This window comes from Leptospira ilyithenensis, assembly GCF_004771005.1.
GTDB classification, from domain to species: Bacteria; Spirochaetota; Leptospiria; order Leptospirales; family Leptospiraceae; genus Leptospira_A; species Leptospira_A ilyithenensis.
Genome location: NZ_RQHV01000066.1, coordinates 57,377 through 147,006, shown reverse-complemented (window position 1 = coordinate 147,006; position 89,630 = coordinate 57,377). Strand labels below are relative to the sequence as shown.

General features: G+C 40.8%; 78 protein-coding genes and 3 pseudogenes (1 of these 81 cut by a window edge). 36 read left to right on the top strand and 45 right to left on the bottom strand.

Annotated elements, in window-relative coordinates; translation table 11 throughout:
- Positions 1 to 286 precede the first annotated feature (286 nt).
- From EHS11_RS19660 to EHS11_RS19630, 7 genes are read right to left on the bottom strand one after another with little or no spacing between them, the layout of a single operon-like run.
- A complete protein-coding gene (locus tag EHS11_RS19660) occupies positions 287 to 2,350 on the bottom strand; it encodes an AsmA family protein (RefSeq protein ID WP_135766092.1) in 2,064 nt (687 codons plus the stop codon).
- A 12-nt stretch (positions 2,351 to 2,362) separates the two neighbouring features.
- Positions 2,363 to 3,319, bottom strand: coding sequence for an ABC transporter ATP-binding protein (locus EHS11_RS19655; RefSeq protein ID WP_135766091.1), 957 nt, complete (start codon positions 3,317 to 3,319; stop codon positions 2,363 to 2,365).
- Positions 3,306 to 4,295, bottom strand: coding sequence for an ABC transporter ATP-binding protein (locus EHS11_RS19650; protein WP_135766090.1), 990 nt, complete (start codon positions 4,293 to 4,295; stop codon positions 3,306 to 3,308). The genes EHS11_RS19655 and EHS11_RS19650 overlap by 14 nt, the downstream gene beginning before the upstream one ends.
- Entirely contained in the window at positions 4,292 to 5,335 is a 1,044-nt protein-coding gene (locus EHS11_RS19645; RefSeq protein WP_167884510.1) for an ABC transporter permease subunit, read from the bottom strand. The genes EHS11_RS19650 and EHS11_RS19645 overlap by 4 nt, the downstream gene beginning before the upstream one ends.
- 2 nt (positions 5,336 to 5,337) lie before the next feature.
- The gene (locus EHS11_RS19640) at positions 5,338 to 6,348 is read right to left on the bottom strand and encodes an ABC transporter permease subunit (RefSeq protein ID WP_135766089.1); all 1,011 of its coding nucleotides are present in this window, start codon (positions 6,346 to 6,348) and stop codon (positions 5,338 to 5,340) included.
- 4 nt (positions 6,349 to 6,352) lie between these two features.
- Positions 6,353 to 7,438 (bottom strand): lipocalin-like domain-containing protein, encoded by a 1,086-nt coding sequence (locus EHS11_RS19635; protein ID WP_135766088.1) that lies wholly within the window; start codon positions 7,436 to 7,438, stop codon positions 6,353 to 6,355.
- On the bottom strand, positions 7,428 to 9,485 hold the full coding sequence (locus EHS11_RS19630) for a SpoIIE family protein phosphatase (RefSeq protein WP_135766087.1): 2,058 nt from the start codon (positions 9,483 to 9,485) through the stop codon (positions 7,428 to 7,430). The genes EHS11_RS19635 and EHS11_RS19630 overlap by 11 nt, the downstream gene beginning before the upstream one ends.
- 66 nt (positions 9,486 to 9,551) lie before the next feature.
- Here EHS11_RS19630 and EHS11_RS19625 point away from each other — a divergent pair, with 66 nt between their 5' ends.
- Complete coding sequence (locus tag EHS11_RS19625; RefSeq protein WP_135766086.1) at positions 9,552 to 10,010, top strand: hypothetical protein; 459 nt, start codon at positions 9,552 to 9,554, stop codon at positions 10,008 to 10,010.
- Between the two features lie 8 nt (positions 10,011 to 10,018).
- Here the strand turns inward: EHS11_RS19625 and ispF are convergent, their stop codons facing one another.
- The 3 genes from ispF to EHS11_RS19610 are packed head-to-tail and all read right to left on the bottom strand — an operon-like array spanning position 10,019 to position 12,063.
- Positions 10,019 to 10,510, bottom strand: coding sequence for a 2-C-methyl-D-erythritol 2,4-cyclodiphosphate synthase (gene ispF, locus EHS11_RS19620; RefSeq protein WP_135766085.1), 492 nt, complete (start codon positions 10,508 to 10,510; stop codon positions 10,019 to 10,021).
- A gap of 6 nt (positions 10,511 to 10,516) precedes the next feature.
- Positions 10,517 to 11,503: a quinolinate synthase NadA gene (gene nadA / locus EHS11_RS19615; RefSeq protein WP_135766084.1), complete on the bottom strand. Its 987-nt coding sequence runs from the start codon at positions 11,501 to 11,503 to the stop codon at positions 10,517 to 10,519.
- 32 nt (positions 11,504 to 11,535) lie between these two features.
- On the bottom strand, positions 11,536 to 12,063 hold the full coding sequence (locus EHS11_RS19610; RefSeq protein WP_135766083.1) for a hypothetical protein: 528 nt from the start codon (positions 12,061 to 12,063) through the stop codon (positions 11,536 to 11,538).
- On the opposite strand from EHS11_RS19610, the gene EHS11_RS19605 reads away from it, so the two are divergent.
- Genes EHS11_RS19605 through EHS11_RS19595 form a run of 3 tightly spaced genes read left to right on the top strand, consistent with a single transcriptional unit; the run spans position 12,035 to position 14,868 of the window.
- On the top strand, positions 12,035 to 12,784 hold the full coding sequence (locus EHS11_RS19605) for a hypothetical protein (protein ID WP_167884509.1): 750 nt from the start codon (positions 12,035 to 12,037) through the stop codon (positions 12,782 to 12,784). The two genes, EHS11_RS19610 and EHS11_RS19605, sit on opposite strands and share 29 nt — an antisense overlap.
- A 57-nt stretch (positions 12,785 to 12,841) precedes the next feature.
- Complete coding sequence (locus EHS11_RS19600) at positions 12,842 to 13,420, top strand: penicillin-binding protein activator LpoB (protein WP_135766081.1); 579 nt, start codon at positions 12,842 to 12,844, stop codon at positions 13,418 to 13,420.
- A 17-nt stretch (positions 13,421 to 13,437) separates the two neighbouring features.
- Positions 13,438 to 14,868, top strand: a complete 1,431-nt coding sequence (locus EHS11_RS19595; RefSeq protein ID WP_246048089.1) for a COG3014 family protein — start codon at positions 13,438 to 13,440, stop codon at positions 14,866 to 14,868.
- A 277-nt stretch (positions 14,869 to 15,145) separates the two neighbouring features.
- Here the strand turns inward: EHS11_RS19595 and ftsZ are convergent.
- From ftsZ to EHS11_RS19560, 7 genes and pseudogenes are all read right to left on the bottom strand, one after another.
- Positions 15,146 to 16,100: pseudogene (gene ftsZ / locus EHS11_RS19590) on the bottom strand (cell division protein FtsZ); the annotation flags it as partial.
- A gap of 9 nt (positions 16,101 to 16,109) precedes the next feature.
- Positions 16,110 to 17,342: a cell division protein FtsA gene (gene ftsA, locus EHS11_RS19585; protein WP_135766079.1), complete on the bottom strand. Its 1,233-nt coding sequence runs from the start codon at positions 17,340 to 17,342 to the stop codon at positions 16,110 to 16,112.
- A gap of 1 nt (position 17,343) precedes the next feature.
- Positions 17,344 to 18,036 carry a cell division protein FtsQ/DivIB gene (locus EHS11_RS19580; RefSeq protein WP_246048088.1) on the bottom strand — a complete coding sequence of 231 codons (693 nt, stop codon included), beginning with the start codon at positions 18,034 to 18,036 and terminating at the stop codon, positions 17,344 to 17,346.
- Positions 18,037 to 18,216: 180 nt separating this feature from the next.
- Entirely contained in the window at positions 18,217 to 18,582 is a 366-nt protein-coding gene (locus EHS11_RS19575; protein WP_135766077.1) for an LIC_10421 family protein, read from the bottom strand.
- A gap of 384 nt (positions 18,583 to 18,966) precedes the next feature.
- A complete protein-coding gene (locus tag EHS11_RS19570; protein WP_135766076.1) occupies positions 18,967 to 20,694 on the bottom strand; it encodes a caspase family protein in 1,728 nt (575 codons plus the stop codon).
- Between the two features lie 60 nt (positions 20,695 to 20,754).
- The gene (locus EHS11_RS19565; protein ID WP_135766075.1) at positions 20,755 to 22,032 is read right to left on the bottom strand and encodes a DUF1574 family protein; all 1,278 of its coding nucleotides are present in this window, start codon (positions 22,030 to 22,032) and stop codon (positions 20,755 to 20,757) included.
- Positions 22,022 to 23,557 (bottom strand): MBOAT family O-acyltransferase, encoded by a 1,536-nt coding sequence (locus EHS11_RS19560; RefSeq protein WP_135766074.1) that lies wholly within the window; start codon positions 23,555 to 23,557, stop codon positions 22,022 to 22,024. The genes EHS11_RS19565 and EHS11_RS19560 overlap by 11 nt, the downstream gene beginning before the upstream one ends.
- A 182-nt stretch (positions 23,558 to 23,739) precedes the next feature.
- Here EHS11_RS19560 and EHS11_RS19555 point away from each other — a divergent pair, with 182 nt between their 5' ends.
- The 7 genes from EHS11_RS19555 to EHS11_RS19525 all read left to right on the top strand — a co-directional run bounded on the left by EHS11_RS19555 (position 23,740) and on the right by EHS11_RS19525 (position 34,084).
- Positions 23,740 to 25,584: a RecQ family ATP-dependent DNA helicase gene (locus EHS11_RS19555; RefSeq protein WP_135766073.1), complete on the top strand. Its 1,845-nt coding sequence runs from the start codon at positions 23,740 to 23,742 to the stop codon at positions 25,582 to 25,584.
- A gap of 131 nt (positions 25,585 to 25,715) precedes the next feature.
- Positions 25,716 to 25,907: a hypothetical protein gene (locus EHS11_RS19550; RefSeq protein WP_135766072.1), complete on the top strand. Its 192-nt coding sequence runs from the start codon at positions 25,716 to 25,718 to the stop codon at positions 25,905 to 25,907.
- Positions 25,891 to 26,193 (top strand): hypothetical protein, encoded by a 303-nt coding sequence (locus EHS11_RS19545; protein WP_135766071.1) that lies wholly within the window; start codon positions 25,891 to 25,893, stop codon positions 26,191 to 26,193. The genes EHS11_RS19550 and EHS11_RS19545 overlap by 17 nt, the downstream gene beginning before the upstream one ends.
- Before the next feature lie 98 nt (positions 26,194 to 26,291).
- On the top strand, positions 26,292 to 27,536 hold the full coding sequence (locus tag EHS11_RS19540; RefSeq protein ID WP_135766070.1) for an amidohydrolase family protein: 1,245 nt from the start codon (positions 26,292 to 26,294) through the stop codon (positions 27,534 to 27,536).
- The gene (locus EHS11_RS19535; RefSeq protein WP_135766069.1) at positions 27,526 to 29,610 is read left to right on the top strand and encodes a putative bifunctional diguanylate cyclase/phosphodiesterase; all 2,085 of its coding nucleotides are present in this window, start codon (positions 27,526 to 27,528) and stop codon (positions 29,608 to 29,610) included. Before EHS11_RS19540 ends, EHS11_RS19535 begins: the two co-directional genes overlap by 11 nt.
- A 42-nt stretch (positions 29,611 to 29,652) precedes the next feature.
- Positions 29,653 to 32,049 (top strand): phenylalanine--tRNA ligase subunit beta, encoded by a 2,397-nt coding sequence (pheT, locus tag EHS11_RS19530; RefSeq protein ID WP_135766068.1) that lies wholly within the window; start codon positions 29,653 to 29,655, stop codon positions 32,047 to 32,049.
- A 46-nt stretch (positions 32,050 to 32,095) separates the two neighbouring features.
- Positions 32,096 to 34,084, top strand: coding sequence for a SpoIIE family protein phosphatase (locus EHS11_RS19525; protein WP_135766067.1), 1,989 nt, complete (start codon positions 32,096 to 32,098; stop codon positions 34,082 to 34,084).
- A gap of 7 nt (positions 34,085 to 34,091) precedes the next feature.
- Here the strand turns inward: EHS11_RS19525 and EHS11_RS19520 are convergent, their stop codons facing one another.
- Genes EHS11_RS19520 through EHS11_RS19510 form a run of 3 tightly spaced genes read right to left on the bottom strand, consistent with a single transcriptional unit; the run spans position 34,092 to position 35,490 of the window.
- A complete protein-coding gene (locus tag EHS11_RS19520) occupies positions 34,092 to 34,427 on the bottom strand; it encodes a hypothetical protein (RefSeq protein ID WP_135766066.1) in 336 nt (111 codons plus the stop codon).
- Complete coding sequence (locus EHS11_RS19515) at positions 34,424 to 34,963, bottom strand: RNA polymerase sigma factor (RefSeq protein ID WP_135766065.1); 540 nt, start codon at positions 34,961 to 34,963, stop codon at positions 34,424 to 34,426. The genes EHS11_RS19520 and EHS11_RS19515 overlap by 4 nt, the downstream gene beginning before the upstream one ends.
- Positions 34,960 to 35,490 carry a hypothetical protein gene (locus EHS11_RS19510; protein WP_135766064.1) on the bottom strand — a complete coding sequence of 177 codons (531 nt, stop codon included), beginning with the start codon at positions 35,488 to 35,490 and terminating at the stop codon, positions 34,960 to 34,962. Before EHS11_RS19510 ends, EHS11_RS19515 begins: the two co-directional genes overlap by 4 nt.
- A 104-nt stretch (positions 35,491 to 35,594) precedes the next feature.
- Here EHS11_RS19510 and EHS11_RS19505 point away from each other — a divergent pair, with 104 nt between their 5' ends.
- Positions 35,595 to 36,167 (top strand): gamma carbonic anhydrase family protein, encoded by a 573-nt coding sequence (locus EHS11_RS19505; protein WP_135766063.1) that lies wholly within the window; start codon positions 35,595 to 35,597, stop codon positions 36,165 to 36,167.
- A gap of 36 nt (positions 36,168 to 36,203) precedes the next feature.
- Positions 36,204 to 36,416 (top strand): annotated as a pseudogene (locus tag EHS11_RS19500) (YnfA family protein).
- Positions 36,417 to 36,453: 37 nt separating this feature from the next.
- Here the strand turns inward: EHS11_RS19500 and EHS11_RS19495 are convergent.
- Positions 36,454 to 36,951: an acyl-CoA thioesterase gene (locus EHS11_RS19495; RefSeq protein WP_135766062.1), complete on the bottom strand. Its 498-nt coding sequence runs from the start codon at positions 36,949 to 36,951 to the stop codon at positions 36,454 to 36,456.
- A 140-nt stretch (positions 36,952 to 37,091) separates the two neighbouring features.
- On the opposite strand from EHS11_RS19495, the gene EHS11_RS19490 reads away from it, so the two are divergent.
- The 9 genes and pseudogenes from EHS11_RS19490 to EHS11_RS19450 all read left to right on the top strand — a co-directional run bounded on the left by EHS11_RS19490 (position 37,092) and on the right by EHS11_RS19450 (position 45,054).
- Positions 37,092 to 37,688, top strand: coding sequence for a class I SAM-dependent DNA methyltransferase (locus EHS11_RS19490; RefSeq protein WP_135766061.1), 597 nt, complete (start codon positions 37,092 to 37,094; stop codon positions 37,686 to 37,688).
- Between the two features lie 551 nt (positions 37,689 to 38,239).
- Entirely contained in the window at positions 38,240 to 38,401 is a 162-nt protein-coding gene (rpmH, locus tag EHS11_RS19485; protein ID WP_109021925.1) for a 50S ribosomal protein L34, read from the top strand.
- A 29-nt stretch (positions 38,402 to 38,430) separates the two neighbouring features.
- Positions 38,431 to 38,733, top strand: a pseudogene (locus tag EHS11_RS19480) (ribonuclease P protein component); the annotation flags it as partial.
- Positions 38,730 to 38,957, top strand: a complete 228-nt coding sequence (yidD, locus tag EHS11_RS19475; protein WP_135766060.1) for a membrane protein insertion efficiency factor YidD — start codon at positions 38,730 to 38,732, stop codon at positions 38,955 to 38,957. The pseudogene EHS11_RS19480 and the gene yidD, both read left to right, overlap by 4 nt.
- A gap of 3 nt (positions 38,958 to 38,960) precedes the next feature.
- Positions 38,961 to 40,916 (top strand): membrane protein insertase YidC, encoded by a 1,956-nt coding sequence (gene yidC, locus EHS11_RS19470; RefSeq protein WP_210413727.1) that lies wholly within the window; start codon positions 38,961 to 38,963, stop codon positions 40,914 to 40,916.
- Between the two features lie 24 nt (positions 40,917 to 40,940).
- On the top strand, positions 40,941 to 41,663 hold the full coding sequence (gene jag / locus EHS11_RS19465) for an RNA-binding cell elongation regulator Jag/EloR (RefSeq protein WP_135766059.1): 723 nt from the start codon (positions 40,941 to 40,943) through the stop codon (positions 41,661 to 41,663).
- Positions 41,656 to 43,041 (top strand): tRNA uridine-5-carboxymethylaminomethyl(34) synthesis GTPase MnmE, encoded by a 1,386-nt coding sequence (gene mnmE, locus EHS11_RS19460; protein WP_135766058.1) that lies wholly within the window; start codon positions 41,656 to 41,658, stop codon positions 43,039 to 43,041. Before jag ends, mnmE begins: the two co-directional genes overlap by 8 nt.
- 81 nt (positions 43,042 to 43,122) lie before the next feature.
- Positions 43,123 to 43,353, top strand: a complete 231-nt coding sequence (locus EHS11_RS19455; RefSeq protein WP_135766057.1) for a hypothetical protein — start codon at positions 43,123 to 43,125, stop codon at positions 43,351 to 43,353.
- 87 nt (positions 43,354 to 43,440) lie between these two features.
- Positions 43,441 to 45,054 carry a hypothetical protein gene (locus EHS11_RS19450; protein ID WP_167884508.1) on the top strand — a complete coding sequence of 538 codons (1,614 nt, stop codon included), beginning with the start codon at positions 43,441 to 43,443 and terminating at the stop codon, positions 45,052 to 45,054.
- A gap of 3 nt (positions 45,055 to 45,057) precedes the next feature.
- Here EHS11_RS19450 and EHS11_RS19445 read toward each other — a convergent pair whose 3' ends face one another.
- Together EHS11_RS19445 and EHS11_RS19440 are read right to left on the bottom strand one after the other, a co-directional pair.
- Positions 45,058 to 45,981: an ankyrin repeat domain-containing protein gene (locus EHS11_RS19445; RefSeq protein ID WP_135766055.1), complete on the bottom strand. Its 924-nt coding sequence runs from the start codon at positions 45,979 to 45,981 to the stop codon at positions 45,058 to 45,060.
- Complete coding sequence (locus tag EHS11_RS19440) at positions 45,978 to 47,717, bottom strand: GMC family oxidoreductase (RefSeq protein ID WP_135766054.1); 1,740 nt, start codon at positions 47,715 to 47,717, stop codon at positions 45,978 to 45,980. Before EHS11_RS19440 ends, EHS11_RS19445 begins: the two co-directional genes overlap by 4 nt.
- A 134-nt stretch (positions 47,718 to 47,851) precedes the next feature.
- On the opposite strand from EHS11_RS19440, the gene EHS11_RS19435 reads away from it, so the two are divergent.
- Together EHS11_RS19435 and EHS11_RS19430 are read left to right on the top strand one after the other, a co-directional pair.
- Positions 47,852 to 48,886 carry a DUF2804 domain-containing protein gene (locus EHS11_RS19435; protein ID WP_135766053.1) on the top strand — a complete coding sequence of 345 codons (1,035 nt, stop codon included), beginning with the start codon at positions 47,852 to 47,854 and terminating at the stop codon, positions 48,884 to 48,886.
- Between the two features lie 55 nt (positions 48,887 to 48,941).
- A complete protein-coding gene (locus tag EHS11_RS19430; protein WP_135766052.1) occupies positions 48,942 to 50,075 on the top strand; it encodes a catalase family protein in 1,134 nt (377 codons plus the stop codon).
- Here EHS11_RS19430 and EHS11_RS19425 read toward each other — a convergent pair.
- The 4 genes from EHS11_RS19425 to EHS11_RS19410 form a co-directional block, all read right to left on the bottom strand.
- Positions 50,058 to 53,147, bottom strand: coding sequence for an efflux RND transporter permease subunit (locus EHS11_RS19425; protein ID WP_135766051.1), 3,090 nt, complete (start codon positions 53,145 to 53,147; stop codon positions 50,058 to 50,060). The genes EHS11_RS19430 and EHS11_RS19425 overlap by 18 nt on opposite strands.
- An 83-nt stretch (positions 53,148 to 53,230) precedes the next feature.
- Positions 53,231 to 54,010 (bottom strand): hypothetical protein, encoded by a 780-nt coding sequence (locus tag EHS11_RS19420; RefSeq protein WP_210413726.1) that lies wholly within the window; start codon positions 54,008 to 54,010, stop codon positions 53,231 to 53,233.
- A 121-nt stretch (positions 54,011 to 54,131) separates the two neighbouring features.
- Positions 54,132 to 54,659 (bottom strand): helix-turn-helix transcriptional regulator, encoded by a 528-nt coding sequence (locus EHS11_RS19415; RefSeq protein WP_135766049.1) that lies wholly within the window; start codon positions 54,657 to 54,659, stop codon positions 54,132 to 54,134.
- Between the two features lie 231 nt (positions 54,660 to 54,890).
- Positions 54,891 to 55,544 (bottom strand): DsbA family oxidoreductase, encoded by a 654-nt coding sequence (locus EHS11_RS19410; protein ID WP_135766048.1) that lies wholly within the window; start codon positions 55,542 to 55,544, stop codon positions 54,891 to 54,893.
- A 45-nt stretch (positions 55,545 to 55,589) separates the two neighbouring features.
- On the opposite strand from EHS11_RS19410, the gene EHS11_RS19405 reads away from it, so the two are divergent.
- A complete protein-coding gene (locus tag EHS11_RS19405) occupies positions 55,590 to 56,783 on the top strand; it encodes an Acg family FMN-binding oxidoreductase (protein WP_135766047.1) in 1,194 nt (397 codons plus the stop codon).
- A 10-nt stretch (positions 56,784 to 56,793) separates the two neighbouring features.
- Here EHS11_RS19405 and EHS11_RS19400 read toward each other — a convergent pair whose 3' ends face one another.
- From EHS11_RS19400 to EHS11_RS19390, 3 genes are read right to left on the bottom strand one after another with little or no spacing between them, the layout of a single operon-like run.
- On the bottom strand, positions 56,794 to 57,696 hold the full coding sequence (locus EHS11_RS19400; protein ID WP_135766046.1) for a sulfite exporter TauE/SafE family protein: 903 nt from the start codon (positions 57,694 to 57,696) through the stop codon (positions 56,794 to 56,796).
- 10 nt (positions 57,697 to 57,706) lie between these two features.
- A complete protein-coding gene (locus EHS11_RS19395) occupies positions 57,707 to 58,261 on the bottom strand; it encodes an LIC12231 family lipoprotein (protein ID WP_135766045.1) in 555 nt (184 codons plus the stop codon).
- 10 nt (positions 58,262 to 58,271) lie between these two features.
- Complete coding sequence (locus EHS11_RS19390) at positions 58,272 to 58,712, bottom strand: hypothetical protein (RefSeq protein WP_135766044.1); 441 nt, start codon at positions 58,710 to 58,712, stop codon at positions 58,272 to 58,274.
- Positions 58,713 to 59,002: 290 nt separating this feature from the next.
- On the opposite strand from EHS11_RS19390, the gene EHS11_RS19385 reads away from it, so the two are divergent.
- Positions 59,003 to 59,419, top strand: a complete 417-nt coding sequence (locus EHS11_RS19385; protein ID WP_135766043.1) for a hypothetical protein — start codon at positions 59,003 to 59,005, stop codon at positions 59,417 to 59,419.
- A gap of 28 nt (positions 59,420 to 59,447) precedes the next feature.
- Here the strand turns inward: EHS11_RS19385 and EHS11_RS19380 are convergent, their stop codons facing one another.
- Positions 59,448 to 60,299 carry a YihY/virulence factor BrkB family protein gene (locus EHS11_RS19380; RefSeq protein ID WP_135766042.1) on the bottom strand — a complete coding sequence of 284 codons (852 nt, stop codon included), beginning with the start codon at positions 60,297 to 60,299 and terminating at the stop codon, positions 59,448 to 59,450.
- A 204-nt stretch (positions 60,300 to 60,503) separates the two neighbouring features.
- On the opposite strand from EHS11_RS19380, the gene EHS11_RS19915 reads away from it, so the two are divergent.
- The 4 genes from EHS11_RS19915 to EHS11_RS19365 are packed head-to-tail and all read left to right on the top strand — an operon-like array spanning position 60,504 to position 64,073.
- Entirely contained in the window at positions 60,504 to 60,665 is a 162-nt protein-coding gene (locus EHS11_RS19915; protein ID WP_167837214.1) for a hypothetical protein, read from the top strand.
- A gap of 54 nt (positions 60,666 to 60,719) precedes the next feature.
- Positions 60,720 to 62,654: an ABC-F family ATP-binding cassette domain-containing protein gene (locus EHS11_RS19375; RefSeq protein ID WP_135766041.1), complete on the top strand. Its 1,935-nt coding sequence runs from the start codon at positions 60,720 to 60,722 to the stop codon at positions 62,652 to 62,654.
- Positions 62,651 to 63,001 carry a rhodanese-like domain-containing protein gene (locus tag EHS11_RS19370; RefSeq protein ID WP_135766040.1) on the top strand — a complete coding sequence of 117 codons (351 nt, stop codon included), beginning with the start codon at positions 62,651 to 62,653 and terminating at the stop codon, positions 62,999 to 63,001. The genes EHS11_RS19375 and EHS11_RS19370 overlap by 4 nt, the downstream gene beginning before the upstream one ends.
- A 19-nt stretch (positions 63,002 to 63,020) precedes the next feature.
- Positions 63,021 to 64,073, top strand: coding sequence for a 3-deoxy-7-phosphoheptulonate synthase (locus EHS11_RS19365; protein ID WP_135766039.1), 1,053 nt, complete (start codon positions 63,021 to 63,023; stop codon positions 64,071 to 64,073).
- Between the two features lie 56 nt (positions 64,074 to 64,129).
- On the opposite strand, the gene panB is transcribed toward EHS11_RS19365, so the two are convergent.
- From panB to EHS11_RS19350, 3 genes are read right to left on the bottom strand one after another with little or no spacing between them, the layout of a single operon-like run.
- Positions 64,130 to 64,933 (bottom strand): 3-methyl-2-oxobutanoate hydroxymethyltransferase, encoded by an 804-nt coding sequence (gene panB, locus EHS11_RS19360; RefSeq protein ID WP_135766038.1) that lies wholly within the window; start codon positions 64,931 to 64,933, stop codon positions 64,130 to 64,132.
- Complete coding sequence (folK, locus tag EHS11_RS19355) at positions 64,908 to 65,381, bottom strand: 2-amino-4-hydroxy-6-hydroxymethyldihydropteridine diphosphokinase (protein WP_135766037.1); 474 nt, start codon at positions 65,379 to 65,381, stop codon at positions 64,908 to 64,910. The genes panB and folK overlap by 26 nt, the downstream gene beginning before the upstream one ends.
- Position 65,382: 1 nt before the next feature.
- Entirely contained in the window at positions 65,383 to 66,252 is an 870-nt protein-coding gene (locus EHS11_RS19350) for an ATP-binding protein (protein WP_167884507.1), read from the bottom strand.
- 233 nt (positions 66,253 to 66,485) lie between these two features.
- Between EHS11_RS19350 and fcpA the strand changes: the two genes are divergently transcribed.
- Positions 66,486 to 67,382, top strand: coding sequence for a flagellar coiling protein FcpA (gene fcpA, locus EHS11_RS19345; protein WP_135766035.1), 897 nt, complete (start codon positions 66,486 to 66,488; stop codon positions 67,380 to 67,382).
- 59 nt (positions 67,383 to 67,441) lie between these two features.
- Here fcpA and EHS11_RS19340 read toward each other — a convergent pair whose 3' ends face one another.
- Both EHS11_RS19340 and EHS11_RS19335 read right to left on the bottom strand, forming a co-directional pair.
- Entirely contained in the window at positions 67,442 to 69,979 is a 2,538-nt protein-coding gene (locus EHS11_RS19340; protein WP_135766034.1) for an ABC transporter permease, read from the bottom strand.
- The gene (locus tag EHS11_RS19335) at positions 69,976 to 70,698 is read right to left on the bottom strand and encodes an ABC transporter ATP-binding protein (protein WP_135766033.1); all 723 of its coding nucleotides are present in this window, start codon (positions 70,696 to 70,698) and stop codon (positions 69,976 to 69,978) included. The genes EHS11_RS19340 and EHS11_RS19335 overlap by 4 nt, the downstream gene beginning before the upstream one ends.
- Before the next feature lie 346 nt (positions 70,699 to 71,044).
- Between EHS11_RS19335 and EHS11_RS20520 the strand changes: the two genes are divergently transcribed.
- Together EHS11_RS20520 and leuS are read left to right on the top strand one after the other, a co-directional pair.
- Positions 71,045 to 71,224, top strand: coding sequence for a hypothetical protein (locus EHS11_RS20520; RefSeq protein ID WP_135766032.1), 180 nt, complete (start codon positions 71,045 to 71,047; stop codon positions 71,222 to 71,224).
- 27 nt (positions 71,225 to 71,251) lie between these two features.
- On the top strand, positions 71,252 to 73,855 hold the full coding sequence (leuS, locus tag EHS11_RS19325) for a leucine--tRNA ligase (protein ID WP_135766031.1): 2,604 nt from the start codon (positions 71,252 to 71,254) through the stop codon (positions 73,853 to 73,855).
- On the opposite strand, the gene EHS11_RS19320 is transcribed toward leuS, so the two are convergent.
- From EHS11_RS19320 to thrC, 3 genes are read right to left on the bottom strand one after another with little or no spacing between them, the layout of a single operon-like run.
- On the bottom strand, positions 73,845 to 74,987 hold the full coding sequence (locus EHS11_RS19320; protein WP_135766030.1) for an LIC10486 family protein: 1,143 nt from the start codon (positions 74,985 to 74,987) through the stop codon (positions 73,845 to 73,847). The genes leuS and EHS11_RS19320 overlap by 11 nt on opposite strands.
- Complete coding sequence (locus EHS11_RS19315; protein ID WP_135766029.1) at positions 74,987 to 75,697, bottom strand: hypothetical protein; 711 nt, start codon at positions 75,695 to 75,697, stop codon at positions 74,987 to 74,989. The genes EHS11_RS19320 and EHS11_RS19315 overlap by 1 nt, the downstream gene beginning before the upstream one ends.
- 50 nt (positions 75,698 to 75,747) lie before the next feature.
- Positions 75,748 to 77,100, bottom strand: a complete 1,353-nt coding sequence (gene thrC, locus EHS11_RS19310) for a threonine synthase (protein WP_135766028.1) — start codon at positions 77,098 to 77,100, stop codon at positions 75,748 to 75,750.
- 95 nt (positions 77,101 to 77,195) lie between these two features.
- Here thrC and lepB point away from each other — a divergent pair, with 95 nt between their 5' ends.
- Genes lepB through EHS11_RS19295 form a run of 3 tightly spaced genes read left to right on the top strand, consistent with a single transcriptional unit; the run spans position 77,196 to position 81,480 of the window.
- Positions 77,196 to 77,795 (top strand): signal peptidase I, encoded by a 600-nt coding sequence (gene lepB, locus EHS11_RS19305; RefSeq protein ID WP_135766027.1) that lies wholly within the window; start codon positions 77,196 to 77,198, stop codon positions 77,793 to 77,795.
- Between the two features lie 2 nt (positions 77,796 to 77,797).
- The gene (locus tag EHS11_RS19300; RefSeq protein ID WP_135766026.1) at positions 77,798 to 79,609 is read left to right on the top strand and encodes a penicillin-binding protein; all 1,812 of its coding nucleotides are present in this window, start codon (positions 77,798 to 77,800) and stop codon (positions 79,607 to 79,609) included.
- 11 nt (positions 79,610 to 79,620) lie between these two features.
- The gene (locus EHS11_RS19295) at positions 79,621 to 81,480 is read left to right on the top strand and encodes a motility associated factor glycosyltransferase family protein (RefSeq protein ID WP_135766025.1); all 1,860 of its coding nucleotides are present in this window, start codon (positions 79,621 to 79,623) and stop codon (positions 81,478 to 81,480) included.
- Here EHS11_RS19295 and EHS11_RS19290 read toward each other — a convergent pair.
- The 6 genes from EHS11_RS19290 to EHS11_RS19265 all read right to left on the bottom strand — a co-directional run.
- Positions 81,477 to 82,535, bottom strand: coding sequence for an OmpA family protein (locus tag EHS11_RS19290; protein ID WP_135766024.1), 1,059 nt, complete (start codon positions 82,533 to 82,535; stop codon positions 81,477 to 81,479). The two genes, EHS11_RS19295 and EHS11_RS19290, sit on opposite strands and share 4 nt — an antisense overlap.
- 71 nt (positions 82,536 to 82,606) lie before the next feature.
- A complete protein-coding gene (locus EHS11_RS19285; protein WP_135766023.1) occupies positions 82,607 to 84,115 on the bottom strand; it encodes a sigma 54-interacting transcriptional regulator in 1,509 nt (502 codons plus the stop codon).
- Positions 84,116 to 85,243: a peptide chain release factor 2 gene (prfB, locus tag EHS11_RS19280; protein WP_135766022.1), complete on the bottom strand. Its 1,128-nt coding sequence runs from the start codon at positions 85,241 to 85,243 to the stop codon at positions 84,116 to 84,118.
- 55 nt (positions 85,244 to 85,298) lie between these two features.
- Positions 85,299 to 86,138: a hypothetical protein gene (locus EHS11_RS19275; protein WP_135766021.1), complete on the bottom strand. Its 840-nt coding sequence runs from the start codon at positions 86,136 to 86,138 to the stop codon at positions 85,299 to 85,301.
- Positions 86,138 to 87,418, bottom strand: coding sequence for a phosphoribosylamine--glycine ligase (gene purD, locus EHS11_RS19270; protein WP_135766020.1), 1,281 nt, complete (start codon positions 87,416 to 87,418; stop codon positions 86,138 to 86,140). Before purD ends, EHS11_RS19275 begins: the two co-directional genes overlap by 1 nt.
- On the bottom strand, positions 87,408 to 89,630 hold the 3' portion of the coding sequence (locus tag EHS11_RS19265) for a valine--tRNA ligase (RefSeq protein ID WP_135766019.1). 468 nt of this gene lie beyond the right edge of the window; the window shows 2,223 of its 2,691 coding nt (coding positions 469-2,691); the start codon falls outside the window, past its right edge — the gene reads right to left on this strand; it ends in the stop codon at positions 87,408 to 87,410. The genes purD and EHS11_RS19265 overlap by 11 nt, the downstream gene beginning before the upstream one ends.

Below are 89,630 nucleotides of genomic sequence, written 5' to 3'. Positions count from 1 at the left end.
TGGCTAGGGGACTTTACAAATTACAATCTGCGGCAATCATGTGGAAGTTACTTACTTATGGGTAACGGGATGGGTCTAGTTCCCCACCCAAATCGGGCGGGGAATATTATATATACAAATACCCTAACCACCCTATTCTTTCTAAAATTTTTCCGAGCTGGAACAATCCCAGCGCTAGCGATCGAAGCGGAAATCCTTCGCGGACGCGAAGATTGGAGCGGAGAGCGCGGTCGTCTATACGAACACATCACCAAATTAGATCAATGCGAAGCGCCCCGGATAAGCTTCACTTGCCGGTTTTATTTTTTGTATCGTCTTCATTGGAAAAAAGATTTCGAAAGGACTTGATCCCGGAGCCGATCGTATCCGTGACATTGTCCACGGCCCGGTTCACATAATCCGACATAGCCGAACCGGCGATCCCGCCTACGGTGGCACCTGCAGGTCCTGCAAGTAAAATAGTACCAGCGTAAACGGAACCAAGCCATACCGGATCAATATAAGGGGTGCTAGTTCCGTAAGTGCCTTTGTAGATAATGGGAAGTTTCAATACTTTACCAGCTAATCCAGGTAATGCGACAGTGAAACCCATATCGATTTTTTTATCAATCGTAATGCTTCCGCTCCCGGAACCTGCGATTCCATCCGCCTTTAATACAAAATTGCTAAACTGAAATTTTCCGGAACCATAATTCATATCCACTTCGATTTCCTTATAAGGAGTCGCTCTTGTAAAATCTAATTTTTTCAAACTGATTAGGTTCCCAATGGAACTAATCGGCTTTAGAATGTTAGTATAACTGAGCAGCTCGCCTTCTTTTGATTTGAAGGCCGCATTAATATTCAAATTATCGGTTAATTCATATTCGGTGAATCCTTCTGTATTCAATTCGAAGTTTGTTTCCAGAGTTCCTGTGATAGGAGAATTGCCGAATTGATGAAATAAAATTTCTCCCAAAGCGATATTTTCCGCCTTTCCCATAATTGTAAGTTTTCGTTCCGTACCAAAAATCACATTACCCGTTGATGATAATTTACCTTTATAAAGTGCAAGATTCAATCTTTTAATCTTCATCAAACTTTTATGATACCCGAGTGCGAGACTCATTTCATCTGCAAAGATTCCCCTAATGTCGACTCTTCTCAAATTAAAGTCCAAATTCACATGCATTCGATCCACGTACCCTGTATCCGGCATATCTCTCGTAAGGATCGATTTTTCCAAATCAGCATCTAACCAAAGCTTAATGATATCCAAAGTAGCATTGACTTCCAGATAATCCGACCTTCCTTCAAAATAAATTTGAGGAATCTCTCCGAAAGTGATATAGCCCGATCCGAAAATTTTAATCTTCCCTTTCCATTCGGCGGATATATCTGAGAAAGATATTTTCTTTTCCTTAAAATTATACTCGATAAGAACACTGATATAAGCATCACCAAATGTATGCTTGCCTTTCATGGCAAGGTCTTTGATATTTACATTATCTGCTCTGGATGCGATCACTTCATTGGTTCTTTTGTAGAAGGGCATAACTCCCGTAAGCTTTCCATTTTTACAATCCGCATTGGGGAAAATCACAAGTATGTCTTGCAAATTGCTGCCTCTGAACTCATCAAAATGCGCCGAACCTTCCACGCGAAGATTCGCAAAATTCATTTCATCATATAAAAATGAAGCGTTTGTATATATTTGAAAGGTATCTTCATTGACTTTGCCGTACAGAGAAAAATCCAGACTTCTTAAATCCTTATCAATTTCAACACTGCTTTCCCAAATATAAAATTTGATTTTTCTACTATAGAGCTCATCGTCAAACTCTATCATTATATTTTTGAGTTCGAGCCCTTTAGGAAGACCTCCGAATATATCCGAAAACAAAAGTTTTTCTTCTACCGGAGTTTCTGAAACATTTGATACTGAGTTTTCCTTTTTTTTCTCTGTAAGCTTTGCAAACAAAGGAAAAGATTCGTTCTTTTCTCTTTTTAATTCGATCTTTCCCGTGTTCAAATAAATCCGTCTGATCTGAAGAGCTTTGCCGATGAAAACTCCGTGATAAATTTCTATTTTAACTTTCTGAACCCGTATCAATTGATCCTGGTTTTTAGAAACAGTAACTTGGCTCAGTTCGATTCCAGGGAATGGAAAAAATGTAGGGGTTGATTCTTTGTAATCGAAAGAAAGCCCGGATTTAGAATTAACTTCTGTTAGTATTATATTTTTATAATAGTCTGGATCAGCCATCAAAGGATAGAGAATCATAAACAGACTGATGGAAAAGATAACGATGGATGCTAAAAAAATAGTTCCAACGTATCCTTTGATTCTTTCCCTGAAAGAAATATACATGCAAATTAGAAATTAATTTTGCAATGGAAAATGGCAAGCTACCTTTTGATCTGTTGAAATTGTTTTTTCCAAAGGCCGTTCTTTTTTACAAATATCCTGTACATTCGGACAACGGGTATGAAAATAACAACCTGACGGTTTGTTAATAATACTGGGTATTTCACCAACTAAAGGTCGTTCAGGGGAATTTCTTTTTTTTATATCAAAACTTGCAGAAAACAATGCTTTTGTATAAGGATGAAGGGGATGATTGATGATTTTTTCCTTTTTGCCTATTTCCACGATCTTTCCCAAGTACATAACCGCAATCTCATCCGAGATATGATTCACTATATTCAAATCATGGGAAATAAAAAGATAAGAAAGATGAAATCTGTCTCTCAATTCCAATAAATTATTGACCACTTGTGCTTGTGTGGAAATATCCAAGGCCGACACCGCTTCGTCACAAATCACCAGTTCGGGCCTTAAAATCAAAGCACGTGCGATCGCAATCCTTTGTCTTTGTCCGCCCGAAAACTCATGCGGATATCTGGTTAAAATCGACTCGGGCAAATTAACTTGAGCCAAACTTTCTTTTGCTTTATCATCACGCTCTTTTTTTGACAAACCTTTGTGATGAACTAGCAAACCTTCTGTAATGATTTCTCCTACGGTAAGTCTCGGATTTAAAGAAGAATAAGGGTCTTGGAATATGACCTGAATTTGTTTTCGAACGGAAAGCAATTCGTCCTTTTTCAATTTATGAATCGACTTTCCATTATAGTCGATATCACCCGACTGAATACCAACTAACTTTAAAATAGCGCGACCCAATGTGGATTTGCCGCAACCGGATTCGCCTACCAATCCCAGTATTTTTCCAGGTGCGATTTGGAATGATACATCTTCCACTGCTTTCGTATAAGTAGGCTTTGAGAGAAATTTTTTATTTGTATAGGAGACTGTTAAATTTTTAACTTCTAACATTTTCTTCTCCTAAGGCAAAACAAAACGCGGACTGTGTCTCACTTAACTTCCGTAATATCGGTTGTGTTGTTGTGCAAATTTCCTTCTTAACAGAACATCTGTCTTGAAAATGACAGCCGACAGGATAATCTTTCGGACTGGGGACCATTCCTTCTATGATTTGTAATTTTTTTCCCAGTTTGTCGTGAGAAGGATATGCTTCTATCAATGCTTTCGAATAAGGGTGTTTCGGCGAATCAATGACTTCGTCTACGGTTCCGATCTCAACAATTCTGCCCGCATACATAACTGCAATTCTTTGTGCCAAGTGAGACACCAAACCTATGTCATGAGAAATAAACAATATGGACATCTTGATTTCTTTTTTGAGACGCAAAAGAAGTTGAATGAGCTGAAGTTGGATTGTTACGTCGATTGCGCTGGTCGGTTCGTCCGCGATGAGTAATTTCGGATCGCACATCAATGCCATCGCGATACAGACTCTTTGCAGCATTCCTCCGGAAAATTGATTCGGATATTGGCCTAATCTTTGTTTTGCGTCAGTGATTCCGACGGTTTGGAAAAGATACTCTGCTTTTGCCAATGCTTCTTTTTCCGTGCCTAGACCGTGATGAAGAAAACCTTCGATCATCTGCTCGCCGATTTTTTGGAGAGGATTCAAAGAAGAAAACGGTTCTTGAAAGATATATGCGATTTCCCTGCCGCGGATTTTCCTCATTTCGTCGGAACTCAAATGAAGCAGATCCTTGCCTAAAAAATCAATAGAACCGGTCGGATAGATTGCTTGATTTGTAGGAAGGAGCCGCGTCATCGCAAGAGAGGAAATCGATTTCCCGCAACCGGATTCACCTACCAAAGCGAAAATTTCACTTTCAGCAATGGAGAAGGAAATATCTTTGATGATACTGAGCTTGCCTTCTTCCGTATTCAATTGAACGCTTAGATTATTAACGGATAACAAAGTAGATGTGCTCATTCGTAGACAACCTTTTCCTTCGGATCAAACGCATCTCTCAGACCTTCACCAACAAACGCAGATAAGTTGATCGTGATAAACAAAGCAAGAGAAGGATAAGTAATCAACCACCAGGAACTCAATCTTTCCCTGCCTTGCCCGATGAGCTCGCCCCAAGAGGGATTGGGAGCGGGAATCCCATAACCCAAGAAGTCAAGAGCGGATAGTACTGAGATCGCCGAAATCAGAATAAAAGGTAAAAACGTAACCAAAGGTGTCAATGAATTTGGCAAAAGATGTTTCAAGATGATGGAACGGGAAGAGACACCCAAGGTTCTCGCAGCATCCACAAATTGTTGGCTTCTGAGTTTTAAAAATTCTCCCCGCATATAATAACTGAGTCCTATCCAACTTAACGAAGCATAGGTGACGAGTAGAATCAAAAATCCTCTTCCGAAAAAAGAGCCCATAATCAATATCAAATATAAAAAAGGAATGGCGGCTAAAATCTCAATGATCCTTTGCCAGATCAAGTCGATGTTTCCGGCATAATATCCTTGGATTCCACCGATGATGGAAGCTAAAATCAATTCGATCAATACGAGAATCAGACTGAAAGTCATAGCCAAGCGATAACCGTAGATAATGCGGGTGAATACGTCTCTTCCCCGATCATCCGTTCCGAACCAATGAACGAGAGAAGGTTTGGAAGGAGGATTGGAACCTTCCTCCAAACTTTCCAGATTGTCTTCATTGACACCGAAGGGAATCAAGGGAAACACCATGTAGTTTCCTGGTTTTTGAAAGGCTTCCGTTTTGTTTAATTTTTTATAATTCGGCTCGGTTTGGTTCGGCCCGCCGAATTTCGAATCGGGATAAAAGAAAAAAATAGGAAATGAAATTTCGCCTTCATGTGATACGAACAAAGGTTTGTTGTTTATCAAAACCGGTGAAAATAGAGATAACATATAACTGTAAAACAAAATAAGTAAGGAATAATAAGCTCTTTTATTGGACTTAAATTTTTTCCATTTGCGGATATTTGCAGGATTATTGAACATATTTATTCGAAATTGATGCGCGGGTCTATCGCCACATAACAAAAATCAGATATAATTTTTCCAACCAGACCCAAAAAGCTCTGAACCAAAAGCAATCCCATCATAAGATCCGTATCTCTTTCCTTGACCGCTTCAAAGCTGAGAAGTCCCATACCGTCTATATTGAAAACCAATTCTATGAACAAAGATCCTGAAAAGATCAAAGTCAGATTGCTTCCGAACCCTGTGGCAATGGGGATCAAAGAATTTCGAAATGCATGTTTGAAAACCGAATCTTTAAAGCTAAGTCCTTTTGATACAGCCGTTCTTACATATTCTTTTGCTATTTGATCGAGGAGGCTGTTTTTCATAAGTAAAGTCAAAACGGCAAACGACCCGATCACATAACAAAGCACAGGCAAAAACATATGACTCAACCGGTCGTTTATTTTTCCCAAAGTATCCATATCTTCGTAATAATCCGATACCTCATGACCCAAAGGAAAAAAGGAAAAAACCTCTCCCGATGCAAAAAGAAATAACAATAACATGGCGAAGGCGAATACTGGAATCGAGTAAGTGAAAAATATAATCAAACTCGTATACAAATCGTAAAGAGTCCCTTCTTTCAACGCCTTCTTGATTCCCAGAGGGATGCAAATCAAGTACGTGAGAAAAAATCCCGACAATCCGAATGTCAAAGACACCGGCAGTTTCTCCACGATCAAATCGGTGACTTTGCGGGAATGAAGTCTGGACTCTCCCAAATCAAATGTAACGATCTGACCCAGCCAATATAAATACGCAATGGGAATCGGTTTATCCAGATGAAGTCGCTTTTTTATGAGCTCGACTTCCTCTGCTGAAATCTGTTTGGCAGATGCGCCTGCGAGATTTGCCGCACCTTTGATTTTTGCAATCTCACTATCCAGCGGGCCGCCAGGTGCCAAATGGGAAATTAAAAATACCAAAAATGTGATTCCTATCAGAGTGGGAAAAATCAAAAGAAATCTCTTTAAAAAATATCTCCACATAAGTTTAAGGCTCCCACCATTTCTTCTTATAGGAATATCCCTTCAATTCTAAATAACCATTAGCTTTTATTTTTTTTTCATCCGAAGAAGTTCCCTCGGCCGATACCATTCCTTCCCAATAGATAGTTCCGGTACTTTTTCTTGCATCAAACTCCTGTTTGCTGAAAATCGGAGTGACTTCCCATTTCGCATTGGGAGTTCGAATGTTCCAACGAAGCGGATATTCGATCTTTGTGTCAGGGCTTTTCCACTTCTCATCTGAGACTGGATTCATACTGACTTCACCTTCTTTGGAATAGGAAAAAATTTTCCCATCCGGATCCCGATAAGTTCCGAATGTTTCCGGTTTTGCAGTCGAATTTTCTTTGAATCGAAAAACAACCAAATCGCTGCCATCCTCCGCAGATAAACAAATCCAATCCCAACCTGTTGTTTGTGCCCCAAGCGAATAAGACATACTCGGATCTTTTTTAATATCTTCCAAAGCCCCGCTCCATTCGTGATCCATCCAGGTTACTCCGGACAATACATTATATTTTTTTCCCTCTATGGAAAACCCACCCTTTGTTTTAAGTCTCGGATAACTGTAGTAATACGAAAATATCTCCAACCTCTTTCTTGACTTAACGGAATATCCGTCTTTACCATGCGATAAAATTCGGCCCGATCCTTCCAAATCAAAATCCAGGCTTATCTTTTTATCTTTGGGATTTGCAGTGATATGAAAACGATCCTTCCCCAAAATTTGCAGATGGTATTCACCACTCCAAATCAGGTCTTTATCAAAGCCCGCAAGCCCGCCCAAGCCTCTGTGCAATACATCGTTACTGTAATGGATTTGTTTGTTCGGATCGGAGATTGCAAAATGAACGGGGAAAATTTCTATTTTAGAAACGGAATCTTTGTCTTTTAAAGTCACTTTGAAAAAAGAAAGTTCATATCCGAATTTCAGATTTTCCGTCGTAACCAAATGACCCACGAAATAACACCATTCGATTCCATAGTCTCCGTGAAAGTTATGATCTTCGGGAAATTTGAATGCAGCAAGGTTGAAAAATAAATAGGTTAAAATTAAAAATCTATTCTTCATCTAACATTGATTCCCATTTCTTTTCTAAAGGGATAATGTTTTGATTTTGTTCATCAATTCGTTTCATTCGATCCAGCATATCTTTCATCTTCGCTTTTGCGCCCAGCTTCAAATATACCATTGCCAAATTATAAAGAACGGATAAATTATCATCTTTCAGAGAATGTGCTTTCTTCCATTCCAATTCCGCTTTTTCGAAAGATTCCAATTTATAATAACAAAAACCGAGCACCGCATGAGAAATATAATTATTGGTTTTAAAGCGATTGTAAGATTCAAGTAAAGAGGATGCTTCTTCGAACTTTCCCGAATGAGCAAGTGCTCTTCCGTAAATCAGCTGAGTATTCAATTCTCTCGGCAAAATCTCATAAGCTTGCTGAAAATATCCGCATGCTTTTTCAAAATTTTTCACCTTGTAGCACTCGTCACCTAACTTTCTATATTCGTCAAATTCGGGAAGTTTTGTGGAAAGCTGCCATCCCAATAAAGTAATATCATCCATAGGATCGGTCCCCATAGTGAATTCCTTATGAAGCTGCATGATATGTTCGATGGTTTCCTGGATCGTCATATCTGCACAAGATACAATTGCCTTTAACAATCGTTCTTCGCCATACGGAACACCTTTGTCACTCTCCGCTTCAGTGATTCCATCCGTATAAAGGAATAATTTATCGCCCGGTTCCAATTGAACGGAGTGATCTCTATAGGTATCTCCCCCTTCCGGAAACATTCCGATGAAAGTTCCTTCTCCTTCCAGAATTTCTGCCTTGTTGGTTCGTGCACGATGTAGGATCGGTCTGGGATGCCCGGCAGTCGAATAGACAACTTTATAATCGTCTTGTATCAAAGCATACACGCAAGTCGTATAACCTTGTTGCTTTACCAAATCCAACAAGTCCCGATTGATAAATTTAAAAGTCTCTGACGGCTTTCCCATTTTATAATTGGTAAATAACATCTTTGACAAAGCGGTGATAAAGGCCGCCGGCACCCCGTGACCGGATACGTCGCACACAACAACACCTAATCGATCAGATGCGAACGGAAAATAATCGTAATAATCTCCACTGACTTCCTGCATTGGATAATATGCGGTCCAAAATTGAATCCCTTTCCAATCGGGAATGATTTGAGGAATAAGACCTTTTTGAATGTTCTTTGCAAGACGAAGGTCTTTGGCAATTGACAATTGCTTTTTTTCCAATTCGAACTTAAAAGATTTTAAAACTTCGACCGCAGCTTCCAAATCCCTGTTTTCAATCGCAAGTTCTCTGGATTTATCCACAACATCATTGATATCGATGATGGAGATTTTTTCATTCAAAGTATCCCCTCTGGATACGATCATGACCTTGTGCCGATTGCTGCTGCTTTGGTCTTCGTTTGCAATTGCACGGGAAAGACTCAATGGCTCGTCTGTCCATATTAAGCGGTATTCGTTTACGTCCGCCCCGAAAATAATATCATCTCCCAGATCCTTATGGGATACATGGATACCGAATAACCTCGTTTTGGTCATATTGATTTTATAATCTTTCAACTCATATAGAACTGCGAGTCCGTTCAACATGCCTTGAAAAAAAATAGCATCGTACCATTTTTCCTTATAACGGGAAAGGTATTCAAATTGAAATAATGCGGTTTTTGGACCTGTAAAAAAAACATGTAAAAATACTGTTCTTGTTAGACGGTTGATTAAAATAGGAATCCGGTGAATCAATTCGTCTATGAAAATTTTCGTATCATCCAAAGGAAGCAGATCGAAGGCGTTTGTAATCAGGGTTTCCGTGCCCAAATGGTACAAAAGCCCTGAAATATCTACGGATTTGGCAATGGTTGAAATCAGTCGGTCTTCCAAATCTTGGGAAATCCAAAAATTGGAATCTTTTAGAATTTTTCGGTACGTTGTTTCTTCCACAATTTCAGGAAACGGATTCGCTCCGGAATAACTTTGGTGCTCCTGAAGGTAGGCTTTGATCAGCCCCGAAACCCTTCTGGAAGAAATTTCCCTAGCGGATAATAATTTTGATCCTTCCTCTGGCATAGACATTGTATCGGTAAAAACTAAATTTCAATCGCTCCTTATGCAATAGATTTTTATATGGAAGAAATGATTTGGTTTCTTCGGATACTTTTTATTTTTCTGACTGTTCTTGGTATCTCCGCCATTACAAAATCCAATTCAGAAATTGTACGGAGCACAACGACTTCGGCGAAATACGAGCCTGCCACAAAACTATTGTTACAGAATTATATCCCTCGTTTGATCCGCCTCCCTCTACCCAGGGAAGACATAGCTGTCAAATATCTGGGCGAAGATCTGCATTTGATTGTGGAAGAAGTGATTCCTAATGAAAAAATTTCCTGGAGACTGGAAGGATTTCAGAATTATCTCCATTTGCGGGAAGAATACAAATTCCAAACAGTTGAGAACAATGTTCAAGTAGAAGCAAGGGCGGAATTAATTCCAAAGCCGGGATTCGTTTCCCGTTTTATATTGTTATTCTTTGGAGATTCCACTCTCTCCGGCCTCTTGGACAAAAGCCTGAATTCTTTGCCCAAACCTTAATTCACAGACTACTTTTTAGAGCTTTTTTCCAATAAGACGGTGGCCATCACCATCACGCCTTCCGATCTGCCGAGTGCGCCCATTCCTTCGGATGTGGTTGCCTTAATGGAAACACAATCCAAAGGCAAAGACAGAATATTTGCCAAAGATTGAATCAGCTCGGATCGAATGGGATTAATTTTGGGAAGATCTCCCACATAAGTGCAATCCACATTTACCAATTTCCAACCGCGTTCCGTAATGAGAGAGATGCATTTTTTAGTGATGACCGATGAGTCCATGTTTTTGATCGAAGGGTCGGTGTCGGGAAAATGTTGACCGATATCTCCCAAAGACAATGCACCCAGGATCGCATCTGACACCGCATGCAAAATCACGTCAGCATCGCTATGCCCTAGAAACGCATACTCGGATTTGACTTCCACACCAGCTAACATAAGCGGGCGAAAAGGTTCGTGTATCAATTTATGGAAATCAATTCCGTTGCCGATTCTAAACATCAGATCCTACTTTTTATAACTCAACTCTAACATACGGTTGACGGACTTTTGAGCCAAACGAATCACTTCCTCGTCTAAGAAGATTTCAAACTGTTCGTAAAGCAAAGCATCTCTTACTTTTTCCAAAGTGATTTTTTTCATATGTGGGCAGGTTTGGCAAGTTGATACGAATTCTTTTTCGGGAAACTCGGATTTTATATTGTCCCCCATGGAACATTCGGTAACAAGCATGATCTTGTTTGTTTTCGAATTTTTTACAAAATCGATCATTTGAGATGTGGAACCGGAAAAATCGGAAACTTTTACCACATCTTCATGGCATTCCGGATGAGAAATGACAGTCAGCTCTCCACCAAATAATCGTTTTGCGGATTGAATGTCTTCCGGAGTGTATATTTCATGTACCATACATCTTCCCGGATGGGAAATGATTTTTTTTGTAGTATTGTTTCGAACGTTTCCGGCCAAATATTCGTCCGGCAAAAAGATCACCGTATCGGTTTCCATTGCATTGACGATCTGTACTGCATTGGCCGAAGTACAACATACATCCGTCTCAGCTTTTACTTCCGCAGAACAGTTCACATACGTTACAACGGGAACTCCCGGATATTGGGCCTTTAGTTTTTTTACGTCTTCTCTGGTAATGGATTCCGCGAGAGAACATCCCGCTTTCGGATCGGCAATCAACACTTTTTTGTTAGGCGAAAGTATCTTTGCAGTTTCCGCCATAAAGTGAACACCATTGAATAGAATGATGTCTGCGGTTGTATCCTTTGCCATTTTGGAAAGATAAAGAGAATCTCCGATGATGTCGGAAACACCCCAGAATACGTCGGGGGTCATATAATTATGGCCGAGGAGCACCGCATTTTTTTCTTTTTTTAAACGATTGATTTCGGCAACCAAAGGAAGGATTCTCCCTTCGATTTCATGATCCAAAAAAATCGGTTTAAGTTTTGAGACTAACTCATCGTTTGTGACTAATGACATAAAGTCCCCCTCTAATTATTTGACTGAAAAAACTAAATAAACGGATCGGCACTTAGTTTTGTGCCTGTTTCCTTAAGTCCCGAACTGGCTGGTGGGGTTCCGTTATCAATGGATGCGCAGTTATTGAACTGCAATTTCCATGCAGCATTCGCATTCTGAGTACTGCCCGTAGTGGTGGATCTTTGCGCTTTTCTGAAATCCACATTTGTATTGAAGGAAGATTTCTGGCAGCCTATGCCTTGGGTATAAATCAAGTTAACATCCGTAAAACAATTGAAGTACAATTCGGCAACCGAATCGGAACTTTTATCGGAAGGAGTGATTTTAGATTTTAATGCTGTAATGAGGGAAGGACAACCTGTCACCGCATTGTCAGGTGTTCCGACACATGTAGCTTCGCTCAGTAAAAACTTCTGACAGGATGAATTCACCCCGGAGCTTTGAGATAAAAGAACGCTCAGCAGTTGAGGATCAATTTCATCCTTCTTCTTTGGCTTGCAAAGATTGGTACTTACCAAAACAATCAAAATGATGAATAAGCGAAAACTAATCTTTTTCATTCTCCTTATACTTCTCGTTTTTATTTCCTTTACTGTCTATTTCCTTTTTTTTAAAAATACTTCCCTCTTCCGTAGCAAAAAGCCCTTTGATAGTAGTTCCGAAGTCATATGGAATCAGCTTTCCGGTCGGCCGGATCTGCTTTTAACGGAAGATTACCCGAGTGATTTAAAAAACTTTTTAGATGAACTTTTCGGGAAAGAAACCTACGAATGGGGAGCCGACAGATCTGTAACGTACGACTATTTGGTTCTCCATTTCCCGGGAGAAAGAGCATCCGTTCTCTATGCAATCTATGTTGCTTACGCAAATTATAGGGACGAAATCGCAAAATGGGAAAAAGATCCGAATCTAAACTCTTGGGAAAAACAGGAAAAAATTCTACAGATCAGAAATGATTTTTTTCCCAAAGGAATTAAGGAGATTCTTTTTCCCTATCATCCGAGCCAGACTGCGCAAAGTTTTCTATATTATGCAGAGAACTACGTTCAGAAAAATCCCTACAAGTTTTCTAAAGAAAGAAAATCACATCTCTTGAAAAAAAGACAAAGTCTTTATGGAGAAAGATTGCGTGAAATCGCAAAATGGGAAAATCAAAACTTAAAGACTGCAATCACAAAAATGATTTATGCCCGCGAATTGGAAGTAATGAATTCCTTGGAGAAAGAAATATTTTTACAACGGATCCTGGATGACGAATCTCATGCTGATTTTTGGAATTGACAAGCCTCGCTCGATCGAGTCTTATTTAGAGAACATTTCTTTCCTTAGGGAGCCTTCATGAACAAAGCATTCATTTCCTGTTTCAGCATCGTATTTATTTTAAGTTGTTCCAGCGGAGCAAAACGTCTGGACAATAATGCAGACTACGTTGCGGACTCCGGCGGATTGACTAGCCAGGAATTGGTTCGTGCCGCTGAAAAGTTAGCCGATGAAATCGGAGTATTCTTCAAAGAAAATCCACAAGAAGCAGGAGTATTTGTTGCCCATTTTCCAACACGCAATGACACTTCGGAACAAATCCAAACAGAACTTTTTGACAATGCATTCGTTTCCAAACTGATTAAAAACAAAGTTTACACCGTTCGCACAAAGACCAGAGAACAGTCATTAAATGAGATTCAATTCAGCCTTTCCGGTCTTACTTCCAACAGATTGTCCATTGGAAAATTAAAATCTCCCAACTACTTTGTTCGTGCCGATATCAATGAAAACCTATTCACCGCCGACGGTGAAAAAATTGTAGAACAATCCATCAATATCGAATTGGTGGAAGTGGAAACAACCATCGCAGTTTGGTCTGAAAAAGTATCCTATCGCAAACAAGCAGTTCGCGGAAACAAAGGTGTTGGTTGGTAGTTTTAAGGAGCTATAGATTGTTCCCTAAATATTCAAGCTTTTTTGCCATTCTGGGTTTTGCTGTTTTAGGTTGTGCATCCGATTATAAAAAACTGATCGAAGCCACGGAGAACGCCTACTTCAGCAAAAACTACGATTCAGCGATTCCTTCCATACGGGCACTTTACGAAGATTCTGCGACCAAAGACAGATTGCTCTTTCTGATGGAAGCCGGAATGATTTTTCATTCCAAAGGCGATTACGAAAGTTCCAATAAAGTATTCAAAGAAGCGGAAGACCTTTCCGAGAACATCAAAACAAGCATTACAAAAGAAGGTCTAGCTTTCCTTCTTTCCGACAATGAATCCAATTATACGGGCGAAGACTTCGAAAGAGTCATGATCAAATATTTCGTAGCCTCCAATTATCTTATGTTAGGTGATTTGGAAAATGCGAAAATCTATTTCAGACGTTTGGATTTCGAACTGAAAGAAATGAAATTCATCGCCGCTGAATACCGCCAAAACAATGCGGCACGTCTGATCGATGCGTTTGTTTCCGAAAAATTGGGGAGATACAACGACGCAAGAGTCCAATTCAGAAATATGGAACAACTTATGTCCGGAAACTCCGTGCTCATGAGCGATCGTTACGTACTCGCCGTCAAAGAAAACGATTCCCGTGATATGGGAAAATACGCAAAAGGCGCTCCTTTCGTTCAAGCATACAATCAATCCATGCAGAAAGTGGACATAAAATCACCTAACCTATCGGAGGTGATCATAATTCACGAAGCAGGCAAGTCCGCAACAAAAGAATCCCGTGGTAAACTTTTGGAAGACGAATACTTTGCTTTGGCGCTTCGAGGCGCAATAGAAATTGCGATTCGAACGGAAGGTGCCGGTGCTTCCGTGTCAGGAGTTCTTGCCACTCTCAGTACCGCTGAAAATCCAATTCCTATTTACAAAGAAAGAGACCTGGAAGGATCAGACAAACGTCATTTTTATATCAATGGAACCGACGTAGGTGCTCCGGAGATTTTAAATAATTATTCAGACACCGCGATGAAAAACTTCAATGACAACTACAAAGCAATCATTACCAAAAATCTAAGTTCTCTTGCAGTGAAGATTGTTGCCGCAGTGATCGCATCTGAAGCCGCTTCCCGCGCGATCGAATCCAGCATGGGAGACCGTAAAAAGAGAGGGGAAGGAGACTTGGTTTCCAGCTTGATTCGGTTAGCTGCAGGTGCCGCAGCAGGACTTGCCACTGCACAAACCATTGCACCCGATCTTCGTTGTTGGAGAACAATCCCTGCCAATTTCCAAGTCAAACGGATCTTTTTGGAACCGGGTGAGTATTCTTTTTCTCTGGAAGAGACTTCCGGACTGGTTACAAACGCTCCGAGCAAGATCGTTGTGGAAGAAGGAAAACCCCTCTTCCTGTCCATTCGATCTTATATCAATTAAACCGACGGTAATTTTTAAGTTTCGTTCTTTCTTCTTAAAAAAGCGGGGATATCATAATCCTCGCCGAAATTTTGAAAAGGTGAATTTTGCGACGAACGGTTGTTACCGAGCATCCTTCCTCCCCCCGATTTAAAATTACGATTAGATTCAAAATGAGAAGGTTCTTTATCCGACTTCCCTCTCTCTTCTGCTTTTCGAAGATATACCATGGGAGCAACTGTTTGTTCTTCAGCACCGACTGCTTTCGACTCACGCGCACTTTGTCTTTGGAATCCTTTCTTTTGAAAACCGGTGGCGATCACAGTCACTCGAATTCTATCTTCCAGGCTCATATCTTCGTTTAAGCCGATGATGATGTTTGCATCCGGGTCCGCTTGCGCTGTAATGATTTGCGATACCTCATTCCATTCATGAATGGTAAGATCGTTACCCCCGGTTACGTTGATGAGCAGAGACTTGGCTCCTTGTATGGAAGAATCTTCTAACAAAGAGTTGTTGACGGCCTGCTCTACTGCCTCCGTAACCCTCATCTCTCCGCGACCTTCTCCTACACCCAGAATAGCATCGCCTGTATCTTTCATAATGGTTTTGACATCGGCAAAATCCACATTGATAATTCCAGGATGATTGACTATATCGCTGATCCCGCGAACACCGTTTAATAGAATATCATCGATCACTCGAAAGGCCTGATCTACCGGAGTTGTTTTTTCCACAACTTGAAAAATAGAATCATTGCGGATCGTAATCAGTGTATCCACATTGGAACGTAGAAGATCTAAACCTTGTTTGGCGAGATCCGCACGTCTTTTTCCTTCGAAAGAAAAAGGTACGGTCACTACACCTACAACCAAACATTTCATTTCTTTTGCAATGGCAGCAATGATAGGAGCGGCACCGGTTCCTGTTCCTCCGCCCATTCCGGCGGTGACGAAAACCATATCGGCTCCTTTCAAAGCGGCAACAATTCGATCTTTGTCTTCCAAAGCTGCTTTTTGGCCAAGTTCAGGATCGCCGCCAGCACCCATCCCACGGGTCACTTTTGTGCCCAATTGGATTTTATGCTCAATAGGAGATTTCAATAATACTTGTTCGTCGGTATTCATTACAAGAAAATCAACGCCTTTCATTGCAGAGTTGATCATTCTTGTTACGGCATTCATTCCACCGCCACCGACTCCAACTACTTTTATAATGGCCGGGCTAGTTCTTTCTTCTTCTAGGTACAACATAGACTTTCCTTAGAGATTATTCTCCATCCAACGACGAACCTTCTTCATCAAACTATCTTGCTCAGAATTAGAATGTATATTTCTCTGTTCTAAGTTCTGCAATTTTGAAACATATTTAATCAAACCGATTGCCGTTGCATATTCCGGCGAAGAAACTTTATCCGTAAGGCCGGTAAGACCGGCGGGTTTTGCACGTCCCACAGACAACCGGAATACTTCTTCCGCTAAAACATCGATTCCATGAAGCAAGGATGTTCCTCCGGTGAGGATAACTCCACCGGCTAACGCGGGTTTAAAACCGGATCTGTTCAATTCATGATCCACCATTTCTAAGATTTCTCTGACTCTGGGCTCCATGATTTCCACCAATTCCTGACGGAAAATGGAACGGGCCGTTCTTCCCGAAATGGCGGGAATTTCTATTTTTTCGGTGGGATCTATCTGGTCTATCTGCGTATGACCGTATCTTTTTTTAAGAATTTCCGCCGTTTCAATCGTAGTTTTCAAACCAATCGATAGATCGCTTGTTATATGGAATCCGCCGAAGGGTACTACGGAAGAAAAAGCAATCCCTCCATCCACATAAACGATAATATCACAAATCCCCGAACCGATATCGACGACTACGGTTCCCAAATCCTTTTCGCCCGAGGTCAAAACCGCTTCCGAAGAAGCAAGCGAGGATAAGACCCGATCCATTTGAATGAGTCCCGACTGTTCCACGCAACGATCAATATTATTCAAAGCGGTGGAACCGCAGGATACGATATGCACTTCAGCTTCCAACCTAACACCAGTCATGCCAATGGGGTCTTTGATATTTACCTGGTCATCCACTTTGAATTCTTTTGTCAGAACATGAATGACTTGTTGGTCGCCCGGAACATGAACAGATTGGGCAGCTTCCACAACACGCATAATATCCATCTCGGAAACAGTACGTTCTCTGTTTGTGACTGCGATGATTCCTTTTTCATTGAATCCGTGCACTGATTTGCCGGAAACATTTACAACAACAGCGCCGATCTCCTGACCTGCCATAAGTTCCGCATCGCCGAATGCCTCGATGATGGATTTTGTAGTAGTTTCGATATTAACTATGGAACCGTTTTTGATTCCACCGGAAGGATAAGAACCTGTTCCTATGATTTCAATTTCATATTCATTGACAAGGCGCCCGATCACAACTTTGACAAGAGATGAACCTAGATCTAATGCTGTAACAATGGGTGCATCTTCCATATCAGTGATAGACTGCGTCTTCTCCCCTTAAATCAATTGTGGAAGCTTTTATATTTTCAGTTTCTAAATAAGCAAGAGAGGCGTATAATTTACGCATCGAATAAAAATCCAGTTTATCTCCCATAAATACTCTTGCCCGGAACGGAGATTTTAAATAAACAACAACATCACCGTCGTCTTCCAAAGATACTTCGGAGATTCTCGTCCGAAGAGCAGGATAACTAAGTATGGTTTTTCGCATTTCTTTTGTTATATCTTCAATTTGAGTACCTTGAACCACATTCCCAGTCACAGGAAAATCACCGGACAAAACGATCAGGCTTTCCGCTAGAACTTGGTTTTGTGAAATAATTTCACGGTTTTCATCAATCTCGTATAACATATCTCCCACGTGAACACCGAACTCTGCAACTTTTTCTTGTAAGGTGATCACAAGAAAACCTTCCCTATCCCGAGAAACCCGAACTTTTCTAATCCTCGGGTGAGTTAAAAGTTTTTTTTCCCAATCCTTCCAACCAACCATCTCAGGACCTATTTTTTCCGGGTCCACTTCCAAAAAACCCATTAAATCTGTGGGCTTCAAAACTTCCAAACCTTCAAAAACCAATTTCTGAATGGGTTTCGGGCTCTTCACCCAATGAAGGATCAATGCCAAAGCAATCACACCAGAGACAAATAATGCCAATGGTACCATATACTTTCGGTTTGGTCTTTTTTCTGAGTTTTCCGGGGTGTTGTCAACCATATATTGATTATGTCACATATGATGGTTTAGAAATCCTTGGATCGTCTGTCGATTGGGAAAAAGGGAGGGCATAAAAAAAGGCCAGGCATCTGTCTGACCTTTTGCAACCGTAAAGCTGAAAGCTTGGGATTAGTTGCTAGCGACTTGCTTTCCTGCCTCGGCAAAACTCATAGATACTTTTTTGTATTTTTGAGCTTCTCTTTCGAGAGCTTCTGCACGTTTGATCAAATCTCTTTGCTCATTGATCTGAGAAATGATTTTCCCACCGTGAGAAACTCGAGCTCTGTCACGAAGAGCTTGTGCAAGTTCGGTTTTTTCTTTGGCCACGTTCGCAAGGTATTCCGAAACGGCAGACTTTTGCGCTGGAGTAGATGCTTGTTCGATCACAGCATTTTCCAATAGTTCAAGTCTTTCGTTTGTATCTAGTGCATAAAGATTAGCAGTTGCTAAACCAAATCCTAGAACCCCTGTTGCGATTATTTTTGTTAGTTTCATAGTCTTTTTACTCCTCTCTAGAGTAGGGAACCTCTTTTGGGAGATCCCTCTTTTTGTTTTGTATGGCTCTATTAAACAAAAATACCCGATTAATTTCAATCCCGAAAAATCAAGAACCCTGCTTAATGACCTCGTTTTAGTTAAAAATCAAGAAAAAAGTGAAAAAATTAATCCAAATTAGATTAATTTTAATCACTCATGATATAAAGTCAGATTCTTAAGAAATTTTTAAGCACAAACTCCTTTTTTGTCCCTGGTTCTTATAGAAAATTAAGATTTTTTCTTTGTGAATTTTATAAAAAAGCCAACCACGAACCCCTGCTGGAAGCAAGATTGTGATTGGCTTATCTAAGTCCGAAAGGAAAGCCCGAGGATCTTTAAGATTTAATACTTCGTTTTGGTGTAGCTTAACTTTTTGTTGAGGATGATATCTACTTTTGTTACTTCTCCGGGAGTTACAATGATCTCCGAGTTCTCCAACTTCATCTCTTCCATAAAACTGGCTCTGATTTCATATTTGCCCGGTTTCAAGTTGGTAAACCAGAAATATCCGTCTTTGTCAGTCGTTACTTTGAAGATTTGGTTGGTAGCTACCACAGTAGGCATATAGATCGGGTGTTTTTCAATCGGGTTGTCCAGGGTTTTGTAAAAAACTCTCCCTTGGATCGCGCCATACCCATCCATAGAATTGATCACATCCACATTTGTGGTTTGTTTAGGGATCACAGCCGCCGCGGTTTTATAAATCGGGTAATTGTCCGCTCTCACTTCAATCTGGTGCACACCGGCCGGAAGTTTGTCGATTTTGATATTGTAGATATCTCCTGGAACCAAAGTTCCGTTTTTGGTGATTGCGCCCCAAATTTTGGATTTTTCCGTAGTGACAGTGGATTTGTATTCTTGGTCATCCACTAGCACCTTTATCTTTCTCAGTTTGTCCTCTGCAGTTCCTTTGGAAGAGCTGAGTTTGCCTTGTTTGTTCAACAAATCATAGGGGGACTTGGAAGCCACACCTCCGTAGGATTTGTCTTTGATGATGGAAGTCCGAATCAAAATATCACCAGTCGTGATCGAAGGCACAACAGGAGGTTCTACTTCTACGATCGGGGGAATAGGAACGGTAGTATCATTCGAAGGAACTGTTTCCGGTTCAGGGGTAACCTGTGTTTGGTTGTTGGTTGTGTTTGTAGTGTTGTTATTCGTATTGTTTGTTTCAGGAGGTTTGATCGGCTCGTTGATCACAATGTTCGGCGGAGGTGGAGGAGGATCTTGCGGCTTTGGAGAACCTGTTAGAAAAATCCCTGCTGCATTTCCCGAAACTTGCGGATTTTGCTGATGATTGAACTGTTTTGCCATTTTGACCGTATCGTCTTTTGCAACAAAGAATGCTTCCAGTGCCGTTACCACCGAATCATTGTTCAAATCCGCTTTGTCCAAAGCCAAACCCAGGTTGTATGTAAAAATACCGTGGTTGATTGATCCGCCTACTTCGATGGAAGTTTCATCCGAATCGGAAGAAGAAATCACAGCCTTGTCCTGGAAAAAATAATCTTCCGGATTTTGACGTACAACTCCGTCGTTGCCTTGTGCAATCGGAACATCCGAAGCACCTCTGGTATTTTTTCCTTTTTTGGCAATTCCTCCCGAATAACAACAATCCATCACAAGAACTGTTTTGGGAGATTTGATATCGCTTAAAAATTCATTGAGCTCTTCATCCGAAACATGGGGACGATCGTAACAAATCAAATAATTGCGCATTCCGTTTTTGGCTTTTGCATCTTTCTGATACATACCGTGACCGGAGAAATAGATGATTACGGAATCGTTTTTGCCTGCTTGTTTCCCTAGAGTGGAGATCGCGTTTTTGATATTGTCCCGAGTCACCATCTGACCCAATAGAACTTTGATATCTTTGAAATTGCCTTTTTTTTGGATCTTGTCCCGAAGGAATGTAGCATCCGCTTCACAAAGGCCTAACTCGGGGATCTTCGCCGTATTACCCTTGTAATTGCTTCCGATGAAAAGCCCGTACCGATTTTGTGCGGAAAGGGAAGTAATGAGCAAAAACCCTATAAATAGGGAAGAAAGAATACTTCTAAAAGAGAACATGAATGGGATTCCTCTCAGTTTCATTTGAGTCTTTCAATTAGAAGGTCTATAAAAGGGAAATCAATTGGATTTTTCTCTATTTTGCAAAAAACGAAAGACTTCCGGTAAAATAAAATTATGAAATTCCGCATTCACTCTGGACTCTCCCCTGCAATCATAGTGGATGTTATCCACAAAAAAATCAATTGGGTAACCCGAATCCGGGAAAAAGAAAGAACCTACTTCAGGATTGGCATTTAAAAATTTACGAAGTTCACCCAACTTGTATTGAACCTCGGGAACATTCTCCCTCTCCCGTATCCAAGGCATATAAACAAAACCGAACCGGATTCCTTTTTCTTTCGTATAAGCTATCAGATCTTTCAAAACCAAATAATCCGGTTTTTCAAAACTCGTAATATCCGCGTTATGTGAAATATTTCTGACTTCTTCTTTTGCCTGGATTCTGGCCAAGGCAGCAAGTTCGGGATTTACACGATTGGAAATATTGTATTTACCCAGATGACGTTCGATCTGGTCTTGGATGATCAGATTGTCTTCTCTTTGGGAATGAGAAGGCATACAAAGTCCTGCTTCCACGTTTTTGCAATCTTCACAAAACTTTGATTTGGCGAGATAGTCTTTGGAAAGTTTCCAATGGGAAGAACTGATCAAATTTCGAATTCCGCCATGAAAACGATAGGATTGGTAAAGAAGAGGAATTGCCTTGGAAATGATAAATAATCTTTCCACACCTTCGTATTGATTCCAAAGTTCGGAAATGGAAAACTGGTGAAGGTATCTATGACCGAAAAATTCCCATAGAATTTGGTCCGCATCATCCTGCTTTCCGCCGTAACGAATGATATTTTCTTTTTTAGGGGACTGAAAGATATTTTTTTCCCAACCTTCCCTCCATCTCCGAGCAACATATTGGGATATGCTTTCGTTCGAGGCGACGACTTTTCCGCTGGGATCATAAAGAGGAGGCCCGTAACCCGACGAATAGAGCTTAGGCGAAGCTGCAAACAGAACCATTTTCGGCTTTTTGTTTCCAGCATTCAGATATTTGTCCAGAAAGAATCGGTAGTACTTCGGTCCCATCGCGGGAAGACTGTGGTTATATACGGAAAATTCCTTGTCATTTTTGGGAGAATATCCTTCCAATGCCATCGAACGAGAATCACCTAACACAATAATATCGGCGTCGGCTTTGCCGGACTCCACATAGTTTTTTTTCAGATTTACGAAAAAGATTTCAGGTTGTTCGAAATAATAAATATCCGTTAGTCGAATAATGATTTCGAGTACCGCGAAAAAAGATAAGGCGAATAGAATTCCGATAAATTTAGAACGCAAAGTAGATCACCTCTTTTCCAAATATACCTTTGGTTAGAATCAAAAATCCGACTACGCAGAAGATAAACGCCTGTATGAGATAATGGTATTTATAAAACCAGTATCTGTCTTTTTTGAAATAAGTAATTCCATCCAGGATAAAGAGAGGAAGAGTGATTTTTAACATCTCTTGGAATAAAATCCAGGATGATTTCACACCATTGGTCGGAGCAAGACTCCAATCCCAAAAACAAAATACCTTTTGAAAATAAAGCAACATCATACTTCCGTCGTAACTTCGAAATGCAACACCGCTCACGGCCACCAATACATAGATCAACATACGGGACGCAGTACCTGATACGAAGGATTTGAATGTAATTTTGTTTTCCATTTCCTCTTCTTTCTTTTTAGGAGCGAAAAAAGCCAGGTAAACTACCGTATAAACTCCTTGCATGGTTCCCCAGGTGACAAATGTCCAATTGGCTCCGTGCCAAAATCCGGAGACTACAAAGATGATAAACAGGTTTCTGAGTTGTTTGAATTTTCCAAAACGGCTTCCACCGAGGGAAATATAAATATAATCCCGAAACCAACGATTCAATGTTATATGCCACCTATTCCAAAACTCGATAGGGTTACGGGAATACTCGGGAGTTTCAAAATTGACAGTCAATGTAACGCCAAGTAGGCGGGACGTACCGAGCGCAATGAAAGAATAACCTGCAAAGTCGCAATAGACTTGCATGAGTAAACCGAGACAAGCCACGAAGATCTGACTTCCGTCAACCGTTGCGATGAGTCCGGGATTCGCAAGATACATTCCCTTGCCGCCTAGAAATACCTGGTCGATGTACATTGCCAGATTGTCCGCAACATAGACCTTCATAAAATAACCCAAAAGGATATCCCAAAGTGCCAAAGGAAGTACATCCAAAGTAGGAAACTTCGGTCTTTTCAATTGAGGAAGCAAGTCCACCGCTCTTTCGATCGGACCTGCCACCAGTTGCGGAAAATAATTTACGAAAAGTGCAAAATCAAAAAAATCTTTTTCGGGTTCTATCTGTCCGCGATACACATCGATTGTATACGACATGGTCTGAAAAGTATAGAAGCTGATTCCCACAGGCAGGACAAAGTTTTGCAAAACCATGATGGAGCCGAAGGAAAGAGGGTTTCCTCCCCAATTGCCAACTAACGCATTGTATGACGATACAAAACTGGAAGTAAAAAAATCGAAATACTTCATCGTAAATAGAAGCCCCAAGTTCGCTACGATGGAGAATGCTAAAAAAAGTTTTTTGCCCCTGCCGGATTTGGAACGTTGGATTCCAAGTGCCGCGAAGTAGTCGATGAAAGTACTCGTAAAGATAAGAGTGAGAAAAAACCATTCCCACCATCCGTAAAAAAAATAAGAGGCGGCGAGTAACCATAGATTTTGTGCACGAAGTGCCCAAGAGCGATCTTTAGCAAAGTATCCGAAAACTAGAAATACCGCATAAACAGCTATAAAGAATAGAACGAATACAAAAGTATTAAAAAGCATGAATGGTTATTACAAGTTTCAGACGGGATGGAATTATTAAAGTGAAAAAACGACTGATTTTCAGAATCTCATTTGCTTTTTGCTGCTGATGTTTTCCTATTCCGTTCCGGTTGTCTCCCGAACCTCCTACTTATCCGTTTAGGTGTTGACCAAAATCCGTTTGGATTTATCCTATTCCTTGTTTGGATCTTTTAACTTCTCTTCATTCCCAGTTTGGCTTCAACCAGTTTCGCTCCGGTCAAAAGGAAGCGATCGAGTCCGTCCTTTCCGGAAAAGACACTCTGGCCATTCTTCCGACGGGAGCCGGCAAATCACTCATCTACCAATTGCCGGCAAGTCTCCAAAAAGACAAACTAACTCTCGTTATTTCACCACTTATCGCTCTTATGAAAGATCAAACGGAGAGTCTGCTTTCTAAAGGAATACCTGCCGCATTTTGCAATTCCACGCAAGACGAACTGATGCAGATGAAAACAACAGCGCAGGCTGTAAACGGTTCTTTGCGTGTTCTTTTGATTTCTCCCGAGAGAGCCCTCTCTCCTAGTTTCTTAAAAGTATTCAAAGAAATGAATTTATTTTCCCTCGTTGTAGATGAAGCCCATTGTGTTTCCCAGTGGGGGCACGACTTCCGTCCCGAATACAGACAGCTACATTTTTTAAGAGAGAGGCATCCTTCACCTAACTTTCCTATTTTGGCACTCACGGCCACCGCTACTGAAAAAGTAAGAACCGATGTGCAAGCCGCTTTGGGAATGAAATCCCCCCGAATGGTGCTTTCCACTTTCTTTCGTCCCAATCTTAAATTTTCCGTGGAATATCCTAATTCGGAACGTGATAAGGCCGATCGCCTTTTGGAACTTTTGGAACCTTGGAAAGATGATAAAAAATTTGCAGGACGTACCATAGTATACTGCGCCACCCGCAAAAAAACGGATGAAGTGTTTGAATTGTTAAAAGATTTCGGATTCACTGCAGGGAAGTACCACGCAGGACGCACGGACGGAATTCGGGAACGAACTCAAAATGCTTACACAGGAGGAAAGGTTCCCATCCTTGTGGCAACGAATGCTTTCGGAATGGGGATGGATCAGCCTGATGTACGTTTGGTGGTTCATTACCAGGTTCCCGCCTCTCTCGAAGCATATTACCAGGAAGCCGGAAGAGCCGGAAGAGACAACAATTCCGCAAAATGCGTGTTATTTTACAAAAATGCGGACGTAGCCACCCAAGCGTTTATGATCTCCAAAGAAAGCAACTTCAAAGGAGGAGACAGTTTACTCAAACATATCAAGGATTATGCCAATCAGGAAAGATGCAGGCAGGTTCAACTTTGCGAATACTTCGGAGAGTCGATCGAACCTTGCGGATCTTGCGACATCTGTTCCCATTCCACAAATGGAAAAGACAGAAAGGATTTTTTGCATGCGGAAGAAATCAAACAGCGCAAAAAAGAAGAGAAACGAACCTATGAATTCGATTCGAACGAAGAGGAATGGATCTTAAGTTTTTTAGCGGAACATCCCGGAGTCTTCGGAAAGACCATCATAGCGAAGACGTTAGCTGGTAAAACCACGAAAGACGTACTTCGTTACCGAATGGAAAGAAACCCGTTCCACGCAAAACTAAAACATATCCCGGAAGAAGCAATCATTGCCAAATTGGAATCCTGGACGGAACAAAGAAAAATCCTAGTCGCAGGCTCCAAATACCCAAAACTCTACCTTCCTCAATTCTCTCCCGCAAAGAAAAGAATTGGGAAAGAAGGCGATTCCGAAAGCTTGGTAAAAAAGACCAAAACTCCTACTGTCAACTCACAGATATTACGTGAATTGATGAATTACCGGGATAGAAAATCCCGTCAGCTCAAATGGAAAAAATTTATGGTCTTCCAAAACCCCGTTCTGAAACGCATTGCGGAAAGGAAACCCAGAACTCTTTCTGAACTGGAAGCGACCAAAGGAATCGGTCCGGCCAAAGTGGAAAAGTTTGGAAGCGAAATATTAGAAATCTTGGAAAAGTGGAGATGAATTTCCGCAGATAGTGACATAATCTCTCTAACAAAGATTTTAATTTCTAGTTGTACTTCTAAGAGGGGAATTAAAATGAATTTTAATTTACACTTACCAATGGGATTTGAGATAATAATTTTGGAGTTCTTATGAACGAAAGCTTTCAAAAAGACTTAGAACTTGCTAAACAGTTAATTTCTGATTCGGATTATTTACGTGATGTGGTTGTTAGGCTAGATAATAACGCATCCTCTTCTAATTCGAATACCTGGAAAGAAGAAGTAAAATACTCAATAGCAAATTACAAACTCGCGGACTTTTTGGATGAAAGTTCCAACTGATATTCTTACCCAAGAGGAATCGGAAAAAGCAAAAGAACGGCTTGATCTTATTTTTTCTACTTGGTATGATCTTTGCCAAAATCATACTCTAACCAACGAATTTAAAAATTCTTTTTTTCTCTCTGTACCAATTACAACTGAAGCTACTTTGCGATATATTCTGGATGTAAGAAGAATTAAACAATTCCATCCGGAGGAAATTGAAAATATCAATGAATACAAAATCGCCGGTTATTTAATTTATTGGATTTGTAAGCTAAAACAACAGGGGATACTTTGGCTTTGATCTATAGAAATCTAGAGACTTTTTAATTTCAGTGCACATCGAAATAAATTCCTTCCCCTCACTTATTTTAAATCACTTCACTCCTTAGGAACGACCAAATGGGAAAAATCGCAGGTAGAATCGTAACACATACGGAAGAATTCAAAGGTACGGTTGTTTTTGACGAAGCCACAGGGCTTATCAAAGAAGTAAAGAGATCCGTCGATTCCGATGCACGTTTGTTTGGTGATGAAAGCATTATATTTCCCGGATTTGGTGACATCCACATTCATGCACGCGAAGATGTAAGCGGAAAACACTGTTATAAGGAAGATTTTGTCTCTGCGGGGAATGCAGGAATAGGAGGTGCCGTTTTGCATGTGGCCGATATGCCGAACAATCCTGTTCCGCCGGTTGATGACAAGAGTTACGAAGACAAACTGGCACTTACGAAAAAATCACCGATACATATTACTCTTTACGCAGGGATCGGTCCTGCCACCAAACCATTGCTAAAGAAAGTTCCCTATAAAGTGTTTATGGGACCTTCCATAGGAGAATTATTTTTTGAAGACAACGTCAGTCTCGAAAATACGATCCGACATTATCAGGGGCAGGATGTGAGTTTTCATTGCGAAGATCCCGAGATACTGACAGAAAACAAAAACAAACCTACTCACGAAGAGCGCCGACCGAAAGAAGCCGAGACACTTGCAACCGAATTTGCACTTTCCTTGATTGAAAAATACAATCTAAAGGGAAAACTTTGCCACTATTCCACTAAAGACGGTCTGAATAAAATCATCGAAGCTAAAAAACGTGGAGTGAATGTTACCTGCGAAGTAACACCGACTCACCTTATGTTCGATACCTCCATGCTAACAGATGATAATCGAATCTGGTTTCAAATGAATCCGCCTCTCCGCGGCAAAGAAGACAGGGAAGCAATGGTAAAGGGAATACTTGACGGCCACATCGACTTTCTTGCAACCGATCATGCTCCTCATAGTATAGAAGAAAAGAAAAAAGGAACGAGCGGAATTTCACAATTGGATACTTACGGCTTATTTGTAACTTATATGATAAATATTCTTAACATTCCTTTACAAACGATTGCAAGAATCTGTGCAAAAAATCCCGGAGATTTTGTCAAACAGTATTTACCGGAAAAATTCGGATCGGGCTTTGGGGAGATTAAAGAAGGTTATGCGGCAAATTTTTCCGTTTTAAATTTAAAAAAGCCTTTTGTCTTTGAGAAAAGCATGATAAAAAGTAAGTCCGGTTGGTCACCTTTTGAAGGATTCGAGTTCCCAGGATCAATCGAAGCAGTTTATTTTTTAGGCAAAGATTTGCATGCGAAATGAAGCGGAAAACACATCTAAAACTTTAGAAGACTCGTTATATCCTATCCTATCTCAATTTCCGAATAGTTTGCAAATTTTCAATTGGGAAGGAGAGTTCATTTCAGTTACCGAACGTTTTGCACGCTCTTTAGAATATTCTCAAAAGGAAATGGTAGGAAGAAGTCTATTCGACCTGATTCATGAAGATGACAGAGATCAATCCGTAGATGCATTAACCGACCTTAGAGATAGAAAAACAATCATTAACTTCGAGCACCGGTTGAAAACAAAATCGGGGGAAGATGTATGGATCATGTGGCTCGCAATTCCCCTCTCGGAATCGCAGATCATCATAGCCATCGACAGAGACATCACCATTCAAAAAGATATCTCTTTCGAATTCATTCTACAACAACAAAAATACAAATCCATCTTCGACAATCTTCCCATGGGCATCGCCATCACCGATGCCAAAGGGAAAATAGTAGAAACCAATCGCACTGCAAGACAGTATTTTGATATACAGGACGGAGAAGCTCTAAACCGAACTTTGAATTTAAGAAAGTACACTTTACTACAACCTAACGGAAGTAAAATGTATCCGCGAAATTCCAGTTTAATGAGGGCTTTGAAACAAAAAGAAGTAATCCGCAATATGGAACTTGGGCTGATTAAAGATGCAAAAGTAACCTGGTTTGAGATATTGGCGACTCCGATTCCTTTGGATAATTTCGGTCTCGCCGTAGCTTTCGTCGATATCACCCAAAGGAAACAAGCGGAAGAAAAGATAGCTTATATGGCCTTCTTTGACCAGCTTACCAATCTCCCGAACCGCAATTCACTCATTGATAAATTTTTTCCCATATTCGAAGAAGCAAGAAGACACGAAAACTGGGTGGGAGTTCTCGCAATAGACATTGATAATTTCAAATTCATTAATGATTCCCGAGGCCATGAATTCGGAGACAAAGTCGTCCAACTCATGGCTTACCGCCTAAGAGAAAGTGTACGATCCTATGATCTGATCTCCCGACAAGGAGGAGATGAATTTACAGTTGTTCTACCGGACCTTATGAATGAAAGGGATGCGGGAGTTGTTTGTGAAAGCATTCTTGACGCGATGAATCATCCGTTTGTCATCGAAGGGGAACAGATTTTCGTTAACGTATCCATCGGTGTCGCTTTGTATCCGAATGACGGAAAAGACTCCAACTCACTTTTAAAAAATGCCGATAGTGCCTTAAACCTGGCAAAACAACAGGGAAAGAGTTGTTATGTGTTTTTTACGGAAGAATTACAAACGTTAGTTGTTCAGAGACTGGAAATCGAAAACCAGATGAGAATGGCTCTCGCAAAAGACCAATTCACATTATTCTTCCAACCGAAGATTGATTTGCAAACTTACAAACCGATCGGAGTGGAAGCTCTGATCCGATGGAATCATCCGGAAAGAGGAATGATTCCTCCCGATGTATTTATTCCGATCGCGGAAGAAACCGGAATGATTCTCTCTATCGGAGAGCTGGTTCTCAAACTTGCCATCCAAACCTTAAGACTCTGGAGAGAAGAAGGGATCGAGGGAATCAGCATGGCAGTCAATATTTCTACCAAACAGTTCAAACATGAAAAATTGATTTCCATCATTGCCGAAAACCTCCGACTCTTCCGAGTCGATGCCAAAGACCTGGAAGTGGAAATCACGGAAAGTTCTCTTATGGATAATGCGGATGCCGCAGTAAAAACTATGAAGGCAATCCGTGAACTGGGAGCAACCATTGCGATCGACGATTTCGGAACAGGATACAGTTCTCTCGGATATTTGAGACGACTGCCCATTTCCTGTTTGAAAATCGATCGTTCCTTTGTTTCCGAAATTACAATCGACAAAGACTCCGATACGATCGTTCATGCAGTGGCCAACCTGGCGCATAACTTAGGTTTGAGTGTTGTGGCGGAAGGTGCGGAAACCAAGGAACAAGTGGAAAGGTTGATTGTGGATGGAATCGATTCCGTTCAGGGTTTTTACTTTTCAAAGCCCCTCTCCGGTCCCGATTGTATCAAATTTCTTAAGGAAAAGCTCGGAATTTCCGATTGACCCCTTCCTAATCTCTCGGTTTCCTACACTTAAGGAAACCGCTTGAAACTCTCTCTTCACTGGCTAAACGACTTTCTTCCGTTAAATTCTGTCCCTTTCGATGCCGTCATTGAAAAAATCAATACATCCGTCTGCGAGATAGACGATATTGAAGAATACAAACACCACCTAAGATCAGTTATTACTGTAAAAATTTCCTCATTATCAAAACATCCCAACGCTGAAAAACTACAAGTCACCGAATGTACCGATGGCAAAAAAAAATACCAGATCGTGACCGGTGCCACGAATGTCAAAGAAGGCGATATCGTTCCTCTCGCACTTCCCGGAACAAAGCTCGACGGCAAAGAAATTTTATCTTCCGAATTACGAGGAGTTCCTTCCGAAGGAATGTACTGTTCGGAAAAAGAATTGGGACTTGCGGAAGTTTCCTCCAGGGTTTTGATTTTTCCAAGCTCTACAGAGCTTGGAATTTCCATCCGTAAACTCTTCAATTGGGAAGACACCATCCTTACCATTGATAACAAATCCATCACACATAGACCGGATCTTTGGAGCCATTTCGGATTTGCAAGAGAGCTTTCTTCCCAATTGGAAATTCCTCTTCATTTCGAACCGCTTTCCGCAAAAGAAGATTTCCAAAAAGGAAACGACGGTTTGACGGTAAAGTCAAACGGGAACGCACATTCCTATAACGTTGCATCCATTCCCAAAATAAAGATCGCTCCGTCCAACCTAAAGATCAAATCCCGTTTGGAAAAATGCGGGATCCGATCCATCAATAATGTTGTCGACGTCTCCAACTATCTTTTGTTAGAGGTTGGTCAACCGACTCATTTTTTCGATCGGGTCAAATTAAAATCGACCGAGTTTCAAGTCGATTTTGCAAAACAAGACGAATCTTTCGGCCTATTGGATGATTCCGATCAAAAACTAACACCAGATATACTACTGATCAGAAACGGCTCCGATCCGGTTGCCATTGCAGGGGTAATGGGAGGAAAAGACAGCGCTGTCGGCGAAAGCACTGTAGACTTGGTTTTGGAATCCGCAGTATTCAAACGAGAGGATGTTCGCAAATCCATTCGAAAAACCTCCATTCGTTCGGAATCAGCCGTTCGTTACGAAAAAGGTTTGGATTCTTCCACATGTTTGCCAGTGATTGCACGCACCTTACAACTATTACGCGAAAATGGAAATCCGGATGCAAAAGGATTTGAACCGCAAGGGTTCAACCATACCGCTTCTAAAAAAGTAATCATCGAAACCACATTGCGTTTTCTTCATTCCAAACTCGGCAAAGACATAAGTCTTGTGGAAATTCAAAAGATCCTGGAAAAACTCGGGTTTGCAGTAAAAACCTCGGGAGATTCGATAGAAGTGGAAGTTCCCAAGTTCCGTCAAAATTACGATGTCACAATACCTGAAGATTTAGTCGAAGAAATCGGCCGCACGATAGGTTACGCTTCCATACCGGTGCAACCTTTGGCGTTGGCAGTCGAGACCCCTATCCGAAATCCTTTGCGGGAATTGGAAAGAAGAACGAAAGCGTTCTTTGCAAACAATCTGACATTCCATGAAGTTTATAATTACTCTTTTTCTTCTTCGGAAGAATCAAAAATAGAAGGAGAAAAAGAAAAAAACATTCTGGGAATAGCAAACGAAATGCCGGAAGAATATTCCGTTCTCAGAGCTTCACTTTTGCCGGGACTCATCAAACAAGCGGCAAACAATCAAGATCGTTTTGAAATCGTCGATTTATTTGAAGTCGGTCGCACCTATCATAAGTTAAATGAAAATGAACTCGCTTTGGAAAACCGTTGGATCGGTTTCATCAGTCTTTCTTCGGCAAAACAAAATGATTACCAAACTATTGATTCCGAATTTGTGTCCCTTCGACATAAAATATCCCGGATCTTCGAAGTATTGAATGTACGATCCGGACTTTGGACAAAAGAAAGTTTGCCTTATTTGCATCCGAACGCAGGACTTTCCTATAAGGTTGAAGACAAGACGATCATTGAAATGGGTATTTTACATTCCAGATTTGCCGACAAATACAATCTCAAAAAACGGGCGTTTGTCGGTAAAATCAACCTGTTGAATCTTTTGGAAGTTTGGGAAAAAGAAGGAAGACAAAGCCATTTCAAAGCTCCTTCTTCCTTTCCGCAAGGTCAATTGGATCTTTCCATTCTAATGAATGAAACGGAATCAACGGATTATTATCTGAATCTAGTCAAAAGCAAAAACATTCCTGAAATAGAGACAGGTTGGGTTCATACGATTTTCCGAGGAGGCAATTTGGGAGAAGGGAAAAAATCAGTGACATACAGATTTCGTCTTATGTCGTATGAAAAAACTTTTACCCAAGAAAGGTTCAAAGAACTTTCCGATGAGTTGGTAAAACTTGCGGAAAAATCGGGACTGACCCTTCGTTAAATTCTCTTTGACAAAGTCGAATTCATGAATTCAATCGAGAAGACTTATGTTTGCTCGATTGGTTAGGATCATACCTTTTCTATTAGTTGTTTCCTGTTCCCAATTACAAATTCAAAAATATCTTAAGAACGATACTTTCATTCCGCAAAAGATCGGTTATATAACGGAAACCTCTTCCTTTTATAATTTAAATTATTTCGTTTCGGATTCGGATGGAAAAATTCCATTTACAGCTGTTCTAAAAAATAATCTGGCATTCGGATTTCGATCGGAAGCGGTTTGGTTGCGAATCGAAGCAACAAATCATTCTTCTTCCGGTAAAATTATCTTCGATTTGGGCAATGCCCATTTGGACGAAGTGATCGTTTATGAAAAAGGAAACATCATACCGATCAAAAAAGGTGGAGATTTCACTCCTCATACGCAATGGGATACTTTTTCCAAGTCAGTCGCTTTCGAATTGGAATGGCCTATTGGAGAAAAAAAGATATTTTTCGTAAAAACAAAGTCAACATCAAATATTAGTTATACGCTTCGTTTTTTTACAAAGGAAGCATTTTATCTGAAAGAAAATCGGGAGAATATGATTCTCGGTTTTTTTTATGGAACCATTTTTATCATGGTTCTTTACAATCTCTTCATCTATTTTATTCTGAAAGAGGGAGTATATATACTTTATTCCATCTCCATCTTTACCCATCTGTGTGTACAAGCCTATTTGAATGGAATCCTCAATCAGTTTCTAACTTATGATCATCCCGAAATTCATAATCGAAGCGGGAGTTTCATTATTTGTTTTTCAGTTATCTTCGGATGGAGGTTTGCACAACAATCCCTGAACTTAAAAGATTTTAATCCGCGTTCCCATCGGATTCTTTGGGTTCTTATATCGGCAACCTTCTTATACTTACTCTTCGGATTTCCTTTTCTAGGATTAAACTACCTGGTCCGAATGGCAAATTTGATAGCTCAGATATTCGTAGTATCAGTGTTTGGTGTTGCTCTATTGAATTATAGTTCGGGAAACAAACGGGCAAAATTATTTTTGTTGGGATGGAGTACTCTTCTTGTCGGTATTTTACTATATACTCTTATGCAAAATGGACTATTGCCTGCAAACCTGATCACAATTTATTCCAATCAAATCGGTTCTACTTTGGAAGCGGGCATACTTTCTCTCGCGCTTGCAAGCAAGATCAATCAATTAAAAGAGGAAAAAGTAAAAGCACAGGAAGAAGCTTTGATCACTTTGGAAGAGAAGGTAAGGGAAAGAACTAAAATCCTGGATGAGTCCTTATTCAATATCCGAAAGGACTTGAACGTTGCGAAAAGAATACAACAAACCTTCTTTTCGCAAACCCCAATCAGTGACAACCGGATCAAATTCGGATCTTTTTATCAATCCATGAATGAAGTGGGCGGCGATTTTTACGATATGACTGAGGTGAATTCCGATCATTACCGGATTTTTATCGCGGACGCAACAGGTCATGGAATCCAAGCGGCACTCATTACGATGGCGATCAAGGCGGAATATGAATCTCTGAAGATCATGTACGATTCTCCCAATGATCTTATCTTTCATTTGAATCAGATTTTTATCAATAAGTACCATAATGTACAAACCATATTTACCTGTGCGGTTTGTGACATTGATCTGAAAAAAAGAAAACTTTATTTTGCATCCGCAGGTCATCCGGATCAAATCCATCTCCGTGCAGGTGAGAAAAAAATTCTACCTAGAACAGGGAAAATCATCGGCCTTATGGATCATACCATCTATAAATGTACGGAGTATTTTTTAGAAGAAGGAGACCGTATCTATCTCTATACGGACGGTGCATTTGAACAATTCAATAAGTCCCGCGAAATTTTCGGAGAACAACGTCTTTATGAAATATTGCAGGAATCAGATAAACTTTCATTAGATGAAAGTATCAGATCGATTGTTGAAAATCTAGAACAGTTCATTATGGAAAACTCACACCAAGACGATATTACAATCGTCGGATGTGAGATTGATAGATTTGTTTAAGGGTTGATCAGCGGGATCCGAAGGTAGTAAGTATAATCGAATCCGTTTCTTCCCATAAAGATTCCGATTTTTCAGGTGCGGAAATCTCTATCGCAGAATCTTGGGAAAGCGGACTGTAATTTTCCTCTTCCATCTCAAAATTTAAAAATTGAGAAATCCCTATGGCAAAAAAGAAAGCACTCGCCACCGCATAAATCCACTTAATAGGAAAGCCATTATTGGCGGGAACCAATCGTTGTTCCGCTGCTTTCAAAACACGGGAAGCTACCCTTTTCGAAAATTGCGGATCTTGGATCAATTGATCAATGGTTTGGTCTAAATTAGATTTCAAATTTTCGTTCATAAATCCAGCTCCTGTTCTTTTTGATTTTTATTCATTAATCTTGCAAGCATTTCCCGTCCCCGAGCAAGCCTTGATTTTACAGTGCCTGCGGAAACTCCTAACTGTTGGGCTATTTTATTTACCTTATGTCCCGCCAAGCGATACAACGTAGTTTGACGAAACGGTTCCGGTAATTCGTTGATTTGCGCTCTCACCCATTTGTCCCTGTTCTCATGATCGATTTCCACTGTAGGAAACGAATACAAAGATTCGATTCCGGTAAGATCATCCGATATTTGAAACGGCAGACTTCCCGTTTTTTTGTTATCTCTCCAAGCCCTTCTGCACTCATTGCGCGCTACAACATAAAGCCATTTGTGAAGGGACTCTCCAGCTAACGGAGGTTTTTCTTTAAACGCAAGATAATATCTCAGATAAGTCTCTTGAGTTACATCTTCGACGAAAGAAAAAAGATCCTCGGGCAGATTCTTCTGAATCGCCCGAAGAACAGTCGTTTTACTCTCTTCGATAGAATGAACTAATTCGTTTTCGGTCATTTTTTAGGTTCTACACATTCCAAACGATCCGGACCGGAAAAAGGTTCTCTTCTGGACCGCATGGTTTCCATACGTTTTTTGTTAATGGTCTTTAGTGTATCTTTTTGCTCCGGATTCAATTGGGATTCAAATTCAAGCCTTCCCTGGATTTGAATCATCCGGATGTCTAATTGAGTATTGCTGATTTCCTGTAATTTTGATTTAACAACCGCTAAGTCAACTTTTTCGGATTCCAAAATGGATCTTAAATCTTCATGCAGAGGTAACATTTTGTCCACTTTCTCTTTTAGAAGACTCTCTTTTTTATCCAAAGAAGACTTGATCTTTTCTTTTTTTTCTTTGGTAAGCTTCAAATCCTGTGCTAATTTTTCGAATTCCTTTCCTTCCGGATCAGGGAAAGGAAAGATGATTCCAAGTGGTGGTCCCATAAAAGGTCCCGGTGGAGGCGGTGGTGGAGGCTCGGCACTCAAACTCATGTAAGTGCACATGGTCACCAAAAACATCGTCTTTACGGGGAATTCTTTCATTTTTACTCCTTACTAATGATTAAACCCCGAAGAAAAGAAAAGGTTCCCAAATATTTAAAAAATTTGAAACAATTGGAAAATCACTGTTGAATGACTCATAATCTATGAACTATTCCGAAATTCCTGAATTTTCCGACCCATTTATCCACCCAGAGGCTACTGCATTTGGAATGCTAAAATTCGGTAAATCCGTTTCCTTATGGCCGGGAGCCGTTTTGCGTGCGGATATGAATCAAATCGCATTGGGAGATTATGTAAATATCCAGGACAATTCCACATTGCATACCGACTCCCGCTCTCCCATTTCCATCGGAGCCTGGAGTCTTGTGGGGCATAATGTAATGATCCACGGATGTACGATCGGTCGCGGTGTACTTGTGGGCATCGGTTCTATCGTTCTCGACAAAGCAGTGATAGGTGATGGTTGCCAGATCGCAGCGGGTTGTATGATCCGAGGAGGGAAAAAAATCCCACCAAGATCTTTGGTTGTACCGAATAACGGAGATGTCAAAATTTACGAAGGAAAAGCCAAACCGGAGTTAACTGTTGCGGGTTGCATTGAATATGCCCATCTGGCAGTCCGGTTTCAAAAAGGGATTTTTGTTCCTTATACTGAAGAGGAAGAAGCTCTATTTGTGGAGCAGGCAAAAGGGATCATAAAGAATTTGGGGATTTGACAAATAACTAAATCGTCGGATAAATGATAAAACTTAATGGAAAAGATAACAATCTTTAAGACTGCCGCTATTTTTATTTTTGCCGGAATATACGAAATCGGCGGAAGTTGTTTGGTATGGCTTTGGCTCAATGAAAGTAAACCGTTATAGGCTTGGAAATTTGACAGTTATATTCCCGATAAATTCGATATCATCGGAGCGTCTATTGCTTTGATCGGTGTTGCGATTATTTATTATGCTCCGAGTTGAGGAAAAAATCAATAGAATCAGCGAAAATCCGACGATCTCACATCCTGCTATCTTTGATTTTTCTTGCCAGCTCTTTTGCGGTTTCAATTCGCAGTTTTCCTTCTTCATACCGACGGATTTCCGTAGGAGTTTCCAAGATCAATTCCGGAACCGGAGTCGGTTTTTTATTTCCATCCAAAGCAACAAACGAGAGGTAGGCGGTTGTGGCACGCAAGCTTTCCCCTGTGTATGGATTTTCTTTGTTTACTTGCACACCAACTTCCATCGAAGTTTTTCCTACGTAATTGACCATTGCTTTCAAATGAACATAATCCCCTATTTGAATGGGGGAAATAAAATTGATCCGATCAATACTTGCGGTCACCGCTTCCCTACCACAATGTCTTTGTGCTGCCATAACAGCAATTAGATCAATCCAGGACATGATGGCTCCTCCGAAAGCTGTTCCGTAATGATTCGCATGATCGGGCATAACTACATGGCGGGTCTCGACGGCAGAATTATTCGGTGACTTGGGAGGGGGGAGTTGTGACATACCTCACAGGATTTTTAAAAATGAAATGGGAGGGAATGATTTTTTAAAAAGAAAATAAGATCGTAAAAGTGACATAAATATAAAAAAAACGAACAATCAAGAGATATGGATAGTTTAAATAAAAACGAAAGAACGACTTTATGGAAAATAATATATTCAATCAGATTGCAAACAAATATGATACAAAGGAAAGAACAGAATTAGCGAAAATAATAGTTAATGCCATCAAACCGGAGCTAAAAGAGAGCAAAAATAAATCACTGCTGGATTACGGATGTGGTACAGGACTCGTTGGACTAGAGTTATCTACTTTGGTTGATAAGCTCTTATTAACGGACTCTTCGGAACAAATGCTGGAGATAACAGAAGCAAAGATCACTCAAGGTAACATAAAAAATGCGGAAGTCATTGATTCTGATTTTACTAAAACCACATCAAACATTGAAGCGGATATAATAATCGTTTCACTCGTTCTTCTCCATATTCCGGATGTTAACAAGATACTAAGACGTTTTTATTCGGTCTTAAATACAAATGGAAAGTTAATTATTGTTGACTTTGATAAGAATGAAAAAGTCAGCCACCCGAATGTACATAACGGATTTGCACATACGGATCTAAAATCCTTACTTACCGATGCAGGATTTAATACGATAGAAATAAAAACTTTCCATCATGGTAAAAATATTTTTATGAACCAAGATGCCTCTTTGTTGATTTCAACTGGCTTGAAATAAGTTCAGTCTGGGATGGTTTATTGATAATCGTAGATTTTAAATTTAAAGATTTAATAATATGATCCTAATCCATTTAACAAGGATTATTCCCATCCAGGAACATCCCCGCGCTAGGGATCATAGCGGAAATCTTTCGCGGAACGCGAAAATTGGAGCGAAGAGCACGGTCGTTTCCTGGTTCAATTTCAACAAAACAAATCCAATCCGAAGCGCCCACCTAACATAGACCAATGAGGTTTGGCAAAAAGGCGAAGTTTTTTGAAATATTTTTTGGGTTTTACCAAAAGAAATGGAAAGAAAGGATAAAACGTGTTAGGTGGAAACCGGCAGCCCACGAGCCACACCCCCCAACCCTAAACAGGGTGGGGGATTTAAAGATTCCGCGAAATATTATGTCGCATAAGTCAAGATAGGGAGATTCGATGGATTTTCATTCAGGGAAACAAATCTTAATGATAAATCCGATTTCGCCCTTGACTTCCAGATTGGTACCAAAAGTCTTCTCAAAAGACTCTTTTTTTCCGCGATTATATATAAATTAGGTAATTTTCATGAAACGTACATACCAACCGAGCAACACGAAACGCATTAGAACTCATGGTTTCCGAACAAGAATGGCAACTCCAGGCGGAAGAAATGTGATCAGCAACCGCAGAAAAAAAGGTCGCCACAAATTGACTGTCTCCGACGAAAAAATCGGGAGAAAGTTTTAGGATAGGAGCTTCCTTCGGAGACTCTTTGCAATAAATCGAGGATCCAAGAACTCTTTCGTAGTGCCAAAAAAGCAGGTAGGTTTCCTATTAGCTTTCTTTCCCGCAAGAACGGGACGGAAAACACCTGCTTTTTATTCTGTCCCGACAGGTCCCACAAATCAGCCGTAGACCGAAATCGAACGAAACGACTCTTGAAGGAACTGGTTCGTTTGCATTTGTCTGCCTTTCCCGCAGGCAATGACATTGCAATCTTAGCTCATATCGATTTTGCACGGAAATTGCCGAAGGAAAGAGAAGAAATCTTCCTTTCTATCTTCCAAAAACCCCAATGAACCGGCTCGCTCTCTTACTCATATTTCTTTACCAGAAAATTGTATCTCCGATACTTCCGCCTGCTTGTCGTTTTACGCCAAGTTGTTCGGAATATGCAAAAGAAGCATTTCAAACCTACTCCTTTTTCAAAGCATTCGGGATGAGCTTAAGAAGAATCTCCAGATGTCACCCGTTACACGAAGGCGGATTCGATCCGCTCCCTAAACCAACCAACAAGAGTTAAATTATGCAAAACGATACCACAGCCAGACAAGGCAGACTTTTTCTTGCTCTATTCATCAGCCTCGCGGCATGGATGGGGATCAATTATTTCTTTTTTCCAACGAAACCGGAAGTTCCCAAAGCCCAAGTAACACCTGTTACATCCGGACCTAAAAAAGAAACGAATCAAGCAAACATCAAAGAAGCTGCAAAAAACAAAGATCTTCCTCCTGCAGACGCGCAAACAAAACCGTCTTCGGTTGATGCAAAAGATATTAAAACCTACAATATCAAAACGGATTCGTTTTTAGTCAGTTTTTCCAGCCTTGGCGGAAGGATCACTGAGTATTACATTCGCAATCATAAAGAAGCGGACGGTTCCGATTTTATCATCGCAAAAGATCCGAAATTCGAAATCAACTTTGACGGACAAGTCGAACGTGCCGTGGAGCTTTCCCGCTTCGAAGGTTTTGATTTCAATATCATAGAAGACAAAGACGGGATTCCTTATTCCGGATACAACAAAGTCAACTTTGTTTCTTCTTACGATGCTTCTACCAAAACGATTACATTCGAAGCACCGTCTTTTGATGGCAAGTATCTCATTCAGAAAAAATTTCAATTTTTCCCTACTGAAAATTATTTCAAATTCAACTTAACTCTTAAGAACCTAAGTAAAGAAACAGTGACTCTGGCGTCTTCCGGTTCCGAAACGTTCTTCCGATCGTTCGGTTCTCTAGGTCCCATTCTAAAAGGCAAAGATGAATTCAACGATCGGGATACCGCGCATTATTTCCGTTATTACTACTTGGACGGATCTTTCAAAGACCACGTAGACGGCACGACCACAATCGGATTTTTTGATAACATCTTCGGTTCCGGCGACGGAAAAGACGAAAGATTTGAAATCAAAAAAGGAATCAACGAAAGAGTCGATTTCGTAGGAACGGGAAGCCGTTACTTCATCGCCGTTCTCGATCCGCTCACACACAAACCTGCAGGTGTTCTTCTGGACAACCGTAAAGGTAATGAAACAGGCGTTTTGCTAGCTTATGACGATTGGAAATTGGCTCCGGGCGAATCCGTCCGTTTGGATTATGCAGCTTATGTAGGAGTCAGAGAGCTTGACGGAACTGCGTTCCGTGACAGCAAGTTCGATCCGATCATCAATAAAGAATCTCCATTTGCGGGACTCAGCGATTCACTCAATAAATCATTTAATCAAGGTATTACGACTCCGCTTCGCAATGCGATCATTTGGGTTTTGAAAAAAATCTATCTTGTGATCCCGAGTTACGGTTGGGCGATCGTTATCTTTGCCATTCTATTCAAACTCGCTTTCTACCCGCTGAACAAAAAACAGGCGGAGTCCATGAAAAAGATGCAGGAACTTTCTCCTCAGATCAAAGCTCTGAACGAAAAGTATGCAGATGATCCCAAACTCAAACAAGAAAAAACGATCGAACTCTATAAAAAGAACGGAACCAATCCGATGTCCGGTTGTTTGCCGATGGTGATTCAGATCCCGATCTTTATCGCTCTTTACACTGCATTCTCTGACACTGTGGATCTTTGGAATTCTCCTTTCCTTTGGATCAAGGATTTAAGTGAACCGGATACTGTTTTCACCACACCTAAATTGATATTCATCGGTGCACTTAGCATCAACGTTCTTCCTCTCATCATGGTTGCGACCCAAGTGGTTCAATCCAAGATGACTACCGTTTCCACCGACCCGAACCAAAAAATGATGATGTACATGATGCCTTTTATCATGTTATATTTTTTCTGGTCCATGCCTGCCGGTGTAACCATGTATTGGACAATGCAAAACATTCTATCGATCGCCCAACAGTTTTATACAAACAAGTTCGGCAAAAAAGACGATAACAAACCTAAGTCGGCCAATCAATTGAACGAGTCTTCGAACGGTGCGATCCCTAAGAAAGGTTTTAGAAACCAACAAAAACGTAAAAAGTAATCATAGTATTTAAGGAAAGATTATATGGATAATTACATATTTGAAGCAGAAGGAAAAACAAAATCAGAGGCTGAGGAATACACACTTGAGACGTTGAGGCTGGAACCCGGTGATCTCAAATTCGAAGTAGTGGATTCCGGTAAGTCCGGCTTTTTGGGGATCACTCAGAAAAAGCCTGCCGTAGTACGAGCGTTTGTTGCCAATACCGACATCCCTTCTGAAAAAATCATTCACGGAGTCATCATCACCATCCTTCGAAAAATGGGGATTCCTGCGGAAGTTGTGGGAATGGGAGATGTGGATGGAAAAATCTACGTAGAACTTGCAAGCAAGGAATCAGGACTGATCATCGGAAAAAGAGGGGGAACTTTGGATTCTCTTCAATTTCTCGCGAACCTGATGGTTGACCCTCGCACCCGCCACAACCGCAAAATCGTTTTAGACATCGAATCCTACCGCGACAAACGCGAGTTATCTCTCATTCGACTTGCAAAATCAATCGCTTCTTCCGTAATCAAAACAGGACGTTCCAAACTTTTGGATCCGATGAATCCTTTCGAAAGAAGAATCGTTCACATGGCGATCCAAGACGACGAAAGAGTATTCACCCGCTCCGAAGGGAACGGAACATTCAAACGGGTCAGAGTGATTTCTGCAAAAGACAAACACAAGTACAAGGATTTGGAAGATACCTCTAAAAAAGGTCTGCCTGTAGAAGACTTCGCAGACTCAGAAGAGCTTGATTGATACAATTGCCGCATTATCTACCGCAAGCGGACCCGGAGCGATCGGAATCCTCCGGATCTCCGGTAGAAATACAATCAAGATAGCTACAACTCTACTTTTCAAGAACGACACAGCACTCACAGAACACTACCTCCAAGAGCACAAAAGATCGGCGATCTTTTGTGATTTTATCTTCAAAGGAAAACCTTTCGACCAAATCGTATTTTTATTTTTCCCAGCACCTAACTCATATACAGGCGAAGATCTGGGAGAATTCCATCTACACGGAAATCCCATCCTTCTGAAAAAAGCATTGGATGCTATCTTTCAGACGGGTGCGCGCCCGGCAGGACACGGAGAATTTACCAAACGGGCTTTTCTCAACGGAAAACTTTCCCTCACGGGTGCCGAAGCCATAGGAAGACTTATCGAAGCACGTTCCCGTTATGAATTGGAACTTTCTCAAAAAAATGTTTTTGGAGAACTATCCAAACTCGCATCCAAAATACGAAGCGATTTGATTTCATTGAAAGCAGAGTGCGAAGCGGAAATTGATTTTTCTACGGAAGACCTGACCTTTGAAAGTCTGGAACAAAGAAAAGAAAGAATGATCGCTTTACGGGATTTATGTTCCGCTTTGTTGCAAAATTCGGAACGTGCGGAAAAATTGATATTACAATCAACAGTGGTTTTGTTCGGAGCACCTAATACGGGAAAGTCGAGTCTGATGAATCTTCTCATCGGAAAGGATCGTTCCATCATTTCCGATATTCCCGGCACAACTCGGGACTATATCTCGGAAGACATCACACTCGACGGTCTTCCCATCCGTTTGGTAGATACCGCAGGTGTGCGGGAAACTTCCGATGAAATCGAGATTTTAGGAATCGAAAGAAGCGAAAGAGAAGCAGATTCGGCTAATCTTCGTTTGATTCTGATAGATGTTTCGCAAGCCTTGAATCAAAAAGAATTCGTCAATGCATATCGGAACCGGCTTCCCGGTTCCATTCTGGTGGCAAATAAAATCGACATCCCTCATTCGGATTGGAACCGCAAGGAATGGGAAGAAGACAGCAAAGCCTTATCTTTTCAAATCGCTGAAGTTTCCTGTAAAACCAAACAGGGGCTTGGTGATCTACTTTCCCTTCTAAAAGACAGACTGAGTGCCAAGGAAGCTTTGGAAGATGTGGTTCTTTTGGAAGAAAGACAAAGTTTTCATATAAGAGCGATTTACAATCATTTAGCGGAAGCAGTCGGGCTTTTGGAATCTTCCGCTCCTGCTGAAATTTATATTCAAGAAATCAATTCGGCGCTGCGCGAAATAGGAGAAGTCAATGGCCGCGTAGACAATGAAGAAATTTTAGGTCGTATTTTCAGCAAATTTTGTGTAGGAAAATAATCTGAAATTTTAACAAATTTTATATTGTCGAAAGAAAAGACAGGTCTCAAATTGAGTCCACAATCATTTCGAGGTATAAAAATGAAAAAATTCCTAGCTATTCTCACAGTCGTCTCTTTCTTCTCCTTCGGAGTTTTCGCACAAGCAGCAGAAGCTGACGAAGAGCCTACTATGCAAAATGAAGAAACGGAAACTGTAAAACCTGAGAAAGCTGAAAAGCCGGGAAAAGGTAAGAGCGAAAAAGCGAAAGCTGAGAAAAAAGGCAAAAAAGCGAAGAAGGCTAAAAAAGCAAAAAAAAAGAAATCTGAATAAGATTTCCTTATACCCCATAGCCCCTGTTTTTACAGGGGTTTCTCTTTCTGATTTTACTTTTCCAAAAATTCAATTATTATAAATCAGATGAAATACCCAGCTTGCAAGATCCTTTTTTTTCAATTTGTACCTAGCGTGTGTTTGCTGGTATTGACCTGTTTACCGGGTCAATGGACAAAAGAAAAAACAAAACCGAATTCATTTCTTCTCAATCTAAAAATAGATAACTTACCGAAGCAACCCGACTTGGAAAAATTGGGTTTTCACATTCGCATTTATAACTGTGCCGCCGAAGACTTGAAAGCTTACAAAGCTCAACCCAAAAAAAATCTTCCTGTTTGTTTAAAGGCTCCTTTCTCAAGTTCCCATCCTTCACAAGGACTCGCGTCCTCCATTACCATTCATCCGACTGTGGAAAACTTTTCCTGGACTCATCTCTCCATCGAACTCACAGGCATCGAATCTATCAAAGGAATGTATTCCCCAGGCCATAATCCTTTTTGGGTAACCAATGGAGAAAATACAAAGGACGTTTCCATCAATCACACGTTTCATTTTGTATCTCAGGAAAATCTAATCCCTGATGAAAAACAAAAGAAACTGGCCGAAACTTTTTCTCCCATTCTGGTTTTTCATAAAGATAAGAAAGTATTACCAACTAACATGGAAAAGTATTTTCCGAATTACTCCACTGAGGAGTATCCTCTTCCGGGAAATGATATCCGTCGTTATTCTACTGGAAAAGAGTCATGGAAATATATGATTTTTCCCGATGAGAAAAAAAATCAAGGCGACACTCATCTCTACTATCATGTTCGTTATGCGAAGTCTACGGTTTCGGGGACACAAAAAGAAGCTCTCCCCGGTTTCCGGGACAATTGGAATTATTGGTATGAAGAAGCCGACGGAGATATGGTTATCTCCTATTGGATATGGTATGATTTTAACGAAGGACCTACTAGCTTCGGGAATGTTCACCAGGGAGACTTGGAGTCTTATTCCATTTTGGTTTCCAAAGAGGGAAAACCGAAACGAATCATGCTGACAGGACATGATCATGTGTTACTTGACACTTCATTTCAAAATATTAATTCATTGAATTCCCATCCGATACTTTATGTGGCAAAAGGAAACAAAGGTGCAGATGGAGGAAATCCGACATCAGCTTATGAAGATTATACGGTAAAATTGGAAGCTGGAAATTTTTTATTCAACTGGATTTCCGATCCGGAGGATATATTTCCCGTATTTGATTCTGAAAAATCCCTCATCATCATTCCCGATAGCCTGGATGCAGGCAAACTGGAAAAAGTGAAAATCGGATCAGGCTTGAACAAAACAACACATTACGTTGATGCAAGAAAAATGATTTTGAAACGAATTGTAAAATTGGTTGCTTGGGAAGAACCGGGTTGGATCGGCAAAAAAGCGGACAAAGATCCGGATGGAAATCATACCGTTTCGGCGGATATAGAAAAGATTTTAAGTTTTGAAGGTAGACTCGGCAAACACCCTCGTGGATCTCTTGTTTGGCGGGAATTGAAACAATACGGGGAATCTCCTGAAAATGCCCCGTTCAAAACGAATATAGAACAACATTTTAGTTTTGAAAGTCCCCGTATCGAAAGAAACCATGAAGACAGAAAGGGAAATTACGGACCGAAATGGGCTGGGGATGAAAAGACCCCGCAAACGGAGTAGAATTTAGTCTATCTTCCATTTGTATTTTTCTTCCGTAGTGAAAGGTTTTTCTTCTGCTACAAAAATTTGAATCTCTTTGATTTTGGATGCATCGTTTGCATCCAAAGCTTCCTTCCATACTTTTCCCAAAGCTTCTTTTGCTATTTTCAAACTATGCCCGTATTTTTCCCGATGCAAAATGGAATAAGCAGTATCCCCTTCATAGTTTTTTGCAAGAAGATTGACACCTAACTTTACCCATTCGATAATAAACTCGGTAGCATCTCCTTCACATGCGGAAAGTAGCGGAGTGTTTCCCAGTTCATCCTCTGCTTCCCTTTCAAGATCTAAACCGATTAACAAAGGCAAGATGGAATCCAGATTTCTTTCCGCTGCCAGATGAAATGCGTTTTTTCCTTCCGAATCCACATGCAAACAGGTTCCGGGAGCAATTCGAATCACATCGGAGACAAAACCTTCTTCTCCGGAAACAACCGATTGCAAAAAAGCATTCCATCCTTCTTTATTTTTCATTTCCCATAAATCATTAGGGACTGAAGGCAAAATCAAATCCCAGATGTCTTTCAGATCGGTTTCAATCAGATAGTGTAAAATCGTATTTCCGGATTCACCTTGTGTTTCCCAACTAACGGAAATTCCTTTTTCTTTCGCACCAGCCAAAGCACTTCCTAAATGGGAGATGGACCTGGAATCATTCAAAGATACTGCTTCAAAAAAAGGAGATCCTCCCGTTCTCTGAGGAAAAAGAGGATCAGCACCTAATTCTAATAATATGGATAAAGTCTCATGGTCTTTTTTTCGAATCGACCAGGAAAGAGGAGTCACTCCGAATCCATCCAATGAATTGAGGCAATTCGGATCTTCTTTAAATACTTCCCGGATCTTTTCTAAATCACTTGCCTTTACGAAATCAAATAAGGAGTTCATTTCCCTTTAATGGAATGAGTCGGCTTTCTTTTCGGCGAGCGAAATAATATGGAATCGAATTTTCTCTTCTTTTCAAAGGCAAAAAAAGAGACGGTTTTTTCCTGTTTGGGCGCAATCATACTCATCGCTCTTTCCGATAATGCGGCGATAGTAAGACTAGGATTGACTCCTAAATTTACTGTGAGCATGGAAGCATCACATACATAAAGATTTTCATAACCGTAAACTTTGTTTTCATAATCAATCACTCCCTTTTCGGGAGAATCTCCCACAATGCAACCCCCCATGATATGACCTGTTACGGGAGCGCCGAGCAATGTATCATTCAAAGAACTGCGAGGAAACCCTCCTGCAATTTCAGCCAATTTGCGGGCGAATGCATTCGCAATGGGTATATAAGTAGGAGTCCTCTCTCCCGTGGAAAGAGCAGACGTCATCGTTTTTTGAAAGGGCCATACGAATCTTCTCCGCCGAACAAGCTTTACGCTGTTATCAATCGTCTGCATCACAAGCAAAATGATGGATCTTTGTGCGAAGCCGAAAGGATTATGAGCTTTTAAAAAATAAATCGGTTGGGTCAACATGATCCAAAAAAATTTCACAGGCCTTGGGATTTTTCCTCCTCCATCCGCCATTACGCTTGCAAGCGTTCCCAGTAAGTCGGAGCCTTTCGAATAACGCACAGGTTCAATATGAGTGCTTTCGTCAGGATGAACGGAAGAGGTAATGGCAATTCCTTTGGAAAAATCCGCATTCTTATCAGAGACAGTCACAGGAAGAACGGTTTCACTATTGGTCCTTACCATATCACCTAGCTTAGGCGACAAGCGGATCATTTTTTCCTCTTGTTCCATCTTCAAAAGAAGACCGACTGTTCCCATGACACTCGCGGAAAGAACCACTCCCTTGGCTTTGAATTTCCGTTTGGGAAAACCAAACCATCCCGTAGTGCTTTTTGTAGAAATTTCATATCCGAAATCTCCGTTTGCTTCCGGGTCAGCTATCCCCCGTTTGTTGAGAGGTATAAGACTTATTGCTTTCGTTTCCGGTAAAATTTCAGTTCCTAATTTTTCCGCAAGATAAAGATAGTTTTTGTCCAGAGTATTTTTGGAATTATGCCTGCAACCCACCATACATCCACCACAAAAAGTACATGGGTCCCGGTCGGGTCCGTCTCCGTCGAAGTAAGGATCTTTCGATTCCGTCTTATGTTTTTCATTTCCAAAATAGATTCCGACGGGAGTTTTTCTAAAAGTATTTTCCTTTCCGAAAGTTCTTGCCGTTTCCAAAAGCAATCGATCGGGTTCCCAAAGTTTGGGATTTTCAGTAACACCTAACATATGCTTTGCCACTTCGTAATAAGGCAATAATTCCTTTTCTCCACCCATTTTGGAATAGGTCGGGCTATTGAAAAACTTGGACGGAGGAACGTAAAGAGTACAAGCATACACAAGAGAACCGCCTCCGACACCCGCACCGCTGACCAGCAAAAAATCGTTTAATAGATTCATTCTCAATATTCCGTAAAACCCAAGTCTGGGCATCCAAAGAAACTTGCGAACAGACCAATTGGTTTTGGGAAAGTCTTCGGATGCCCAACGTTTCCCCGACTCTATGACCAAAACAGAATATCCTTTTTGAGCCAATCGGAGCGCGGACACGCTTCCCCCGAATCCTGATCCGACGATAATATAATCGTAGTCATACGGTATAGATTTAGGAATGGATTGATTCATAGTTCTTTTTTCCTGAAAGTAATCTTTGACGAAAATGGATAGATGATCCCGCTTTCAAATTTATGTCAATCTGCTCTTAATAAGATGGTAAATTTGTTATAGTCAATATTGACCAATCTACTAAATCATTCAGAATGACAGAAATTATCTCTTCTCTTCCCCTGCATTCTGCAAAAGGAGTTCTCACAAAAGCAGGCTGGGCCCGTGCCCCCTACTGGAAATATGATCGTGCCGCCATCCAATCTCCGAAATGGAGAATCAAAGAATGGGATTATTATTCCATCCTTTCTCCAAAACAAGAGTTCGGGATCACGTTTACAGCGTCAGATTTAGGTTATGCGGGGATGTTCGCCATTTGTTTTATTGATTTGAAAACGGGAAAATTCAAACAAATCGATACGCTTTCCCTTTTGCCGATGGGCAAAACAGGATTCCCTGCCACCAACAAAAACGGAGTCATCAGTTATAAAGATGATAAATTGACATTGGAATTTACGATGAAACCCGGAAAACGAAAGATCAAATTCGAATCCGCTCATATGGAATGCAGTAACGGAGAAGAAGGAATAGAAGGCGAAATTCATTTGGCAGAACCGAAAGATCTGGAGTCCATGAATATTGCCACTTCATGGAAGGAAAATAGAAAAGCATTTTATTATAATACAAAGATCAACTGTATGCCTGCTTCCGGCGGATTTTATTACGGAGGTAACGATTACAGTCTTAACGACAAACAAGATTTAGGTGCGTTGGATTGGGGTCGCGGAGTTTGGACTTATAAAAACAGATGGTATTGGAGTTCCGCGTCGGGACACTTGGGCAAAAAAACTTTCGGATTCAATTTAGGCTACGGATTCAGTGATCGTTCCCCTGCTTCAGAAAATGTACTGATTTATGAAAACAAAATTCATAAATTGGATGAGGTTCTGTTTCATATGAATACGGAAAACTATATGGAACCATGGAAATTCACCAGCAATGACAACAGATTGAACCTTTCTTTCCAACCGATCGTAGACAGATCGTCGTCGATCAATCTATTGATTATGAAATCCGTTCAACACCAGGTATTCGGTCATTTCAACGGGACAGTTGTTTTGGATTCCGGCAAAAAACTTGAACTGAAAAACTTCCTTGGTTTTGCAGAAGACGTATTGAATTGGTGGTAATTTTTTCCTCTTTGGACTAGACAGAAAAATCTTCCGGGTTTATCCTAGAAGATTAATGAAACAGATTACACCTTACGCACTTAGCCTCATCTTCCTCCTTCTTCCGTTCTGTGGCGGACCTTATGTTAAGATTCCTGCGAATGTGGAGTTAGGAAAAGAATACCCATTCCCTGACGAAGAGGACACAACCAAACGAACATTAGACTTAACACTCAAATCATTGGAAGAAAGTTATGCTTCTACCGATTTGGTAAAAAGAGATGCTCACCCCAAACATCACGGTTGTGTTGCCGCTTCCTTCACAGTAAACAAAGACATAGATCCGTCTTTGAAACTGGGAGTTTTCCAACCGGGGAAAAACTATTCCGGATTACTTCGTTTTTCCAACGGAGCACAGAAGCCGAAGTCCGATAAAGAAGGAGATATCCGGGGAATCGGTATCAAACTTTTCGATGTTCCCGGAAAAAAATTATTAGCGGATGAAATTACTGCAACTACGCACGATTTTTTACTGATCAATCATCCTATTTTGCCGATCGGGGCACCTGACGAGTATTTGGCGCTTTTCGAAGCTGCATTTGCGGGCAAACCCGCTTCTTATGTTTTCGGATGGAATCCTTTCGGATGGAAACTGGGAGCCTTATCAAAAGTAAGAGCGATTCGTGGCAAAAAAATTTCCAGCCCTTTGGAGATCAGATATTGGTCCACCACTCCTTATGCATTGGGAGAAAACAGAGCAGTTAAATATTCGGTGAAACCTTGTAAAGACATGGTATCTGAAATTCCATCCGATGCGGGTGAGAACTATCTGAGAGATACATTGAGAAAACAACTTAAAGAATCCGGTTCTTGTTTTTCTTTTTTAGTACAATTGCAAAAAGACCCGAAATCAATGCCTGTGGAAGATCCGGCTGTGGAATGGGACGAAAGCGAGTCTCCTTTTATCAAACTGGCGGAAATTCAAATTCCAAAACAGGAATTTGATTTCAAAGAAATGGACACTCTTTGTGAAAACGCTTCCTTTACTCCTTGGCATGCGCTTCCCGAGCATCGTCCGTTAGGTGGAATCAACAGGGTTCGTAAGCCAGTCTATATCGGAATCTCCAAATATAGACATGAGCGAAACAAAACCCCGAGAAAAGAATTGGGGAAAAAAGATATCCCTGCTAAATTACTTCCTTCCTCTTAACCGATAGTAGGCGGAAAAGCTCGCTGGTATAAAAATCAGTGAGCCGAAAGTTCCAAATCCGAGCCCCCAAGCAAGAGATAGAGTCATTGGAATGAGCATCGGATCGGATCCTCCGATCGCATAAGCGGTTGGAATCATACCTGCCATCGTTGTCATCGTTGTCACAAGGATCGGTCTGAATCTTTCTGCGGAAGCGGTTACAAGCGACTCATACAATCCTTCTCCCTTTTTCTGAAACTCTTGGATCGTATCTACAAGTACGATCGAAGCATTTACAATTACCCCTGCGAGTCCGATGATTCCGATCATCGCAAGAAAGCTCAATGCTTTGCCGGAAATTAAAAACCCAAATACAACTCCTATAAATCCCAAAGGAATGGATAGTATGATCAGGATAGGTTTGGTCAAACTATTGAAGATGATTGCAAGGATTGCAAAAATCCCGAACATGGCAAGTACTCCCGCTTTCGCAAGAGACACCATAGACTTTTCGGTTTCTTCCTGTTCCCCGCGGAATTTGATTTTATAACCCGGATATTTCTTTCCAAGGTTTCCGAATTGTTCGATGATCTTGGAATTTACTATATTGGAACTGGTGATCGCTTCATCAACGTCTGCAAGTACAGTGATCGCCTTTTCATAATCATTATGATAAAGCGCTTCGATTCCCTGTACAATCGTTTTGGTAGTAACAGCAGTTAGAGAAGTCAATAGTCCGTTTTTGTTTGTGATCTGAATGGCGTTCAAGTCTTCGATTCCGTCCCGATGACCGTCTTCGTTTTGAATCACAATCTTAATTTCGTCTTTTCCTTTTCTTAGATTGGAAGCTTCGATTCCTTCCATTGCCGTTCGCACATAATATGCAGTCAATTCCGTATCAATTCCAGTCATAGCGGAAGCAGTATCTTTGACACGAATTTGAATTTCTTCTCTACCCGGTTTGTAATCATCGCGGATATTGATAACACCTTTTTCTTTGTGAAGAAAGGATTGCATTTCTTCGGAAATGACTTTGATCGTTTTATAATCTTTGCCTTCAATCGCGACGGTAACCGCTGATCCGATCGGAGGGCCGTTGACAACTAACTCTACCATGACGCTCAAGGCATTCGGCAACATTTTCAATTCCGATTCGATTTCTCCGAAAATCTCCTGCGCCGTTCTTTTACGTTCCGTTTCCGGAACCAGGATGATCTGCGCCATTCCCAGTTGTTCTCCGATCCTGGTCAGAGGATCGGTGGGATCTGTTTGTTGAATGCCGACTTTTAAAATGATACTTTGCACTTCTTCTTTGGGGATACGTTTCAAAATAGGTTCAAAGTATTGCAGTTGTTTGGCGGTTTCCTGCGCGGAATAATCGGGAGGAAACTCCGCCTTTATCATTACATAATCAATTCCTTCTTTGGGAAATAGGTTGAAATTCATAATTCCCAACATTCCGCAGGAACTGATGAAAACCAAAAAGATCATCCCGAGCGTAAGTACAGGTCTTGCGACTACCTTTCTGATGAATCTTTCGAAAGCATTTTTGCATCTTTCGAAACCGGTTTCCAAAACAGTCCGAATCGAATTTCTGATCCCCGATTTTTTATCTTTTTTCTCTTCAACAGCGAACAGAGAATAACGTACGGGAAGTAAGAAGAAAGATTCAAACAATGACAGTGTCAAAGCAACAATCACCATAAAAGGAATTTGCCAAATGAACTTGCCCATGATTCCGGACATAAAAGCCATCGGTAAGAATGCAGCGACTGTTGTTAAATAGGAACCGATAATCGGCACGACCAATTCACTTGCGCCTTGTACGGCTGCTGATTTTGCGTCCCAATTCTGAGAGCGGTATTTGTAAATATTTTCGGAAATAATGATACTATTGTCGACCAACATCCCGAGTGAAATGATAATCCCCAACATGGACACCAGATTGAATGATACATCAAACAAAGGAAAGGCGATGATCGTGCCAAGTAAGGTCAAAGGAAGAGAAAGACTGGTGAGAATCGAATCTCTCAAATTAAAGAATACGATCAGCACAATGACTACAAGCACAAGCCCCTGCAATGAGTTTGTGATTACAACATCCAATCGTTTTGTCGCGCGGTGCCCTTCATTGTTCAAATCTGAAAATTGAATATTCGCAGGAATTTGTTTTTTGATCTCTACAATTGCGAGCTTGATCGCATTTACAGTATCGATGATATCGGCACTGTCCTTTTTGATGATTTGCAAAACATAGGCGTCATTGCCGCCTGAGATCGCAAGCATCCTGGGTCTTTCGTAGGTGTCTTTTAAAGTAGCCACTTGAGAAAGTAAAATCGCATTGCCCGTTTCATTGGAGCGAATGGGGACATTTTTAATATCATCCATCTCGTTGATTTCCCCGGTCACCCGAATGTCTTGTGTGATCGGTCTGAGAAAAGATCCGGCAGGAACGCTGATATTTCTTTTGGAGATAGCGTTGATAATGTCGGAGAATCCAAGCGTATAACGAGACTTAAGCATAGGATCGACGCGAATTCTCCATTCTTCCTTCCGTTTGCCGAATGCATCGACTCTTCCCACACCGGATACCTTTCGAATTTCATCTTCAACGATCCGACCTACTTCCTGGAGTTCCTTTTCATCGACAGCTCCGTGGATCGCAAGTTCAAGAATTGGAAAGTTGGAACTTTTTTGTTCCGTAACAATCGGACGATCCTTCACCTGCGCAGGCAAACTTGTCACACGATCCACAGCACGTCGAATGTCATTGACCACCTGGTCGGGATTGTCGTTTTCCAAATCGATTTTGATACTGATGTCCGATTCGGTGTTTCTGGAAATGGATCTGACCAAATCCAAACCCTCCACTTCGCGAAGTTTTTCCTCGATCGGAATGGTTACTTTTTTTTCCACATCCACCGGGCTTGCGCCGGGATAAATGGTCAAGATTCTCACTTGGCGAAAATTCACTCGGGGAAATGCTTCCCGTTTCATAGACAAAACAGAGATGATGCCAGCTAAAAACAAAAATACGAAAATCAATGTTGCAACTAACGGTTTATATACGAAGTAATGTATTATTTTTTTCATAATGAAGGGTATTTAGAGAGATTAAAAATAACTAATTTTTTGACAACAAAACAAACGCGAAATCTCAGCCAATATATGACAAATCACTTCATTTTACGAATGATATTATGATTGCATCCTCCCCCACCGACTTTTACCACCAAACAACTTAAGAAGCCCGGATGACCTGATTTGTACCAAGACATCAAATATTTTTTTGTATGAGCAATGGCCAATTCGCCTGCAAATTCATGATATGTTCTGCCGATTCCGGGAACCTCTGTCCCTCCCCTGATCGAATTGTTTCCGTCTTTATGCATGCAAGCATGAGTTGCTCCAACCAATCCGGTTTTCCAATCACTCTCGGGAGCCGTAAAACAATCCAGTTGATCATCAATGGATTCATGAGAATATGGATACATACCTGATTGCAAATTCTTTATATAAGAAACATCTTTGAAGTCCTCTACAGGAGCAAGGACGGGAAGTGGGGCCACCATCTCCGCCCAATTGCTGTGAGAATAAAAATCCTGAATCACATGCATCCCCCGCCCTAGCCTGATCAATGCCGGATCTCCGCTTAGATGTTTTGCATCATTCACGATTTTCTCTAGATTTTCACTACAGCCTTTGAAATTGGAATTATCACAATGAAACTCGGTTCGATCCGGAAAGAGTTTATCACCTTGTAAATTCCCCTGCATAATGATTTCAGCACAAGGTGCTCCAATTTCCAATTTTGTATCGTCTGCAAACTGTTCCATCGCTTGAAAAGTAATCTCCCTATGTGTGTAGGGTCCCCAAGAACTGAAGCTCTTTAAGGGAAAAATCGAAATCTGGTTCAAAAATAGGATCAGGATCGTAAATCCGAAAAATTTTAGCATCTAATATTTATGACTGATTGGTCATCCATAATAGAAAAACAATATTGACTATCTGGTCAATATTTACAAATTTTTTACAACTCTAACTAAGTATTATCTTGTAAGAATTTCCGCCACGAAATCATTTTTCATCGGGCAGTAAGGGGAATATGAAATAGGCGATGAAATCCAGTTTTCCACGAGTTCCCGCTTTCTGATAAACCGAATAGATTTGAGCTTCAATAGTTCGGAGGCTGGTTCCTCTAATGCCCGCAATCTGTTGGTTGGAAAACCCCCGGAGTAGGTAGGTTGCTATTTCCGATTCTGTTTCCGTATATTTCCATGTTAGGAATTGCTTCTGGATCCCATTCCAAAATTCTTCCCGGTTTGATTTACTTAAAAGATTTGTGTGGCTCAATGTTTCGATCAATTGTTTCGATTCCAAAATCTCCTTTCTTAAGGATATGGATTCCAAAAATACAAAGTATGCACCTAACAAAGATAAAATTCCTATGGCGATTTCAAAATATGCGGAATACTCGGAAATAAGAGTGGCGAGTTTGGATTCGCAAAAAACTTCAATCGATTCCAAACTCATCCAAAACAAAACCACTAAGACATATATAAGAAAGAATTTGGATCTTTTTGGTAATAATAGATGAAAACTCATACGTACTCCCTGCAACTGTGACATTCTCTTATAGATAGAATCATAAAATAAGGATAAAGCCTGACTCATATGGAAAGACAAGGATAATTATTCTATGGTCTTTGCTGGCATCACTTCCATATTGGCAAAGTTAGGATTAGAGAGAGTCTCTGCGGAAGCGGGCTTAGGTGTTCGAACCACTATTATCTTTTTTATTATAAAGCGATCAAGGAAGGAGTTGTTTCTAACGAATCAATTGTTCTCTTCTTTGAGAATCGTTTCAATGACATCCACAAACACTTCGGGATTCTGAGCACCGCTCACAGCATATTTGCCGTGGAAAATATAATACGGTACTCCGCTGATTCCATTCTGATGATAATAAGCTATCTCTTGGCGGATATCGTTTGTTCCCATACCCTTATCCCAAACATCATTGAAGATGGATTCATCCGAGATAAATTGTTTTACAATATCATACACAACTGCCCGGTTCGTAAGATCGGCGCCTAAGATAAAATGAGACTGAAAGAAAAGATCCGCCATCTTGTCTTGCTTGGCTGAATCGGTGAGAAGGCTCAAGAATGTATGCAATTTTAAAGTATTGGGAGCTCGTTCGATTTTTTCAAAATGAAACGGAATCCCTATATCGATTCCTATTTTCATGATCCTTTCCCAGGCAGCATCTAACCCACGTTCATTTCCGAACTTTGCAACCAAGTGCTCCCGGTAAGGAACGCCTTCTTCGGGCAATTCCGGGTTTAACTGAAAAGGCCTCCACTTGATTTCCGGCACGACTCGATCACCTAATCGGTCCAGAGCGATTTCCAATTTTCTTTTGCCTACGTAACACCAAGGGCATACTACATCGGAAACAATATCAATTTTGAGTGGAGAAGGAGCCATTGTAATTTAGACTTTATACCGGTCGGAAGGGGACTATCAAATTTTATGAATCATCCGTTTTTTTCACGTAAAAAATTCATCTTTAAAGTTTTTCAAACAAGTGCTATTTTCTCCCTATCTCCCGTTCTGGGAAAGTTATATGCTTATGGAAAAGAGGAATCCCAAATCTTCCGACAAGATCCTTTTCTATATGCGGAAAACATCGGCCTCAAAAAACCCATAGAAAAAATCATTCTCACGGCAACTATTGCACCTAATTCGCATAATACGCAGCCATGGAGGATTAAAATCGAATCCGATTCTTCCTTTTTGCTTTACGGAGATGATAAAAGAACCCTCCCAGCCATTGATCCTATCAACAGACAGTTTTATCATACCCAAGGAACTTATTTGGAGTTGGCGAAATTGGCGGCAGATGCTCTAGGATATGATTCTAAAATTTCCTTATTTCCCAAAGGAATTCCGTCCGCCAAACAAATGAATGTTCTACCAGTGGCAGGATTTCAAATTTCTCCCATAAAGCAACGAACACAAGATTCTCTGTTTTTATCACTTCCCAAAAGACAAATGAACCGAAGCGAATATTCCGGAGATTGGATTACGGAAGATGAATCCAAAGAACTAAGGAACTTAACAAATCCTAACTCAATTCAACTTAAATTTATTTTGGGTGAAGATCAGATACAGTCTTACCTGCCTTTTCTCATAGACTCATTTGCAATGGAAACAAACCTGAAAGCACAAAATGAAGTAACGAGAGTTTGGTTTAGAAAGGAAAGCGAAGATGTTTATTCCAAAAGAGACGGACTCAGTTTGGAAGGAAACGGAGTTTCGGGGATTAAGGCATGGATTGCCAAAAAATTCTTTTTGGATTTAAGTTACGAAGGATGGCATTCGGAAGCATCTAAAAACGCATCGATCGAGCTATTCAAATCGCAAGCAAAATCTAGCAAAGGTTTGGTGCTTTTTATCTCCAAAGGAAACGACGATGCCAAAGAATGGATACGAACGGGAATGGATTTTATGCGTTTCAGTCTTGCCGCTGCCGGCAAAAACCTCGCCTTTCATACAATGAATCAAGCCTTGGAAGATTACCCAGAAAGTTTGGGTTTTTATAATGAAATAAAATCCAAACTGGGACTTCAAAAAAAAGAAAGAATCCAATTGTTGGGTAGATTGGGAAGAAGCGATTATCATTATGAATCTCCCCGAAGGGATTTGAAAGAAATATTAATCTGAAATAGCAGGACTATAATTTCGGAAACTTTGAAAAGAAATACCAAGTAACAACAACTAGTTGGGAAATACCGGCGATTCGGAGAATCACATAAGGTTCTACTTTGACAGCCTTCAAAGAACCCACTCTCGCACCGAAAAATCCGCCGATAGTTCCGACAAGTGCAAGATCCAAATAAAGTTTTCCCTGAAAATAAAATAGGATCGTTGTTCCCAAAGATGTTAGAAAAATCCCGAGAAAAGAAGTAGCGACTGCTTCCACCGGCTCCATTTGAAAATAATAAACAAAAAGCGGAACTGCAAGAAAACCTCCGCCTATCCCGAGTAAGGAGGAGAAGGCACCAAAAAAGAATCCGGTAATCAGAAGAACAATCAGTGTTTTTTGTTTGGAGGGAAGATTTGTTTTTGCAGAGCTTCCGGGTTCGAAAGGATTTGATTTCTTTAATTCGGAAGCTTTTTTCTTTTTGATGGAAGAAATTAAATTATAAACCCCTAATATACTCATTGCAAATGTAAAAACAAACAAATACACAAATTCCGAAACAGGCATACCATAATACAATTTTCTTCCCAGTTCCGTATCTTCAAATCTTCCGAATTTCCAAGCAACGTACTGAGCGGAAGGGATGGATGTAATCAATAGAAGGAAACCTTCCTTCCAGCGGATTTTATCGTTTTTCCAATAAACAAATAATCCGGAGAGAGCCGATACGGGCATTTGTGCCAAGGAAGTGGCGACCGCCTGAACTGCCGTTAGGTGAAAAAAGGAATGAAAGAAAGGAGTATAAACGAATCCTCCTCCGATTCCTAAAAACGAAGCGATGTACCCTACAAGAAATCCAACTATTAAAACCGTCAAAATCCCCGGGTAAAAACCCAGGGCAAATTGATTGAATATCTCAAAATTCAAATACAAACTTCAGTCTTTAAAAATGAGATTTGGCATCGTCGAAAAATTGATTGGTAACTCGTTCGAATACTTCCTTTTCGGTAGCACTGTCCAAATTCACCCAAACAAGAAAACTCAAGAGGATCCATTGTGTGTAATTTCGAAATACATGATATTCGTACACTTGAACGAGTTTTCCGTTTTTATAAAGATGATATTGGATATCATACCCGTCTTGTTTGGACCATGCCGGGAGGATTGTCGCCGTCAAAGCGGATAAAGTAATAAAAGCAAGCGCCGGAGTCGAAGGACTTCTATAATTCACTTTGACATTCACCAAATACCCGTTTCTCGGTATATCACTTCCTTCCGTTGTCTTTTTAAAAGGGGACTTTGAATCAAAATATGTTTTCAATGCTTCTCTTCCTCCCAAATTGAATTGGGGAAAAGTAGGAAGTCCGTAAACAAATTCCGAATCATATTGTTTTTCCTGCGCAGGAACAGGAGGAATCTTGTCGTAGTCTCTGTAACTGATCAGACAATTGGAAATGCTAAATGCGAATAATAATAAATTTAAGATTCTTAGTAACATCTATCTCTCCTTAATTTTGGCTATGATCATGAAGGCCTTCTTCATCGTGACGTTTTTCCAACTCATCGTATAACTCTTGTTGGTCTTCATCGAAAAATAATTCGTATCCGATACGCAAACATACCGAATCCTCCCCATCTTCTCTTTCTCCCGCGAGAATCACATTCATGGCAAAAAAAGTATCTGCCTCCGCTTCATCCAAAAAAGTATCAGTAGCTTCCCATTCTCCGAAATCAGGCACGTCTTTTTTACGAAACGGTTCCAGAATCTCGTCGAACTCTTCCGTAATATAATTAAATTCTCCCGATTCGCTATCTATAATGAATTGAACGTGATGACAGCCGGGGCCATCGTCTTCGAGCGGGGACAATACTTGAGTTCCGCATGCCGGGCAATGAATACGCGGATCTATGCCTCCGTTCGGCCAAGTGATATTAACTGTTTCGATCATAATCTTTCCCTCCATGAGAGATGATATAATATCCTCTCAAGGATCGTTCTATATGAAAAGAAGATTCCTTTTTTTTCTTCCCAACTTTCGTCACGGCTTTAGGTTTATTCCTATTCCCAAAACAAAAAAGAAAACGAAAAGGGCCCTATTTTTGGGAAATTCCCCTCCAATCCGGCTCTATGTAAGATTTTATTTGGTACCTGTTTTCCTACCAGATCCTCGGATACAAAAATAAAAAAAGATATTCGGTTTGCTTTAAAGAAAGGATACGAACTTTATAAAAAAAACAAATGGGTATAGTAGACCAGAATTTTGGAGAGGCATTTCGTTCTTCCTTTCGCGAATTTTTCGGAGAAGAAGGAGAATCCGATTGGGAAATTTACGATCTGATTTCCAATGAAGAATTGGTTGGAAACACTTGGATGACATTTACAGTCCGCAATCCTCTTGCGGGAAGAGCGCTTGTATTCCGTTACGATACCACCGAACATAGATTTTACGCTTTTCTGAAGGTTCAAGTCATTCCGGGAGAAGAAGATTGGAATCTGGACCAGTTGTTTAAAAAGAAAGGTTATACCGAATTGGATTCGGCAGGAGTGATCAGCGAAAGCGGAGAATGGCTTTTTCATTCGCTGGCACGCCATTATTTTTCGATCATACTTTCCTTTTGTCCTAGAATTTTAGAACCTGATTTCGTACTGGATTGATTTCTGTTTTTAAAGATTTGATCCTCTGTCATTGATCTTCATATTTGACTCTTTTTTTCGGTTTTTTCACAAGATCAAAATTGCTGATTCGATTCCATACGGCGCCCCAAAGAAAAAAAGTGGCGTTCATATAAGCAAATATCATTAGCACTACCATCTTGGAAAGCAAATCGTAAGCGAAAGAATAATTTACGGCAGCATCTTTAAACTGCAAATAAGATTGATAACCGAGTGTAACGGGTACCCATAATGATGCGGCAAGAATCGCGCCGGGCAAACTATCTTTAAATAAGGTTCTTTTTTTTGAAACATAGGAATAAAAAAAAGTAAACAAACTAACAATGATTAAGAATGCGATGATGGGTAAAAAAATCTCAGGGTATTTTCTGAATACGGATACTTTCCAATTTCTGAATAAATATTTCTCGAAATGAAATAACCCGTAGCTGATATAAAAATATAAAATCAACAAACCACCTGCTACAAGCAGCAAACGTAAATTGATCCATTGGTTTCTAAAAAAACCGATTTTGGAATCGTCATCATTAATGAATCGCAATGCTTTTCCGATCGCACCGAAAATGGCAAGACAGGAAAAAAAGGAAAAAATAAGACTTAAGGTGAGTATCTTAATACTTTTAACTTTTGTTAAATTTTCGATGCTTTTGTCTATCGGTTGAAAGATAGGCTGAGGAAGAACCTTCCCTACCTGGTCGGTGAGCATATTGATCGTTTTCGGATCTTGTGCAATTCCCAAAAGGGAAACAAACACAACTAGCAAAGGAAATAAAGTGAGAAGGAACGTAAATGAGATCTCGGAGGCCAAACCGTGGATGTCATAATCGTAAAGATGTTTGAAAAAAAAGTGGATTCGTTTCAACAACTTGATTTTGGAATCGCACTATCTTTTGGCAAATCAGTTTTCTCTCTTAAATTCGGAAGCCCCGCTCGCTTTGCCGAGCTCCGAAACTAAAGGCAAAATGCCCCTAATACCGTTCTTACACAAAGATTATTTCTTGCCTGGGGCCCGAGTACAACAATCCTGGAAGAATCTTAGTGACGTACCTAAAAGGGGAAAACTTCCATGGCTGAAGAAAAAGAAAAGAAAAACAAGAAGATATCCAAAATGACCATCGATGAGATCGATGCTGCCATTAAAAAATCCGCAGAGTCAATGAACGGGCAATCCAGCCAGTACATTAAACACCTTCGTGAAAGAAAAGAGGAACTATTAGCCAAAAAATAAGGTTAATCCTCTAAAAATCAAACCCGTGTCATAGCGGGTTTCTCCCCGCCTCCCTTGATCCAATTTATACAAATCCACCAACACTACGGTCCCAAAGTTTTATTTGAGGGCTTCAGCTGGCATATCAAACCAGGCTGCCGGGTTGCACTTGTGGGACCGAATGGTTCCGGAAAGACAACTCTCTTTCAAATGGCTTCGGGAAAAACCAAACCCGAGTCAGGTGAAGTCATCCGCTCGAAAAATACGGTTCATTCCCTATTCCAACAAATCCCCGAATTTAACCCGGATGCAAAAGTAGTCGAAACCGTTTTATCCGAAAACAAACTGTACAATGACTATCTCGGAAAACGAAACGATATAGAACATCGTTTTGAAACGACGGATCCGGATTCGGAAGCCTTCGAATCATTGTTACATGACCAAAGTGACTTGGAAGAATTTGCCCATACTCACGACTTGCATGGATTGGAATCCAGAGCAAAAAAAATTCTATCAGGTCTCGGTTTCGGCCAAAACGATTTCGAACGCAAAACCAAGGAATTTTCTCCCGGTTACCATCATAGAATCGGGCTTGCAATCGCACTTCTCAATCCTCATAACCTGCTTCTTTTGGATGAACCTACAAACCATTTGGATGACAAAACCAAAAACTGGTTAGCAGATTATCTGATAGATCAAAACCAGGCATTCGTTCTGGTCACACATGATCCCGAATTTTTAAACAAAACGGTTTCTACGATTGTAGAGATCAATCCGCAAGGTGTTTTCGAATTTGAAGGAAGCCTGGAAGAATTTTTCGAAGCAAAAAATGAAATCCAGGAAAAGCTGAAAGTACAATTCGAAAAGGAAGAATCCTATCTCAAAACCAGAATGGAATGGGTGGAACGGTTTCGTGCCCAGGCAACTAAGGCGCGTCAGGTGCAATCCGTTATCAAAAGATTGAACAAAAGAGACAGGGTGGAAAATCCCGAAGAATCCTTTTGGAACCAAAAACCCGATTACCAATTTCAATTTGTTCCTTCCAGCAATATCATTCTCCGAATGGAGAAAGGTGTTTTTTCTTTTCCCGACAAAATCACAGGTCTGAAAAAAATTATCTTCGACGGGGCGGAAATGGAAATTTCCGCAACGGATAAAATCGCTCTCGTGGGACCGAATGGTGCCGGTAAGTCGACCATCATGCGGACTCTTTTGCAACAATACAAACTTGATTCGGGCTCCATTTACTACGGTCCAAAAACACAATTGGGTTATTTTTCCCAAACCCACGGGGAGGATTTGGACGAATCTCTCAACCTGGTTCAAACGGTAATGAAAAAATACCCCGAATTGAATGAAGAAAAAGCGAGGACTTTACTTGGTCATTTTGCATTTCCCGGAGACGGAGTTTTCAAATCCGTAAAACACTTATCAGGTGGAGAACAAAGCCGTCTTCGTTTATCACTTCTCATCCAGCAACCTACCAATTGCCTGTTTTTAGACGAGCCGACAAACCATCTTGATATTGTTATTCGGGAAGCGTTGAAACGGGCACTCTACGATTACCCCGGCTCTTTGTTGATCATCAGCCATGATCCGGATTTCCTAAAAGGACTTTGCAATCGTACCTTTCAATTGTCCGGGGGACAATTGCGAAATCTCAACTGCTCCTTTGACGATTATCTGAAGTTCCACAAGGAAGACCAGGAAGAGCCCGCCTGGCCTGCAAATAAAGAAAAGAAAGAGCTTAAAAAAGATACATCCGTAGCAAGCAAAAATAAACGCAAAAAACTGGAAAAAGAAATTCTGGAAATAGAAACTAAGTTGGAACGATTGGAAAAGAACCGAAAGGATAAAGAAGAGTTACTTCAAAATCCCGAGTTCTATAAAAACAGAAGTTTTCAAATGGAAATGGATACATATAACGAAATTAAAAATGAGATTGCGAGTCTAACTAGTAAGTGGGAGCTTGCAACTCAAGAGCTAGATGAGATAGGTGGTGCAGTATGAGTGTGGGAGTTCCTGAAATTGATGTACAATCCTTTAAGGCTCGCTTAGATGCGAGAACGCAAGGAAAGGATGACTTTTTTGTTTTAGATGTTCGTAATCCTAACGAACAACAAATTGCACTTGTCCCCGGCACGGACAAACTCATTCCTGTAGGGGAATTGGTAGCTCGAATCGACGAATTAAAAGACCAAAAGGAAAAAGAGATCCTCGTCTACTGCCGGTCAGGTGGTCGCTCGGGGATGGCCTGCGGGATCCTGGGACAAGCAGGGTTTAAATCTTTTAAAAATGTTGCCGGTGGAGTATTGGCTTACTCCGATCTAGTCGATCCGACAATGCAAAAATACTAGTCTAATTACTATAGATAGAATGAAAAAAACAGATAATTTAAGAATCCTCGAAGAGCACAGCCTTATCCCAGCCTCCGTAATTATGGAGGAATTTCCTTTGACCGACAGAGCGGCGGAAGTAGTCACCAAAACAAGAAAGGATATCTCCGACCTAATCCACGGCCGTGACAGCAAACGATTGCTAGTTGTTGTAGGACCTTGCTCCGTTCATGATACGGCTGCCGTTATGGAATATGCAGGCCTTCTTCTGCCCATGATTGAAAAATTCAAAGAAGAGCTTGTTATCGTAATGAGAGTCTATTTTGAAAAACCGCGCACTACAGTAGGTTGGAAAGGTCTTATCAACGATCCCAATTTGGACGGATCGTTTCATATCAACAAAGGTTTACAAACCGCACGCAAACTTTTACTCGACCTTAATAACCTGGGTATTCCTTGCGGAACCGAATTTTTGGATGTGATCTCTCCTCAGTACATTGCCGATTTGGTTTCTTGGGGAGCGATTGGTGCGAGAACCACGGAAAGCCAAGTGCATAGAGAGCTTGCTTCCGGGCTTTCCGCTCCTATCGGATTCAAAAACGGAACGGATGGAAATGTGCAGATTGCGATTGATGCACTTCGATCTGCCGGTTCTTCTCATCATTTTTTATCAGTTACCAATCAGGGAAGTTCCGCAATTTTCAAGACTGCGGGAAATCCTGACACACATGTGATTTTACGAGGTGGTAACAAAGGCCCGAATTACGACGAACAGTCAATAGGCGAACTAGGCGCTCAGATTGAACGAAGTAATCTCCCAGCCCGAGTGATGATTGACTGTTCTCATGGAAATAGCCAAAAGGATTATCGAAGACAACCAATCGTACTTGAATCGGTTGGTGATCAATTTGCGTCCGGATCCAAATACATTTTAGGTGTAATGGTGGAAAGCCATTTGAAAGAAGGCAATCAATCGATTGACGCCAAACCTTTGATATATGGTCAATCGATCACAGATGCTTGTGTTTCCTGGGATACTACGATTCCAATGTTGGAAAAATTGGCAGAATCAGTGAGAAAAAGAAAAGTTTAATAAAAAGACCTTCATGGGGGATCTTTCCGATCCCAGAAATCCACTTCTCTAAAAAATCAATCGCCGAAAGCGTTCTCTTCCTCAGGGAACGCCCGTTTTACGACATCGTCGTGGTATAAGCCGACCGCTTTTTTTACTTCACCTGCAAGATTTGCGTATTTTTTCAAAAACTTGGGATGAAATTCATCATTCATTCCCAAAAGATCCTGCATTACTAAAACTTGGCCGGAAGTATGTCTCCCAGCACCAATCCCAATTGTAGGCACGGAAATGGATTCAGTAATTTCTTTGCCCAAAGATTCGGGAATCATTTCCAAAAGAACGGAAAAAGCGCCTGCGTCGACAAGCTCTTTGGATTTTTGGATCATACGGGCACGGGATTCGGGAGTTTTGCCCTGAACTTTATAGCCACCCAATGTATTGAATGACTGGGGAGTGAGACCCAGATGGGACATCACAGGTACCCCCATTTCATTCAATCGATGGGTCAATTCGATAACAAGGTCCGAATCCCCTTCCAATTTTACACAATCCGCAGTAGTTTCTTTCATAATGGTTCCTGCCGCACGAATCCCATCTTCAACGGAAGTCTGGTAGGATAAAAATGGCATATCCGCAATGATCGGTTTATTCTGTGCACCTTTGCAAACAGCCTTAGTGTGATAGATAATATCTTCCAAGGTAACAGGCATTGTAGACCCATGGCCTTGAATCACCATCCCCATGGAATCTCCCACGAGAATGGAATCTATTTCCGTTTGGGCAAAAACTCTGGCAAAACTATAATCATAACAAGTGATAACGGAGATGGGAATTCCCGTTTCTCTCTTTTTTTTAAACTCTAGAATGATATTTTTCATTATAGACATCCTGAAAAACAGTATATAACTCGGATTCACCCATCTCACTTAATATTTGTTTAATGAAAGGGCGTGTGAATAGGGAATGATGCGGAAGAGTTAAAAAATCCGTATTCATCACTACGGATTCATAAGTTAAAATATCTATATCGATTTCTCTCGGACCTTTCCAGGAGCGATGCTGCCTTCCTAGTTTTTGTTCGATACTTTGCAGAGTTTCCAAAAGACAAGGTAAGGTAAAAGATGGAATGACTCTGATCTTGACGATCTGATTTAAAAAACTGGGTTGGTTTGTATTTTCCAACGGTAAAGTTTCGAGTGGTTTGGACTGAGATAGGATTTTAATCGCAGGTAAGAGCGAAATCTCCCATACCGCTTGTTCTAAATAATGGAAACGATCACCTAAGTTCGATCCAAGGGAAAGAAAAGCGATACTTGAGTATTTCACTTCAAACCCTCTCCGGTGTGAATTTCATCCTATAATCAGGACATTTCAACTGGATCTCTTTGGTCATTTCCATCAAACGGGAATAGATCCTTCCCTGACCTCTTTCTCTCCATTCATCCAAAGGATGGTTGGAAGTAAGAAGTGTGATCTTTTCCTGTTCGTAGCGGCTATCGATCAAATCGTATAACTTTCGATTGTTGAACTCTGATTCTTTTTGAACTCCGAAATCATCAATGACAAGTACATCCACATTGGCGAATTCGCGTTCAATGAATCTTTCCTGTCCGTGAGTTTCGCTGTCCGTTTGATAAGTGTCACGAATCGCAGATAGGAAGTCCTTATTAACTTTAGCATATTTGCATTTAACACCGTAACGGAAAATAAGTTCATTCAGAATCACACAGGCAAGAAGTGTTTTTCCGGAACCTGTACCTCCCCAAAGATAAAAACCTTGAGGAACAAAAGCGGGATCAGCCCAATTATGAACCAATTCATTGGCCCAATCATGCGCCACGATAAAGGAAAGATCAGGGTCGTGATTGCTCTCGCCCAAATCAATAGTTGATAAAAATTGAAATCTATAACGGGCAGGGATGTTTGCATTCTCTACCAATTGCTCCAAATTGCGAACCGATAAACGGGCATTATGGCAAACACACGGCAACATTCTATTTTGAGATTGGTCGAAGACCAAATAAGGAGCCTGGCCCTTCGACTCACATTTGTTACAGTCGGAACCAACGCAAAAACAGAGCGATAGAGCTCCCGAGCGGGAACCACGGACATTTTCCACAAGGGTAAAACCTACCCCTCCGCAGTTCTTACATTGGGGGCTACCTTCTCGAATGGCTGTTGCTTCAGAAAGATTCATCTTCAATTAGCAGTCTTCCCAAGCTTTCCCGCATGTCAAGAAATGAGATTCACAAGGGAATTACCGACTTATGTCTCTTATTTAGACTTTCCGGTCCGATTTTTCTGAAAGAAAAAGGTTTTTTTCCCAGTTAAATCGTTATTATTGACTAATTGGTTTCCGATACTTTCTTTGAAGAATTAGAATTATTCCTTTCTTCAAAATATTGAAAGAGACAAAAAGGTCACACGACTATGAAGATTTTTAAATATCTCCTCATTCTCCAGTTAGTGCTAGGATCTAGCGCAATATTCGCGCAAGATGCTAACGCTCAAGAAGGCCAAGCGGCAAAAGATCAAGTCGACGAACTTCTCAAAGGTGAACTCGTTCCTGAAAATGATGACGCTGAGCTAACTGAAGATCAGAAAAAAAGAAAAGCAACTGTGATGGAACACGAGTCCATCTGGAAAAACCCCGACTACAAGGGTTACAACAAAACTTTCCAAGAGTTGCACCAACTTTCCAAAACTTTTGCAAACAACCAATTCCGTTTGGCTCTTTCCAACTACCAATCTGGTGTAAATACCACTCTTAAAAACAGAGAATGGGTAGAACAATACCGTAAGGAAGAAGCAGAGAAAAAACGCTTAGATGAAAAATGGTACTGGCAAAAAGTAGATCGTCGTGCCAGAGAAGAAAGAGTTGTTTACCGCGAAAAAATGAAAGCGAAACAAGATGCTCTTAACTATTTCTCTAAAGCAATCAATCATTTAGATGAAATCAAAAACCCGGATCTAAGAGAAAGACCGGAATTCAAAAGACTGTTGAGCGACGTATATCGTTCATGGATTCTTGTTGAGTATGATTTACAAAATCTACCGCAATGTATCCCGATCTTAGAGCTTTACTTGGAGATTGATGACAACGAAAAGGAATACCCTGCTCACAAATACCTTGCGAGTGCATATTCTTTCGAAGAAAACATGATCAAAAAGTCCAAAGGACCGGATGATATGTTATTCAAATTCCGTTACAAGAAAAACGTTCACCTTCTTCGTGCCACTGAATTGAAATATGGAAAAGATTCTCCTGAATACAAACATATAGTAAATATCATCAACAGAGATGAGGTGATTTCGGTAGCACAATAATCCCGAATACATCTCTTTCAATGAAAAAGCCTGGTTGTAGCAACCAGGCTTTTTTTGTTTTATCTTACTTCTTTTAACAAAGTCTTCGGCGGCAGACGAAAGAGAGCGATCAACCCGGAAGCATATAATAATAAAGTGATGCAAACCACTACTGCAAACACTATGGTGAGCGATCCCCAAGGAATCACACTTGTTAATTCCAAAACAAACCGGTTCAGTATTTCATTGGAAACAAGCGAATAAACAAGCCCGATCAAAAACGAAACCGTAGCGATTAAGATGCCTTCTCTTGCAAAATGCAAAGACAAATAACGGCTGCGCGCACCGATTACCCGTAACAATGCAAATTCCTTTTTTCGTTCCAACTGACTGGAGTACAGCGAAGTCAAAACAAGCAAAAGGGAAGACGCTAAAATAAATCCGGTCATCAACCGAATCATCTGGGTCACCTTTTCCAAAATCCCCATAAAGGCCTGAACCGTTTTTTCCGTATCAATGACAGTTACGTTTGGATATTTTGAAACTACTTCTTTTTGCAATTGATACCGATCTCCGTTCTTTTCCAAAAGCAAAGAAGAGATATAAAAACGAGGGGCTTTTTCCAAAGTTCCTTTGGAAAAGATCACAACAAAATTCGGCTTCATATCCGACCAGTTCACAGAACGAAGGTTAGTAATTTTTCCCAAAACCTCCACGCCTTGCACGTTGAAAGTCAACGTATCCCCCACTCCCGCCTTCAAATATCCTGAAAAATCCTTTTCTACCGAGATTTCATTTATCTTGGAAGAATCCCACCATTCCCCGGATGTCACTTTCTCCGTTTCATAAAGTTCTTCTCTGTAAGATAAAAAATACTCCCGGGTTCGTGCAGTAGCTCTCCAATTTCGTTCCATTGCGTTACGAATCGTATCTTCTTTTTTGACAGGTTCTCCGTTCACCTTGGCAAGCCTTGCTCCGATGATGGGTGATACGAATTTCTTTTGAACGGGATACTTTGCAAAAATGGTTTCTATATTTTCTCTTTGGTCTTCTTTGATATCCAAAAGAAATACATTCGGTCTTCTGTCGATCTCACGGGCCCCGCTCAGTTCCATAAGACTTTCTTGTAAAACAAGTGAGAGACAAAGAATAAATAACGCAGACCCGAGTCCCAAAATAGACAAACGCATAGATCCTGATTTGCGAATTATTTTTTTGGTAACAAGACTCCATTCTTTGGAAACAAGTCCCCATTTGGTAAACCGAATCATCAAAAGCCCGAATAGTTTGAACAATCCGAAAACAAGTAATGGTAAACTAACAAGAATTAGTGAAAAAATAGATCCTTTCAAAAATGAATCGGTTTCATAGCTTGCCAGAATGAAAAACAAAAGATAAATTCCCAAAGAAGAAAATACAACCAACCTTTTATCACCTGTAGATTGTTCTCTGGATTCCACTTCTTTCAAAGCAAGTAGAGGTTTGATTCTGCCCGCTTCGATTACCAAAGGTAAAGCCACAAGAAGAGGAACAAAAATCCCAAGGAGCAAACTCCAAAGTAGTGATGAAAAACTAATCCCGGGAGTGATGGTTCCGAGAAACTCGGAGCCGGTGAAACTGGGAAGTAGTATTTGAATCTCGTATCCGATCCAAAGTCCGATTCCCGTCCCTAAGAGTGATACGATAAAAATCTCACTGATCACAAGTCCCAAAATGATCTTTGGTTCCGCTCCCAAACATTTCATCACAGCGATTTCATTTTTCTTTTCGCGGAGCCTCGTTCGAATCGTAGTATAAACTGAAATGGCTCCCAGGAAAAATCCCGCAAGTGCCAAGAGGGACATATAGTCGAATGTATTTGTCAGAAACTGTTGGGAACCCGAATTGACCTCGGTATTGTGGTAGATAGTCAGATCGTTTTTGATTAACTCTTCAAAATGTTTTTCTTTCCAACCCAAAGAATCTATGTTAGTCGGGATTTTTGCGAAGATGGTAAACCGAATCCTGCTTCCTCTTTGGATCAGGCCGGTTGCTTTGGCTGTTTCCTGTAAAATCACTGATGTCGGAGCCGATCCCACAAAAGACCCGACTGCCCCAGGCTCTTTCAAAATCCAGCCGGAAACGCGAAGCGAACTTTCCCCCAAACGAACGGAATCACCTAGCCTTACTTTCAGGTTTTCACCTAAATTTTTCTCGAGAAGGATCTCACGGGAGGAAAGTTTGCGATAAGCATCCTTGGGCTCCGTTTCAAATTGCCCGTAAAACGGGTAATTGGTCTCTACAGCCTTGATATAACTGAGGGAATTCTCCTCATTATTTGCAGAAATCACCATAGATAAAAATTGGATGGAGGAAGAAGTCTCCGATCCGGAAGGCAATGTCCGATCTACCAAAGATGTGGCTTCTTCCGTAACTTCTTGGGGGGATTGCAGTGCAAGATCGGCACCCATCAGATTCTTAGCTTCTTTTTGGATCGCAGATTTGATATTGTCCTTATAGGAATGGATTCCGATTACCGACCCGACTCCCAAGGCGATGGACAATAGAATCAAAAAGGAAAATTCCCATCTGGAAAACAGTTCCCGCTTTAAGTAAAATTTGAATAATCCGAGGTTCATTTTTTCTTCTTCTTAGCAGGTTTTGCTTTTTTAACCGATTTTGTTTCGGGAGGAGAAATGATTTCTCCGTCTCTCATCTCAAGAACCCGATCGGCAAGCTTTGCCACGGCAGGGTCATGGGTAACGATAACAAGCGTTGTATTTTGTTTCTTGTTTCTATCCAAGAGCAAATCCAAAACCACTTTACTATTTTTAGAATCAAGATTGGCAGTCGGTTCATCTGCAAATATAATCTTCGGCTCATTGATAAAAGCACGCGCAATTGCAATTCTCTGCTCTTCACCACCTGACAATTGTTTGGGAAAACTGTTTGCTCTGTGTTCCATGGAAACTGATTTCAATAGAATCATTGATTTTTCCAAAATTTCCTTCTCACTCAAACTAGTCTTTAGGTAAAGAGGCAGACCAACATTCTCCAGAGCGTTCATTCCCGGTAATAATTGAAAGTTCTGAAAGATAAATCCTATCTTCTCCGCACGCAAAGAAGCGAGATTTGTTTCTGTTTCTTTTGTTAAGTCTACATCATCCAATACTACATTACCTACATCCGGTTGATCAAGTCCGGCTGCGATACCCAATAGTGTGGACTTACCTGAACCAGAAGGCCCCATTATTGCTACAAATTCGCCAGATTTGACTCTAAATGATATTTTTTTGAGCACTTCAATAGCTTCAGGCTCGGATGGGAAAGACTTTGATACGTTTAAAAACTCTAACATTAGGGCTTTTCCTTACAAATTATTTCGTTTAACAGACAATCGATGACTAATCACGGGCAGTTATTTGTTTTCTTAATCGCATAACAGTAGAAATGCTGAATTTTTAATAACAATTGATTTTTTTTCTTTTTGCAGAATCGTTCCAAAACTACCTTTCCCATTTAAAAAAATTCTCATAAAAAAAATCCACTCTTTGCGCACAGTAAGCTAATTTTTTTTGACCCGTGGGCGATGATTTTATATAAAGTAACTTCATCGTAGTGTTCTCCCGAAACCTTCTCTTAGCCAATTTGGAAAGTTATGAACAGCACTGTCGATAAGCGTTGATGTTTTAGGTAAAAAAAGAATGCTGGAATGCGATACAGAAATAGCAAAGGTGAATGAGATCAATTTAAATTTTAATGCCCCGAAGGTATGCTCAGAATGTGGCAATGTTTCTATCCTTTTTCAGAACGATCTTTGTAAAGTTTGCCTGTCCAGGAGTTTCAAAAAGCTTGTAAAAATCATTGATTCCGTGAGAAAGTAATAAAAGCAACTTTTCTCCCGTTAGTCGATGAATTACCCCTTCCAAGATATTGAACCAAAATGGCAAACCCATTGGGCAGAAGAGAATACCTTCCGCACCAATCCCCATTCTACCAAACCAAAATACTATTGTTTAGACATGTTTCCTTACCCAAGTGGTGCAGGATTGCATGTAGGCCATCCTGAAGGATATACAGCGACCGATATTATCTCCCGATTGAAGAGAATGCAAGGATTTGAAGTCCTCCACCCTATGGGTTGGGATGCATTCGGGCTTCCTGCGGAACGATATGCCATGACAACAGGCGTACACCCTAGAGAAACCACCAAAAAAAACATCGATACCTTCCGCAGACAGATCAAAATGCTGGGGCTTTCCTACGATTGGGAAAGGGAGATTTCCACCACAGACCCCGAGTATTACCGATGGACCCAGTGGATCTTCCTACAAATCTATAATTCCTATTTTGATCGAAAGGAAAAAAAAGCCAAATCGATTGACGGACTAGTCTCTCTTTTTGAAAAAGAAGGTTCCTCTTTCTTTGAAGGGAAAGAACTCCCCAAAGGAGTGAGTTTTTCCGCGTCCGCTTGGAAAGAAAAGTCCCGCAAAGAAAAAGAAGATATTTTATCCTATTTCAGACTGGTTTATGAAGCAAGCATTCCGGTTAACTGGTGTGAGGCGCTCGGAACGGTTCTTGCCAACGAAGAAGTTGAGGAATGGACTTCCAAAGGTTATTCCGTAGAAAGAAGGCCAATGCGTCAGTATATGATGCGCATCACTTCCTACGCGGAAAGATTATTGGAAGATTTATCTCTTTGCGAATGGCCGATTTCCACTTTGGAAATGCAAAGAAACTGGATTGGAAAGTCAGAAGGACTGGAAATCGAATTTCCTTTGGAATCGGGAAAGGGAAACATCCTGGTTTATACAACTCGTCCTGATACCATTTTCGGTGCTACTTATATGGTCCTTTCTCCGGAACATCCTTTGGTCCCCGAAATCACCACTGCGGAACAAAAATCCGCGATCGAAACTTACCAAAAAGACTGCTCTCTCAAAAGTGATTTGGAAAGAACGGAGCTGAATAAAGACAAAACTGGAATTTTTACCGGTGCTTATGCCGCTCTCCCTACCGATTCTTCCCAAAAAATTCCCGTTTATATTTCCGATTACGTTTTGTACGGATATGGAACCGGTGCCATCATGGCAGTTCCTGCACATGACCAACGGGACTACGATTTCGCAGTAAAATTCAATCTTCCGATCATTCCTGTCATCCAAGGAGAAATCTCGGAAGGCAAAGCATTCGACTCGAAAGAATCGGTATGCATCAATTCCAAATCAGATTCGCTCTCACTTGATGGACTAGCCTACAAACAAGCGTTTGCTGCTATTTCCGATTGGGCGGAACTGGAAGGGATTGGAAAAAGAAAAACCCAATTCAAACTCAGAGATTGGCTTTTTGCCAGACAAAGATATTGGGGAGAACCGATTCCACTTGTCCACTTTGCAGATGGAACCCCGCAAGCTTTATCAGATGTGGAACTTCCTCTTGTACTTCCCGACCTGGAAGAATTCAAACCTTCCGGCACAGGCGAATCCCCGCTTGCCTTGGCAAAAGACTGGCTTATTTATAAAGATCCGAAAACAGGCGAAACCGCAAAAAGAGAAACCAATACCATGCCGCAATGGGCGGGATCTTGTTGGTATTACTTGCGTTATATTGATCCGAAAAATGATAAGAGGCTGATCGACCCCGAATTGGAAAAAAAATGGATGCCTGTGGAAGTGTATGTGGGTGGAGCGGAACATGCCGTATTACACCTGCTATATTCCAGATTCTGGCACAAAATCCTTTTTGACCTGGGCCATGTTTCCACTCCCGAACCTTTTCAAAAATTAGTCCACCAAGGACTGATTCTAGGAGAAGACAAAGGGAAAATGTCAAAGTCCAGAGGAAACGTAGTCAACCCAGACGATGTTGTTCTTGAATTCGGCGCGGACACTCTTCGTCTTTTTGAAATGTTTATGGGACCTTTTGAAATGTCCAAACCTTGGAGCAAAAACGGAGTCGATGGAGTATTTCGTTTTTTAAATCGGGTATGGAGATTGTTTCATTCCGGAGCGGAAGAATCCTTCCTGATCCAAGATATAGAACCGACGGAAGCGGAATTAAAAACTCTTCATCGTACTCTTAAAAAAGTAAAAGAAGATATCGACGGATTTGCTTTCAACACTGCTATTTCCCAAATGATGATTTTTGTGAACGAAATGACCTCATCCGGAAGAAAACCAAGAGCAATTTTTGAACCGTTTCTATTGGCGCTTTCCCCTTTTGCTCCCCACCTAGCAGAAGAAATATGGAGCAAACTTGGTCATAAAAAATCTTTAGTTTATGAACCTTATCCTTCCTGGGATGACAAATATTTATTGGATGCAACAATTACGATTGTGGTGCAAGTGAACGGAAAGATGCGAGGTGAGTTCTCTGCGGCAAGAGACGTAAATCAAACAGATGCCATCTCGCTTGCCAAAAAAGTGGAAAAAGTCCTTCCCTTTATCGAAGGGAAGGAAATCAAAAAAGAAATCTATGTTCCGGGTAAATTGGTAAATTTAGTAGTTATAGGATAACCATTACAAAAATAAGGAATCCGACCAAAATGATCGCTGCAAAAACCCCTATTAAAGTATAAAGAGTTCCCGCTCCGCTTGATTCCTGTTTTTTCTTGCCACCACCTGACTTTTGTTTTGTGGAAGGTGTTGAGCTGGCAATTTTAGGAATCGCGATTTTCACAGGATGTTCTTCTATGGAATGAAAAAGATAATTATTCGGGCCTTCTGCAAAAATATGATATTCATTCTTGGAAGAAGCAATTCCCAAAAATTTACCTATAATAGGTGCCTTTGCAACATTTCCATCTTCATCAATCAACCCGAGTAGATTTGCATTGGTCATACCTTCCGCAGTATCCAGTGGAACACGAAATAAAATCTCCTGACCTTCCATCAGATCATCAAAGTCAATTCCACTGATGGGAGAAATGACAGTCTTCATTCGAAGTTCTTTTCCAAACCCGACTCGAAATTGTTCCATCTGACGATCGATAGGTGTCATGTCTCCCGAACGAACACCAGCCGCTGGAATGGAAGTCGTATCAACAACTTCAGGAGCGGGAGAGATTACTTCCTCTTCCGGTTTGGCAACCGGATTGATCGTTCCTTTCATAGGATTTTCATAACGAAATTTGGCACTGGACAGCTTATCAATCTCAGCCTGGACTTTGACTCTTCCGGCTTTTGTGGCCATAGTAATGGCAGGCTCAATCAAATCGGAAAGTCGGGAAGGATCCTTCTTTTGCCAAAAAGGTAGAAACTCATCCAATGTTTCCTTTGTAAAAAGACGGTGCAATGCCCGACCCACATTTTCAGAAAGAGCGACATCCATCCCACCGCTTTTTCCAATATCAGCTAAGTCCTGCGATATTTGTATATAATCCGCAAAAGTACGAATCCTTCTGAAAATCTGCGAAGTGCCTACCACTGAATAAATTTCCATGATGTGTTTTCGGATGGAAGATACCAGAATGAGCAACATTCCGTTTTTATTATCAATATCTAACTTAAGTTTTATGAGATATGAGTCTGTGATCTTACCTTGAAGAACCTCTTTTGCTTGTTCATCGGTAAAAACCGCTTCCAGGGTAAGACCAATCATATCCGCTTGGCGTTTTAATAATTCAGTTTTAGGTTGTGTATCGGACATTATTCTACGAACAGTTGCTGTTCCCCATTTCGAGAAGTATTCATTATTTCCAAAGGAACTTCGACGCGCGCGATCGTTTCCTTTTTTCTTTCGGAGGAATAGATTGAAAATAGTCTTCTATCAAAACCAGATTGAGATAAAAGAATTTCTACCATTGTGATTCCCATTCCTGCTCCTTCCGTGTTATCCCCATGTTCCATAAAGAACTCGAAAAGATTATCATATTTCTTCGCATTCAAAAACTTTTCTCTGATTCGTTCCGCCTCAATAGGAATTAAAGGAAAATTGTTTCGTATTTCCAAATCCACTTTGTCAGGTTTGTAAATACAGGAAATCTTAACTTGATAACCGTATTCTCTCATTTTCTTTTTATAGGCGGGGAACTTTCTTTCGTTTAGATTCGATTTGAAAAACTTCATTCCTTTTTCATAATCTTCTAAATTTTGAATATTCAACTTCATTTCTTCAAAGATCATTCTTTTGATAGCGGCTTTGGTTGAATTCACTATCAATTCTTTTGCGGAAGTGTAGAAGAGCTCCATCAAATCAGGTCTTCCTACATGCGCAAGTACGGAGGACAAGACGTACTTTAATACCGCTTCGCCGGAATCACCCAGTACATAGGTAACAATAGAGATCTTCTTTCCAAGAAGAATGCCTTTGTCAACGGCATCGCGAAATTTCGGTGGCAGAAGGATTTCCATATTTATGAATGTTGTTCAACTTAAGGAATTTGCCACAAATGAGATGTTTTGTCTACCTATTTATAATGATTGAGTTTTTTCCCTAAAATTTCCATCACGCTGCCAAGCTCTGCGGGACAGGAAATAATGGAATTGCTTAACTTTTCATCAGTTCCGGGAATCTTTCTTTCATGGTAATTGACTTTAAATTCCGTAAACTTTAGCCCGTTGGCAGTGGAAATTACGACGACTTGATCGCCTTTTTTTATGTCTCCCCTTTCTTTTGCCTTAAGCATTGCTGCAAGCGCCACGCCCGTATGGGGATCATTATAAAGACCATAAAGATCTCCCCTAGCCGCCGCATCCGATAGTTCTTCTTCAGTTGCGACTTCCACAATCCCGTCAAATTTTTTCAAGATACGAATGGCCTTTTTGACAGAAACCGGATCTCCGATTTGAATTGCAGAGGCTAAAGTTTTTTGTGCCGTCACGGATTTGAAATTTGCAAAACCGGATTGGAAGGAATCATAAAGCGGACTTGCATTTTTTGCCTGTGCCAAAAGGATTCGAGGCAAACGATCAATGAGCCCAAGCTCTTTCATCATTTCAAATCCCATTCCGAGTGCGGAAACATTTCCTAAATTCCCGCCCGGAATTACGATCCAATCCGGAACATTCCAGTTCAATTGTTGTGTAATTTCGATTGCGATGGTTTTTTGTCCTTCAATCCGAAGGGAATTCATCGAGTTGGCAAGATAGATTGATTTTTCGCGGGTAACTTGTTTTACAATCGCCATACAACCGTCGAAATCCGTATCCAAGGCCAGAACCAAAGCTCCGTTCGATACCGGCTGAATCAATTGTGCCGTGGATACTTTGTTAGCTGGTAAAAATATAATGGAAGGAATGCCCGCTTTTGCCGCGTAAGAAGCGAGTGCGGCTGATGTATCTCCTGTAGATGCACAAGCTACGGCATCAATCGGAACACCATCCGCTATCATCTGTTTGACTTGGCTGACAAGTACTGTCATACCGAGGTCTTTGAAAGAACCAGTGTGGGAGATACCACATTGTTTGATAAAAAGTCCGCCTAGATCCAGGTCTTTTGCCCAACGGTTGGCATCATAAAGATGGCTTGTTCCTTCGCCGGAAGTCACAATATTTTCCACTTTGATTTCGGGCAGAACCCATTCCTTTTTCCCCCAAACCCCCGAGGTAAACGGAAATGCCCGGGAACGATATCTGGAATCAAACAGATCCTTCCATTCCTTTGCGGAAATTTTCTTCAATTGGTCCAAGTCATGTTCTACAGAGAGAAGTTCTCCGTCCCTTTCGCAGGAGTAAATGACCTGCCCTAAAGAGTATGTTTTCCCACAGGTTTCGTGGGTGCAGCGAAACTGCGCGCGGAAATCATTTTTTGTAAGTGACATAGAAATTCTAATCCAATCTGATTTAGGTTAAGTTCCTTTTCCATGTTAGGGAAGGGAGTAAAAATCACGAATGATTTTTATTTTAGAAACGACCCATGGATAAAGAAAGAGAAATCATCCCTTTGAAAAAAAAGATAAAACGTTACTTGAAACGGATCTTGGGATTGTTACTTTTTTGCGGGATTTTGCTTTTAACCCGGATCTTTCTGTTTCAGGTTTATTCCATTCAGGGAAATTCAATGTATCCTACCCTCGAAAACGGTTCCATAGCCTTCGTATGGAAAGCTGGGTTTGCCATTTCGGCTAAATTTTTCGGCACTCCCTGGGCATATCGGGAGCCAAAGATTGAAAAGTTGGATCTGGTTCTATTTGCAAACCAGGAAGGCGATCTGATCGTCAAAAGAGTGATCGGTTTGCCGGGTGAGTTTTATTCCATTGAAGCCGGAAGAGTAGTAATCGACTCACAAATGTTACTCGAAAATTATCTTCCTCAGGGAAGTTTCACAAGCGAACCGGACAATTCCATATTTCTAAATCTTAAAAATTCACCTTTTTTGGCAATGAACTCTCAGGGAAGAATCCCTCCCGGATACTATCTTTTATTAGGTGACAATCGGGAATATTCGACCGATTCCAGAAGTATGGGTTTGGTCCCTGTGGAAAAAATCAAAGGTAAAGTCATTTTTTATTTTTAACAATGAACGAAAGCAAACTCAGACTTCGCTATATATTTTATCTACTGCTCGGTCTTTTTTTCATTCTTTTCATAAGAGTCATCTATCTTACCTACTTTAACGACAATATCATCAACTTGAAGGCCGGCAAACTGGTTCAAAGAGGTACTATCTACGACAGACGAGGAATCGAGCTTGCCCTATCTCAAGAATCTTCCACAATAGGGATTGATCCGCCTAACATATATGACCCGGAGCTGACTTCCCAGGAATTAGCGCCGATCTTGGAAATCTCTCCGGAAAAACTATTCAATACGATTCGGGAGAAACAGAATTATTTTCTATTAAAACGCGAAATTGAACAGAAAAAATCAAATCAAATCAAAGCACTTGCTTTGCCCGGAGTGCGCGTAGAAAAAGAATTCAAAAGAATTTACCCGCAAGGATCTCTTGCCTCGAGCCTGATCGGTTTCACCGGTTATGATGATGACAAAGCGCTCTCGGGACTCGAAACAATCTATAATCTGGAACTGTTATCAGCTGCCGATGCAGACTCTGCCAAAGGAAACAATGTCCACTTAACAATAGATAGTATCATTCAATACCGGTTGGAAAAATCATTGGGCAAGGCATTTCTGGAAACCCAATCCAAAAAGGGAATAGGAATCATAATGGATGCGGAAACCGGCAAAATTCTTGCTATGGCTTCCTATCCCAATTTTGATCCGAACCATTTTCAGGATTTTCCTCCCGAAGCCCAAACCAATTGGGGGATCCGTCATGTATACGAGCCGGGTTCCACCATAAAAATATTTATCGCATTGATGTTGTTAAATGAAGGCGCCATTCTTCCTCATGAAAAATTTTACTGTCCGGGATTTATAGAAGTGGGAAAAACCATCATCCGATGCAATGAACAGCACGGACCTGTGGACTTGGAGGAAATATTGCAATACTCTTGCAACGTAGGAATCATCAAAGCGTCTCAAAAAATCTCAGACGTTACCTTTCACCGTTATCTGGATCAGTTTCATTTCGGGAAACGAACGAATTTTTCCTTACACGAAGCAAGAGGTTATCTTTCCCCCCTTTCCAAATGGAACAAAAGCACACCTTTCTTCTATTCTATCGGTCAAGGTTTGTCCGTTACACCGATACAGCTGATCACATCCGCTGCGGCGGTGATCAACGGAGGAATCATGTATGAGCCCTCGGTTGTTTCCCATATAACAAACTCATACGGTGAGCTTGTTCACGAGTTTGTTGCTAGAAGCGAACCCTTGGGAGTGAAAAAAGGTGCCGCTGAAAAAGTTGTGGAAGCAATGAGCAAAGCAGTCACTTCGGGAACCGGCAAAAAGGCATACTTGGAAAATTATTTCATCGCGGGAAAAACGGGAACGGCACAAAAATCAACGGCCGGTCAGGGTTATAGCCAAGGTTTATTTACCGCCTCTTTTTTGGGATTTTTTCCTGCCGACAAACCAAAGTATGTCGGCCTTATTCTTTTCGACGAACCCGGAGGAACCGCACATACGGGAGGCGGGATTGCCGCACCTGTATTCCGGGAAGTTGTGGAAAGTATCATTCCCATTGTGGAAAGAAGTGAAAAACCGCAAAACTATGTTTTGAGAACCAAAAAAGAAAAACAATTCAAACTGGATCCGAAGATCGTACCTGATTTTACAGGAGTTACCGTTTCCGAAAGTTTGGTTATACTAAAAAAATTGGGGCTTCCCTATCAGATCATCGGATCGGGCTTTGTTATGAAACAAGAACCCGATCCGGGTACTCCCGTAAAATCCATAACACAGATTAAACTGTTTCTCGAGAACTAGTTTCCATTTCGATGAATCAAGATCTTTTAGAAAAAAATTTAAAATCGGTTTCAGATGATTTTGCAAAAGAAATCAGAGAGAGCGAAATTCCTTCCGCTTTGCAAAAAACAAAATCAGGAGACTGGACGATCGAACTCGACGGTATCTTTCTCCATAGCAAACATGATCCCAAAAAAGAAGCGAACCGATTGGTTGCAGAACTTCCCGATGACAACGAAAAAAGAGTTTATCTTTTGTTTGGTGCTGGCCTCGGATACATACTACCCGATATACTGAAAAAAAAGAATATTGATGTAGTTTGGATGGAACCCCATCCTTTTTTAGTCAAGGCGGCATTTTCCCTATTTGATTTTTCGTCCGCGCTCTCTTCGGAAAAATTAATCCTGATCCTGCATGCAACTAACGAAAATGAAATGACCATAGCGTTTAAAGGAAAAGCAACGACTCCGATTACATTTGTTCCTCATAGAAGTTCCTGGGCCTGGAAAGAATCGGAGTATGCGCGACTTCGTTCCATCGCTGAACAAACCTTCCATAAAAAAGACGTAAACCTAGCCACGCTCACCCGATTTGAAAAGATCTGGGCAAAAAATATATGTTTCAATCTTTCCGATCTCATTCGGATGAAACCTGTCTCTTTACTCTTCGGTTTGGCCAAAAACACGAAAGTACTGGTTGTTTCGGCAGGACCCAGTCTCTATGAAAGCATAGAAGAAATCATCCAATACCGGGATCATTATGTAATGATTGCGGTTGATACCGCCTTACCAATCTTAGATCATTTTAAGATAGAACCGGATTTGGTTTATTCAGTTGATCCCCAAGCTTTGAATAGCCAGTATCTGGAGAGTCATATGGGAAATTCGATTCTTATATTTGATCCGACTTCCACTTACTTGAGTTTGCGGTTGGAATCAGGTCCGAAGAAGGGTTTCTTTACTTCTTCTCCTTTTCCTATGGTCAAAGTCTTAGAAGAAGTTGCGGAAAAAGAAATCGGCCATGTTCCTTTCGGCGGTTCCGTTTCTACGAACGCAGCAAGTCTTGCCACACTTATGGAGTCGAAGGAAACATTTTTAGTAGGTCAGGATTTATCTTTTACGAAAGGCTTGGCTCATTCCAAAGGCGCTATAATGGAAGAACGATTAAATTATAAAGAGTCGCGCCGATTCAGAAGGGAACTTCATAACTATCGCCAATTGTCAGCACTTCCTCCCAAAAAAGTAAAAGGAAAAAACGGAGAAGATCACCTAACCAATGAAAAGATGCTGATTTTTAAAAAATGGTTCGAATCCAATGCAAAGGAAAACAATTGGATCAACTTGACCAAAAACGGAGCGGACTTGGAAGGGATTCCCAATAAGGAGTTTAATAGTAGTTTTACGGACTCCGACAGGTTGCAGGCCGATCCGGTTCGTAAAAAAATCCGGACACTCGCCGATGGAACAACCGATTATATTCCAGCGGCCTCTCTTCTCAGCAAACTTGATGAAGTCATAAAACATCTGAATGAATTTTCCATTCCTGTGAAAAGAGGATTGGAACTTTCTAAAAAATTATATTCTCAAATTAAAACAAATCAAATTCATCCTCAAAGGTTCCAGGAAGATCTCAATAAAATGGATTCGATTGATAAGATGGTATCTCAGAAAAAAGGATTGAACGAAATCTTAAGTCTGGGAATCCAAAGAACGATTTTGACGATAACGGAAGGATATGAAGACCAATTGAGTTTGGAAGAAAGAGAAAATGTCCAATTGGGTATTGCAAAAAAGTCAATGCTTTTGTATGAGGGACTTTTCGAATCCCTCAACACAACAAAAAAGAATCTTAAAAAAACCTTATACCGTTTGGCTGAAGAGTCTTTAGTCTAAGGTTTTTTTTCCTTTGACGCATCAACACCTAATACAGAAAAGTCGACTCGTCTGTTTTGTATCCTTCCCGCTTCCGTATAGTTTGTATCTATATTTGTAGTTTCTCCGAAACCTCTGTAATCCAACTGGGAAGAACTCACTCCGCTTTTTTCCAATTCATCTTTGATGAATTTCGCACGTTCGTCCGATAAAATTTTATTTTCATCCAATTCCCCGATAAAACAAGTATGTCCTTTGATTCTTACATTGATTTCAGGATATTCTTTCAATACGGAAGCAAGAGTTGCAATTTGATCGGGAGCATCCGAAGAAAGTGTTAAAGATTGTTTGATAAACCGGATCTTCAAATCGTTGATATACCGAATCGCTTCTCCACGGGATTTAAACTGAGAAGTGACCTTTCCTTCTTCCACTTCCACTCGATTCAAATCAATTTTCGGAGCGGCATGAGAATTAGCTGAAGTAACGTTTGTTTGTTTGGAAACGGTATCCTTGGAAGATGCGCAAGAACATGTTTTTGCAAGATAGGCAATGGCAAGAACTACAATGACTACTAAAGCGATTAAAATCCATTTTTTATAAGGTTTTGGTTGCTTCTTTCCATAATTATTCAGTTCTATTAACTCATCGTATTCCGGAGTCGGAGCGATATCTTCTTCTGATTCATCATAAGAATGAAAATAAGAAATTGAATCTTCCTCTTCTTCGAAAATTTTACTTTTCGATTTTGTGTTCGATGATTTTGATTTTTTAGAAGTAGTTTTTTTAGTAGAAGGTTTTTTGACAGCGACCGAAATCTTTGCCGCCCATTTGCGAATCTCTGTTCGCAGGTATTCGTCCGCCTCTTCCGAGAAACTGAAGTTTTCCCGAATGTATTTTACGGTCCTTTTTTCGATCTCGGTATAATCGTTTCCATCTTTGATGGCTTCAAAAAGGTTCTTGGCAACATTTTTGTTTAAAGGGGATTTGGTACGTTTAGTAGCCTTCTCGACGATCTCGAGTAACTCCCGATCATATTGTTTGCCTTTTATGGTTCGGTAATAACTATCAGCCACGTAAACACCCCATATGTTTTATATCGACCCGAGGGTGCTCCGAATCGAGCCATTTTCCAAATTAGATGGCCCTAGGAGTTGTATCCGATAAGAAATTGGTTGTTTTTGATCTTATATTGGAGAGCACCTCGGCTAATCCCTAGAAGTTTGGCGGCTTCCTCCTGTGTGGAAACCCTTTGAAATGCTTCCTTGATCCAGACTGCTTCCAGTCGTTCCGTTGCAATTTTCAAAGAGAGATTCTCACTTGGGGTCAAAATGTCCGGAGGAATGGACAGGTTCGAACCTCCCATTTGACTCACAGGCAAATCGGATTCCAATTTGCCTAAAGAACTTTGAGCAAAGGAGGTTGCGACTAGTTCGGCTTCTGGTGCAACTAACACGGAGTATTGAACCGCGCTCTGCAGCTGCCTTACATTTCCTCCCCAAGGCATAATGGCTAAAGCACGCAAAGCTTCGGTTGTAAGTGTTTTATTTTTTCCATATTGGCGATTGTAAGTATAGATGAAATGGTTTGCAAGAAGAGGAATATCCCCTCTTCTTTCCCGAAGAGGGGGCACTCTAAGTGGAACTTCCGCTAGGCGATAATATAAATCCATGGAAAATTTTCCATTTTGAATTTCATCTAATAAATCCCGTTTGCTTCCGGTAAAGACCCTTAGGCTCAAAACATTGGTTTCATCCGAGTTTGGGTTTGGAATTTTTTTCTCTCTTAAAGTGACAAGCAACCGCTCTTGCAGATCAAAAGGAAGATCTCCGATTGATTCAATATAAATCGATCCGCCATTTGCCTGTTCCAATTTTCCCGCATTGAAAATTTTACCGGAATAGGAGCCGAACAATTCCGCTTCCAATAACTCATGACTAAGTCCTGCACAATCGACTGTAAGAAATGCTTTGTTTTTTCTTTGGGAAACAAAATGAAGGGATTTTGAGACTAATTTTTTACCAGCACCTTCTTCTCCGATGATCATTACGGAAGTATCGGAAGGTCCTACCTGGCGAATTCTGTTTTTTAAAAATAAAATCAAAGGATCGTAACCCAAAATCTCTTCTACCCGATCTTCTTCCCGTTTCGATTTTTCAACGGCTTCCTTTGCAATCCGTTCTTCCAATATAACTATTGTCAGTTGAGATGCGAATAAATTGGCTTGGTTGATGATCGCAGGCTGGAAAAAATCCACCTTGTCGGACTCCAGGTTCAAAACTCCGATCGTAGTATCTCGGGTCACAAGCGGAATCGCGAGTTCTGATCTTACAGATTCGATCAGTTTGATATAATTGGCATCTTTGGTAACATCGGGTGCATAAATGATTTCCCGGGAAGATGCGGCTCTACCCGTTACCCCTAAATTGAAAGGTAATTTTACGGCGATTTTTTTCTCCCAATCCATACCTTTTGCGGCAACGATCGTAAGAACATGTTCTTCCTGGTCTGTAATGGAAATACTTCCCGTAGTGGCACCAAACAAAGACAAGGTGACATCCAGAATATAATTGAGTCTGTCGGAAATATTCGGTAAAACATGGATTTCTTTCTGGATCTTTCGAATTGTGCTCGAAATATCCTGAGACTGGGCCATTTACGCTTTCACACCGAATTTTAAATTTGTTACGTATTTCAGAAATGCGATGACAAAACCTTCCAAGTCTCCGTCCATCACAGCGTGTACATTTCCCGTTTCAAAGTCGGTACGGTGGTCTTTCACCAAATTATAAGGATGGAACACATAACTTCGAATTTGCGAACCCCAAGAGATGTCTCTTTTTTCTCCGGCTTTCTTTTCATTTTCCTCTGCCGCTTTTTGTTTTTCCATTTCATAAAGTCTTGCCTTCAACATTTTCATGGCGGTATCTCTGTTTTTAATCTGAGATCTTTCATTCTGACAAGCAACCACAACACCGGACGGAACGTGAGTGATTCGAACTGCCGAATCCGTCGTATTTACGTGCTGACCACCGGCACCGGAAGAACGATACACGTCGATCCGCAGGTCTTTTTCTTCAATATTGATTTTGATATCATCATCAACCTCGGGAGTTACGTAAACCGAAGCAAAGGAAGTATGTCTTCTTTTATTGGAATCGAACGGAGAGATTCGAACCAATCGATGCACACCGGATTCGCATTTTAAATATCCGAAAGGATGATCACCATGCACATATAAGGTAGCATTCTTGATACCAGCCGCCTCGCCTTCCTGATAGTCAACAAGCGAAACCTGGTATCCTTTTTTTTCACAATAACGGGTGTACATTCGAAGTAGCATATCCGCCCAATCCTGAGATTCCGTGCCGCCGGCACCCGGATGAATATTGATAAATGCGGGCTTATCGTCGTCATTGCCGGAAAGAGCATCTAACATCTGCAAGTCTTCAAATTTGCCGTATAATTTTTCATAATCGGAATTGAGACTGGGCAAACCTTCTTCCCCCAGTTCTTCGCTGGTAAGCTCGATCAAATCGGGCAATTCCAATAATTCCTTTTGCAATTCCAGCCAAGGGTCCAATTTCATCTGCAACTCGTTTCTTTTCTGAGTTACGGTCTTTGCCTGGTCGGCATTGTCCCATAGTTTAGGATCATTTGCCTTTTCCACCAAGGATTGCAAACGGTCGAAATCTTCCTGAAAGTTGTGGAGATCCCAGTATTCTTTAAACCTAATGATTGTTTCTTGGGTTTGTTTTTTAAGTTCTTTGAGCGAACGATCCATGTGGTTACAAAATCAAAATAATTAGGAGAGTGATAATTAAAAGCGAAAATCGAAACTAAAAGAGAGAGTCTTTGCGAATTCTCTCTTCTTCCCACTGGAAGACGGTTTCGCGTAATTGGGGAGTATTGCCCTCTACAGTTGAAATAAGAGAAAATCGGCTTTCCTTTCCGTAGGTATCCGGTAATTTTTTTAGAATGAATTTCCCTGCTTTGATCAGTTCAATCACATGGACCAAAAACGGATCTCTTTCTTGTTTGCTCATTTCTTCCATGGAATAGTAGAAAGTGGAAAGACCCTTATAAAACCAATCAATGTATTCGTTTTTGCCCTTGGGCCAAATTTGTTCGATTTCGATTTCAGATTCCTGGACAAGAGATTTTCCTAAAAAAGGTTTTTGTAAAAGCCTGCATTGAAAATAGATTTCGAAATTTAAATCCCGATCACCTCCCTTTTCAAAATCCACTCCCATCCAACGAATCCAGGATTTTTTTTCTTTGATAGAGAGAGAGGGAATCAATGCGAACAAATAACCTTGGTCCCGAAAGATCCTTTCATGAGATAGATACTCCAGAATCTCCAACGGAATCATATAATGACCTTTTTTCCACTGCACCACATAGGGAATGGATTCGATCTGCATATATTCTAACGGTGTTTCCGTCCGAGTGACGTCACCAAACTGGGTTAAGACGAAAATAAAAGATAATAATTCCTGCCGGCTGAGACCGCTAAGCACATCGACAGACCCACCTAACTGAAGTAAAGCGCGTCGGATCATGATATGCTGCTGCAAGTGAGGCTGGTTTTCGGATAAAATAATGCCTAGATGTTTTTCAAAATTGCGAAGACTGCCCTTCTCAAAATTTTTTACATGACCTGAAATTGCAAAAGACATTATAAAGCCCGTTTTCCTATATCACGACGGTAAAAAGTATTCGGCGCTGAAATTTTGGAAAGAAAATTATAGCATTGATTCAATGTTTCTTTCAAACTTATCGATACGGCTGTAATTCCTAAAATCCTTCCTCCGGTGGAAATCAATTTGTCAGATGCGTCTTTTTTGGTTCCTGCGTGAAATACCAAAACGGAATCCGCCGGAGGTGGAATCTCCAACTCGATCCCTTTCATCGGAGCATCAGGATAACCTTTTGCCGCAAGAACTACGACAGCGCTGGCTCCCGGCTTTAATTTCAAATCTCTGGATTTTAAAGAGTTGGTGGACGCCTGATAAAAAATCGGAAGTATATCTTCATCAATCAAACGAAGAACACATTGAGTTTCCGGATCGCCAAACCGGCAATTGAATTCTACAACATTCGGTTTTTGATCTTTAGAAATCATAAGGCCTACATAGAGAAGCCCTTTGTAAGGAAATTTTCTATTTCGAAATTCGGCAAGAATCGGTTCAATGATGGTCTTTTTTACTTCTTTTAAAACCGTATCGCTGACAATCGGTGCAGGCGCATAAGCACCCATACCACCGGTATTCGGACCCACATCACCATCAAACGCCCGTTTGTGGTCTTGGGCTGCCGGAAGGCAGGTGTAATTTTTGCCGTCGGTAATTACAAATAAAGATGCCTCATTTCCTTCCAGAAAGGATTCGATCACAACCTTTGCACCGCTTGCACCGAATTTCTGTTCTATGAATATATCATTTAATGCTTGCTTAACTTCATCAAGGGTAAGTGCAACAGTTACACCTTTTCCTGCAGCCAGACCGTCCGCTTTGACAACCAGAGGAAACATCTGCTTTTGAGAATAGGACCAAGAAGAATGAAAGTCTTCAAAAACTGCGAAAGATGCAGTTGGGATATAAGCGTCTTTCATCATTTCTTTTGCGAAATGTTTCGACCCTTCTATTTGCGCACAATAGGCGGACGGCCCGAAACAAGGAATTTGAATTTCGTCACACCAATCCGCAAGTCCCGCAACCAAAGGATCTTCGGGCCCGACTACGACCAAGTCCGTATTTGAATTTTTGATATAAGCCAGAAATTTGTTTTTATCCGTGATCGAAATTTCATTCGAGTTTAAAATCAAATGGGAGTCAAAACCGCCATTGCCCGGAAAAACTTTTAGTTCTTCCAGATGGGAAGATTGGAGTATGGATTGCGCAAGAGCATGTTCCCTACCACCACCGCCAATTAACAAAACTTTAAGTTTATTTTTCAATTTTCTCTAACGCTCGTAATGTGCTTTCCAGCTTTTCTTTCCAAGTAGCGTGCTTTTCTTTTTCTTTTTCCACTACCTCGGGTTTTGCTTTTTCTACAAAAGCGGGATTATGAATCTTTGCTTCTAATTTTTCAATCTCTGCAATGATTTGTTTTTTCTCTTTTTCCAATCTTTGTTTTTCTTTTTCAAAATCAAAGATCCCCGCAAGAGGAAGAATGATTTCTCCTATGGAAAAAGAGCCGACAGAATCGGTATTTGCCAAGGTGTAATCATTATCGAACAGAATGGAATCTGCTTTGGCAAGCTGAAGCATGGATTTGTTTTCTTTTTCAATGATCAGAGAAACGGTTTTGTCTTGTGACTTGATAATCACTTGGCATTTTTTTTCCGGTTTCACCCCGAGTTCAGCGCGCATATTTCTAACTTTTGTTACAATCTCTTGCAGAAGTTCCATTTTCTTAACCGCAGGGTTGTCGGAAGAAACTCCGAACGGTTTCGGAAATTCCGACCTGGTCAACAATTCGTCTTTCAAAAAGGAATGAATCTCTTCCGTAAGAAAAGGCATAAAAGGATGCAAAAGTCCGAGTGCCTTCAGAAGTATATGCACAAGAACTTGTCTTGCAGTGTCTTGAGATTCCGGTGTTAGGTTTCCGTAAATCCTCGCCTTGCAAAGTTCAATGTACCAATCACAAAAAGAACCCCAGATAAAATCATAAACCAGGTTCGCCATTTCAAAGAAATGATAATCGGAATATGCTTTTTCATATGAAGCCAATGTCTTATCGAATTCATGCAAAATCCAAAGGTCTTGTTCTTCCAACTTGTTTACATCCAAGTCCCTGATTTTAAACTCAGAAGGAAGATTCATGAAAATGAATCGACTTGAATTCCAAATCTTATTGCAGAAGGAACGATAACCGTCTAACCTGGATTCATCGAACAGGATATCCTTTCCTTCCGGCAAAACCGCTGCGAGAAAGAAACGAAACGAGTCCGTTCCGTACTTCGACATCATATCCAGCGGATCTATCACATTGCCAACGGATTTACTGAATTTTTTACCGTCTTTGTCGCGCACAAGTCCGTGGATCAGAACTTTATGGAAAGGGACATCTCCCATAAATTTAAGTCCGTTCATAATCATTCGGGCTACCCAAAAGAAAATGATATCGAAGCCGGTTACTAGTACCGCAGTTGGGTAATACTTTCGTATATCATCTGTTTGGTCAGGCCAGCCGAAAACGGAAAAAGGCCAAAGTCCCGAAGAAAACCAGGTATCCAATACATCTTCATCCTGTTTGATTTCGGAAGCAATTACCTGTTTGCCTGATTTTTGAAAGAGTTCGATCGCTTCTTCCGTGGATTCCGCAACTACCATGGAACCGTCGGCAAGATAATAAGCGGGAATGCGATGTCCCCACCAAAGCTGACGGGAAATACACCAGTCCCGGATATTTTCCATCCATTCGAAATAGGTTTTTTCCCACATCTTCGGTTGGAACTGGATTTTGCCGGACCGAACTATATTTAACGCTGGTTTTGCGAGATTTTCTATTTTAACAAACCATTGAGTGGAAAGAAGTGGCTCGATGACAGCGCCGCCTCTTTGATTGTGACCGACACTGTGAGTATGGTTTTCTATTTTATCGATGTAGCCAAGAGATTCCAATTCCTCGACTACTTTCTTTCTGGCTTCAAAACGATCTATCCCCGAATACTTGCCCGTATTTTCATTGAGAGTTCCGTCAAGATTTAGGATCATAAGGGGCTTCAGGCCGAGTCTAAGTCCGGCTTCGTAGTCATTGAGATCATGCGCCGGAGTAATTTTTACAAGACCGGAACCGAATTCTTTATCTACGAAGGAATCAAACAGTATTGGAATTTCTTTATTTACCAAAGGAAGGACGACGAACTTCCCTTTTAAGGATTGGTAACGTGAATCATCGGGGTTCGCGCAAACCGCAACGTCACCGAACATCGTTTCGGGTCTTGTGGTAGCTACCACAATGTAATCGTCTTTGCTAAGGGATTTGACATCCTTTTTCGTTTTTAAAGCGTCGGCCTTAGGGTAACGAATATGATAAAGTTTTCCCAGTTTTTCCTTATACTCGACTTCTATATCTGAGATTGCCGTTTTGGTAACAGGGCACCAATTGATAATCCTTTCTCCCCGATAAATCAAACCTTCTTCGTATAACCTTTTAAATACGAC

What these genes read in the sequence shown, in the direction of transcription:
- EHS11_RS19660 (WP_135766092.1), bottom strand. Translation starts at nt 2,350, where the DNA reads ATGTATATTTCTTTCAGGGAAAGAATCAAAGGATACGTTGGAACTATT.
- EHS11_RS19655 (WP_135766091.1), bottom strand. Translation starts at nt 3,319, where the DNA reads ATGTTAGAAGTTAAAAATTTAACAGTCTCCTATACAAATAAAAAATTT.
- EHS11_RS19650 (WP_135766090.1), bottom strand. Translation starts at nt 4,295, where the DNA reads ATGAGCACATCTACTTTGTTATCCGTTAATAATCTAAGCGTTCAATTG.
- EHS11_RS19645 (WP_167884510.1), bottom strand. Translation starts at nt 5,335, where the DNA reads ATGTTCAATAATCCTGCAAATATCCGCAAATGGAAAAAATTTAAGTCC.
- EHS11_RS19640 (WP_135766089.1), bottom strand. Translation starts at nt 6,348, where the DNA reads ATGTGGAGATATTTTTTAAAGAGATTTCTTTTGATTTTTCCCACTCTG.
- EHS11_RS19635 (WP_135766088.1), bottom strand. Translation starts at nt 7,438, where the DNA reads ATGAAGAATAGATTTTTAATTTTAACCTATTTATTTTTCAACCTTGCT.
- EHS11_RS19630 (WP_135766087.1), bottom strand. Translation starts at nt 9,485, where the DNA reads ATGCCAGAGGAAGGATCAAAATTATTATCCGCTAGGGAAATTTCTTCC.
- EHS11_RS19625 (WP_135766086.1), top strand. Translation starts at nt 9,552, where the DNA reads ATGATTTGGTTTCTTCGGATACTTTTTATTTTTCTGACTGTTCTTGGT.
- ispF (WP_135766085.1), bottom strand. Translation starts at nt 10,510, where the DNA reads ATGTTTAGAATCGGCAACGGAATTGATTTCCATAAATTGATACACGAA.
- nadA (WP_135766084.1), bottom strand. Translation starts at nt 11,503, where the DNA reads ATGTCATTAGTCACAAACGATGAGTTAGTCTCAAAACTTAAACCGATT.
- EHS11_RS19605 (WP_167884509.1), top strand. Translation starts at nt 12,035, where the DNA reads ATGAATAAGCGAAAACTAATCTTTTTCATTCTCCTTATACTTCTCGTT.
- EHS11_RS19610 (WP_135766083.1), bottom strand. Translation starts at nt 12,063, where the DNA reads ATGAAAAAGATTAGTTTTCGCTTATTCATCATTTTGATTGTTTTGGTA.
- EHS11_RS19600 (WP_135766081.1), top strand. Translation starts at nt 12,842, where the DNA reads ATGAACAAAGCATTCATTTCCTGTTTCAGCATCGTATTTATTTTAAGT.
- ftsA (WP_135766079.1), bottom strand. Translation starts at nt 17,342, where the DNA reads ATGGAAGATGCACCCATTGTTACAGCATTAGATCTAGGTTCATCTCTT.
- EHS11_RS19580 (WP_246048088.1), bottom strand. Translation starts at nt 18,036, where the DNA reads ATGGTACCATTGGCATTATTTGTCTCTGGTGTGATTGCTTTGGCATTG.
- EHS11_RS19575 (WP_135766077.1), bottom strand. Translation starts at nt 18,582, where the DNA reads ATGAAACTAACAAAAATAATCGCAACAGGGGTTCTAGGATTTGGTTTA.
- EHS11_RS19570 (WP_135766076.1), bottom strand. Translation starts at nt 20,694, where the DNA reads ATGTTCTCTTTTAGAAGTATTCTTTCTTCCCTATTTATAGGGTTTTTG.
- EHS11_RS19560 (WP_135766074.1), bottom strand. Translation starts at nt 23,557, where the DNA reads ATGCTTTTTAATACTTTTGTATTCGTTCTATTCTTTATAGCTGTTTAT.
- EHS11_RS19550 (WP_135766072.1), top strand. Translation starts at nt 25,716, where the DNA reads ATGAACGAAAGCTTTCAAAAAGACTTAGAACTTGCTAAACAGTTAATT.
- EHS11_RS19545 (WP_135766071.1), top strand. Translation starts at nt 25,891, where the DNA reads ATGAAAGTTCCAACTGATATTCTTACCCAAGAGGAATCGGAAAAAGCA.
- EHS11_RS19540 (WP_135766070.1), top strand. Translation starts at nt 26,292, where the DNA reads ATGGGAAAAATCGCAGGTAGAATCGTAACACATACGGAAGAATTCAAA.
- EHS11_RS19535 (WP_135766069.1), top strand. Translation starts at nt 27,526, where the DNA reads ATGCGAAATGAAGCGGAAAACACATCTAAAACTTTAGAAGACTCGTTA.
- EHS11_RS19525 (WP_135766067.1), top strand. Translation starts at nt 32,096, where the DNA reads ATGTTTGCTCGATTGGTTAGGATCATACCTTTTCTATTAGTTGTTTCC.
- EHS11_RS19520 (WP_135766066.1), bottom strand. Translation starts at nt 34,427, where the DNA reads ATGAACGAAAATTTGAAATCTAATTTAGACCAAACCATTGATCAATTG.
- EHS11_RS19515 (WP_135766065.1), bottom strand. Translation starts at nt 34,963, where the DNA reads ATGACCGAAAACGAATTAGTTCATTCTATCGAAGAGAGTAAAACGACT.
- EHS11_RS19510 (WP_135766064.1), bottom strand. Translation starts at nt 35,490, where the DNA reads ATGAAAGAATTCCCCGTAAAGACGATGTTTTTGGTGACCATGTGCACT.
- EHS11_RS19505 (WP_135766063.1), top strand. Translation starts at nt 35,595, where the DNA reads ATGAACTATTCCGAAATTCCTGAATTTTCCGACCCATTTATCCACCCA.
- EHS11_RS19495 (WP_135766062.1), bottom strand. Translation starts at nt 36,951, where the DNA reads ATGTCACAACTCCCCCCTCCCAAGTCACCGAATAATTCTGCCGTCGAG.
- EHS11_RS19490 (WP_135766061.1), top strand. Translation starts at nt 37,092, where the DNA reads ATGGAAAATAATATATTCAATCAGATTGCAAACAAATATGATACAAAG.
- rpmH (WP_109021925.1), top strand. Translation starts at nt 38,240, where the DNA reads ATGAAACGTACATACCAACCGAGCAACACGAAACGCATTAGAACTCAT.
- yidD (WP_135766060.1), top strand. Translation starts at nt 38,730, where the DNA reads ATGAACCGGCTCGCTCTCTTACTCATATTTCTTTACCAGAAAATTGTA.
- yidC (WP_210413727.1), top strand. Translation starts at nt 38,961, where the DNA reads ATGCAAAACGATACCACAGCCAGACAAGGCAGACTTTTTCTTGCTCTA.
- jag (WP_135766059.1), top strand. Translation starts at nt 40,941, where the DNA reads ATGGATAATTACATATTTGAAGCAGAAGGAAAAACAAAATCAGAGGCT.
- EHS11_RS19455 (WP_135766057.1), top strand. Translation starts at nt 43,123, where the DNA reads ATGAAAAAATTCCTAGCTATTCTCACAGTCGTCTCTTTCTTCTCCTTC.
- EHS11_RS19450 (WP_167884508.1), top strand. Translation starts at nt 43,441, where the DNA reads ATGAAATACCCAGCTTGCAAGATCCTTTTTTTTCAATTTGTACCTAGC.
- EHS11_RS19445 (WP_135766055.1), bottom strand. Translation starts at nt 45,981, where the DNA reads ATGAACTCCTTATTTGATTTCGTAAAGGCAAGTGATTTAGAAAAGATC.
- EHS11_RS19440 (WP_135766054.1), bottom strand. Translation starts at nt 47,717, where the DNA reads ATGAATCAATCCATTCCTAAATCTATACCGTATGACTACGATTATATT.
- EHS11_RS19435 (WP_135766053.1), top strand. Translation starts at nt 47,852, where the DNA reads ATGACAGAAATTATCTCTTCTCTTCCCCTGCATTCTGCAAAAGGAGTT.
- EHS11_RS19430 (WP_135766052.1), top strand. Translation starts at nt 48,942, where the DNA reads ATGAAACAGATTACACCTTACGCACTTAGCCTCATCTTCCTCCTTCTT.
- EHS11_RS19425 (WP_135766051.1), bottom strand. Translation starts at nt 53,147, where the DNA reads ATGAAAAAAATAATACATTACTTCGTATATAAACCGTTAGTTGCAACA.
- EHS11_RS19420 (WP_210413726.1), bottom strand. Translation starts at nt 54,010, where the DNA reads ATGCTAAAATTTTTCGGATTTACGATCCTGATCCTATTTTTGAACCAG.
- EHS11_RS19415 (WP_135766049.1), bottom strand. Translation starts at nt 54,659, where the DNA reads ATGAGTTTTCATCTATTATTACCAAAAAGATCCAAATTCTTTCTTATA.
- EHS11_RS19410 (WP_135766048.1), bottom strand. Translation starts at nt 55,544, where the DNA reads ATGGCTCCTTCTCCACTCAAAATTGATATTGTTTCCGATGTAGTATGC.
- EHS11_RS19405 (WP_135766047.1), top strand. Translation starts at nt 55,590, where the DNA reads ATGAATCATCCGTTTTTTTCACGTAAAAAATTCATCTTTAAAGTTTTT.
- EHS11_RS19395 (WP_135766045.1), bottom strand. Translation starts at nt 58,261, where the DNA reads ATGTTACTAAGAATCTTAAATTTATTATTATTCGCATTTAGCATTTCC.
- EHS11_RS19390 (WP_135766044.1), bottom strand. Translation starts at nt 58,712, where the DNA reads ATGATCGAAACAGTTAATATCACTTGGCCGAACGGAGGCATAGATCCG.
- EHS11_RS19385 (WP_135766043.1), top strand. Translation starts at nt 59,003, where the DNA reads ATGGGTATAGTAGACCAGAATTTTGGAGAGGCATTTCGTTCTTCCTTT.
- EHS11_RS19915 (WP_167837214.1), top strand. Translation starts at nt 60,504, where the DNA reads ATGGCTGAAGAAAAAGAAAAGAAAAACAAGAAGATATCCAAAATGACC.
- EHS11_RS19370 (WP_135766040.1), top strand. Translation starts at nt 62,651, where the DNA reads ATGAGTGTGGGAGTTCCTGAAATTGATGTACAATCCTTTAAGGCTCGC.
- EHS11_RS19365 (WP_135766039.1), top strand. Translation starts at nt 63,021, where the DNA reads ATGAAAAAAACAGATAATTTAAGAATCCTCGAAGAGCACAGCCTTATC.
- panB (WP_135766038.1), bottom strand. Translation starts at nt 64,933, where the DNA reads ATGAAAAATATCATTCTAGAGTTTAAAAAAAAGAGAGAAACGGGAATT.
- EHS11_RS19350 (WP_167884507.1), bottom strand. Translation starts at nt 66,252, where the DNA reads ATGAATCTTTCTGAAGCAACAGCCATTCGAGAAGGTAGCCCCCAATGT.
- fcpA (WP_135766035.1), top strand. Translation starts at nt 66,486, where the DNA reads ATGAAGATTTTTAAATATCTCCTCATTCTCCAGTTAGTGCTAGGATCT.
- EHS11_RS19340 (WP_135766034.1), bottom strand. Translation starts at nt 69,979, where the DNA reads ATGAACCTCGGATTATTCAAATTTTACTTAAAGCGGGAACTGTTTTCC.
- EHS11_RS19335 (WP_135766033.1), bottom strand. Translation starts at nt 70,698, where the DNA reads ATGTTAGAGTTTTTAAACGTATCAAAGTCTTTCCCATCCGAGCCTGAA.
- EHS11_RS20520 (WP_135766032.1), top strand. Translation starts at nt 71,045, where the DNA reads ATGCTGGAATGCGATACAGAAATAGCAAAGGTGAATGAGATCAATTTA.
- leuS (WP_135766031.1), top strand. Translation starts at nt 71,252, where the DNA reads ATGAATTACCCCTTCCAAGATATTGAACCAAAATGGCAAACCCATTGG.
- EHS11_RS19320 (WP_135766030.1), bottom strand. Translation starts at nt 74,987, where the DNA reads ATGTCCGATACACAACCTAAAACTGAATTATTAAAACGCCAAGCGGAT.
- thrC (WP_135766028.1), bottom strand. Translation starts at nt 77,100, where the DNA reads ATGTCACTTACAAAAAATGATTTCCGCGCGCAGTTTCGCTGCACCCAC.
- lepB (WP_135766027.1), top strand. Translation starts at nt 77,196, where the DNA reads ATGGATAAAGAAAGAGAAATCATCCCTTTGAAAAAAAAGATAAAACGT.
- EHS11_RS19300 (WP_135766026.1), top strand. Translation starts at nt 77,798, where the DNA reads ATGAACGAAAGCAAACTCAGACTTCGCTATATATTTTATCTACTGCTC.
- EHS11_RS19295 (WP_135766025.1), top strand. Translation starts at nt 79,621, where the DNA reads ATGAATCAAGATCTTTTAGAAAAAAATTTAAAATCGGTTTCAGATGAT.
- EHS11_RS19285 (WP_135766023.1), bottom strand. Translation starts at nt 84,115, where the DNA reads ATGGCCCAGTCTCAGGATATTTCGAGCACAATTCGAAAGATCCAGAAA.
- prfB (WP_135766022.1), bottom strand. Translation starts at nt 85,243, where the DNA reads ATGGATCGTTCGCTCAAAGAACTTAAAAAACAAACCCAAGAAACAATC.
- EHS11_RS19275 (WP_135766021.1), bottom strand. Translation starts at nt 86,138, where the DNA reads ATGTCTTTTGCAATTTCAGGTCATGTAAAAAATTTTGAGAAGGGCAGT.